Annotated in this window: 115 protein-coding genes and 2 tRNA genes (2 of these 117 cut by a window edge); 67 read left to right on the plus strand and 50 right to left on the minus strand. The window is 60.0% G+C overall.

What is annotated here, in order from left to right:
• Positions 1–702, plus strand: partial view of a polysaccharide deacetylase family protein gene (locus RAC79_RS01670; RefSeq protein ID WP_174038780.1) — the 3' portion only. Its footprint begins 51 nt before the window's first position; 702 of the gene's 753 nt are visible here — the last part of the coding sequence; its start codon lies beyond the left edge, outside the window; it ends in the stop codon at positions 700–702.
• Positions 703–757: 55 nt separating this feature from the next.
• On the opposite strand, the gene RAC79_RS01675 is transcribed toward RAC79_RS01670, so the two are convergent.
• The gene (locus tag RAC79_RS01675; RefSeq protein WP_006313323.1) at positions 758–1408 is read right to left on the minus strand and encodes a helix-turn-helix transcriptional regulator; all 651 of its coding nucleotides are present in this window, start codon (positions 1406–1408) and stop codon (positions 758–760) included.
• A gap of 112 nt (positions 1409–1520) precedes the next feature.
• Positions 1521–2171, minus strand: coding sequence for a response regulator transcription factor (locus RAC79_RS01680; protein WP_035265127.1), 651 nt, complete (start codon positions 2169–2171; stop codon positions 1521–1523).
• A gap of 244 nt (positions 2172–2415) precedes the next feature.
• Here RAC79_RS01680 and RAC79_RS01685 point away from each other — a divergent pair, with 244 nt between their 5' ends.
• Positions 2416–2769, plus strand: coding sequence for a DUF952 domain-containing protein (locus tag RAC79_RS01685; RefSeq protein WP_059759483.1), 354 nt, complete (start codon positions 2416–2418; stop codon positions 2767–2769).
• Positions 2769–3860: a quinone-dependent dihydroorotate dehydrogenase gene (locus RAC79_RS01690; protein WP_174038781.1), complete on the plus strand. Its 1092-nt coding sequence runs from the start codon at positions 2769–2771 to the stop codon at positions 3858–3860. The genes RAC79_RS01685 and RAC79_RS01690 overlap by 1 nt, the downstream gene beginning before the upstream one ends.
• 190 nt (positions 3861–4050) lie before the next feature.
• On the opposite strand, the gene RAC79_RS01695 is transcribed toward RAC79_RS01690, so the two are convergent.
• Together RAC79_RS01695 and RAC79_RS01700 are read right to left on the minus strand one after the other, a co-directional pair.
• Positions 4051–4548: a CAP domain-containing protein gene (locus tag RAC79_RS01695; RefSeq protein WP_174038782.1), complete on the minus strand. Its 498-nt coding sequence runs from the start codon at positions 4546–4548 to the stop codon at positions 4051–4053.
• 1 nt (position 4549) lies between these two features.
• A complete protein-coding gene (locus tag RAC79_RS01700; protein ID WP_003493739.1) occupies positions 4550–4816 on the minus strand; it encodes a DUF6460 domain-containing protein in 267 nt (88 codons plus the stop codon).
• Between the two features lie 168 nt (positions 4817–4984).
• Between RAC79_RS01700 and RAC79_RS01705 the strand changes: the two genes are divergently transcribed.
• From RAC79_RS01705 to RAC79_RS01715, 3 genes are all read left to right on the plus strand, one after another.
• The gene (locus tag RAC79_RS01705; protein ID WP_174038783.1) at positions 4985–5926 is read left to right on the plus strand and encodes a class I SAM-dependent methyltransferase; all 942 of its coding nucleotides are present in this window, start codon (positions 4985–4987) and stop codon (positions 5924–5926) included.
• A gap of 134 nt (positions 5927–6060) precedes the next feature.
• The gene (locus tag RAC79_RS01710; RefSeq protein ID WP_035236585.1) at positions 6061–6672 is read left to right on the plus strand and encodes a YitT family protein; all 612 of its coding nucleotides are present in this window, start codon (positions 6061–6063) and stop codon (positions 6670–6672) included.
• Between the two features lie 71 nt (positions 6673–6743).
• Complete coding sequence (locus RAC79_RS01715) at positions 6744–7385, plus strand: YitT family protein (protein WP_035236609.1); 642 nt, start codon at positions 6744–6746, stop codon at positions 7383–7385.
• A gap of 26 nt (positions 7386–7411) precedes the next feature.
• Here RAC79_RS01715 and RAC79_RS01720 read toward each other — a convergent pair whose 3' ends face one another.
• The gene (locus RAC79_RS01720; RefSeq protein ID WP_035227571.1) at positions 7412–7873 is read right to left on the minus strand and encodes a carboxymuconolactone decarboxylase family protein; all 462 of its coding nucleotides are present in this window, start codon (positions 7871–7873) and stop codon (positions 7412–7414) included.
• A gap of 97 nt (positions 7874–7970) precedes the next feature.
• Positions 7971–8474 carry an Rrf2 family transcriptional regulator gene (locus RAC79_RS01725; protein ID WP_003519926.1) on the minus strand — a complete coding sequence of 168 codons (504 nt, stop codon included), beginning with the start codon at positions 8472–8474 and terminating at the stop codon, positions 7971–7973.
• 121 nt (positions 8475–8595) lie between these two features.
• On the opposite strand from RAC79_RS01725, the gene RAC79_RS01730 reads away from it, so the two are divergent.
• The gene (locus tag RAC79_RS01730; RefSeq protein WP_142844047.1) at positions 8596–11115 is read left to right on the plus strand and encodes a ligase-associated DNA damage response DEXH box helicase; all 2520 of its coding nucleotides are present in this window, start codon (positions 8596–8598) and stop codon (positions 11113–11115) included.
• Between the two features lie 34 nt (positions 11116–11149).
• On the plus strand, positions 11150–11878 hold the full coding sequence (gene pdeM, locus RAC79_RS01735) for a ligase-associated DNA damage response endonuclease PdeM (protein ID WP_065654494.1): 729 nt from the start codon (positions 11150–11152) through the stop codon (positions 11876–11878).
• Between the two features lie 48 nt (positions 11879–11926).
• Here the strand turns inward: pdeM and RAC79_RS01740 are convergent, their stop codons facing one another.
• The 4 genes from RAC79_RS01740 to podJ form a co-directional block, all read right to left on the minus strand.
• A complete protein-coding gene (locus RAC79_RS01740; RefSeq protein ID WP_035265148.1) occupies positions 11927–12364 on the minus strand; it encodes a universal stress protein in 438 nt (145 codons plus the stop codon).
• A gap of 160 nt (positions 12365–12524) precedes the next feature.
• Positions 12525–13352 carry a TIGR02186 family protein gene (locus RAC79_RS01745; RefSeq protein ID WP_174038784.1) on the minus strand — a complete coding sequence of 276 codons (828 nt, stop codon included), beginning with the start codon at positions 13350–13352 and terminating at the stop codon, positions 12525–12527.
• Positions 13349–14275: a sulfite exporter TauE/SafE family protein gene (locus tag RAC79_RS01750; RefSeq protein ID WP_003522786.1), complete on the minus strand. Its 927-nt coding sequence runs from the start codon at positions 14273–14275 to the stop codon at positions 13349–13351. Before RAC79_RS01750 ends, RAC79_RS01745 begins: the two co-directional genes overlap by 4 nt.
• Before the next feature lie 264 nt (positions 14276–14539).
• Positions 14540–18289: a cell division protein PodJ gene (gene podJ, locus RAC79_RS01755; RefSeq protein ID WP_374996848.1), complete on the minus strand. Its 3750-nt coding sequence runs from the start codon at positions 18287–18289 to the stop codon at positions 14540–14542.
• Positions 18290–18665: 376 nt separating this feature from the next.
• Here podJ and RAC79_RS01760 point away from each other — a divergent pair, with 376 nt between their 5' ends.
• From RAC79_RS01760 to RAC79_RS01785, 6 genes are all read left to right on the plus strand, one after another.
• On the plus strand, positions 18666–20462 hold the full coding sequence (locus RAC79_RS01760) for an acyl-CoA dehydrogenase C-terminal domain-containing protein (protein WP_142844045.1): 1797 nt from the start codon (positions 18666–18668) through the stop codon (positions 20460–20462).
• Positions 20463–20498: 36 nt separating this feature from the next.
• Positions 20499–21707 carry an acetyl-CoA C-acetyltransferase gene (locus RAC79_RS01765; protein ID WP_142844044.1) on the plus strand — a complete coding sequence of 403 codons (1209 nt, stop codon included), beginning with the start codon at positions 20499–20501 and terminating at the stop codon, positions 21705–21707.
• A gap of 254 nt (positions 21708–21961) precedes the next feature.
• Positions 21962–24178: a 3-hydroxyacyl-CoA dehydrogenase NAD-binding domain-containing protein gene (locus RAC79_RS01770; RefSeq protein WP_142844043.1), complete on the plus strand. Its 2217-nt coding sequence runs from the start codon at positions 21962–21964 to the stop codon at positions 24176–24178.
• A gap of 154 nt (positions 24179–24332) precedes the next feature.
• Positions 24333–24758 carry a hypothetical protein gene (locus RAC79_RS01775; RefSeq protein ID WP_003522779.1) on the plus strand — a complete coding sequence of 142 codons (426 nt, stop codon included), beginning with the start codon at positions 24333–24335 and terminating at the stop codon, positions 24756–24758.
• 239 nt (positions 24759–24997) lie between these two features.
• Positions 24998–25073 (plus strand) — tRNA-Phe (locus tag RAC79_RS01780).
• A 160-nt stretch (positions 25074–25233) separates the two neighbouring features.
• Complete coding sequence (locus RAC79_RS01785) at positions 25234–25824, plus strand: alpha-ketoglutarate-dependent dioxygenase AlkB (RefSeq protein ID WP_142844042.1); 591 nt, start codon at positions 25234–25236, stop codon at positions 25822–25824.
• Here the strand turns inward: RAC79_RS01785 and RAC79_RS01790 are convergent, their stop codons facing one another.
• Both RAC79_RS01790 and RAC79_RS01795 read right to left on the minus strand, forming a co-directional pair.
• On the minus strand, positions 25825–26085 hold the full coding sequence (locus RAC79_RS01790; RefSeq protein WP_142844041.1) for a helix-turn-helix domain-containing protein: 261 nt from the start codon (positions 26083–26085) through the stop codon (positions 25825–25827).
• 53 nt (positions 26086–26138) lie between these two features.
• The gene (locus RAC79_RS01795) at positions 26139–26417 is read right to left on the minus strand and encodes a hypothetical protein (RefSeq protein WP_142844040.1); all 279 of its coding nucleotides are present in this window, start codon (positions 26415–26417) and stop codon (positions 26139–26141) included.
• Between the two features lie 78 nt (positions 26418–26495).
• Between RAC79_RS01795 and RAC79_RS01800 the strand changes: the two genes are divergently transcribed.
• Positions 26496–26828 (plus strand): helix-turn-helix domain-containing protein, encoded by a 333-nt coding sequence (locus tag RAC79_RS01800; RefSeq protein WP_059760526.1) that lies wholly within the window; start codon positions 26496–26498, stop codon positions 26826–26828.
• 9 nt (positions 26829–26837) lie between these two features.
• Here the strand turns inward: RAC79_RS01800 and mnhG are convergent, their stop codons facing one another.
• The 7 genes from mnhG to RAC79_RS01835 form a co-directional block, all read right to left on the minus strand.
• Positions 26838–27182, minus strand: a complete 345-nt coding sequence (gene mnhG / locus RAC79_RS01805) for a monovalent cation/H(+) antiporter subunit G (protein WP_003522773.1) — start codon at positions 27180–27182, stop codon at positions 26838–26840.
• Positions 27179–27460: a K+/H+ antiporter subunit F gene (locus RAC79_RS01810; protein WP_078051276.1), complete on the minus strand. Its 282-nt coding sequence runs from the start codon at positions 27458–27460 to the stop codon at positions 27179–27181. The genes mnhG and RAC79_RS01810 overlap by 4 nt, the downstream gene beginning before the upstream one ends.
• Positions 27457–27945: a Na+/H+ antiporter subunit E gene (locus RAC79_RS01815; RefSeq protein ID WP_161987688.1), complete on the minus strand. Its 489-nt coding sequence runs from the start codon at positions 27943–27945 to the stop codon at positions 27457–27459. Before RAC79_RS01815 ends, RAC79_RS01810 begins: the two co-directional genes overlap by 4 nt.
• Complete coding sequence (locus RAC79_RS01820) at positions 27942–29588, minus strand: monovalent cation/H+ antiporter subunit D (RefSeq protein ID WP_035239397.1); 1647 nt, start codon at positions 29586–29588, stop codon at positions 27942–27944. Before RAC79_RS01820 ends, RAC79_RS01815 begins: the two co-directional genes overlap by 4 nt.
• Positions 29585–29920, minus strand: coding sequence for a Na+/H+ antiporter subunit C (locus RAC79_RS01825; RefSeq protein WP_020810384.1), 336 nt, complete (start codon positions 29918–29920; stop codon positions 29585–29587). The genes RAC79_RS01820 and RAC79_RS01825 overlap by 4 nt, the downstream gene beginning before the upstream one ends.
• On the minus strand, positions 29920–32838 hold the full coding sequence (locus RAC79_RS01830; protein WP_142844038.1) for a monovalent cation/H+ antiporter subunit A: 2919 nt from the start codon (positions 32836–32838) through the stop codon (positions 29920–29922). The genes RAC79_RS01825 and RAC79_RS01830 overlap by 1 nt, the downstream gene beginning before the upstream one ends.
• 106 nt (positions 32839–32944) lie before the next feature.
• A complete protein-coding gene (locus RAC79_RS01835; protein ID WP_065654481.1) occupies positions 32945–33322 on the minus strand; it encodes a hypothetical protein in 378 nt (125 codons plus the stop codon).
• A 517-nt stretch (positions 33323–33839) separates the two neighbouring features.
• On the opposite strand from RAC79_RS01835, the gene RAC79_RS01840 reads away from it, so the two are divergent.
• From RAC79_RS01840 to RAC79_RS01900, 13 genes are all read left to right on the plus strand, one after another.
• On the plus strand, positions 33840–35435 hold the full coding sequence (locus RAC79_RS01840; RefSeq protein WP_272872058.1) for a globin-coupled sensor protein: 1596 nt from the start codon (positions 33840–33842) through the stop codon (positions 35433–35435).
• Entirely contained in the window at positions 35435–35734 is a 300-nt protein-coding gene (locus RAC79_RS01845) for an STAS domain-containing protein (protein ID WP_003503483.1), read from the plus strand. The genes RAC79_RS01840 and RAC79_RS01845 overlap by 1 nt, the downstream gene beginning before the upstream one ends.
• Positions 35731–36096, plus strand: a complete 366-nt coding sequence (cheY1, locus tag RAC79_RS01850; protein WP_003493773.1) for a chemotaxis response regulator CheY1 — start codon at positions 35731–35733, stop codon at positions 36094–36096. The genes RAC79_RS01845 and cheY1 overlap by 4 nt, the downstream gene beginning before the upstream one ends.
• Before the next feature lie 16 nt (positions 36097–36112).
• The gene (locus tag RAC79_RS01855; protein WP_174038789.1) at positions 36113–38380 is read left to right on the plus strand and encodes a chemotaxis protein CheA; all 2268 of its coding nucleotides are present in this window, start codon (positions 36113–36115) and stop codon (positions 38378–38380) included.
• Between the two features lie 13 nt (positions 38381–38393).
• Positions 38394–39302: a protein-glutamate O-methyltransferase CheR gene (cheR, locus tag RAC79_RS01860; RefSeq protein ID WP_003522764.1), complete on the plus strand. Its 909-nt coding sequence runs from the start codon at positions 38394–38396 to the stop codon at positions 39300–39302.
• On the plus strand, positions 39299–40354 hold the full coding sequence (gene cheB, locus RAC79_RS01865) for a protein-glutamate O-methylesterase CheB (RefSeq protein WP_065654478.1): 1056 nt from the start codon (positions 39299–39301) through the stop codon (positions 40352–40354). The genes cheR and cheB overlap by 4 nt, the downstream gene beginning before the upstream one ends.
• Complete coding sequence (cheY2, locus tag RAC79_RS01870) at positions 40354–40743, plus strand: chemotaxis response regulator CheY2 (RefSeq protein WP_003503467.1); 390 nt, start codon at positions 40354–40356, stop codon at positions 40741–40743. The genes cheB and cheY2 overlap by 1 nt, the downstream gene beginning before the upstream one ends.
• Positions 40740–41285: a chemoreceptor glutamine deamidase CheD gene (gene cheD / locus RAC79_RS01875; RefSeq protein WP_003522762.1), complete on the plus strand. Its 546-nt coding sequence runs from the start codon at positions 40740–40742 to the stop codon at positions 41283–41285. Before cheY2 ends, cheD begins: the two co-directional genes overlap by 4 nt.
• Before the next feature lie 14 nt (positions 41286–41299).
• Positions 41300–41683, plus strand: coding sequence for a hypothetical protein (locus tag RAC79_RS01880; protein ID WP_035262798.1), 384 nt, complete (start codon positions 41300–41302; stop codon positions 41681–41683).
• 129 nt (positions 41684–41812) lie between these two features.
• A complete protein-coding gene (gene fliF / locus RAC79_RS01885; protein ID WP_035262795.1) occupies positions 41813–43495 on the plus strand; it encodes a flagellar basal-body MS-ring/collar protein FliF in 1683 nt (560 codons plus the stop codon).
• Positions 43496–43865: 370 nt separating this feature from the next.
• Positions 43866–44597 carry a transcriptional regulator VisN gene (gene visN / locus RAC79_RS01890; RefSeq protein ID WP_065654475.1) on the plus strand — a complete coding sequence of 244 codons (732 nt, stop codon included), beginning with the start codon at positions 43866–43868 and terminating at the stop codon, positions 44595–44597.
• Between the two features lie 53 nt (positions 44598–44650).
• Positions 44651–45352, plus strand: a complete 702-nt coding sequence (visR, locus tag RAC79_RS01895; RefSeq protein ID WP_003522758.1) for a transcriptional regulator VisR — start codon at positions 44651–44653, stop codon at positions 45350–45352.
• 143 nt (positions 45353–45495) lie between these two features.
• Positions 45496–47343 carry a methyl-accepting chemotaxis protein gene (locus RAC79_RS01900; protein WP_078051270.1) on the plus strand — a complete coding sequence of 616 codons (1848 nt, stop codon included), beginning with the start codon at positions 45496–45498 and terminating at the stop codon, positions 47341–47343.
• A 55-nt stretch (positions 47344–47398) separates the two neighbouring features.
• Here the strand turns inward: RAC79_RS01900 and RAC79_RS01905 are convergent, their stop codons facing one another.
• Positions 47399–50908 (minus strand): hybrid sensor histidine kinase/response regulator, encoded by a 3510-nt coding sequence (locus RAC79_RS01905; RefSeq protein ID WP_142844034.1) that lies wholly within the window; start codon positions 50906–50908, stop codon positions 47399–47401.
• A 219-nt stretch (positions 50909–51127) separates the two neighbouring features.
• On the opposite strand from RAC79_RS01905, the gene mscL reads away from it, so the two are divergent.
• From mscL to galE, 3 genes are all read left to right on the plus strand, one after another.
• The gene (mscL, locus tag RAC79_RS01910) at positions 51128–51556 is read left to right on the plus strand and encodes a large conductance mechanosensitive channel protein MscL (RefSeq protein ID WP_080855948.1); all 429 of its coding nucleotides are present in this window, start codon (positions 51128–51130) and stop codon (positions 51554–51556) included.
• Between the two features lie 154 nt (positions 51557–51710).
• Entirely contained in the window at positions 51711–52877 is a 1167-nt protein-coding gene (locus RAC79_RS01915; protein WP_078051268.1) for a pyridoxal phosphate-dependent aminotransferase, read from the plus strand.
• A gap of 327 nt (positions 52878–53204) precedes the next feature.
• Complete coding sequence (galE, locus tag RAC79_RS01920; protein ID WP_142844033.1) at positions 53205–54236, plus strand: UDP-glucose 4-epimerase GalE; 1032 nt, start codon at positions 53205–53207, stop codon at positions 54234–54236.
• 12 nt (positions 54237–54248) lie between these two features.
• Here the strand turns inward: galE and RAC79_RS01925 are convergent, their stop codons facing one another.
• The 10 genes from RAC79_RS01925 to RAC79_RS01970 form a co-directional block, all read right to left on the minus strand.
• Positions 54249–55082, minus strand: coding sequence for a DUF6030 family protein (locus tag RAC79_RS01925; protein WP_161987686.1), 834 nt, complete (start codon positions 55080–55082; stop codon positions 54249–54251).
• Between the two features lie 148 nt (positions 55083–55230).
• Positions 55231–55458, minus strand: a complete 228-nt coding sequence (gene yacG / locus RAC79_RS01930) for a DNA gyrase inhibitor YacG (protein WP_065654468.1) — start codon at positions 55456–55458, stop codon at positions 55231–55233.
• Between the two features lie 3 nt (positions 55459–55461).
• The gene (locus tag RAC79_RS01935; RefSeq protein WP_020010410.1) at positions 55462–56085 is read right to left on the minus strand and encodes a Maf-like protein; all 624 of its coding nucleotides are present in this window, start codon (positions 56083–56085) and stop codon (positions 55462–55464) included.
• A gap of 33 nt (positions 56086–56118) precedes the next feature.
• Positions 56119–56337 carry a translation initiation factor IF-1 gene (gene infA / locus RAC79_RS01940; RefSeq protein ID WP_003503453.1) on the minus strand — a complete coding sequence of 73 codons (219 nt, stop codon included), beginning with the start codon at positions 56335–56337 and terminating at the stop codon, positions 56119–56121.
• A gap of 143 nt (positions 56338–56480) precedes the next feature.
• Entirely contained in the window at positions 56481–56969 is a 489-nt protein-coding gene (locus RAC79_RS01945; RefSeq protein WP_004432476.1) for a low molecular weight phosphatase family protein, read from the minus strand.
• 2 nt (positions 56970–56971) lie between these two features.
• Positions 56972–57445 carry a UPF0262 family protein gene (locus RAC79_RS01950; RefSeq protein ID WP_004432477.1) on the minus strand — a complete coding sequence of 158 codons (474 nt, stop codon included), beginning with the start codon at positions 57443–57445 and terminating at the stop codon, positions 56972–56974.
• 3 nt (positions 57446–57448) lie between these two features.
• A complete protein-coding gene (hisD, locus tag RAC79_RS01955) occupies positions 57449–58747 on the minus strand; it encodes a histidinol dehydrogenase (RefSeq protein ID WP_174038797.1) in 1299 nt (432 codons plus the stop codon).
• A 132-nt stretch (positions 58748–58879) separates the two neighbouring features.
• Positions 58880–59320, minus strand: a complete 441-nt coding sequence (locus RAC79_RS01960) for a DUF2948 family protein (protein ID WP_004432481.1) — start codon at positions 59318–59320, stop codon at positions 58880–58882.
• A 113-nt stretch (positions 59321–59433) separates the two neighbouring features.
• The gene (gene murA / locus RAC79_RS01965; protein WP_080855951.1) at positions 59434–60726 is read right to left on the minus strand and encodes a UDP-N-acetylglucosamine 1-carboxyvinyltransferase; all 1293 of its coding nucleotides are present in this window, start codon (positions 60724–60726) and stop codon (positions 59434–59436) included.
• A 103-nt stretch (positions 60727–60829) separates the two neighbouring features.
• Complete coding sequence (locus RAC79_RS01970; RefSeq protein WP_125144832.1) at positions 60830–61096, minus strand: hypothetical protein; 267 nt, start codon at positions 61094–61096, stop codon at positions 60830–60832.
• 155 nt (positions 61097–61251) lie between these two features.
• Here RAC79_RS01970 and RAC79_RS01975 point away from each other — a divergent pair.
• Positions 61252–61326, plus strand: a tRNA-Thr gene (locus RAC79_RS01975).
• Between the two features lie 187 nt (positions 61327–61513).
• On the opposite strand, the gene RAC79_RS01980 is transcribed toward RAC79_RS01975, so the two are convergent.
• The 17 genes from RAC79_RS01980 to RAC79_RS02060 form a co-directional block, all read right to left on the minus strand.
• Positions 61514–62455, minus strand: coding sequence for a flagellin (locus tag RAC79_RS01980; RefSeq protein ID WP_065654466.1), 942 nt, complete (start codon positions 62453–62455; stop codon positions 61514–61516).
• Positions 62456–62695: 240 nt separating this feature from the next.
• Positions 62696–63658, minus strand: a complete 963-nt coding sequence (locus tag RAC79_RS01985) for a flagellin (RefSeq protein WP_078051263.1) — start codon at positions 63656–63658, stop codon at positions 62696–62698.
• 408 nt (positions 63659–64066) lie between these two features.
• Positions 64067–64987 carry a flagellin gene (locus RAC79_RS01990; protein WP_065654464.1) on the minus strand — a complete coding sequence of 307 codons (921 nt, stop codon included), beginning with the start codon at positions 64985–64987 and terminating at the stop codon, positions 64067–64069.
• A 372-nt stretch (positions 64988–65359) separates the two neighbouring features.
• On the minus strand, positions 65360–66097 hold the full coding sequence (gene fliP / locus RAC79_RS01995) for a flagellar type III secretion system pore protein FliP (protein ID WP_059760555.1): 738 nt from the start codon (positions 66095–66097) through the stop codon (positions 65360–65362).
• Entirely contained in the window at positions 66094–66594 is a 501-nt protein-coding gene (locus tag RAC79_RS02000; protein WP_065654462.1) for a flagellar basal body-associated FliL family protein, read from the minus strand. Before RAC79_RS02000 ends, fliP begins: the two co-directional genes overlap by 4 nt.
• A gap of 28 nt (positions 66595–66622) precedes the next feature.
• A complete protein-coding gene (gene flgH, locus RAC79_RS02005) occupies positions 66623–67342 on the minus strand; it encodes a flagellar basal body L-ring protein FlgH (RefSeq protein WP_078051262.1) in 720 nt (239 codons plus the stop codon).
• Positions 67339–67875, minus strand: coding sequence for a MotE family protein (locus tag RAC79_RS02010; RefSeq protein ID WP_078051261.1), 537 nt, complete (start codon positions 67873–67875; stop codon positions 67339–67341). Before RAC79_RS02010 ends, flgH begins: the two co-directional genes overlap by 4 nt.
• Positions 67872–68993, minus strand: a complete 1122-nt coding sequence (locus RAC79_RS02015; protein WP_142844031.1) for a flagellar basal body P-ring protein FlgI — start codon at positions 68991–68993, stop codon at positions 67872–67874. Before RAC79_RS02015 ends, RAC79_RS02010 begins: the two co-directional genes overlap by 4 nt.
• Positions 68990–69478, minus strand: coding sequence for a flagellar basal body P-ring formation chaperone FlgA (gene flgA, locus RAC79_RS02020; RefSeq protein WP_059760559.1), 489 nt, complete (start codon positions 69476–69478; stop codon positions 68990–68992). The genes RAC79_RS02015 and flgA overlap by 4 nt, the downstream gene beginning before the upstream one ends.
• 20 nt (positions 69479–69498) lie before the next feature.
• Positions 69499–70287, minus strand: a complete 789-nt coding sequence (gene flgG / locus RAC79_RS02025) for a flagellar basal-body rod protein FlgG (RefSeq protein ID WP_004432499.1) — start codon at positions 70285–70287, stop codon at positions 69499–69501.
• A gap of 18 nt (positions 70288–70305) precedes the next feature.
• The gene (locus tag RAC79_RS02030; protein WP_142844030.1) at positions 70306–70641 is read right to left on the minus strand and encodes a flagellar hook-basal body complex protein FliE; all 336 of its coding nucleotides are present in this window, start codon (positions 70639–70641) and stop codon (positions 70306–70308) included.
• Entirely contained in the window at positions 70638–71057 is a 420-nt protein-coding gene (flgC, locus tag RAC79_RS02035) for a flagellar basal body rod protein FlgC (protein ID WP_004432501.1), read from the minus strand. Before flgC ends, RAC79_RS02030 begins: the two co-directional genes overlap by 4 nt.
• A gap of 3 nt (positions 71058–71060) precedes the next feature.
• Positions 71061–71453, minus strand: coding sequence for a flagellar basal body rod protein FlgB (gene flgB / locus RAC79_RS02040; RefSeq protein ID WP_004432502.1), 393 nt, complete (start codon positions 71451–71453; stop codon positions 71061–71063).
• A 170-nt stretch (positions 71454–71623) separates the two neighbouring features.
• Entirely contained in the window at positions 71624–72148 is a 525-nt protein-coding gene (locus RAC79_RS02045; RefSeq protein ID WP_374996852.1) for a hypothetical protein, read from the minus strand.
• A gap of 42 nt (positions 72149–72190) precedes the next feature.
• Complete coding sequence (gene fliI, locus RAC79_RS02050) at positions 72191–73597, minus strand: flagellar protein export ATPase FliI (RefSeq protein ID WP_078051257.1); 1407 nt, start codon at positions 73595–73597, stop codon at positions 72191–72193.
• Positions 73598–73608: 11 nt separating this feature from the next.
• The gene (gene flgF / locus RAC79_RS02055) at positions 73609–74343 is read right to left on the minus strand and encodes a flagellar basal-body rod protein FlgF (protein WP_004432506.1); all 735 of its coding nucleotides are present in this window, start codon (positions 74341–74343) and stop codon (positions 73609–73611) included.
• A 1-nt stretch (position 74344) separates the two neighbouring features.
• On the minus strand, positions 74345–75124 hold the full coding sequence (locus RAC79_RS02060; protein ID WP_035263933.1) for a DUF1217 domain-containing protein: 780 nt from the start codon (positions 75122–75124) through the stop codon (positions 74345–74347).
• Between the two features lie 186 nt (positions 75125–75310).
• Between RAC79_RS02060 and motA the strand changes: the two genes are divergently transcribed.
• The 29 genes from motA (at position 75311) to folD (ending at position 102816) form a co-directional block, all read left to right on the plus strand.
• Entirely contained in the window at positions 75311–76183 is an 873-nt protein-coding gene (gene motA, locus RAC79_RS02065) for a flagellar motor stator protein MotA (RefSeq protein ID WP_020010426.1), read from the plus strand.
• Entirely contained in the window at positions 76180–77139 is a 960-nt protein-coding gene (locus tag RAC79_RS02070) for a FliM/FliN family flagellar motor switch protein (RefSeq protein WP_065654455.1), read from the plus strand. Before motA ends, RAC79_RS02070 begins: the two co-directional genes overlap by 4 nt.
• 64 nt (positions 77140–77203) lie before the next feature.
• The gene (gene fliN, locus RAC79_RS02075) at positions 77204–77743 is read left to right on the plus strand and encodes a flagellar motor switch protein FliN (RefSeq protein ID WP_065654454.1); all 540 of its coding nucleotides are present in this window, start codon (positions 77204–77206) and stop codon (positions 77741–77743) included.
• A gap of 27 nt (positions 77744–77770) precedes the next feature.
• Positions 77771–78814 (plus strand): flagellar motor switch protein FliG, encoded by a 1044-nt coding sequence (gene fliG, locus RAC79_RS02080; RefSeq protein ID WP_020811423.1) that lies wholly within the window; start codon positions 77771–77773, stop codon positions 78812–78814.
• 127 nt (positions 78815–78941) lie between these two features.
• Positions 78942–80024, plus strand: a complete 1083-nt coding sequence (gene flhB, locus RAC79_RS02085; RefSeq protein ID WP_004432517.1) for a flagellar biosynthesis protein FlhB — start codon at positions 78942–78944, stop codon at positions 80022–80024.
• A gap of 5 nt (positions 80025–80029) precedes the next feature.
• Complete coding sequence (locus RAC79_RS02090; RefSeq protein ID WP_004432518.1) at positions 80030–80467, plus strand: hypothetical protein; 438 nt, start codon at positions 80030–80032, stop codon at positions 80465–80467.
• 308 nt (positions 80468–80775) lie between these two features.
• Positions 80776–82068: a flagellin gene (locus RAC79_RS02095; protein WP_065654453.1), complete on the plus strand. Its 1293-nt coding sequence runs from the start codon at positions 80776–80778 to the stop codon at positions 82066–82068.
• 313 nt (positions 82069–82381) lie between these two features.
• Positions 82382–83038, plus strand: a complete 657-nt coding sequence (locus tag RAC79_RS02100; RefSeq protein ID WP_174043915.1) for a hypothetical protein — start codon at positions 82382–82384, stop codon at positions 83036–83038.
• A complete protein-coding gene (locus RAC79_RS02105) occupies positions 83035–84342 on the plus strand; it encodes a MotB family protein (protein WP_174043917.1) in 1308 nt (435 codons plus the stop codon). The genes RAC79_RS02100 and RAC79_RS02105 overlap by 4 nt, the downstream gene beginning before the upstream one ends.
• Positions 84339–85616 carry a chemotaxis protein MotC gene (gene motC, locus RAC79_RS02110; RefSeq protein WP_174038800.1) on the plus strand — a complete coding sequence of 426 codons (1278 nt, stop codon included), beginning with the start codon at positions 84339–84341 and terminating at the stop codon, positions 85614–85616. Before RAC79_RS02105 ends, motC begins: the two co-directional genes overlap by 4 nt.
• Positions 85613–86974 carry a flagellar hook-length control protein FliK gene (locus tag RAC79_RS02115; protein WP_174038801.1) on the plus strand — a complete coding sequence of 454 codons (1362 nt, stop codon included), beginning with the start codon at positions 85613–85615 and terminating at the stop codon, positions 86972–86974. The genes motC and RAC79_RS02115 overlap by 4 nt, the downstream gene beginning before the upstream one ends.
• Positions 86922–87488 carry a lytic transglycosylase domain-containing protein gene (locus RAC79_RS02120; protein WP_059760571.1) on the plus strand — a complete coding sequence of 189 codons (567 nt, stop codon included), beginning with the start codon at positions 86922–86924 and terminating at the stop codon, positions 87486–87488. Before RAC79_RS02115 ends, RAC79_RS02120 begins: the two co-directional genes overlap by 53 nt.
• Positions 87489–87770: 282 nt before the next feature.
• The gene (locus RAC79_RS02125) at positions 87771–88442 is read left to right on the plus strand and encodes a response regulator transcription factor (protein WP_004432529.1); all 672 of its coding nucleotides are present in this window, start codon (positions 87771–87773) and stop codon (positions 88440–88442) included.
• 105 nt (positions 88443–88547) lie between these two features.
• Positions 88548–89843, plus strand: coding sequence for a flagellar hook protein FlgE (locus RAC79_RS02130; RefSeq protein ID WP_065654448.1), 1296 nt, complete (start codon positions 88548–88550; stop codon positions 89841–89843).
• A 22-nt stretch (positions 89844–89865) separates the two neighbouring features.
• Positions 89866–91344, plus strand: coding sequence for a flagellar hook-associated protein FlgK (gene flgK, locus RAC79_RS02135; RefSeq protein WP_065654447.1), 1479 nt, complete (start codon positions 89866–89868; stop codon positions 91342–91344).
• A 3-nt stretch (positions 91345–91347) separates the two neighbouring features.
• Positions 91348–92451, plus strand: coding sequence for a flagellar hook-associated family protein (locus RAC79_RS02140; RefSeq protein ID WP_065654446.1), 1104 nt, complete (start codon positions 91348–91350; stop codon positions 92449–92451).
• Positions 92452–92485: 34 nt separating this feature from the next.
• On the plus strand, positions 92486–92830 hold the full coding sequence (gene flaF / locus RAC79_RS02145) for a flagellar biosynthesis regulator FlaF (RefSeq protein ID WP_004432537.1): 345 nt from the start codon (positions 92486–92488) through the stop codon (positions 92828–92830).
• Entirely contained in the window at positions 92827–93276 is a 450-nt protein-coding gene (gene flbT, locus RAC79_RS02150; RefSeq protein WP_003503362.1) for a flagellar biosynthesis repressor FlbT, read from the plus strand. Before flaF ends, flbT begins: the two co-directional genes overlap by 4 nt.
• Positions 93267–93737 carry a flagellar hook assembly protein FlgD gene (flgD, locus tag RAC79_RS02155; RefSeq protein ID WP_065654445.1) on the plus strand — a complete coding sequence of 157 codons (471 nt, stop codon included), beginning with the start codon at positions 93267–93269 and terminating at the stop codon, positions 93735–93737. The genes flbT and flgD overlap by 10 nt, the downstream gene beginning before the upstream one ends.
• A 48-nt stretch (positions 93738–93785) precedes the next feature.
• Complete coding sequence (fliQ, locus tag RAC79_RS02160; RefSeq protein WP_003503352.1) at positions 93786–94052, plus strand: flagellar biosynthesis protein FliQ; 267 nt, start codon at positions 93786–93788, stop codon at positions 94050–94052.
• Positions 94053–94209: 157 nt separating this feature from the next.
• The gene (gene flhA, locus RAC79_RS02165; RefSeq protein WP_004432552.1) at positions 94210–96297 is read left to right on the plus strand and encodes a flagellar biosynthesis protein FlhA; all 2088 of its coding nucleotides are present in this window, start codon (positions 94210–94212) and stop codon (positions 96295–96297) included.
• Positions 96294–97049 (plus strand): flagellar biosynthetic protein FliR, encoded by a 756-nt coding sequence (gene fliR / locus RAC79_RS02170; protein WP_020812910.1) that lies wholly within the window; start codon positions 96294–96296, stop codon positions 97047–97049. Before flhA ends, fliR begins: the two co-directional genes overlap by 4 nt.
• A 14-nt stretch (positions 97050–97063) precedes the next feature.
• Entirely contained in the window at positions 97064–97483 is a 420-nt protein-coding gene (locus RAC79_RS02175) for a hypothetical protein (protein WP_137002902.1), read from the plus strand.
• A 115-nt stretch (positions 97484–97598) separates the two neighbouring features.
• The gene (locus RAC79_RS02180) at positions 97599–98156 is read left to right on the plus strand and encodes a rod-binding protein (RefSeq protein ID WP_065654443.1); all 558 of its coding nucleotides are present in this window, start codon (positions 97599–97601) and stop codon (positions 98154–98156) included.
• A gap of 29 nt (positions 98157–98185) precedes the next feature.
• Positions 98186–98554: a hypothetical protein gene (locus RAC79_RS02185; protein ID WP_026363659.1), complete on the plus strand. Its 369-nt coding sequence runs from the start codon at positions 98186–98188 to the stop codon at positions 98552–98554.
• The gene (locus RAC79_RS02190; protein WP_004432561.1) at positions 98554–99087 is read left to right on the plus strand and encodes a flagellar basal body-associated FliL family protein; all 534 of its coding nucleotides are present in this window, start codon (positions 98554–98556) and stop codon (positions 99085–99087) included. The genes RAC79_RS02185 and RAC79_RS02190 overlap by 1 nt, the downstream gene beginning before the upstream one ends.
• Before the next feature lie 202 nt (positions 99088–99289).
• Positions 99290–99952 carry a WecB/TagA/CpsF family glycosyltransferase gene (locus RAC79_RS02195; protein WP_174038802.1) on the plus strand — a complete coding sequence of 221 codons (663 nt, stop codon included), beginning with the start codon at positions 99290–99292 and terminating at the stop codon, positions 99950–99952.
• A gap of 114 nt (positions 99953–100066) precedes the next feature.
• Entirely contained in the window at positions 100067–101839 is a 1773-nt protein-coding gene (locus RAC79_RS02200; protein ID WP_125144804.1) for a GumC family protein, read from the plus strand.
• Positions 101840–101916: 77 nt separating this feature from the next.
• Complete coding sequence (gene folD / locus RAC79_RS02205; RefSeq protein ID WP_078051250.1) at positions 101917–102816, plus strand: bifunctional methylenetetrahydrofolate dehydrogenase/methenyltetrahydrofolate cyclohydrolase FolD; 900 nt, start codon at positions 101917–101919, stop codon at positions 102814–102816.
• Positions 102817–103012: 196 nt separating this feature from the next.
• On the opposite strand, the gene RAC79_RS02210 is transcribed toward folD, so the two are convergent.
• On the minus strand, positions 103013–104038 hold the full coding sequence (locus RAC79_RS02210; RefSeq protein ID WP_125144803.1) for a LacI family DNA-binding transcriptional regulator: 1026 nt from the start codon (positions 104036–104038) through the stop codon (positions 103013–103015).
• Positions 104039–104312: 274 nt separating this feature from the next.
• Between RAC79_RS02210 and RAC79_RS02215 the strand changes: the two genes are divergently transcribed.
• The 6 genes from RAC79_RS02215 (at position 104313) to RAC79_RS02240 (ending at position 111350) form a co-directional block, all read left to right on the plus strand.
• Positions 104313–105674 (plus strand): ABC transporter substrate-binding protein, encoded by a 1362-nt coding sequence (locus RAC79_RS02215; protein WP_020812904.1) that lies wholly within the window; start codon positions 104313–104315, stop codon positions 105672–105674.
• A 103-nt stretch (positions 105675–105777) separates the two neighbouring features.
• A complete protein-coding gene (locus RAC79_RS02220; RefSeq protein ID WP_174038803.1) occupies positions 105778–106791 on the plus strand; it encodes a carbohydrate ABC transporter permease in 1014 nt (337 codons plus the stop codon).
• Position 106792: 1 nt separating this feature from the next.
• Complete coding sequence (locus RAC79_RS02225) at positions 106793–107953, plus strand: carbohydrate ABC transporter permease (RefSeq protein ID WP_174038804.1); 1161 nt, start codon at positions 106793–106795, stop codon at positions 107951–107953.
• A 36-nt stretch (positions 107954–107989) separates the two neighbouring features.
• Positions 107990–109645 carry an alpha-glucosidase family protein gene (locus RAC79_RS02230; protein ID WP_059760843.1) on the plus strand — a complete coding sequence of 552 codons (1656 nt, stop codon included), beginning with the start codon at positions 107990–107992 and terminating at the stop codon, positions 109643–109645.
• 20 nt (positions 109646–109665) lie between these two features.
• Positions 109666–110754 carry an ABC transporter ATP-binding protein gene (locus RAC79_RS02235; protein ID WP_174038805.1) on the plus strand — a complete coding sequence of 363 codons (1089 nt, stop codon included), beginning with the start codon at positions 109666–109668 and terminating at the stop codon, positions 110752–110754.
• Positions 110755–110993: 239 nt separating this feature from the next.
• Positions 110994–111350 (plus strand): hypothetical protein, encoded by a 357-nt coding sequence (locus tag RAC79_RS02240; RefSeq protein ID WP_035236048.1) that lies wholly within the window; start codon positions 110994–110996, stop codon positions 111348–111350.
• Between the two features lie 21 nt (positions 111351–111371).
• Here the strand turns inward: RAC79_RS02240 and RAC79_RS02245 are convergent, their stop codons facing one another.
• Together RAC79_RS02245 and edd are read right to left on the minus strand one after the other, a co-directional pair.
• Positions 111372–112736, minus strand: coding sequence for a metallophosphoesterase (locus RAC79_RS02245; RefSeq protein ID WP_142844021.1), 1365 nt, complete (start codon positions 112734–112736; stop codon positions 111372–111374).
• A 216-nt stretch (positions 112737–112952) separates the two neighbouring features.
• A protein-coding gene (gene edd / locus RAC79_RS02250) for a phosphogluconate dehydratase (protein ID WP_174038806.1) crosses the window boundary here: on the minus strand, positions 112953–113403 show its final stretch. It continues 1370 nt past the right edge of the window; the window shows 451 of its 1821 coding nt (coding positions 1371–1821); its start codon lies beyond the right edge, outside the window — the gene reads right to left on this strand; its stop codon occupies positions 112953–112955.

A 113403-nucleotide genomic window follows, 5' to 3' on the forward strand; every position in this document is an offset into this window, starting at 1 on the left:
CGCTATTTCCCGGGACCGGCGGTGCGGATCGAAACGTCCGAACCGATCGTGTCCTTCACATTCGACGATGTGCCGGCAAGCGCCTGGACGGCGGGTGCGCGCATTCTGGAAAACGAGGGCGTTTGCGGCACGTTTTATATCGCCGGCGTGTTTATCGACCAATACGATGAACAGCAGCAGATGATTTCCGCGAAAGGCTGCTCGGAACTGGCGGCAGCCGGCCATGAGCTTGCCTGCCACACCTTTTCCCATCGCAAACTCTCGAGCTTTTCCCGACGGGGGCTCGAGGAGGATCTCGATCGCAATGACCGCGTGCTCGGCTCGTTCGATGCAAGCCGCCACGGGCGTAATTTCTCCGTTCCCTTCGGTATGGCTTCACCGGTCATGCAGCCGCTGCTGCGGCGCCGGTTCAGGACGGCGCGCGGCATCATGCCAGGGATCAACCGGGGCAGTGTCGACCCGCATAATCTTGCCGCAGTCGAGTTGCGTTCGGATCAAAACTATCTCGACGCCGCCGATGGCTGGCTGGAGGATGTTCTGCAAAAAGGCGGCTGGCTCATCATCTTCACCCATGATGTTTCGCAGACGCCGAGCTTTTACGGTTGCCCGGAAGGCAGATTTCAGGGTCTCGTCCGCAGGGCGGTGTCGGGCGGCGCGAAGATCATGACGGTCGATGCCGCCGCAAGGACACTCGGTCTTTAGAGGAGTATTCTCGGCGCGCGTGCCCGGTCGATACCGCGGAAAACGCAGTTGCGGGTTATTGGCTGGCCCAGATGATGCGGGCGATCCATTCCACATCGGCCATGTCGAAGCTGCGGTTCGGATGTTCCGGGTTGAGCGAAAGAAGCTCGATGTTTTTGGGGCTTTGCCGCGCCAGCACCTTGGCCATCACTTCGCCGTCGCGGCTTTTCAGCACCACGCGGTCGCCGCGCCGCACCTGCGCGCCGGGCTCCACGATGAGGATATCTCCGTCGCGGTAGAGCGGCATCATGCTCTCGCCCTGCACTTCCAGTGCATAGACGCCCTGTTTGCGCTCGGGAGAGGAGGGGAATTCCACCACATCCCAGCCCTGACCCGCCGGAAAACCGCCATCGTCGAAAAAGCCGCCGGAGCCCGCCTGCGCGAAACCGAGCAGGGGAATGGCGTTGTCGGCGCCGGAAGGCTGCATGGTCTGCGCCCTGCCGAAAGCATAACCGAAAAACTGGTCGACGCTTGCCCCCGTCGCCTCCAGCACCTTGGAGACGGATTCCGTCGAAGGCCAGCGTTTGCGGCCATCCGGCCCGAAACGTTTCGATTTATTGAACGAGGTGGGATCGAGGCCGGCGCGCTTCGCCAATGCCGAAGGCGTTAGCTGGTGGCGTTCGGCAAGCGTATCGATGGCGCTCCAGATCGTCTCGTGTGACAGCATGATAGAAAGCCCGCAAGTGGAGCCGATAGCGGAAAGCTCCTGTCGTTTACTGACCGGAATCTAGACCAAATCCGGTCAGGAGTAAAGGAAGGAAAGGAATAAAATCCTTGTCCTATGCCACCATGGCCGATGTATTTATCTTGGCGAGCTGGATCACCGCCTGGGTGCGGCTGTCGACCTTGAGCTTCAGCAGGATTGCGGAGACATGCGCCTTGATGGTGGCTTCGGAAACATTGAGCTCATAGGCGATCTGCTTGTTCAGCAACCCTTCGGCCAGCATGCCCAGAACCCGGCTTTGCTGCGGCGTCAGCGTTCTGAGCCGGCCGATGAGATCGGCCACGTCAGGATCCTGTTCCTTATCGCCCTGATGACCCGCCGGTATCCAGACATCGCCTTCCAGAACCGCGCGGATGCCGTCCCTGATATCGTCGATACCCGAGGATTTGGAAATGAAACCGGAAGCACCGAGTTCGATGGAGCGGCGCACGGTGGTAGCGTCGTCCGTTGCCGAAACGATGACGATCGGCAGGCTGGAGAATTCCGCCCGGAGCGCCATCAGGCCTGAAAATCCGCTGACCCCCGGCATTGCGAGGTCGAGAAGCATGAGATCGGCGTCGTTGCGCGCTGCGGCTGCACTGCGGGCGGCCTCAAAATCCCCGGCTTCAATAATGCTCTGTTGCCCGTCGAGGCCGGATACGGCCTGTTTCAGGGCGCCGCGAAAAAGCGGGTGGTCATCTGCGATGATAATGACAAGTTCCGACATTCTGGCCCCCTCCCAAGGGCGTTATGCGGTTCTTTTTCTGATACTGGCTCACTCCCATTTGCCGGCGGTCGAAAACACGTCCGGCTCCTCCGCGAAAGGTTGCGCCAATCGGTCCCGCATTACAAGGAAAAGCTTGTGGACAGGCGGTCTTTCAGGCTCTCCGCAATAAAAATGCCGTGGAAACTGTGGACAATCTTCGAGCTTTGCGGCAAATCCCGCTGAGTGGAAAGCCTTGGAGAGCCCTATGCAGGAAACGCCCGCGATCATCTATAAAATCGTGCCGGAGACGTTATGGAGCGCGGCAAAGGCGAAGGGCGTCTTCGAAGGTGCGGCCATCGACCTGACCGACGGCTTCATTCATTTTTCAACGGCAAAACAGGCGGCAGAGACAGCCGCGCGGCATTTTTCCGGCCAGGTCGATCTGCTTCTGATCGCGGTCGACGGCGCGGCCCTCGGCGACAAGCTGGTTTATGAACCCTCCAGAGGCGGCGATCTTTTCCCGCATCTTTATGCGCCTCTTCCCCTGACCGCCGTGCTTTGGGAAACGCCGCTTTCGCTCGGTCACGACGGCCAGCACCAGTTTCCGGAGATTTTGTGATGAGCGGATTATTTTCCTCTATCGGCCGCAAAGGCCTGTTTCTGGTCGATCCGGAAAAGGCGCATGGCCTGTCCATTGCGGCGCTGAAAAGCGGCTTCCTGCCCACCTGCATGGTGCCGCACGATCCCCGTCTGCAGCAGACCGTGGCTGGCCTCGTCTTCCCCAATCCGCTTGGCATGGCGGCGGGTTACGACAAGAATGCGGAAGTGCCGGGGCCGCTTCTGAGGCTCGGTTTCGGCTTTACCGAAATCGGCACCGTCACGCCAAAGGCGCAATCCGGCAATCCCAGGCCGCGTATCTTCCGTCTGGTCGAAGACGAAGGTGTCATCAATCGCCTAGGCTTCAACAATGAAGGCCATGCGGCCGCGCTGGAGCGCCTGAAGCAGGCAAAGCTGCGTGGCATCGTCGGTGTCAATATCGGCGCCAACAAGGATAGCGAAGACCGCATTGCCGATTATGTGCAGGGCATCGAGGCGTTTTATTCGGTTGCATCCTATTTCACCGTCAATATTTCCTCGCCCAACACGCCCGGCCTGCGCGATCTTCAGGCGCGCGAAAGCCTTGCCGCGCTTCTCGCCGCCGTGCTGGAACGCCGGAAAGTGGAAGCCGACCGTTTCGGCAAACGCATCCCGGTTTTCCTCAAGATCGCGCCCGATCTGACCGAAGAGGGGTTGGACGACGTTGCCGAAGAGGCGCTCGCCCATGATCTCGATGGCCTGATCGTCTCGAACACCACGCTTTCCCGCGAAGGTCTGCGACCCGGCCCGCACAAGGGCGAGGCAGGCGGTCTCTCTGGCAAGCCGGTCTTCGAGCTTTCCACCACGGTTCTCGCCAAGATGCGCCGCCGCGTCGGCGGCAACCTGCCGATCATCGGCGTTGGCGGTGTGTCATCGGCAGAGACAGCTTTGGAAAAGGTGAGGGCAGGGGCCGATCTCGTGCAGCTCTATTCCTGCATGGTCTATGAAGGCCCCGGCCTGCCCTCGGCCATCGTCAAGGGCCTGTCGAAGCTGGTCGCCCGCGAGGGTGTACAGTCCATTCGCGACCTGCGTGACAGCGCGGTGGACCGCTGGGCGGATCGCAAGCTTAGCTGACAGCGGACCTTGGACGGTCGGCAGCGCTTTCTCAGCGGCTCTCCTTCCTCATCCCTGTGCTCGTCACAGGGATCCAGCCAGCCCAAGTCCTTGGGCTGAAAGGAGTCTCTCCGCCGCGCCGACGCGCGTCGGCTGGATTCCTGTGACAGGCACAGGAATGAGGGAAGAGGGTGGTTCCCGTCGCTTTACCTCAGGCGCAGAGCACCATCGCCCAATAGGGCCGGTTGCGGCTGGCCGCGTCATAAGCGACCGCGACGCCGAGGCCGTTATAAGGCCCGAGCATGTTTTCGAGGTGATGTTGTGAGCCGATCCAGGCCTTCACCACCCGCTCGACGCTGTCCTGCCCAGCGGCCACGTTTTCCGCTGCCGGAAGCGGCACATTGCCGTCTTTCATGCGGATCAGGAAACTGTCGGTCAGGCCGATCAGATGCGCCATCTTCTGCGCCTTGACCATGCGGCCGGCCTGATAGGCGGCAGCACCGCTTGCCGCGCCATTGACGGCAAGCGGCGAAAGCCCCTTGGAACGGCGCAGATCGTTGACCATGGGAAGCGCCGCCGCCGTCTCGTCGCGGGTGCCGGAGGGCATGCCCTTGTTGGTGGGCATGGAGACGCAGGCGGAAAGAACGGAGCCGGCGGACAGTAGCACGAAGCCGCGCCGTGAAAGCGTTTGAAACGGGGAGTTGGTCATGTCAGCGGCGGTAGCTCAGCAGGCGCAGAATGATGAAAACCGGAATGACGATCGTTGCCCCGAGGATCAGATAGTCGCCGATTGCGCCCAGCGCATGGAAACCGCTGCGCCACAGGTCGACCACGAAATCGCGCGCGCCGTAAATGATATTCCATGGCGTCAATCCGAAGATCGCCATCAGAAAGCCGACGAGCAATGAAACCACCAGCAGCTTCACCACGGTCCGGGCCACCGTGTCACCCAGCATTTTGTTGACCTCACCGGCCATCAGCACGTCTCCTGTTTTGTCCTGACATATGAAGCACGACGCTTCGATGCAAGTTTCGGCGCACTATATCGCGTCAAATTCGCCAATTCCACGAGGCCGCCATGAAATAGGACTTGAGTTTTTTTATGGCTTGATAAATGACAGCCGACATCTTCTCAGGAATCTTGAATGGCCCCAAACCAGTTTTCTTCCGGTGACGTCATTGCCGACCGCCGGGCGGACTATGCCCGCATGCTGGCGGAGAGCGGTGACTTTCCCGCCGCCGCCGAACTCATGGAACAGGCGCTGGAGCTTGCGCCGCGGTGGACGGCGGGCTGGTTTCGCTTCGGGGAATATCACGAAAAAGCGGGCGAAACGGACAAAGCCGTCGCGGCTTACGGGAAAGTCGCCCAACTGGACACCGAAGGACTTTTTGCAGCCGAGCTGAAACTCGCGGTTCTCGGCGCCGCCGAAACGCCCGAGCAACCGCCAAGCCGCTATGTGGAAGGGCTATTCGACGATTATGCCGACCGTTTCGAAACCTCGCTTGTGGAAAAGCTGGATTACAGTGTGCCGCAAAAGCTGACGGAACTGATAGGCAAGGCAGCGGAAGGCGGCGTCTTCGACACCATTGTCGATATTGGCTGCGGCACCGGTCTCCTTGGCGTTGAAATCCGCGCTTTCGCGAACCGGCTGGAAGGTTTCGATATTTCCCAGAACATGTTGGCCAAGGCGGAGGAAAAGAGGCTTTACGATCATCTCGACCAGGCCGATCTTTCGCTGGAGCCGGAGGCCTCGGGGCTCTTCACCCCCACGCTTGCGCAGCACCGCGCCGGCCTTGTGGCCGCCGCCGATGTGATGATGTATCTCGGCAGTCTCGAAACTGTCATGCCGCTCGTTTCCGCCCTGCTTGCGCCTTCCGGTTTCTTTGCCTTTTCGGTGGAGGATGCGGGGGAGGAAGACGGTTTCGTGCTTCGGGAATCCCTTCGTTACGCCCACTCGAAGAGCTATGTGAGTGAGCTTCTTGAGCGGACGGGCTTTTCCCTCATCGAAATCCGCAAAACCACCATTCGCAAGGATGCCGGAAAACCCCTTTCCGGCATTCTTTTTCTTGCCCGTGCCAAAGGCTGAACATTCCGTTTCTTGCCATTTTCGCGATAGGTCAGGCTTCCTTACGTATCCATCTTGCTCAGATGTTTTTTGCAGTGCAAAATATGCCTGAAGCTGAGGAAAAAAGCGTGAGCAGAACGAGAAGTGTTTACGGCATGTGGAGTTCCGATCCGGCCAAACATGCGCCGGTGGAAGACGTGCAGGGCATCGTTACCGGTGCCATCGTCTCGGCGCTTGGCTTTTATCTTCTGAACAAGGTCGGCCTTCTGACCGGCGGCACCGCCGGCGTCGCCTTCCTGCTTCATTATGCTTTCGGCATCAGCTTCGGCCTCCTGTTCTTCCTCGTCAATCTGCCCTTCTATTACCTGTCCTTCCGCCGCCTCGGTCTTGCCTTTTCCTTCAAGACCTTCATCGCCATCGGCCTTGTTTCGGTGCTGACGGAAGTGGAGGCGCGCTGGATGGTGATCGACAGCATCAATCCGCTCTGGGCGGCGCTGCTCGGCGGTCTGCTTCTGGGTTACGGCTTGCTGGCGCTTTATCGTCACCGCGCCAGCCTCGGCGGCATCGGCATTCTCGCCATCTATATTCAGGATCGCTTCGGCATCCGCGCCGGTCTCATCCAGCTCGCCTTCGACGCCTTCGTGATGCTCTGCGCCTTCCTCGTCATCGATCCGGCCACCGTCGTTTATTCGATTGTCGGCGCTTTCGTGCTCAACATGTTTCTGGCCATCAATCACCGCTCGGACAGATATATCGTCGTGCGCTGAGCGACAGCGGTTGAAATCCGTCGCGCTTCGGCGCAATAGCTCGGCAGGGGCCGAAAGACAGGGGAATGGGCATGGATGATACGACTGCGCGCAGGCGTCTGAACCTTTGGGCCTCCGCGCCGGATCGTCATTCCTTGCTGGAAGACGCGCAGGGCGTTCTCGCGGGCAGCATGCTGGTTTCGCTCGGCGTCACGCTGTTTTCCGCTGCCGGCCTTTTGACGGGCGGCACGGTCGGGCTGGCATTTCTCGTGCATTACGGCACCGATCTAAGCTTCGGCGCGGTGTTCTTCCTCGTCAATCTGCCGTTTTATTATCTCGCCTTCCGTCGTCTCGGGCTTGCCTTCACGGTCAAGACCTTCTGCGCCATCGCCATGACGGCGCTGCTGTCGGAATATATGCCCGGCTTTTTCGCATTTCAGAGCATCAATCCGGTTGCCGCCGCACTTTTCGGCGGGCTGACGGTTGCGGCCGGCATGCTGGCGCTGTTTCGCCACCGCACCAGCCTTGGCGGTTTCGGCATATTGGCGCTTTATCTGCAGGATCGTTTCGGCTGGCGTGCAGGCCTCGTCCAGCTCGCCTTTGATGGCATGGTGCTGGCCTGCTCTTTTTTCGTGGCCACACCTTTCGTCATCATCTGCTCCGTCCTCGGCGCGCTGGTCATGAACCTCACGCTCGCCATCAATCACAGAAACGACCGCTACATTGCCATGTAGCGGCCGCCCGTTTCGGGTTTAAGAGGTCACGCTGCCTTCGCAGCCGCATCCACCGGATGTTGCGAGCGGAAACCGACGGCGATGCGGTTCCAGGTGTTGATCGCGCCGATGGCGACGGTGATCTTCACGATATCCTCATCGGAAAAATGCGCCTTCAGCGTCTCGAAGGCGTCATCCGGGGCGCCGGTTTCGGCAATCTTCGTCACCGCGTCCACCCAGCCGAGCAGCGCCCGTTCCTGCTGGGTATAAACGGGGGATTCCCGCCACACGCTCATCAGGTTGATCCATTGTTCGGAAAGCCCGTCATGGCGGCTTTCCTTCACATGCATGTCCACACAGAAAGCGCAGCCGTTGATGATCGAGGCACGCAGCTTGATGAGGTGAACGAAGCGGCGCTCCAGCCCGCTGCCCTGAACGTAATTCTCCAGAGCCATGACGGCCTTGAAGGCTTCGGGGGATGCTTTGGCATAGTTGATACGGGTTTTCATGGGTCTCTCCATTGGTTGGGTCTGTTTGAAGTCATGCGTCATCGGTCCGGAAAGCTGTGAGGTTTCCGGTATTTCGGTGATCCTGTCTTTTTGGGTCTCAGCGCGTCGCTGTTTTGCGCTCGTTCAGCTCCAGAAAGGCGCAGCCACGGGCGGCAATCCCGCCATCGTCATTGGCGGCAAGATCGCCCAGAATATCGGCGATGGTGGTCTTGGCGAGTTCGGCTCGATAGGCCTTTTCCGCTTTCAGCATCGCGGCATTGATGCCGCAGGGCTTGGTGAAATAACGCCCCGGCAAGGGGTTCGGCCCACGCTGACGAATTTCCGCGCAGCGGAAGGCAGGCTGCGGCCCTTCGACGGCCAGCACGATATCGAGCAGCGTGATCCTGTCGGTCGCCCTCGCCAGACGGTAACCGCCCTTCGGCCCCGGCACGGTGGCGACAATCCCGGCATTGGACAGCGACTGAAGATGCTTCAGCAGATAGCTCGTGGAAACGCCGTGAAATTCCGCCAGCGCCGCCGCCGACAGCACGCCGCCTTCGGAAAGTCCCGCCAGCATGCCCACGCTGTGAATGGCCTGTTCCACGCCGTCGCCGAGTTTCATCCGACTTGTCCCTGTGCGGTTCGTTTCAATATCATGGATAAAATTTATCCGCGATTATGCTTTCTGTCAAGCGGCCCCGTTCCGCCCTTCTTTTTTGCAGGTTTTTCACTACCTTGAAGATGTGAAACACACCGAGTCTCCCATTTCCGGCACCCATGTCGGCGCTTTACCCCTTCCATTCCAGAAATGGTTTGCCGAAAAGGGGTGGTCTCCGCGCGCGCATCAATTGGAGCTGATGGCGCGCTCACGCGGCGGCGAGAACATGCTGCTGATCGCGCCAACGGGCGCCGGCAAGACGCTGGGCGGCTTCATGGCTTCTCTCACCGATCTGGCAGAACGCGGCAAGGTGCCGCCGGGCTCCGGCTTCGTCGGCGTGCACACGCTCTATATCTCGCCGCTCAAGGCGCTGGCGGTGGATATCGAACGCAATCTCACCAGACCCGTCTCCGAAATGGGCCTGCCGATTTCCATCGAGACCCGCACCGGCGATACGCCGCAGGGCAAACGCCAGCGCCAGAAGGTGAAGCCGCCGGATATTCTGCTGACGACGCCGGAGCAGGTCTCGCTGCTGCTCGCCAACAGGGAGGCCGAGCGCTTTTTCCGTGACCTGAAATATGTGGTGCTCGACGAGTTGCATTCGCTCGTCACCTCCAAACGCGGCCATTTGCTGGCGCTGGCGCTCGCCCGTGTGCGCCGGCACGCACCCGATGTGCGCTTCATCGGCCTTTCGGCCACGGTGGCGGAGCCGATGGATTTGCGCCGTTATCTCGCACCGCAGGGGCAGGATGAGCCGCCCGCCGGCCTCATCACCGTCGAAGGCGGGGCAAAGCCGGATATCTCCATCCTGAGCACGGAAGAGCGCATCCCATGGTCCGGCCACTCGGCCCGTTACGCCATGAAGGATTTGTATGCCGCGCTGAAGGACCATCAGACGACGCTGATCTTCGTCAACACCCGCTCGCAGGCGGAGCTGATCTTCCAGGAGCTCTGGACCATCAATGACGACAATCTGCCGATTGCACTGCATCACGGTTCGCTGGATGCCGGCCAGCGCCGCAGGGTGGAAGCGGCCATGGCGGAAAACAAATTGCGCGCCGTCGTCGCCACCTCCACGCTCGATCTCGGCATAGACTGGGGCGATGTCGATCTCGTCGTGCATGTCGGCGCGCCAAAGGGGGCAAGCCGCCTTGCCCAGCGCATAGGCCGCGCCAATCACCGCATGGACGAGCCGTCAAAGGCCATCCTCGTTCCCGCCAACCGCTTCGAGGTGATGGAGTGCCGGGCAGCGCTTGATGCGAACTATATCGGCGCGCAGGATACGCCGCCGATTGCCGAGGGCGCGCTCGATGTTCTCGCCCAGCATGTGCTCGGCATGGCCTGCGCCGAGCCTTTCGATGCGGACGATCTCTATCGTGAAGTAACCAGCGCTTCGCCCTATGCCGACCTGCCGCGCGCCACCTTCGACCGGGTGGTGGATTTCACCGCCACCGGTGGTTATGCGCTGCGCACCTATGAGCGTTACGCCCGCATCCGCCAGATGAAGGACGGTCGCTGGCGCGTCTCCAATCCGGCGGTCGCACAGCAATATCGCCTGAACCTCGGCACCATCGTCGAGGCGGCGGAACTCAATGTCCGCATGGTCAAGCGCAATGCCAAGGGCACCGTCGGGCGCGGCGGCATGTCTCTCGGCAAGGTCGAGGAGTATTTCCTTGAGCAACTGGTGCAGGGCGATACGTTCCTCTTCGCCGGCAAGGTGTTGCGCTTCGAGGGTATCAGGGAGAATGAATGCCTGGTCTCCCAGGCCTTCTCCATGGACCCGAAAATTCCCTCCTATGCCGGCGGCAAGTTTCCGCTCTCCACCTATCTCGCGGATCAGGTGCGCTCCATGCTCTCGGACCCGACGCGCTGGCATGCGCTGCCGGATCAGGTACGCGACTGGCTGGCGATCCAGAAGGAAAAGTCGATCATTCCCAAGCGCGACGAGCTGCTGGTGGAGACCTTCCCCTTCCGCAAGCGCTTCTTCATGGTCATGTATCCCTTCGAGGGACGCTTGGCGCACCAGACGCTCGGCATGCTGCTGACGCGGCGGCTGGAACGGGCGGGCGCAAAACCCATGGGTTTCGTCGCCACCGATTATTCACTCGCCATCTGGGCCATGGAGGATATCGGCATGCGGCTGAAATCCCGCCGCCTGTCGCTGGCCGACCTTCTCGATGAGGACATGCTGGGCGACGATCTGGAAGCGTGGCTCGACGAATCCTTCATGCTGAAGCGGACCTTCCGCAACTGCGCCGTCATTTCCGGCCTGATCGAACGCCGCCATCCCGGCAAGGAAAAGACGGGCCGGCAGGTCACGGTCTCCGCCGATCTTATTTATGACGTTCTTCGCAGCCATGAGCCGGATCATATCCTGCTGGAAGCGACGCGGCGCGATGCCGCAGCGGGACTTTTGGACATTGGCCGTCTTGGCGATATGCTGAAGCGAATCAAGGGCCACACCACCCATCGCGCGCTGGAACATGTCTCGCCGCTTGCCGTTCCGGTCATGCTGGAAATTGGCCGCGAGACGGTGGCGGGTGAGGCGATGGACGATGTGCTGGCCGAGGCTGCAGACGAGCTGATCGCCGAGGCCATGTCCTGAAACATCTGGGCGGAATGAAGGAACAAAGGCAAAAGTGCTGAGCCGGCTGACATTGAGCGACAGGTTTTCCAATGGCTTCGAATGCCTCGGCAGCGAAACTGCCATCAATGGCGTCGCCGCCTGGTGCGATCCTTTGGGCGGGCTTTACCTGCCGGACCTGTCGCTGCTCGTCGTTTCCGACCTGCATCTGGAAAAAGGCGCGGCCTTTGCAAGGCGCGGACGCATGCTGCCGCCTTACGACACCATCGCCACGCTTAAAATCCTCTCCTCCCTTGTCAGCCGTTACGATCCGAAGATCGTGGTCAGCCTCGGCGATAATTTCCACGACCGCGTCGGTTCCGAGCACCTGCCGCTGCCGCTGCGCGAACTCATTCGCGACATGGCCCGTGGCCGCGAATGGATATGGATCAACGGCAATCACGATCCCGACGGCACGGTCGATCTACCGGGCTCTTCGGTGGACGAAATGTTTTACGGCACTCTCGTCTTCCGCCACGAGCCGAAACCGGGCGATGCCGCCGGCGAGATCGCCGGGCACCTGCATCCCTCTGCCACGGTCCGCCGCCGTGAAAAGACGGTGCGGCGGCCCTGTTTCGCCACCGACGGTTCGCGTCTGTTGATGCCGGCTTTCGGGGTGATGAGCGGCGGGCTGGATCTGCGGCACAAAGCCATGCGCGGCCTGTTCGATCATGCCGCTCTCGTCGCGCATCTGATGGGGAGGGACCGCATCTATTCGGTGCGGTTTTCAAATCTTCTCGGCTGAGCGTCTCTTCCGGACGTAAAACCGCAACGCAGCTTTACTGGAAATGCTCTATTGCCGGTAGACCAGCACCGGTATCTTCGAATTCTTCAGCACCTTGGCCGTGACACTGCCGAGCAGCATCTCCACGAAGCTCCTGCGTCGGTGCGAGGCCATGGCGATGAGATCGCAGCCGCTCCTGTTGGCGGCTTCGATGATCGCCTCGTCGGGCCTTCCCGCTCGCGCCAGCAGCGCTTCGCAATTCAGCCCCATGGAAGTGGCCTGCGCCTGCGTATCCCTCAGCAGATGTTCCGCTTCCTCGCAGCGGTGGAATTCTTCTTCGGCAATGGCGGCAATGTCCTCGACATCGCTGGCAATCACGTGAAAGGGTTCCGATACCGTCACGACGGTCACCTTTGCGCCTGCCTCCTTGGCGAGAGCGAACCCTTGGTCGATTGCGATCTGCGCCAGCGGCGAGCCATCGGTGGGAATGAGAATGTGCTTGAACATGACATTTCTCCTTTTCATCCCGGTCACAACCACACATGCTCGCCTGGAGCTGCACGTATGATTGTAACGCCTTGAATTTTACTGCAAACCGATGACGGAAGCGAATGCTATCTTTGCCGACAGGGGCGGCAAACGCTCTCTTTTGCGGGATGAAAACCGATCAGTCCTTGCGGAAGATGATGCTGGCGCCCCAGCCGGTCACGACGGCGAGCAGAACGCAGAGCGCCCCATAGGCAAGCGGCGTCTGATGCGCGGCGTCGGTGATCGCCTGTTCCATGCCGGTCTTGACGACACGCAGTTTCAGTTCGCGCTGGGCAATGAATTTGCCGCTCTTGAAGAGATAGGCGCGGGCGGTGTGCACGCCGTTCGGCACGTTGGCCGGCAGGCGCAAAGTCGCCCAGAACAGGCCGGTGCGCTCCAGCCGCACCCCGGTCGTGTCGTTGCGATAGATGCCGCTCGAAAGCTTCAGACGCCGATAGGCTTCCTGAAAATCGAAGACATTGTCGGGCACGCCGGAAAAGACCGCGCTTTTCAGTGACAGATGATCGACGCCAAGCCCCATGGCGCGGAGCGTTCCGGGCGAAGCGACATCGCTGATATTGCGCGTGCTGGCCATGGAATAGGATTCCGGCAGCGGCGTGAAGGTTATGGCGCTGGTATTGATCCAGATGCCCGCCACGCGTTCCTTCTTGCGCACGGTCATATAGTCGCTCGGTCCCTCGAGCGTCACGACAATGTCGTATTGCCCAATGGCGAGCAGCAACTGGTCGGTATTGTTCAGCGCGCCGAAAAGCGTGAAATCCGCGCCGCGAAAATCGGAAGCAATTGGAATTTCGGTCGTCGATGCGCCGATTTCGATATTTTCCAGCAGGGATCGCTGCTGTGGGCCGGGCGGCAGGGCAAGCGGCGGCGTCTGGGCCCAAGCGGTCTGCCCGAAAGTGAGACATGAGGCCAGCGCAAGGGGGGCAAGCAGCAAATGGCGGGTCAATAACCTAACCCCCCGACGGCCACCGAAAACAGGTCTTCCGGGCGCACCACCAGCGATACGGCAAGGCGAAGCGCAACAGCGAGAACGAGAAGCGCCAGCAGGGCGCGCAGCTGTTCGCCGCGCAGTTTCTGGCCGACGCGCACGCCATATTGCGCGCCGATGACGCCCGCCACCATCAGGATGAAGGCCAGCACCACATCGACGGAATAGTTGGTCGCCGCCTGAACCACGGTCGTATAGGCGGTTACGAAAATGATCTGGAACAGCGAGGTGCCGACAACCACGCTGGTGGGGATGCGTAAGAGATAGATCATCGCCGGCACCATGATGAAGCCGCCGCCCACACCCATGATCGAGGTGAGGATGCCGATGCCGAAACCCAGCGTGACGATGGGAATGATGCTGAGATAGATCTTCGATTTCTTGAACCGCATTTTCAGCGGCAGGCGGTGCACCCAGTTGTGATGGCCCGGCCGGCGCAGCGTCACGGTTTCGTTGCGGGCGGCGCGGCGAAGCGCCGAAATGCTTTCCTTCAGCATCAGCCCGCCGACGGTGCCGAGCAGGATGACATAAAGCAGCGAGACGATGAGATCGAGCTGGCCGATGCTGCGCAGGAAGGAGAATATCCACACGCCGACCGTCGCCCCCACCAGACCGCCCACAAGCAGCACGCTGCCGAGCTTGACGTCGAGCGTGCCGCGCCGAAAATGCGTGATCGAGCCTGACACGGAGGAGGCGACCACCTGGTTTGCCCCCGTCGCCACGGCCACCACAGGCGGAATATTGTAGAAGATCAGAAGCGGGGTAATCAGAAAGCCGCCGCCCACGCCGAACATGCCGGAAAGAAAACCGACGGCCGCGCCCATGCCGAGAATGATGAAAATATTCACCGACAGTTCTGCGATCGGCAGATAGACAGTCACGGCTCGGACCTCGGGCAAATGGTTCCGGGCGGCAGGGCTTGTCCGGGTGAGGGGGCCGCGCCGCGATTTACACTTTCTGTCTGAAAAGACCGGGCATGCCCGGCCTTCATCCGTCATGCCCGCGAGGGCCTGACCTGTCAACATTCAACGGTAAATACGTTGATAATTTGGAAAGATAGCGGCCGTGTGTCGGCAGCCGGCCACATTCCTGCGGCGGGCTGATCGAAAGCGGCCCGGGGGGCCGCTTCGCCGGTTCTCGAATGTTTATTTGTTGCGGGCGAGGAGCGCGGTTACCAGCTCGTTGGTAATGCGGCCGTCCGGCGTCTGGCCCACGGACTTCTGGAAGTCCTTGATGGCCGTCACCGTGTTCTTGCCGAGCTTGCCGTCAGGCTGGCCGGCATCGAAACCGTTCTTGTTCAGGATCGCCTGAATGTTGCGGATCGCCTTTTCCATGTCCACGGAGGCAGTTTTCACGCCTTCCTTGCCGGCCCATTCCTCGGGCGGGTTGACGCTGTTGGCATCTTCCGAAAGCGGCTTGACCTTCCAGGCGTCCACCTTGGCCTTGGCGCTCTGAAGCTGCTGCGGGTTCAGGGCCCCTGCCACTTCGTCGCGCTTCTGGGCGGCGTCGGCGTCGCCATCCTTAGCTGCGATGGCGAACCACTTGTAGGATTCCTCGATGTCCTGCTTCACGCCGCTGCCGCGCGCATAGAGAATGGCGAGGTTGAACTGGCTGTCACGAACGCCGAGGTCGGAAGCCTTGATGAACCATTGCGCGGCGGCGGCGAAATCCGGCTGGCCGGCCGCATCGGAAGCAAGCAGCACGGCAAGATTGTGCATGGCGCCCGCATTGCCCTGTTCCGCGGCCAGCGTGTAATAGCGCTTGGCTTCGGGAAGGTTGCGTTCGACGCCGTTCGCCTTCTCGTAGAGATTGGCGAGACGATATTGCGCGGGTGCAAGGCCGCGATCAGCGGCGAGTTTGTACCATTTTGCTGCCTCGGTGCGGTCGGCGGCAACGCCGCGGCCATCGGTGTAGCGGGCTGCGATCTCGAACAGCGCCTGCGTGTCGCCCTTGGCGGCCGCTTCGGCAAGCGATGCCGGCTCGATGCCGGCGGGAACGGTGATGGCGTCCTGGGCGGGAGCAGCCGTGGCGGCGGCCTGTGCCGGAGCCGAAGGTTCGTTCTGCGCGACGGTGCCGGAATTTGCCGCATCCACGGCAGGAACGTCGGCAACCGGCGGCTCGTCAGGCAGCGGTGCGCCGCCGACGGTGCGGGGATCGATGATGTTTTCCGCCGGTGCGGTGTTTTCGATGCTGTCGGCGGATGCGGCCTGTTCCGGATCGACGGCGAGATCGGACGGAATGGTCACGGCCTTGTCGCCGGCTTCGGGAAGCGCGGAAACCGGGCCATTGTCCTGCTTCTGCTCGATGACCGGAGCCGGAGCTTCCGCGCCGCCGATCAGCGTCTTGACGAGCGGCATGGCCATCATCGCCAGAAGAATGGCGCCGATGCCGAGCAGCAGCGGGCGGCGATAGCGCGAGAGCCCCGATGCCTCGGCCTTGCGGCCCTTCTTGCCGGTATCGAGCTTCTCCGGCGATGTTTCCATGGCGGCGGCCTGCGCCGCACGACGGGCGGCGGCAATGAAATCCGTCCGTCCTTCGGCGTCTGCGGCCTTGCCGCTGGCGGCCACCTGGCTGGCGCGCACGCGCTCGAGGATTTTCTTGATATCGGGCGCACCAGAACCCGGCTCCAGAAGTTCGTTCTCCTGACCCGCCGGCAGAACGTCGATCGGATCGAGCGACGGGGCGGACTCGACCTGCGTGCGGGCGGAGGAGGAGGCCGATACGGGTTCTTCCGCGGCTTTGACGGTCTTTGCCGTACCCGTCTTGAAACGCTTCGTCAGGCCGGCAAGCAGGCTCTTTTTTTCCGCCTTCGCGGGCTTTGCCGCAGCGGGAGGCACGATGGCATCCCCATCTTTCCCGTCGGCGTCGAGAATGGCCTGTTCTTCGGCGATATAACCCTCTTTCGGGAAGATGGCGGCCGGCACGGATACATCTTCGTGCGCGGGGGCCGACACAGGCTTCGCGACGTTGCGGGGCGCGGCCTCTTCGCGGTAGACGGGGGCATTGTCGAGGTTATCCAGCCGGCCGGCGATCTGTACCAGCGTCTCATGCAGCGCTTCGAATGTGCGGTGCGTGCGTTCTTCGGTGTTGCGGCTCAAAGCTTCGAGATTGCGCAGATCGGTCGCAAGATCGGTCAGCATGGTCATGTCGGCAAGGTTTGCGCCGGCCGAGAGATTATTGCGGGTATAGGCGTCGAGAACGGCCTCGGCCGCCTGCCGGGCTGCTTCGATGATATATTCGTCGTTGGACGCCATGTAGTCTTCGATGGCCGCCATGCGGACATCGAGTTCAGGCGGCATGCCTGCGGCCTGCATCTGCACCGGCTGGCTGATCAGCGTCGAGAGATGGGCGATCTGGTTTTCGAGGCTTGCCAGCGCGTGGCTGTCGGCGGGCGCGGCATGGGCGGTCTCGTCGAGACGGGCGGCAATATTGCCGAGCCGCTCTTCCAGACGCGAGAAGGCGCTTTCGCTGAGGCCCGATGCCGGCTGCGGCTGGCTGTAGCGATAATCGAGGTCCTCGATCCGGCGCGAGAGCAGGTCGAGCCGCTCTGCCAGACCGTCATTGACGGCGCCGTGATCCAGCGCATCGATTTTGCGGGAAATGTCGCTGAGGAAAGACGTTAGCTCCGCCTGTTGCGAGGGGCGCTGCGAACGCTCCAGAAGCAGGGAAAGCTGGTCCAGCCGCTCATGCAACTGGGCGGCGTCGCGGGCGGTGCTGAGTTCGTCGATCTTGCCCGCCAGCGCTTCGAGACGGGCGGTCAGGTCCAGCGCCGGTTCAGGTTTTGCGGCGGCAAGGCGGTTGATGTCGCCGAGCTGTTCGGCAAGGCCGTTCAGCCGGTTTTCCAGACGCTGCGCCAGCGCATTGTCCGTTGCCTGCGCATTGGCGCGCGTGCCGGTTGCGGCAATGGCGCGGCTGATTTCGTCCAGCCGCTGGTCGAGGCCGGAAAACTGTTCGGTAAAGGCCGCTTCGTTCGGCTGCATGTGCTTGCCGAGCTGCTCCACGGCGCTGGCAATGGCGATCAGCTTGTCTTCGAGCACGCGCACGGCCGGATTATTGCTCATGCCGCCGAGCTGCGTCTTGATGTCATCGAGACGATAGGCGAGCGAAACGATCTCATCCTGCAACGCGCCGGCGTCGAAACCGCGCAGCGTGTCTTCCACATTGTTGCAGCGGCTTTCGATCCGGTGCACGCTGTCCTCGCGCGCAAGCTGGTCGATCGTCAGGCGCAGGTCCTCGAATTCGTTGCGCAGCCCGTAGGCATCCGGAGACGCCAGATTGCCGAGCTGGTCGATGCTGCCGGCCAACCGCGCTATGTCGTCGCGCAGATCGCCGATGAACTGCTGGTCTTCCGCCACCGCGCGAATATTGCGGATCTCGGTGCGCAGGCCCTGCGCTTCGCGGGCAACGCCTTCGGCAATGTCGTGCTTCAGCTCATGCCGCAGATTGACGAGCGCCTGGGCGATTTCCTGCAGGGCTGCGTCATTGCGTTGTTGTTCCTGATGGGGCGGAATGGCGCGGGCCCGCGGTGCGGAAGCGGCCGCCTGCTGGGCGTCCCTCGGCCGGTATTCCGGTGCAAGCGGTCTGGTAATCGTCCGTTCCGGGCGGAGAGCGGGTTCCTGCGGACGTTGGAAGCTCGCTTCGAGAAGGCGCTGGCGCTGGCGGATTTCATTGACGGGATCGAGCTGCGGCGGGGTAACACTGGTGCGCGGTTCGCGCGACGCGGCATAAGCCTCGCTTTTCGCTTCGGGCTGAGCGCTCGCGGCCCGGGGGTCGCGCGGGAACTTCTGGCTCATCAGCCCTTCGATACGGGCTTCGAGGCCTTCAATGGTGCGATTGAGCGCATCAAGAGACGATCTGTCGCTTGGCTGTTGGGTTTTCGATCGCAATCCGTTCATCTTTTCGCTCGCTTCGCTTCCGCCCGCCGTGCCCGGTTATCTGTCGCGACGTTGCCTGCCTGGACACGCCGTCGCCGCAACATGCAGCAATCCTAGAGCCGGTATTCGCCCCCGTTGAGGAAAATGCGCCGGAGTACGAAGCAGTTACCTCTGTCGGGAGAATTCACGAAACGTGGTAAAGAAGTGGTTAACTATGGTCGGAATTTTTTAACTTTTACGGCAGGCGACAGCCCTGCGCCGGGTCGGAGGTCCATTCCGCGAAAAAGGAGAAGGATATTCCGCTGAAATTTATTTGACGTTTACGCGCACGTCAAATATTGTCATCCCATATCGGCCGGATTATTGCCGGCGCCCACGATGCGGAGGAACATCGGTAATGCCTGTTTACAAGGCCCCAGTTAAAGACACGCTTTTTATCCTGAACGACGTTCTCGGCCTGGAGCGGTATAACAACCTGCCCGGCTTCGAGGATGCAACCCCCGACATGATCGAGGCCATTACCGGTGAAGCCGCAAAGCTTGCCGAAGAGCGGCTTTTCCCGCTCAACCTTTCCGGCGACCAACAGGGTTGCAAGCGCGCCGATGACGGTTCGGTTTCCGTGCCGGATGGTTTCAAGGAGGCCTATGACGCCTATTGCGAGGGCGGCTGGATCGGCCTTGCCGTTCCGCCGGAATTCGGCGGTCAGGGCCTGCCTTATACGCTGCACGCCGCCATTGGCGAATATATGTCGTCGGCCAACCTGTCGCTGATGATGTATCCCGGTCTGACGCAGGGTGCGATTGCCGCCATTCTGGTGCATGGCACGCAGGAGCAGAAGGACACCTACCTGCCGAAGATGGTGGAAGGCACATGGTCCGGCACCATGAACCTGACCGAACCCCATTGCGGCACAGATCTCGGCATGCTGCGCACCAAGGCTGTGCCGCAGGCTGACGGCAGCTACAAAATTTCCGGCCAGAAGATATTCATCTCCGCCGGCGAACATTCCATGACGAACAATATCGTTCATCTGGTAATCGCCCGCATCGAAGGCGCGCCTGAGGGCACCAAGGGCATTTCGCTCTTCATCGTACCGAAGTTCCTGGTGAAGGAAGACGGCACGCCGGGCGAGCGCAACGGCGTCACCTGCGGTGCCATCGAACACAAGATGGGCATTCACGGCAACGCCACCTGCGTCATGAACTACGATGACGCGACCGGTTATCTGCTCGGCGCTGAGAACAAGGGCCTTTCGGCCATGTTCGTGATGATGAACGAAGCCCGCCTCGGCGTCGGCCTTCAGGGTCTTTCCGTTGGCGAGATCGCCTACCAGAACGCGGTCGAATATGCCCGTGAGCGTATTCAGGGCCGCTCGCTCTCCGGAGCGAAATTCCCCGACAGGAAGGCCGACCCGATCATCGTGCATCCCGATATCCGCCGCACGCTGATGACCATCAAGGCCTATAATGAGGCCGGCCGCGCCTTCCTTCTGTGGACCGCGCTGCAATCCGACATCGCCCACCGCGCCACTGACGAAAAGCAGCGGCAGGCGGCGGACGACCTGCTCGGGCTCGTCACCCCGATCCTGAAAGGTGTCCTGACCGACAAGGGCTTCGAACACGCCGTGATGGCGCAGCAGGTCTTCGGCGGCCATGGCTACATCGAGGAACATGGCATGAGCCAATATGTCCGCGATGCGCGCATCACCATGATCTATGAGGGCGCGAACGGCATTCAGGCGCTCGATCTGGTCGGCCGCAAGCTCGGCATGAATGGCGGCCGCGCCGTCATGGCGCTGTTCAAGGAAATCGGCGATTTCTGCGAGGAAAACCGCGCCGATGAAAAGCTCAGCCTTTACACCAAGGGCCTGAAGAAGGGCTTGAACGACCTGCAGGCCGCAACCATGTGGTTCATGCAGAACGCCATGGCGAAACCCGACAATGCCGGTGCCGGCTCGACCGATTACATGCATCTCTTTGGAATCGTGGTGCTGGGCTACATGCAGGCGCGCATGGCGAAAGCCGCCAGCGAAGCGCTTGCAGCCGGCAGCGCTTCGGACGAGGATTACCTCAAGACCAAGCTTGTCACGGCGAAGTTTTATATGGAGCGCATCATGCCGGAAACGGCGCTGCGCAAGGCCCGCATCGAAACCGGCGCGGACACCATGATGGAACTGGCTGCGGAAGCATTCTGAGAAATCTGGCGTTCATAACGCCACAGGGAGAGAGTTATGACCGACGTATTTATCTACGACCATGTCCGCACCCCGCGCGGACGCGGCAAGAAGGATGGCAGCCTGCATGAGGTGCCTTCCGTTCGCCTTGCCGCCAAGACACTGGAAGCCCTCCGCGACCGCAACGGACTTGATACATCCACGGTAGACGACATCATCATGGGCTGCGTCGATCCCGTTATGGATGCCGGCGCGGTGATCCCCAAGGCCGCCGCCTTCGAGGCCGGTTATTCCAACAGGGCGCCGGGAATGCAGATCTCGCGCTTCTGCGCCTCTGGTCTCGATGCCATCAACTTCGCCGCCGGCAAGGTCAAGGCGGGGTCTGACGATATCGTCATCGCCGGCGGTGTCGAAAGCATGTCGCGCGTCGGCATGGGCATGTCGGGTGGAGCCTGGTACATGGACCCCTCGGTCAACTTCCCGGCCTTCTTCATGCCGCAGGGCGTTTCCGCCGATCTCATCGCCACCAAATATGGTTTCTCCCGTGACGATGTGGACGCCTATGCCGTCGAAAGCCAGAAGCGTGCGGCGCACGCCTGGGAAAATGGCTATTTCAACAAGTCGGTCATTCCGGTGAAGGACTCAAACGGCCTGACGATCCTCGACCGCGACGAGCATATGCGCCCCGGCACGGACATGCAGGCGCTCGCCTCCCTCAACCCATCCTTCCAGATGCCGGGTGAAATGGGCGGCTTCGAAGCCGTCGGCATCATGGCCCACCCGGAAGTGGAGCGCATCAACTACGTCCACCACGCCGGCAATTCATCCGGTATCGTCGATGGCGCTGCCGCCGTGCTGGTTGGCTCGAAGGCGGGCGGTGAGGCGATGGGCGTGAAACCGCGTGCCCGCATCAAGGCATTCGCCAATATCGGCTCCGATCCGGCGCTGATGCTCACCGGCCCGGTGGATGTGACCGAAAAGCTCCTGAAAAAGACCGGAATGTCGCTTGCCGACATTGATCTTTTCGAACTCAACGAAGCCTTCGCCGCCGTGGTCCTGCGTTACATGCAGGCCTTCGACATCGATCACGACCGGATGAACGTCAATGGCGGCGCCATCGCCATGGGCCATCCGCTCGGTGCAACCGGCGCGATGATCCTCGGCACGGTGCTGGACGAGCTGGAACGGCGCGATCTGAACACCGCGCTCGTCACGCTCTGCATCGGCGCCGGCATGGGCACGGCGACGGTTATCGAGCGGGTTTGAGGCTGGTCATGAGGCGCGAGGTTTACGAGCGGCCCAAGAATGAGGTTGAACAGCAGCTGGCTCGGCACAATCTGGAAAAGGACATGGCACAGGATCATAGGGCGTCCATCCGCCCTGTTTCCCCTGTCCAGATCCGGCGGCTCCGGGCAGAGCGTTGGGGTTTGATCGTGTTTCTCGTTCTTGTGGTCGGTTGTGTCGGCCTCGCACTCGGACTGTCGTGACCGCAGGTAAATTTGAGGGAAGAGGAATCCCAAATGAGCACTTATACCAATTTCACCATCGAGACGGACGCAGACGGTATTGCCCTCGTGACCTGGGACATGCCGGAAAAATCCATGAACGTCTTCACGTCAGAAGTGATGGACGAGCTGAAAGCGATTGTTGATGCCACCGTCGCCGACAGCGCCGTCGAGGGCGTTGTCTTCACGTCAGGCAAAAGCACCTTTTCCGGCGGCGCCGATCTTTCGATGATCAAGTCGATGTTCTCCTTCTATAATGATGAGAAGACGAAGAACCCCGATCAGGCGGCGGCAAAGCTGTTCGAGCTGGTTGGCCGCATGACGGGCCTGTTCCGCAAGATCGAGACCAATGGCAAGCCCTGGGTCTCGGCCATCAACGGCACCTGCATGGGCGGCGCGTTTGAACTCTCGCTTGCCTGCCACGGCCGGGTCGCCTCCAGCGCCAAGAACCTCAAGATCGCCCTGCCCGAAGTCAAGGTCGGCATTTTCCCCGGCGCCGGCGGCACCCAGCGCGTGCCGCGCCTGACGGATGCCCAATCGGCGCTGCAGATGATGACCACCGGCCAGTCGCTGACCGGCGCGCGCGCCAAGGCCATGGGGCTGGTGCATCAGGTGGTGGAGCCGGATCAGCTGGTTGCAACCGCAAAGCAGATGATCAAGGACGGCCTGAAACCGGTCGCCCCCTGGGATGAAAAGGGCTTCAAGGCCCCCGGCGGCGGCATCTGGACGCCCGCCGCAGCCCAGCTCTGGCCCGCAGCACCGGCAATCCTGCGCCGTGAAAGCGCCGGCAACTATCCGGCAGCACTCGCCATTCTCAAATGCGTCTATGAAGGCCTGCAATTGCCCTTCGACACGGCGCTGAAGGTGGAGCAGCGTTATTTCACCGAAATCCTTCGCTCGAAGGAAGCCTTCGGCATGATCCGCTCGCTGTTCATTTCCATGCAGGAACTGGGCAAGGGCGCGCGCCGCCCGGCCGGCCAGCCGAAGACGGAGTTCAAGAAGGTCGGCGTCGTCGGCGCGGGCTTCATGGGCGCTGCCGTCGCTTATGTCACGGCTGCCGCCGGCATCCCCGTCACGCTGGTGGATCGCGATCAGGAAGCCGCCGACAAGGGCAAGGGCCATTGCGAGGAAAGCGTCAAGGCCGCCATCGGCAAGGGCAGGCTGACGCAGGAGGAGGGCAAGGCCCTGCTCGACCTCGTCACCCCGACGGCGGATTACAAGGCGCTTTCCGATGCCGATCTCGTCATCGAGGCCGTCTTCGAAGACCGCGACGTGAAAAAGGCCGTCATCGAAGCCGTGGAAGCCGTCTTGCCGCAGGGCGCGATCTTCGCCTCCAACACCTCCACTTTGCCGATCACCGGCCTTGCGAAGAACTCGAAGCGCCCGGCGGATTTCATCGGCATCCACTTCTTCTCGCCGGTCGAGAAGATGATGTTGACGGAAGTGATCCTCGGCAAGGAAACCGGCGACAAGGCGCTCGCCGTCGCGCTGGATTATGTGGCGAAGATCAAAAAGACCCCGATTGTGGTCAACGATACGCGCGGCTTCTTCGTCAATCGCTGCGTGCTGCGCTACATGGCGGAAAGCTACGATATGCTTATCGAAGGCGTACCCGCCGCCATGATCGAAAACGCCGCGAAATTCGCCGGCATGCCGGTCGGCCCGCTGGCGCTGAACGATGAGGTGGCCATCGATCTTTCCTACAAGATCCTGAAAGCCACCGTCGCTGATCTCGGCGAAAAGGCCGTCGATCCGCGCCATATGGAACTGGTGAAAAAGCTGGTGGAAGGCGAGGGCCGCTTCGGCCGCAAGAACGCCAAGGGCTTTTACGACTATCCGCCAAAGCCTGCCAAAAAATCCCTCTGGCCCGGCCTGAAGGACCTTTATCCGCAGCAGAAGCCTGAAGCGGTGGATATGGAGGTGCTGAAACAGCGCTTCCTCGTCACCGTGGCGCTGGAAGCCGCCCGCACGGTGGAAGAAGGCATCGTCACCGATCCGCGTGAAGCGGATGTCGGCTCCATCCTCGGTTTCGGCTTTGCGCCCTATACCGGCGGCGCGCTGTCCTACATCGACGGCATGGGCGTGAAGAACTTCGTGGCACTCGCCGAGAAGCTCAGCGAGACTTACGGCCCGCGCTTCAAGCCGACGCCGCTGCTGAAGGACATGGCCGCTAAGGGTGAGACCTTTTACGGTCGCTTCGATCCCTATGCCAGCGCCGCCAAGGCGGCCTGAGGCTCCGCGAGACATTGAACAGGCCCTTCGGGGCCTGTTTTATTATGCCTGTCTCCCCGCTTTTCGTGCATCCTTTTGCCCGGCTGAGGCGTTGAAAAGGCTGACCGGGCAAAAGCGCCCGCCGCCGCAATTCAGCACGCCTCAGGAGACAGCGATGAAAGCACCACTGCGATCCCACGGTTTCGACAAGCCCTCGGACCTTGACGACCATCTGGCCGAACTGGACGAAGAGGCCGCGGAGAAGGAGGCTGCAAAACCCGCTGCTGCCCGAAGGGCGCGTGCCGCCGCCCCGGCGGAATCATCCTTGCGGGCGGAGTTGGAAGACCTTCGCAAACAGCTCGAAAAGATTCGCCGCGACGTCAAACGGCTGGAAGCCGCCTCCAACACGCCGCATCATAAATCCGCCGACGCCCGGCATGAGCGCGACCGTGAGAATTCGCGCCTGATGACGGTCGTGCGCTCCGTTGCCGTCACCTCGCTGGCAAGCCGCATCTTCGCCTCCTCGCCCGTCATGGCGGCGCTGGTGGCCGTGGTGCCAATTGCGCTTGGCCTTGCCGCACGGCGCAACGAGGGAGCGTAAGCCTTCCCCCGCCGCGCCACGGTCCGCTGGCCCGGCGGATGACCAGGAGCGGGTTTTCCGCCGCAATCCGGCCTTCGCCGGGCATAGATTTCAACCATCCACAGGCGCCGTGAAAAAACTGTCAAAAAACTTCGCGATGGCGCTTGCCATGTCCGAACAAGATGTTATAACCCCGCTCACTTTCGGGGCACCAAACAGCCCCGGCCGCCAAAAGCGGAGGTTCTTCAAGGACCTGAAGTGCCCGGATAGCTCAGTTGGTAGAGCAGCGGATTGAAAATCCGCGTGTCGGTGGTTCAAATCCGCCTCCGGGCACCATTTATCTCAATAGCATTGTTGATGAATTGTGCGCATGGACGGCTTGTCCATTTGCAGGCAAATTTCGATGAGTAGCTACCGCCATCTTATGCTTTTGATAGGCCCGGTGTAACCATAGGCCAACCCTGTTTGTTGCAGGCAGTTGGAGAGCAGCCCGCAAATGGATCGTGTCACAAGCCTACCTCTTCTACCGCCCGGCATAGTCTATTTTGGCGGCTTTCTCTCTCCAGAGGAGGAGACCTCCGTTGCCGACAAACTGGATGCGGGTGTGTGGAGCACGGAGTTGAAGCGCCGCGTGCAGCATTTCGGTTATCGGTACGACTATAAGGCGCGCGCTGTTACCGCGGATGCGTATATCGGGCCGTTGCCGCCATGGCTTGGCGTGTTCGCGGAGCGATTGGTTACCACAGGTTATTGTCGGGATTTGCCCGATCAGGTTATCGCGAACGAATATCTTCCGGGGCAGGGCATCAGTGCGCATGTCGATTGTGTGCCCTGTTTTGACGATGGAATCGTATCGATAAGCCTTTTATCCACATGCGAGATGATTTTTCGTGATTTGCGCGGACCAGCCATATGCGGCGTCTTACTTCAACCTCGCTCCGGCGTCTTGCTGAGAGACGCTGGCCGCTACGGCTGGACCCATGAAATTCCGGCTCGCAAATCGGATATCGTGAACGGAGTTAGGAAAGCCCGAGACAGGCGAATTTCCCTCACTTTTCGCAAGGTCATGGCTTCGAAACAGTCTTGATCAGAGAGGAGAGGGTTCCTCTTTTATCCGCTCGAGCAAAAGGTGGAGAAGCGCTATCGGGTCTTGATCCATTGCCGCCGACAGTTTTGCAAACTCAACGACATCTATGCGTCTTTCAGCCCCTTCAGCCTTTGCGACATAGGACTGTGGCTTACCCAGCCGGTCTGCGACTTGCTGCTGGGTTAACCCCATTTTTCGCCGCGTGTCGGTCAGTATCTCAACAAGAAGCCGATACTCGGGTGTATGCATAGACTTTGTCATGTGCCGAAAAATCTCAAAATCGCAGTGCCGAGGTTCGATCCTGAGTTATCCTGCTATGGGATATTGTCGCGGCACTCAAGTTCTCTGCGCACACGCCGCCATTTGCCCTGCTCCAAGCTTCGCGAATAGCGCCACGCCCGGTCTTCTTCCATTGCGGCGAATTCCTCCGCGCGCTCGCCATGTCGTTCAATCAGGTCATCGGCAAGGCGTTTAATCTCCGAGCTTGGTAAGAGCATGGGTCGAATGCGGGTCTGCCATTCGAGCCAGAGGTAAGCCGCCAGAACGAAACTGCAGCCCGCGATGAGATAGAGATAATCGACGCTGAGCGGCATGGCCTACCTATAATGACGTGATAGTTGACGCCATAATGTACATAGACCCGTGGTTTCTGTCAGGAACAATCTGTTCCTATGGAATCATTTGCAGCAAATCTGAAAAAGCGCGCGAAGGAGCTTGGTCTCTCTAATGCGGAAGTTGCCCGCCGAGCGGGGCTTACGGAGCGTCGTTACGGCAATTACATCATGGGCCGAAGGGAGCCTGATCTGGCGACACTCGTTCGGATAGCCACCGTTCTGGATAGCACTCCGAACGCATTGCTTGATTTTGAAAAGAAAACAGCCGCGCTGACGGGCCATGATCTGCTGAAAGCAAAGATCGCTGCGGCAGCAAATGCACTGCCGGAAAGCGATCTGGAAGTCATGGCCATCGCAATTGAGGCAGTGGCGAACAGCCGGGCAAAGTAGCCCGGCGCTCTAAAGATGCTCCCGATTATCCGTATTCTGCTCCGCCCGGTCCCGATAAAGTGCGGCGCGTCCCAGCAGCATCAGGGAAACCGGCGTCGTCACCGTCATGAAAATACCGATGAAGATTTCATGGAAGGCGAAGCGGTCGCCGGAGACGGAGAAATAGATGATCGAGGCCATGACGATGCCGCCGGTGCCCCAGCTGGTGCCGAGTGTGGGCGCATGCAGGCGCTCATAGAAGCTGTTGAGCCTGGCAAAGCCGATGGTGCCGATCAGTGTCAGCGAGGCGCCGAGCAGGACGAAGAAGGCCACGGCAATGGCGGCCCAGAGGGGAAATTCGTGCGCCTCGCTCATTCGATCACCTCGCCGCGCATCAGGAATTTGGAAAGGGCGACGGTGGAGACGAAGCCGAGGATGGCGATCAGCAGCGATGCCTCGAAATAGATGTCATTGCCGGTGCGCAGGCCGAAGGTCAAAAGAAGCAGCATGGCATTGACATAAAGCGTATCCATGCCCAGCACGCGGTCCTGCGCGCGCGGGCCAATGGCGATGCGATAGACCGAGATCGCCATGGCGATGGCGAGCATGAACTGCGCCAGCGAAAAGGACCAGAAAAGGATAATCGAACTCATTCGAATATCTCCATCAGCAGTTTTTCATAACGGTTCTTGATAAGGCTTATCCAGGCCGCCTCATCCACATCGTCGAGAACGTGAAGCAGCAGCGTGCCCTGGCTGGAATTATATTCGAGCCATGCGCTTCCCGGCGTCGAGGTCAGGATCGTCGCCAGCACCGCAAGCGCCATCGGGTCGCGAATATCGAGCGGCACGGCCAGGAAGCCGGATTTGCGGTCTCTCTCGCGCTTGAACAGGATGATCTTCACGACCGAGAGATTGGACCTGACGATATCGTAAAGCACGATCAGGATCAGTTGCACGAGCCTGTGCCAGTTGCGGATGCGCGGCTTGGCGGGCCTGAGCGACGCCATCGCCCAGGAGGCGACAAGCGCAACACCGGTGCCGAGCAGCAGATGCCCCGGCGAAAAGCTGTTGATCGTAATCCAGAAGAATATCAGCGAGATTGTCAGCAGCGGGTAGGGCAGGACACGGCTTATCATGGCTCTGCCTCCGGGTTGCTTCCCGCCCGGGGCGCGGAAATAACGCCCTGAATATAGCTTGCCGGCAGGTCGAGAATACGCGCCGTTTCCTGCATGTATCGCATTACCGGTCCTGCCTGCACGGTCATGGCAAGCGTCAGGCCGAGCAGCAGCATCACGGGGGCGATTTCGATGACGAGCACGCGCGGCACAGTGCCTTCGATGGAGGCCCAGAAGGTGCGGATGCCGGCGCGCGTCATCGAGATCAGCGAGGCGAAACCGGCAAAGACGATCAGGAAAACCAGCCACCAGGACAGCGTGGACACGCTGTCATTGGCACCGAGCCCGGAAGGGTTGAGAATGGCGGTCAGCATCGAGAATTTGGCGATGAAGCCCGAAAGCGGCGGCAGGCCGGCCAGAAGAATGCCGCAGGCGGCAAAACAGGCGCCGAGCACCGCCATGGTGGCAGGCATGGTCACGCCGACCTCTTCTTCCTCCTCTTCCTCGTCGCCCTCGCCATAGGCCTCCATGGTCACGGCAAGAACGTTCGCGCCGGCATCCTGCCCACGCTCCACCAGTTCGATCAGCATGAAGAAGGCGCTGATGGTGAGGGTGGAGCTGACCATGTAATAAAGCGCGCCGGCCGCAACCGTGGGATTGCCGGTGCCCATGGCGGCAAGCAGCGTTCCCGACGAGACGAGAACCGAAAAGCCGGCCAGCCGCCCCAGCGCCTGCGACGCCAGAACGCCGATAGCCCCGAAGATGATGGTGGCGATGCCGCCGACCAGCAGGGCATCATGGCCGAAACCGGCCGATTCCCCGGCCGTCTGTCCGAAAAGCAGGAAGGACAGGCGGGCGATGACATAAATGCCGACCTTGCTCATGATGGCGAAGAGCCCGCCCACCGGGGCCGACGCCGCGCCATAGGCAGAGGGCAGCCAGAAATTCAGCGGCCACATGCCGGCCTTGACCAGAAAGGCGATGCCGAGGATGGCCGAGCCGGTTTCCAAGAGCATGCGCTGATCGGGGTTGAGCCCCTCGATGCGATGGGCGAGATCGCCCATGTTCAGCGTGCCGGTAACGCCATAGATGAGGCTGACGCCGATCAGGAAGAACAGGGCGGCGACGAGGTTGATGGCGATATAATGCAGCCCGGCCTTGACGCGCTGCTGGCCGGAACCATGCAGCAGCAGACCGTAGGACGCGGCCAGCATCACTTCGAAGAAGACGAAGAGGTTGAAGAGGTCCCCGGTCAGGAATGCGCCGTTGACGCCCATCAGCATCATCTGGAACAGCGAATGGAAATGCGCGCCCGACCTGTGCCACTTCGCCATCGAATAGATCAAGGATGGAATGGCGAGCAGCGCCGTCAATAGCACCATCAGGCCCGAAAGACGGTCGGCGACGAGCACGATGCCGAAGGGCGCCGGCCAGTTGCCGAGCAGATAGACACCGCTCGACACTACGGCGGCGATCTCGGTATTGACCGTCGAGTTGACCTCGCGGAACAGCAATATGGCGACCACCAGCAACAGTACCGTCGAGGTGAGGCTGATGGCGGCTTTCGCCACGCGCTGGCGCTCGTCGAAGAACAGCAGAAGGGCTGCGGTAATCAGCGGCAGCAGGATAGGCGCGATGACGATGTGGAAGGGGAACGACATCATTTCGTCTCCCTCCCGTCCACATGGTCGGTGCCGGTGAGGCCGCGGGCGGCGAGCAGCACGACAAGGAACAATGCGGTGGTGGCAAAGCCGATGACGATGGCCGTCAGCACCAGCGCCTGCGGCACGGGGTCGGCAAGCGTGGAGCTGTCGACGCCGTTGACCAGCACCGGCGGCGCATTGGTCTTGATGCCGCCGACGCCGAAGATGAAGAGGTTGACGGCGTAAGACAGCAGCGAAAGTCCGACGATGACCTGATAGGTGCGCGGGCGCAGCACCAGCCAGACGCCGGAGCCGGTCATGATGCCGATGCCGATGGCGAGAATGAGTTCCATTACACGTCCTCCGCTTTTGCGGCTTCAGGCGTGCGAACGCGGTAGTTACGCAACGATTGGTGTGCCAGTGCTATCAGGATAAGAACAACGGAGCCGACGACCAGCGAGAAGACGCCGAGGTCGAACAGCAGGGCGGATGCCGTCGGCATTTTGCCGATATAGGGTATCTCCGTATACTGGAAATAAGAGGTCAGGAACGGGTAGCCGAAGTACCAGGAGCCAATACCCGTCGCCGCCGCCATCAAAAGGCCGAAACCCATCCAGCGCAGCGGCAGGATGCGGATGCGGTCCTCCGCCCAGCGTGCCCCGCCGGCAAGATATTGCAGCAGGAAGCCGATGGCCATGGTGATGCCGGCCGCAAAGCCGCCGCCCGGCAGGTCGTGCCCGCGCATGAACAGGAAGATCGAGAAGGTGATGATGACCGGGAACATCCACTGCATCACGATGGACGGCACATAGAGATAGTCGCGGACCGTATCGCCATTGCTGCGGTCTGGCCGTTCGGCATCGAAGGCGTTCTGCATCTGCTGCTGTTCCGGCACCCCGATGCTTTCATGGGCGGGGCGGAAACGGCGAAGCAGCGCAAAGACGGTGAGCGCCACGATGGCCAGCACCGCGATTTCGCCGAAGGTATCGAAGCCACGGAAATCGACGAGGATGACGTTGACGACATTGGTGCCGCCGCCTTCGGTATAGGCGCGTTCGAGGAAATAGGTCGCAATCGCGTTCGGCACAGGCAGCGTCATCACGGCATAGGCGATGACGGACATGCCGATACCGCTGCCTGCGGCGAGCAGGAAGTCGCGGGCGCGGCGCAGCTGCGCCGGCAGCTCATCGCTGCTGTCGACCTTCTCGACGCGTTTCGGCAGCCATCTGAGGCCGAGCAGGATGAGAACCGTGGTGACGATTTCCACCAGCAGCTGGGTGATGGCCAGATCCGGCGCGGAAAGCCAGACGAAGGTGAGGCAGGTGACGAGGCCCGAGACGCCGAGCATGACGAGCGCGGCGAGGCGATGATATTTCGCCTGCCAGGCCGCACCCATGGCCGCGATCATGCCGATCAGCCAGAGAATGGCGAAGATCGGATCGAAGGTCGTGACGCGCGGCAGCGACAGGGAGAATTCCGAAAGGAAGAGAGGCGAGAAACCGGCAAGAAGCGCCACAAGGATAAGAAGCCTCAGCTGCGGCTGCAGACGCCGCGTGCCGAGCGTGCTTTCCAGCCACCGCGCCCATTTCCAGGACACGGTGACGAGAATGCGCTCGAAGATGCGCTGTCCACGCAAATGCCGGAAGACCGGCGGACCGTCGTCGCAGCGCGAGAAATAACCGCCGAGCAGGGCATAGATCGTAACCCCGCCGATCAGCGCCGCGATACTCATGATCAGCGGCAGGTTGAAACCGTGCCAGATCGACAGGCTGTAGACCGGCGTTTGCGCACCAAGCACTGAAAGCACGGCCGAGTGCAGGAACGGGCCGATGGAGAGGCTCGGAACGATACCGACGATCAGGCAGGCGAAGACGAGGAATTCGATGGGGAAACGCATCCAGCGCGGCGGCTCGTGCGGATGCGGGTTCGGCAGATCGACGGGCTTGGGGCCGAAGAAGACCGTATGGATGAAGCGCAGCGAATAGGCGACGGCAAATGCGCCCGACAGCGTCGCGACATAGGGCAGGGCCCGGTCCAGCAGCGAGTCGGCATGGGTTTCGACGGCCTCGGCAAAGAACATTTCCTTGGAAAGGAAGCCGTTGAACAACGGCACGCCGGCCATGGCCGCACTTGCCGCCATGGCGAGCGTCGCGGTTGCGGGCATATAGGTATAAAGCCCGCTTAAGCGCCGCATGTCGCGCGTGCCCGTCTCATGGTCGATGATGCCGGCCGCCATGAAGAGCGAGGCCTTGAAGGTGGCGTGGTTGACCATGTGGAATATGGCCGCCACTGCCGCAAGCGGGCTGCCGAGGCTGAGCAGCGTGGTGATGAGGCCGAGATGGCTGATGGTGGAATAGGCGAGCAGACCCTTGAGGTCCTGCTGGAACATGGCGAAATAGGCGCCGAGCAGCAGGGTTATGATGCCGGCCGCGCCCACCAGCCAGAACCATTCCGGCGTGCCCGCCAGCACGGGCCAGAACCGCGCAAGCAGGAAAACCCCGGCCTTCACCATCGTGGCTGAATGCAGATAGGCGGAAACGGGTGTAGGCGCCGCCATGGCGTTGGGCAGCCAGAAATGGAACGGAAACTGCGCGCTCTTGGTCAGCGCGCCGCCGAGGATGAGGATGAGCGCGGGCACGTAGAGGGAATGGGCGCGGATAGCCGCACCCGCCTCGATGATCCTGTCGAGATCATAGCTTCCCGCCATATGGCCGAGGATCAGCAGGCCCGCCAGCAGGCTGAAGCCGCCGATGCCGGTCACGGTCAGCGCCATGCGTGCGCCGTCGCGCGCACCGGCGTTCTGATGCCAGTAGCCGATCAGCAGGAACGAAAAGATGCTGGTCATTTCCCAGAAGATCGACAGCAGGATGACGTTGCCGGAGAGCACCACGCCAAGCATCGAGCCCATGAAGGCGAGCAGGAAGGCGAAGAAACGGGGAATCGGGTCTTCGGCCGACATATAATAACGCGCGTAGAGCACCACCAGCAGGCCGATGCCGGTAATGAGCATCGTGAAAATCCACGCAAATCCGTCCAGCCGCAGGGTAAAGTTCAGGCCGAGCTGGGGCAGCCATTCCACATCATACTTGAGAACCGCGCCGCCGCTGACGCTCGTATAAAGAAAAATGCTGCTGACAAGGCCGAAAAGGGCGACTGCGCCCGCAACGGAGGCGGGACCGGCGGCCGCACCCTCGCGCGGCATGAAGGCCGTCAGAAGCGCGCCAACGAAGGGCAATGCGACAATGAATGGAAGAATGGTTGCAAGTGTCATATGCGGCGGCGGTTTTCTCTCTGGAATGGGAGCCTACGGCGGGTTTCCGACGACTCCGATCCCTCAAGGTTCGCAATGAACCGAATGATGAGGACCGCCGGAATGACTAATACATAATATGCGGAGGCGCGCGTGGAACCACGCTGGCAAAGTCTCGGAAAGCTTGTGGCACGATGGCAACAGCAACGAACGAGACGTCCGCATTATCCCTGAGGCTTGGCGTGGGTGAGGCAAACGCGTCCAGGCGAAGGCCTGAACCGGCATCGCCGGTCCTGCAGCCGAAATCATTGCCGCTATCGCAATCCTTTTGGCGAAGAGAAAGGGAACGGCCAGGATCGACGCTCTGCAATCGTTCGAGACGGCTGGTTTTGGAAAGGGGCTTGACGCCGGCCGGCGCCTGAAAGCCGATCATGACCAGCAGGCTCGCGACCACGAGACCGATCAACACTTGCGGATGGCGCCTTGAACTGCGGCTTTTCTCCATCCATGGCAAGTTGGCGTCTCCTTGATCGTAAAGGTCTCTTTAAAGCATCACCGTTGAGCGAATATCCTGTTGATTTGTTTTAGGGGAAGCCGGACATGCTTGTCCAGCGCGCATGCGGGAAAAACCGCCCGCACCGTCCGATTCCTTTTCGTTTTTGCCCGTTTGCGGCAAAGTGAGGGCGGCATTGGCTAAAAGCTTTTACAAATTTTACCGTTTGACGCCGACGCCTGTGTTTCTTAACTTTCAAGCAAGGAATTAACCATAAAGATTGATGGTATTTCCACGGCGGAATGGGGTTCTCTCCCCTTCCAGGCATGACGCCGCACTGCCGTACCGGTGCCGATCCGGTATTTTCGTTTCTTGGTTCAAGAAGGTCTGGCAAGCGTCGATGCCGCATCGTCCGCGATGGGTATGTTCGTTCAAAAATCCCCTTAGGGTGCTGGCGTTCTGAACCTTGGCCAATTTGGCCGGGTTTTACCGGCCGTCATGTTGTTGGGGACGTCGGTTGGGGCAGGATTTGCCATCAGATCAAGCGCGCAGATCGGCAGGCGGAAGCCTGGCGGGACGGTTGCGTTTTGCCGGCCTCGACGAGACGCAATCCGATTTCCTGCGCAGCTATCGCAGCATGCTGGAGCCTTACGTCAAGGCCGGCCTGCGGGACGTGATGACCCGTTTCCAGTCTATGCCGGACTGTTCTCCGTCTTTCGAAAGCGAAAACCAGCTCGACCGGCTGCACGATCTGCAATCCTCGCATTGGAGCGTTCTGACCGATGCGCGTTTCGACGCGCTCTATGCCGAGCGGGTGAAGGTTCTTTCCGACAATGCCAGCCGCATGGGGCTCGATCCGCGCTGGCAGATCGCCAGCCACGCGGTGGTTCTGGAACATCTCGTCGGCGGGCTGGTGGCCGAACACGCGCCGCGCTCCATCCTGCCCGGCAACCGCAAGAAAACCCGTGAACTGGCGGAAGCCGTCAAGAATGTCGTCCGTCTGGTGATGGTCGATACCGAAATCGCTGTCTCGCTGCGCTTCAACGAATTGCGCCTGCGCCATGGCCGCGAACTGGCGGAACAGCGCGACAATGACCGCTCCGAAGCGGCGAAGTTGCTGGGCACAGCGCTGACGGCCTTTGCCGCAGGCGATTTGCAGGCCCGCATCGGCGGCGAAGTGCCGGAAGCCTATCGCGATGTTGCGGCTTCCTTCAACACGGCCCTGGAAACGATCGGTGCATCGCTGATCGCGGCGCAAAACAGCATCGGCGAGGCCGAGGGGCTCGGCGCGCGGTTTGCCGATATGGGCCGCTCCATGGCCGAGCGCTCCCGCCAGCAGGCCGAAGCCCTTGCCGAAACCTCACGCGCCATCCAGACGATGATCGGGAACGTTGCGGAAAACGGCGCGCGCATATCGGCTACGGAAACGGCTGTTTCCCGCGCCCGCGAGGCGGCGGTCGAAAGCGGCAAGGCTATCGGCGAGGCGATTGACGCCATGTCGGATATCGAACAATCCGCCGAACAGATCGGCAGGATCATCGGCACGATTGACGAGATCGCTTTTCAGACCAACCTTCTCGCTCTCAATGCCGGCATCGAGGCGGCGCGCGCGGGTGAAAGCGGACGTGGTTTCGCTGTCGTCGCGCAGGAGGTGCGGGCGCTCGCCCAGCGTTCCGCCGACGCTGCAAGGGAGATCAAGAGCCTTGTCGGCACCACCAAGACGCAGGTTGAGGGCGGCGTGCGCATGGTCAACCGCACGCAGGACGCAATCGGCGGTGTCGTCCGGCAGGTCTCTGGCATCAACGACATGATCGCGGAAGTCTCCCGGCATACGGCCGAGCAGGCTGGCGAACTGCAATCGGTTGCCGCCGATATCGGCGAGCAGCAAAGGCAGGCCGGCCGGAACGCCGTCGATATCAGCGCGAGCGCCTCCGAGGCCGATGCGCTTCAAACCGTCATTCTCGAACTCGGCCGCACCATCCGCGAATTCCGCGTTGCCCGTCAGGTACAGGCGAGAGCGGCGTCCGGTGCGGACCGACAGGACACTTCATTTATGGCCCGTGCGGATAATCGCACGGATTACGGCCAGGATTACCAACAATTCAGACGTCAGGGAGTCATGTAATGGCAGCCAGAAAAGCAGCTGAGGCGACGCTGAAACTGTCACCGGTGCTGGATCTCAACGAAGCATCGGCCCTGCACGGCAAGCTGATGACGTTGAGGGGAGCACCTTTGTCGGTAGATGCCTCCGAGGTGGAGCGTATCGGTGCGCTTTGCGCCCAGGTCCTAATGGCCGGCGCGAAATCCTGGGAAGAGGATGGCAAGCCCTTCGGTTTTGCCAGGGTTTCCGATGCATTCGACAAGACGATGAAACTGATAGGCGTCGATATTGACCATTTGCTCCCCAAGGAGATGCAAAAGTGAAGAAAAAAGTTCTTACCGTGGATGATTCCCGGACGATCAGGAACATGCTCCTGGTCACGCTCAACAATGCCGGTTTCGAAACCATTCAGGCTGAAGACGGCATCGAGGGCCTCGAAGTGCTCGAGCAGAGCAACCCGGATGTTATCGTGACGGACATCAACATGCCCCGTCTCGATGGTTTCGGCTTCATCGAGGGTGTACGGCGCAACGAAAAGTATCGTGCGATCCCGATCCTCGTCCTGACGACCGAAAGCGACGCAGAGAAGAAGAACCGCGCCCGTCAGGCCGGTGCGACGGGCTGGATCGTCAAACCGTTCGACCCTGCGAAACTCATCGATGCCATTGAACGCGTAACCGCCTGATACGGGACATTTCACGATGGATATGAACGAAATCAAGGAAATCTTTTTCCAGGAGTGCGAGGAGCAGCTCGCGGAACTGGAATCGGGGCTTCTTAAATTGAATGACGGCGACCGCGATCCGGAAACCGTCAACGCCGTTTTCCGTGCCGTTCATTCCATCAAGGGCGGGGCGGGTGCCTTCGGTCTCGATGATCTCGTGGCCTTCGCCCACGTTTTTGAAACGACCCTCGACTGCGTCCGCTCCAACAAGCTGGAGCCGACACAGGATGTTCTGAAAGTCATGCTGCGCTCCGCCGACGTGCTGGCGGACCTGACCAATGCGGCAAGAGACGGCGGCAGCGTCGATGAAAGCCGCACCCGCGGCCTCGTCAAGGAACTGGAAGCGCTGGCAAACGGCGAAACCGTGCAGGTTTCCGCGCCTGTGGCAGCGCCGGCCGCCGTCAAGGCGCCGCAACCCGTCGCACCCAAGCCGACGGATGAGAGCGGTTTCGAGCCGATCCCGTTCTCCTTCACGGACTTTGCCGACGAAACCACACCGCTGATGGAAGCGCCGTCCTTCCAGATCACCTTCAAGCCGCATGCGTCGCTTTATTCGAAAGGCAACGAGGCGGCACTTCTCCTGCGCGATCTTTCGCGCATCGGCGATATGAGCATCAATTGCGACATGTCGGATCTGCCTTCGCTCGACAAGCTCGATCCTGAAGCATCCTATCTTTCCTGGACGGTTTCGATTGCGACCGACAAGGGCGAAGAGGGCATCCGCAGCGTCTTCGAATTTGCCGAATGGGATTGCGATCTGGAAATCGTGCCGGTTGTTTCGGATGCCGCAAACGACACGGAAGAGCTTCCGATGATCCCGGTGCCGTTCGATCTTTCGGCCCTCGATAGCGGACCGGAAGAGCAGCCCGCTGTTGAAACCGCCACGGCTGAAGCGTCCTACGTTGCCGCAGTCGTCGAAACGGCCGTTGCGACGACGCAGATCGCCCAGAGCGTCAATGCGGCAATCGAAAAGCGTGAAGCGGCGGCAGCGCCTGCCGCAGCCCAGGCGAACGCCAACGCTGCCGCCAATGCCAGCGCCGGCCAGACCATCCGCGTCGACCTCGACCGTGTCGACCGCCTGATCAACCTCGTCGGCGAACTCGTCATCAATCAGGCGATGCTGTCGCAGAGCGTCATCGAAAACGATGCGAGCGGCACGTCCGCCGTCAATATGGGTCTGGACGAGCTGCAGCAGCTGACGCGCGAAATCCAGGATAGCGTCATGGCGATCCGCGCGCAGCCGGTGAAGCCCGTCTTCCAGCGCATGTCCCGTATCGTCCGCGAAGTCGCCGACATGATCGGCAAGCAGATCCGCCTCGTCACCGAAGGTGAGAACACGGAAGTCGACAAGACGGTCATCGACAAGCTGGCCGAACCCCTGACACATATGATCCGAAACGCCGTCGACCACGGCATCGAAACGCCGGAAAAACGCGAAGCGGCGGGCAAAAACCCGGAAGGCACCATCAAGCTTTCGGCGAAGCACCGTTCGGGCCGTATCCTGATCGAGCTTCAGGACGATGGCGCGGGCATCAACCGCGAGCGCGTTCGCCAGAAGGCAATCGACAACGACCTCATCGCCGCCGATGCGAACCTGACGGATGAAGAGATCGACAATCTGATCTTTGCGCCGGGCTTCTCCACCGCCGACAAGATTTCCGACATTTCCGGCCGCGGCGTTGGCATGGATGTGGTCAAACGCTCCATTCAGGCGCTTGGCGGCCGTATCAGCATCTCCTCGCGCCCCGGCCATGGCTCGACCTTCACCATGAGCCTGCCGCTGACGCTCGCCGTTCTTGACGGCATGGTGGTGACCGTTGCCGGCCAGACGCTGGTGGTGCCGCTGACGGCAATCGTCGAAACCCTGCAGCCGGAAGCGAAGAACATTCATTCCTTCGGCGCGAACCAGCGGCTGATCTCCATCCGCAACTCCTTCTGCCCGCTGGTCGATGTCGGTCGCGTGCTGAACTTCCGCCCGACCCAGGCCGATCCGGTCGAAGGTGTCGCCCTTCTGGTGGAATCGGAAGGCGGCGGCCAGCGCGCCCTGATGGTGGATGCGATCCAGGGCCAGCGCCAGGTTGTCATCAAGTCGTTGGAAGCCAACTATACCCATGTTCCGGGCATTGCCGCCGCCACCATTCTCGGTGACGGACGTGTCGCGCTCATCCTGGATGTCGATGCCATCGTCAGCGCCTCGCGCGGACAGCCCCTGAAGCAGGAAATGTCGCTTGCGGCGACGGGTTGAGAGCGGATCGTTCATGGCAGCACTTAATTTCAGCGATCAGCGCCAGTCTCCCGACGAGGTTCTTGCCAGCGGCGAATACCCGCTGACGAGACGCGACCTGTCGGAAATCGCGGCGATGATCTATGCCGATGCGGGCATCTATCTCAACGACACCAAGGCGTCGCTGGTTTATTCCCGCCTGTCGAAGCATATCCGCAATCTCGGCCTGTCGGGTTTTCGCGAATATTGCGCATTGGTGTCCTCGCCGGATGGCGCGCAGGCGCGGCGCGAAATGCTGTCGCATCTGACGACGAATTTCACCCGCTTCTTTCGCGAGAACCACCATTTCGAACATCTGCGTGACGAGGTCCTGCCGGGCCTCATCGCCCGGGCGAAGAGCGGCGGGCGTGTCCGCATCTGGTCGGCCGCCTGTTCGGACGGGCAGGAGCCCTATTCCATCGCGCTTACCGTGCTTGCCATGTTCCCGAATGCGGCGGATTACGATTTCAAGATTCTTGCGACGGATATCGACCCCAAGATTTTGGCGCAGGCCCGGGCAGGGGTCTATGATGACAATGCGCTCGAAACCGTGTCTCCCGCCATGCGCAAGCAATGGTTCACGGAAGTCGATGCCGGCGGTCGCCGCAAGTTCCGCATCGACGACAAGGTCAAGCGCCTCATCACCTTCAACGAATTGAACCTGATGACGCAATGGCCCTTCAAAGGCAATTTCGACGTCATTTTCTGCCGCAACGTCGTCATCTATTTCGACGAGCCGACGCAGATGCGCATCTGGTCGCGTTTTGCCGGGCTACTGCCGGAAGGCGGTCATCTTTATATCGGGCATTCCGAACGCGTTTCCGGTGACGCCAAGAACCTGTTCGACAATACGGGCATCACCACCTACCGCTTCACTGGCCACGCTTCGGGGAGGAAGGCATGAGCGCACTCGCACGGGTACTCGTCGTCGATGATAGCCCCACTATGCGCGGCCTGATTTCGGCTGTCCTCAAGGCCGATCCGGAAGTCGAGGTGGTCGGGCAGGCCGGCAACGCCATGGAAGCACGCGCGGCCATCAAGCAGCTCAACCCCGATGTCGTGACGCTCGACATCGAGATGCCGGAAATGAACGGTCTCGAATTTCTCGAAAAGATCATGCGTCTGCGGCCCATGCCGGTCATCATGGTCTCGTCGCTGACCCATCGCGGCGCGGATGCTTCGTTGGCTGCGCTTGAAATCGGTGCCTTCGACTGTGTCGGCAAGCCGGCGCCGGGCGATGCGCGCCCCTTTGGCGATCTCGCCGACAAGGTGAAGGCCGCTGCCCGCTCTCAACACGCCGCCTACCGCGCGGCGCGCCCGGAAGCCGCAGCCGTGCCGCAGCCGGTCCCGGTCAGTGAATATCGGGCTGGGCGCAAGGTCGTTGCCATCGGTTCCTCCACGGGCGGTGTCGAAGCGCTGATCGCCGTGCTGCAGAAATTCCCGGCCAATTGCCCGCCGACCGTCATCACCCAGCACATGCCGCCGACCTTCACCAAGAGTTTTGCCGAACGGCTGAACCGCATCTGCGCCCCCGTGGTGGAAGAGGCGACGGACGGTGCACGTCTTCAGACCGGCAAGATCTATCTTGCGCCGGGCGGCGAGCGCCATTTGCAGATCGCCAACCGGTCCGCACCCTGCTGCCGGCTCGTCGAACGCGATCCCGTCAACGGCCACCGACCCTCCGTCGATGTGCTGTTCGATTCGGTGGCTGAGCTTGCCGGCCGTAACGCCGTCGGCGTCATTTTGACCGGCATGGGCCGCGATGGCGCAGCCGGGCTGTTGAAGATGCGTCATGCCGGTGCGCGCACCGTCGGCCAGAACGAAAAAACATGTGTCGTCTACGGCATGCCCCGCGTGGCCTATGAACTTGGCGCCGTGGAACAGCAACTCCCGCTGGCCTCCATCGGCGAAGAAATCCTGAAACTAACCACTGCCCGTAAAGAAGGTGCTGACTAATGTCTCTCGCAGAAAAGATCAAAGTTCTGATCGTCGACGATCAGGTGACCAGCCGGCTGCTCCTCAGCGATGCGCTGACACAGCTCGGCTTCAAGCAGATCACCGCCGCTGGTGACGGCGAGCAGGGAATGAAGATCATGGAGCAGCAGCCCCATCATCTCGTCATTTCCGATTTCAACATGCCGAAGATGGACGGTCTCGGTTTCCTGCACGCCGTCAGGGCCAACCCGACGACCAAGAAGGCCGCCTTCATCATCCTCACCGCGCAGGGCGACCGCGCGCTGGTGCAGAAGGCAGCCCAGCTCGGCGCCAACAACGTGCTGGCCAAGCCCTTCACGATCGACAAAATGCGCGCTGCCATCGAGGCGGTTTTCGGATCGCTGAAATGATTGAAGCTGCGGCCAAGCGCGTACATATCATTCAGGGCGAGTATAAGGTCGTCAGCGATCCCGATGTGGTGCTGACGACGATACTCGGTTCGTGCGTGGCCGCCTGTCTGAGAGATCCCGTTGCCGGCCTGGGAGGCATGAACCACTTCCTGCTGCCGGGAACGGGAAATGTGACCGGCGGAGATGCGACGCGTTACGGCGTGCATCTCATGGAGCTCCTGATCAACGGCCTCCTGAAGCAGGGGGCACGGCGCGACCGGCTGGAAGCCAAGGTTTTCGGCGGCGCGAAGACGATTGCCAGCTTCTCCAATGTCGGTGAGCAGAATGCCATCTTCGCCATGCAGTTTCTGAAGGATGAAGGTATTCCGGTCTTAAGCTCCTCCACGGGCGGGGACCACGGACGAAAGATCGAATTCTGGCCGGTCTCCGGGCGCGCGCGTCAGCATCCGCTCAGCGGCGCGGAAACCCAGAAGACGGTTGCCATGGAAACGCGTCCGGTGCCGGCCCCCAAGCCAGTCGCCAACGACATCGAATTTTTCTAGTCACGGAGTTTCCAATGCAGCTTGCAGAGCACACCGCCGCCACTCCGTTCGAAGAAGCCCTGCCGGACGTTCTGATGCGCGTGGTATCGGAACTGCACGACGTCGCCTATCTCATCGAGCGCATCGAGCCGCAATTGCTTGAAGTGACCAGCGGTCAATTGTCCAGTGAAGGCGTCAAGCTGTTGCAGGGCATCGACCTTGCCGTCCAGAAAACCCGCGGCCTTGCGGAATTCATCGATACCATCACCGGTTCCATCCCCGGAGATTGGATCGTGGATGTTTCCACCGCCCTCAGCCTGGTCAAGCTGGCCGAAATGCAGAAGGCGCTCGGCGCGGCCTTCCGCCATGGCCATTCCCAGCCGCTGGACAAGGCCTCGGGCGACTTCGACTTGTTCTAGAGTTATTTCCGTCAGCGTTACCGTCCTTCGCGGAATGCGGAGAAAGGCAACGCTCGCGCAAGCTTCGCACCCTATTGTCACGACGGGGCCAAAAGGTCTCGGACTCTATGAATGACGGTGCGGAACAGAATGAATCTGTTAAATCAAATCCCTCAGGTCTTAAAGAATGTCGCGGCGCTGGGGCAGACACGGCTGCTGATGCTGGGCGGCGTGGGCGTTGTGTCCATGGCCATCATCCTTGCCGCAGCTCTTTACGTGAACCGTCCCGCTTACGAGACCCTCTATGTGGGGCTTGAAAAAAGCGACCTTAACAAGATCAGCATTGCGCTCGCCGAATCGGGTCTGGACTTTCAGGTGGGGACCGATGGTTCCAGCCTTCAGGTTCCCGTCGGCCTCACCAGCAAGGCAAGGCTGCTTCTGGCCGAGCGCGGCCTGCCCGACAGCGCCAATGCCGGTTATGAGCTTTTCGACAATGTCGGCTCTCTCGGCCTGACCTCCTTCATGCAGGAAGTGACGCGCGTTCGCGCCCTTGAGGGCGAGATCGGCCGCTCCATCCAGCAGATCGACGGCATTGCGGCCGCACGCGTCCATATCGTCATGCCTGACGTAGGCAATTTCCGTCGTGGCGAACAGAAGCCCACCGCATCGGTCATGATTCGCGCCAGTGCTTCGGCCGGCCGCAAGGCGTCCGCCTCCATCCGTCACCTCGTCGCCTCGGCCGTTCCCGGCCTTGAAGTCGATGATGTGACCCTGCTTGATTCGACCGGCCAGCTTCTCGCTTCCGGCGACGATGTCACCAATGCCGCCATGAACCGCTCGCTGACGCTGGCGCAGAATGTGCAGCAGGAAATCGAAACCAATATCGACAAGGCGCTGGCGCCTTTCCTCGGCATGGACAATTTCCGCTCCAGCGTCACGGCGCAGCTGAATACCGACAGCCGCCAGATTCAGGAAACCGTTTACGATCCGGAATCGCGCGTCGAGCGCTCCGTGCGCACGGTGAAGGAAGACCAGAAATCGCAGGAAACGCAGCCGGATACGGCCGCGACCGTGGAACAGAACGTACCGCAGGCAGCACCCCAGGGCGGCGGCGGCGGTCCGCAGTCCTCCGACCAGTCGGCCAAGAAGGAAGAGCAGACCAATTACGAGATCAATTCCAAGACGGTAGCCACGGTCAAGAACGGCTACACCGTCGAGAAGATTTCGGTCGCGGTCGTCGTCAACAAGGGCCGGATCGCCAAGATGGTCGGCGAGCCCGCGGATCAGGCGAAGATCGACGCCTATCTTGCTGAAATGCAGAAGATCGTCACTTCGGCCGCGGGCATTTCCTCCGACCGTGGCGACATCGTCTCGCTGACGGCTATGGACTTCCTCGAAACGCAATTGCTGGATGAGGCCGCAACCGGCCCGGGCATCATGGAAGTGCTGAGCCGCAATTCCGCCGGCATCATCAACTCGCTCGCCTTTGTCGCGGTTGCCTTCCTTGTCGTCTGGCTCGGCGTACGCCCTCTGGTCCGCACGGTGACCGGCAACGGTGCCGCCGCAGGCCAGCTCAGCCAGGAGGCCGCCGGTCTCGAACTGCCGGATTTCTCTCCCGGCATGGATGCGGGCGCAGGCGGTCTCATGGAAGGTTTCGGGGCGGATTTCGGCTTCGACAGCACCGACGACCTTCTGGCGGGCGGCGATGGCGAGGGCACATTCAACCGCCGGGTTCGCGAAGGACCGGAACGCAGGCTCTCCCGCATGGTGGAAATCAGCGAGGAAAGAGCCGCCAAGATCCTGCGCAAATGGGCGGTGGAAAAAGCAGCATAATATCGAAAAGGCCGGTTTTACCCGGCCTTTTTTCCGTTTTTGGGCTTTTCGCTATGCTTGGGGGGCGAGCCGTGGCAATCTCGTTTCAGGACAGTGTTTACAAAAAATTCAGCAACGATACAGTTTGCTGGGAATTGGCTGAGAATGCCGTTTATGGATTGAACAGCTTTTCAGTATGTTTTTTTAGTAATAGACGAGCAGGGAAATACGTGGAAAGGCTGGTGTCAGGTAATGGCATATCCCAGTCCGTTCCATAAAATGAAGTGATTCGGTCTCCGGGGGCTTGCCGTCCCATTTTGGTAAGCTTCTCGAATGGAATGATTCCATCCCGAGGTATAATCTCCCACTGGGAGCAAGAGGGCGTAGGCGATTGAAAGTCGATGTTGATATCCGCAGGCTGTCTGCCAAGCCTATGGAGGGCATGGGTAAGCCCCTGCCGCGCGATCAGCTTGCTAAAAACGTCGCAGCCACGGCTGCTGCCGGTAACGTTGCAGGCGCACTGGATCTGCTCGTAACCTACGCTGGCGCCTCGCATTATCTGCTGGCGCGGGATGATCTTCTCGAAGAAACCGGACTGAAATTCATCGTCACCTCCGACTGGCCTTTCGATCTGGTCCGCAGGCTTGGTGTCGAACTGGCCAACAGCCAGAACAGATCGAGCGAAATGGAGAAATGCCTTTCGCTTCTGCAGCCGCGGCTGCTCTTCCTTCCCGACGATGTTTCGGTTCCCTACGGCATAGACCGGCAATATTCGGCGCTGTCTTTCTGCGTGGGGCGCATCCGGCTTTCGCTGCTGCTGCTGTTTCCCGAAGAAGCGGTGCCTTCGCCGGAAAGGCTGCGCGAAATCGCTTTGCTGACGGGCTATTGCGTCAGCTTCGGCATTGCCAGCGAAGCAAAAACCGTGCGCGATATCGATCTCACGGAGCGCGAGCTTGAATGCCTGTTCTGGATCGCGGAAGGCAAGACGAGCGATGAAATTGCGATGATCCTTGGCATTTCGCGCAATACGATCAATAATTACATTACAAGCGTGATGCGTAAAACCGCGACGAAAACCCGCTCGGAGGCAATTGCCTACGCCGTGCGCAACAACCTCGTATAATGGTCGGACGGATGGTACAGACGAAAGACAATGAGGGTTCAGGTCAGACGGGCATGTTTTACCGCAGCCCTGTCGTGACGAGCCGGTCGGATCTTTTTCCGAAGCTCGTCGCCATGCAAAAGCTGGTCGGCGCGCGAAATTTCGTGGTGACGAAGGCTGCCGCTTCCGGTTTCCCCAACAAGAAAAAGCTGACCTGCGAGCTGGAAAACTGGGGCATGAATGCCGCAGAGCAGAGCGCGCAGTTCATCCGCGCCGTCGGCGACATTCTTCTCGATCATATCGAGACATCGCTCCTGCCGGTCATCTGGCGCAACAAGAATGCCGGCGGCTTTGCCGATCTTCCCGATGTGCCCGCACTTCTGCGCCGCATCGAAAATGACACATTGCCCTATGCGGGGCTGGCGCTCCCGGTGCGGCTCGGTACCATCGGCAATGGTTACATCGTCTTCTGCGGCACCAACCTCGTTCTCGACAATGAGGTCGTGATCGAACAGCACATCAAATGCTGCGAGATCATGGTGGACATGCTGGCGCTGGACGAGCGCAAGGCGGCGCCTTCCGAGGCGCTGAGCGAGAGGGAAATCGCCTGCCTGCAACTGGCGGGGGACGGCCGTATCAGCGAAGAAATCGCGGTCAAGCTCGGGCTTTCCGTGCACACCGTCAACGCCTATCTCGGTTCGGCGACGATCAAGCTCGATTCCGTCAACCGTATCCAGGCGATCGCCAAGGCCATCCGGCTCGGTTATATCCACTGATGGTGGACGGGTTTTCCCGTCCCTCATAAGCCGGCAGGCGCCGGCCCGGCTTGTGCCCCCCTAAAAGGCGCTATCGACGCTTCGCGTTTTTTTAACAGTTGCCTACTAGAACTTTTATAAGTTTGGCTTTGGGGAACTGTTTCATGCACAACCGGCTCTTTAAGTCCGTTGCCGGCAAGGTCGTCGCGTTGACGATCGGCCTGATCACGCTCAGCGTGGCGGCAGTTGGTTTTTCGACCTACATTCGCTTGAAGGACAACATCATCACCACCGCGCTGCGTGATACGCACAGCGCAATGCGCAGCATGGCGATCCTTTACGAACTGAAGGTCGGCGGCGTCGCCCTCGAAATGGTGGATGGGGACCTCAAAAGTGTGGGTCGCGCCAGCATCGGAACGATGCGCGACAATGATCTCGTCGACCGCACCGCAGCCGGTAACGGCGGTATTTCTACCGTGTTTGAAGCCAAGGGCGGCGAGTTCATTCGCATGACCACCAATCTGAAGAACGAAAAGGGCGAGAGAGCAGCCGGCACCAAGCTTGCTACCGATCATCCCGCTTTTGCGAAAGTCTCCAAGGGTGAGGCCTATTTTGGCACCGCCACGCTGTTCGGCACCAGCTACATGACCGGTTATATGCCAGTTACGAACAAGACCGGCGCAACCGTCGGCATCCTGTTCGTGGGCGTTCCCATGGATGTCTACGATGCGCAGATATACAGCCTGCGCGACATGATGCTGATCTGCGGCGCGCTCGCCATGCTCGGCGTCGGATTGCTCGCCTATTTCGTCATCAAGCGCACGCTTCAGCCGCTTGGCAAGCTGACCGATGCGGTGAAGTCCCTTTCGGACGGCAATCTCGACACGCCGATCCCATATGCCACCAACACCAATGAATTCGGCAACATCGCCCGCGCGCTGGTGATTTTCCGCGAGAATGCGATCGAGAAACTGGCGATTGAGGGCAAAAGCGCCGAGGAACGCTCCGCCGCCGAGTCCGAACGTCACCGCAACGACGCCGAGAAACAGGAGCTCGACGGGCAGATCGAGTTTGCGGTCAGCGAGATTGCTTCCGGCCTCGGCAGGCTCTCGCGTGGCGATCTGAGCCGCACGATCGAGACTCCTTTCGCTGGTCGTCTTGATCGTCTGCGCACGGATTTCAACGAATCTCTTCTCAACCTGCGCGATGCGCTGGGGCAGATCCGCGAGCGCACGCTCATCATCCAGCATAGCGGCTTTGAAATCGAGCAATCGTCGGTCGATCTGTCGAAGCGCACCGAAAATCAGGCCGCCTCGCTGGAAGAGACCGCCGCCGCCGTGGACGAAATCACCGTCACGGTCAGATCGTCGGCTGAACGGGCGCGGGAGGCCAATGAGGCCGTGCGCATCACCAAGCAGAGCGCCGACAGTTCCGGTTCGGTCGTCAGCAACGCCGTCGACGCCATGGGCCGCATCGAAGACGCCTCGCGCAAGATCGAGCAGATCATCGAGGTCATCGACGACATCGCCTTCCAGACCAACCTCCTAGCCCTGAATGCGGGCATTGAGGCGGCGCGCGCGGGTGAGGCGGGCAAGGGTTTCGCTGTGGTGGCGCAGGAAGTGCGCGAGCTTGCCCAGCGCTCCGCCGACGCGGCCCGCGAGATCAAGCAGCTCATCAACCAGTCGACGCATGAGGTCAGCTCCGGCTCGAAGCTGGTGCAGGAGGCGGGCACGGTTCTTTCCGCCATCAGCCAGCAGATCGTTACCGTCAGCCAGCATGTCGAAACCATCGCGACGGCCACGCAGGACCAGTCCTCCGCGCTTCATAACGTCAACAGCTCCGTCAACCAGATGGACCAGATGACGCAGCAGAATGCGGCGCTTGCCGAACAGTCGAGCGCGGCCAGCCGGGTGCTTTCCGGCGAGGTGGAAGCGCTGCTCGATCTGGTGCAGCGGTTCCAGATGGAGCAGGGTTCGGCGACCGGCAGGGATCGCTACAATCAGGCGGCCTGATAGGTCTGTTTTTTGAAGGTCAAAACCGCTCCCGGATCGCAAGGTCCGGGAGTTTTTATTCGGCCGCTGCCCGCACAGTACTGGATATCTGGTTGATATAGGCCCGCAGCGCTGCCGGTTTGACCGGTTTGTGCTGAACCGAAATCCCGTATTTTTCGGCATCGCTGCGCACTTCCGGGCTGCGGTCCGCCGTCACCAGCAGGGCAGGGATCGTCTTGCCGTAAAATGTCCTGATGAGGCGGATGGCGCTGATGCCGTCGCCATCGTCCAGATGGTAATCGGCGACGATGACGTCGGGGGCTTCGGCCAAAGTGAGGAAGGGTTCCTCAAGCGTCGCCACGGAACCTGCGGGTAAAACCTCACAACCCCATCCGGTCAAGAGCAGCGTCATGCCCTCGAGGATTTTCGGCTCGTTGTCGATGCAGAGCACCCGGACGCCCTGAAGGCGGTCGCTGGCTGCCCGACGGGTTATTCCACTATCGGCTTTGGCCGGTACGAGGCGATCCGCCTCGCGCGGCAGGTGGATGCGAAAGGTCGTGCCTTTTCCCGGGGTGGAAATCAGCTGTACCGGATGGTGCAGCATGCGCGACAGCCGATCGACGATCGAAAGACCGAGCCCGAGGCCGGATGCTGTTCTTGCGCCCTCGTCCAATCGGGCGAATTCCTTGAAGACAGTGCGAAACTTGGAAGAGGGAATGCCGATACCGGAATCCGTCACCTGAATGACCACTTCGCCGCCCCGGCGGCGCGCACCGACGACCACCTTGCCCTTCAACGTGTATTTGATGGCGTTGGAAACGAGATTCTGTATCAGACGCCGCAGGAGATTGGGGTCGGAGCGGACCGTGAGCGAGGTTGGCATGACCACAAGGTCGAGGTTCTTTTCCTGCGCCATCGGCGCGAAATCGGTTTCGATGCGTTTCAGCAGCTCATTCAGCGGCACGGATGTCATGCGCGCCTTCATCGAGCCGGTGTCGAGACGGGAAATATCGAGAACCGCGCCGAGAATGGTTTCGACCGATTCCAGCGCCGAATCAATATTGTGGACGAGATCGCTTTCTCCCGATGCGCCAAGCCGTTCGACCAGGGAGGAGGAATAGAGGCGGGCGGCATTCAGCGGCTGGAGAATATCGTGGCCGGCGGCGGCGAAAAACCGTGTCTTGCCGATATTAGCCTCGTCGGCGGATGCTCGCGCTTCTGCCAGTTCCCGGTTGACGCGGGTAAGCTCCACGGTTCGCTCCGCCACGCGCTGCTCCAGCGTCTCGTTTGCCTGTTTCAGCGCCTGATCGCTCGCCACACGCTGGGTGATATCGGTGAAGGTGGCGACGATGCCCTTGTCCGGCATGGTGTTGGAGCGCACTTCGATGATGCGCTCGCCGCCCGCCAGCACCAGCGAGAAGGGCAGGTCCATGGTCAGGAAGCTGGTAATCAGCTCATTCGTGTCGCCATCAGGCATATCGCCCCGTTCCTGCAGCATCGAAACGATATCCGTCAGCGGTACGCCGACCTGCCCGAATTGCTCGGGCAAATCCAGCAGCGTGCGGAAGCGCCGGTTCCAGATGGTCAGCTGCTGCGAACTGTCGAAAACCGCAATGCCCTGATCCATCTGGGCGAGCGCCGTTTGCAGCATGTCCTGATTATATTGCAGGGCCTCGCTTGCCTGATCGAGCAGCCATGCCGTGTCCGCACTGGTATCTTCCGCCTTCTGAAGAATGATCGAAAGGACCAGGCGGGCTGAGGAGGAGCCGATGGCGCTGCCCAGCAACTGTTCGGAGAAATGGATCAGCGCCATGTCCGCCGGCTGATCGTCATTGAGCTTCCTGCCCGCCGTCTTTTCATAGGTCGCGAGTGACCGCAGCATGCGCTCTTCGCCAAGATAGCGCGCCACCGCGCTTTTGAGGTCGCCGACGCTGACACGGGTTTTCCAGCCGCGTGTCGCAAATTGCGATTTCGAGTGGCGCTTGACGAAGATGCCGGACTGGATGCGCTCCACCGGCCTCGGATTGCGCGAAAGCGAGCCGAGCACGAAGGCAAGGCTGTTGACGAGCAGGCTGAGAATGACCGCATTCACGAACGGGTCGGCTTCAGGCCCATTGAACACCGTGCTGCCGGAAAACAGGAAGCCGAGAATATTCGCCGCGACCTCGGAATTATCCGGCCCACCGAAGCTTGGCAGGAACAGCAGATAGGCCCAGACGAAAAAGCCGGAACTTAAGCCGGCGATTGCGCCGCGCGCGTTGGCGCGCCGCCAGAACAGCCCGCCGAACAAGGCAGGGGCCATCTGCGCAATGGCGGCGAATGCGAGAAGGCCGATGGAGGCGAGGCCCGTGGCGCTGTCGGCGGCGCGATAATAGCCATAGCCCAGAAGCAGCACCGCAAAGATTGCCGTCCTGCGGATGTTGAGCAGCGTCTTGGCGAAGTCGTCCCGGTGCGGAGAACGGTTCAGGAGCTTCTGCCGCAGGAAGATCGGCATGACGATATCGTTGGAAATCATGATCGATAACGCCACCGAGGCGACGATCACCATCGCGGTCGCCGCCGAAAATCCACCGATGAAGGTGATCAGCGACACGACCGGCATTTGGTGATTGAGCGGCAATTGCAGCACGTAGAGATCGGCATCGCCATTGGCGCCGAGCGTCAGAATGCCGGCCAGCGCTATCGGCAGCACGAAGATGTTGATCGCGATGAGATAAAGCGGCAGCAGGAACCCAGCCATGCGCAGCTCCTGCGGCGTGCGGTTTTCAACCACGGTAACGTGGAACTGGCGCGGCAGCAGGATGATGGCGAAGCCGGAAAGCAGGGTCATAACGATCCAGCGGCTGACGGGCGTGTGATAGGATATGGCCCGCATGGCCTGTTCGTTATCGGAGGCGAGCTGCCACAGATGCACGGGACCGTCGAAGAGCACGAAGAGCACATAAAAGCCGACGGTGCACATGGCGACGAGCTTGACCAGCGATTCCATCGAGATCGCCAGAATGAGCCCGTCCTGATGTTCGGTGGCATCGGTGTGGCGGGTGCCGAACATGACGGCAAACCCCGCCATCACGATGGTGACGACCAGCGGCAGATCGAGGAAATAAAGATTGCCGCTGCCAATGCCGTAATCGCCGGGATCGACCATCGTCGCCACCGAGCTGGAAACGGCTTTCAGTTGCAGCGCGATATAGGGAATGGCGCCGACGAGAGCGATGATGGCGACGATCATCGCCACTGTGGAGTTCTTGCCGTAACGGGCGGCGATGAAATCCGCAACGGATGTCAGCTTTTCCGTTTTCGCCAGTTCGACGATGCGGCGGATGATCGGCATGCCGATGGTGAAGGCAAGGATCGGGCCGGTATAGATGCCGAGAAATTCCAGCCCCCTGTCTGCCGCAAGCCCCACACCGCCGAAATAGGTCCAGGAGGTGCAATAAATCGCCAGGCTGAGCGCATAGACGAACGGACGCCCCTTGTTCGGAGCGTTTCTTTTGCGGCTCTTCCTGTCCCCATAGCTTGCAACCGCAAACAGCAGCAGGACATAAGCGAAGGCCGAACCGAATATGATCCACCCAGGAAGCACGCATCCTCCCCATGCAAGAATTCCCTGATATCAAGCATAGGCGAATTCCGCGCCGTTGAGAATGAGCGCGGTCTGAGCATAAAGTTCAAGGTGAGCGTGCAAAAAAGCTAATAAATGCAATCCCGCGGATTCCAAATGAAGCCCGTACCCTATATGGTTTGACCCGTAGGGACAGTCACATAGCTTCAGCTCGCGAAGCAGGAGAGAGGGACAATCTGAATGCTTAACGAATTTAAAACCTTCATTGCCCGCGGCAATGTCATGGATCTGGCCGTGGGTGTTATTATCGGTGCGGCTTTCAGCAAGATCGTCGACTCCGTCGTCAACGATCTCATCATGCCGATTGTCGGCGCGATCTTCGGCGGGTTCGATTTTTCGAACTACTTCCTGCCGCTGAGCTCCAGCGTCAACGCCACGTCGCTTGCCGCCGCCCGCGATCAGGGCGCCGTCTTCGCCTACGGCAACTTTCTGACGGTTCTCATCAACTTCCTTATCCTGGCCTGGATCATTTTCCTGATGGTCAAGGGCGTCAACAAGCTTCGTGAGTCCGTTGAGCGCAAGAAGGTCGAGGAAAAGCCGGAAGCAGCACCGCCGCCGGAAGACGTCAAGCTCCTCACCGAAATCCGCGATCTGCTGAAGACGCGTTGATTGTCGTCATCGTCCCCGGCCTGATGTGCCGCCCCATGCGGCCGGCGATCTCCTGCCGGGGATGACCCATAAAGAAAATCCATGATCGCCTCACGGAATATCATGCACACGGCTGGTTCGATGCGATAAGAAGGCACCAAACGGAGTGTCTTTAATGTCCATTTTGAACAGTCTGAGTGCGCGCTCTCTGGCGGCTCCCGAGAGCGGCATTGTTGAAGTCGTGAATTATGCCCGGGGGCGGGACAATCTCCTGCCGCTTTGGGTTGGCGAAGGCGATCTGCCGAGCCCAGACTTCATCAATCAGGCCGCCATCGACGGGCTGAATAATGGCGAAACCTTCTATACCTGGCAGCGTGGCATTCCCGAACTGCGGCAGGCGCTGAGCCGTTATTACGAGCGCCATTTCGCGGCGTCGCTGCCGCCGGAGCATTTCTACGCTGCCGGTTCCGGTATGCAGGCCATCGTGCTAGCCGTGCAGGCGCTGACCTCGCCGGGCGACGAAATGGTCTATCTGTCTCCGACATGGCCGAATATCGTGGCCGCCATCGGCGTGGCGGGTGCGAAGGCGGTTCCGGTCGGTATCGATTTCCGCGACGGCCGCTGGGATCTCGACATCAACAGGCTGGAAAGCGCGATCACGGATAAGACGAAGGCACTTTTCATCAATACGCCCTCCAACCCGACCGGCTGGACGGCGACGCTCGACAATCTCCGCGACGTTCTGGCTCTCGCCCGCAAACACGATCTGTGGATCGTCGCTGACGAGATTTATGCGCTCTATCATTATTCCGGCAGCCGTGCGCCGTCCTTCCTCGACGTCATGGAGCCGGAAGACAAGATCGTCTTCGCCAATTCCTTCTCGAAGAACTGGTCCATGACCGGCTGGCGCGTCGGCTGGCTTGTCGCCCCGCCGGCCATCGGTCAGGTGATCGAGAATCTCATTCAATATTCCACCTCAGGCGTGGCGCAATTCATGCAGCGCGGCGCGGTCGCCGCCCTCGATCACGGCGATGGTTTTGTCCGTGAGAATTACGAACGCGCTCTGACATCCCGCGACATTCTCTGCGATGCGCTCATCGCGACGAACCGTGTGGAAACCCTGAAGCCGGACGGCGCCCTTTACGCCTTTCTCAAGATTGACGGCGTAACCGACAGCCGGGCGACGGCGCTCGATATCGTCGACAAGACCGGGGTTGGTCTTGCGCCCGGCACGGCCTTCGGTCCGGGAGGGGAACTGTTTCTCCGGGCCTGCTTCCTGCGCAACCCCAGGCAGATAGAAGACGCGGCTGGCCGGCTGGCATCCTATATCCTCGGCAGGTAAGCGTCGGCTTTCCGTGCAATGGTTTCTCCTGCCGCGCCGGGATCGCGCTGCGGTAGGGAAATCGACAACAAAATCACAGCGAAGACCTAAAACTGCAACCCCACGGCGCAACCATCGACGTGGGGGATTTTCTGTGATATGCGCTCCTTGTTCCATTTATGAGAACATTTTCACTAATCGATAAAAAGCACTTCATTGCGCTAACCAATCGTAAGCCACCTTTTAAATGGGGCGGGGGATTGGTCGCGTATTCGCTGTGCAAGTAATCAATGATGAAGAATTATTGGCTTTGATGAGCTTAAGAAAAGCAAACAGGGAAGTAGTGTCATGGCTGTTCTGGTCACGGGTGGGGCCGGTTATATAGGAAGCCACATGGTGTGGGCTTTGCTCGATGCCGGGGAAGAGGTCGTTGTTGTCGACCGGCTTTCGACGGGGTCGCGTTGGGCTGTTGCGCCGGCGGCGCGTTTTTATCTGGGCGATGCGGCGGACCGCGCCCTGCTCGACCAGATTTTCGAAGAAAACCAGATCGAGACCATTTTCCACTTCGCGGGCTCTGTCAGCGTTCCTGAATCGATCAGCCAGCCGCTCGAATATTACGAAAACAATACGGGCACGACCCGCGCCCTCGTCGCTGCGGCGGTCGCCCATGGCATCCGCAATTTCATTTTCTCCTCGACAGCCGCCGTCTATGGAAACCAGCCCTTTAATGGCCCGGTTCCTGAAACCGCGATCCTCAGCCCGGAAAACCCCTACGGCCTGTCGAAACTCGCCTCTGAAATCATGCTGCGCGATGTCGTGCAGGCGCATGATTTCAATTATGTGGCGCTGCGTTATTTCAACGTCGCCGGAGCCGACCCGCAGGGCCGCGCCGGGCCTTCGCCCACGGGCGTGGCCAACCTCATCAAAGTCGCCTGTGAAGCCGCAACCGGTCGCCGCGACCAGGTGGACGTTTACGGAACGGACTACCCGACCGCCGATGGCACCGGTGTCCGCGACTATATTCACGTCAGCGACCTGATCGACGCCCATATGCTGGCCATGGCGCATCTGCGCGCCGGTGGCGGCACCCGCACGCTTAATTGCGGTTATGGCGTCGGTTATTCGGTTCTGGATGTCCTGCAGGCGGTGCAGCGGGAATCGGAACGCGATTTTCCGATCATCCATTGTCCGCGTCGCCCGGGCGATATTGCGACCATGGTGGCGGATTCGTCGCGTATCCAGTCGGAACTGGGCTGGCGTCCCCGCTTCAACGATCTGGCGACAATTGTTCGCACAGCACTTCAGTGGGAGGCCAAACGTCAGGCCCAGCAAAGCGACAGGATTCCGCCGGTGCGGCGCAAGCTGGCTGCAATAGGCTGAGCGGCCTTCGCCTCACCGGACACGGTCTTTTTTGACGGAGGGATAGAGCGCCGGCCGATCCTGTGGAGCGGCTGGGCTAAGCCAGCGATCCCTGTCAAAGAAGCTGCGTGTCAGCTTCAATCCCGGCGATTGTTCGCTTGCGAGCAAAATCACGTTCAGGCGATGCGGCGCCGTCGGTTCCGGTTTCATGGAAACCGAAATACCGAAATGTTGTGCCTGATAGAGCTGCATCCGGCGCGCCGGCTCAAGCATGTCCGCCAGATCGGCCCAGCGTGTCTGTCCGATAATCATGGCGAGCGCTTCATCGAGCTTCGCCAGAACGGCCGTCCCGTCCGGCGTTATGGGCGCAACGGCCTTCATCCTGATGGAGCGAATTTCTCCGGACGCTTCGCCCCTTATTTCAAGAAAGAGCGATGCCCGCTCGGCCGGGTCCGATGCGTTTCCTGCCGCAAAATCGGCCATACATTCGGAGCTGCGGATGTTGACCGGGCTGGCGTGCCAGCCCTGCGGGTTGGAGAAACCTGCGGCTGTAAAGCGCTCGCAAAGCTCCTTGCCGGAAACAACGAAATCGCGGGCGAAAGATGCTCTGTCGCCCACTTGCTCGAACTTCAGCAGATGCGGCGGCAGAGAGACTTTTTGGGTGGCGAGTTTCTGCCGTTTGACGGGCTTCATCTTCGGTGGCGTGGCGGATTGTATGGCGGGCGTCAGATTGAGATAGGCCAGCAGGCTTTTGAGGTGCTTCTTGTCATTGGCCAGCAGCACCGTTGCGCCTATGGCAAGGCAAACGGCCAGCACCGCAAACAGCAGCGCGCCATGGCTCACTCTCTTCTGCAAGCCTGCGTCCATCGCAAGACCTTAAGGGCTGGCGGAAAAAGGCGTCAGCCGGTTCTGATATGGTTTTTCGGGCTGTCGGCAACCCGGTGAATATGTGGTGCGAGCGGTTGCTCTGAAAATCTTATGTAATCACCGCCGAAGTTTCCGGCGGTGCAGGTTCTCATTCGGCGTTATTCTTGCCGCCGTCCTGTCCGCCGGCGCTGCTTTCATCGTCCGCAACCGGAATGGCGTAAGAGCCGTTCAGCCAGCGGGCGAGATCGAGCGAGCGGCAGCGATCCGAGCAGAAAGGATAGTCTTCGCGCGTCGAGGGCCGCCCGCATTCAGGGCATGGCTGGGATTTGCGAAGCGGGGTGACGTTTCCAGCGCCTTCGGTGGGGGACTTTGCCATGGCCTATCCTTCGAGCCAGCCCGAAGTCACCTCAAATCCTTCTCCGGAAAGAAGCGACATGGTTTCATAAAGCGGCAGGCCGACGACATTGGTATAGGAGCCGGTCAGTTTCTGCACGAATGCGCCGGCAATGCCCTGGATGCCATAGGCTCCCGCTTTGCCGCGCCACTGGCCCGACGCGATGTAAGCCTCGATCTCCCTCGTGGAGAGGCGCTTGAAGCGCACCTTGGTCTCCGCCACCTTCTGGCGGATCTTGCCGCCGGGGGTCACAAGGCAGATGCCGGTATAGACCCAATGGCTGCGTCCCGAAAGAAGATGCAGCGCCGCCGAGGCCTCTTCCGTATATTCGGCCTTGCCGACGATGCGGCGACCAACGGCGACCACCGTATCGGATCCCAGAACATAGGCGTCTTTCCACGCCTGTTCGTTCTTCAGCGCGGCCTGCGCGGCTTCCGCCTTCTGCAATGACAGACGGCGGCAGAGCGTGCGCGGATGCTCGAGCTTGGCCGGCGTCTCGTCGATATCCATCGGCATCAGACGTGCCGGTTCGATACCGATCTGATGCAGCAGCTCCAGACGCCGCGGCGAGCCGGATGCCAGAACGAGCTTTTGTTTTGAATTGGTCATTGCGCTGCCCGGGCGTCCGATGCGGAAGGTGGATTACTTGAAGCGATAGGTGATGCGGCCCTTGGTGAGGTCGTAAGGCGTCATTTCGACCAGCACCTTGTCGCCGGCCAGAACGCGGATACGGTTCTTGCGCATGCGGCCCGCCGTGTGGGCGATGATTTCGTGGTCGTTCTCAAGCTTCACGCGGAATGTTGCGTTCGGCAGCAATTCGGTTACGATGCCCGGGAATTCAAGGACTTCTTCTTTTGTCATGTAAGGGTTTTCTTCCTGTTGATAGTGCCGGACATATCGAGTCCGGGAAAATTGCGCGGAAACTACACAATCCCGGCACATTTGTGAACCTCTAAAGCATCGGCTTGAAAATCGCGATTGATTTTAACAGGCCGAGGCAGTTTTCAGTCTTTTGAAAGCGTATCCGCCACCGGCTGCTGCCGCCTCGGCAGTCGTTCCGAGATCAGCTTTGCCAGGTGGTCCCGCACCTCGCGATAGGCGTCGAGAATCTGCTCGCGCGTGCCTGTGATCACTGTTGGGTCCATGGTCGGCCAATAGACCACGTCCAGCGAATTTGAGCGCGTCAGTTCCAGTGCGGCGTGATGGGCTTCTGGCGTCAATGTAATGATCAGATCGAAAAAATCATCCTCGATCTCGTCCAGAGTGCGTGGTTTGTGCTTGCCCAGCGAAAAACCCTGTTCTTCCAGCACCGCATCCACGAATGGATCGCGCTCGCCGGCTCGCACGCCGGCGGACTGGATGTAGATGCCGGGCGCTACCAGCCGTTTGGCGATGACCTCCGCCATGGGGGAACGGATGGAGTTCATGCCGCACATGAAGAGGACCGATTTGGGCGCTCGTCCCTCGTTTGGCGCTGCGGCAGGATCGATCATCTCTAACCCCGCCAATAAAGCACGCAGACAAGGGTGAAGAGGCGGCGCGCCGTGTCGAAATCGATCCTGATCTTGCCCGAAAGCCGGTCCATCAGCGTCTGCGAGCCATCATTGTGAATGCCGCGCCGGCCCATGTCGATCGCCTCGATCTGGCTCGGCGTAGAGGAGCGGATCGCTTCGTAATAGCTTTCGCAGATCAGGAAATAATCCTTGATGATGCGGCGGAACGGCGTCAGCGACAGAATATGGGTCGCGACATCCTTCTCGTCTTCGGTGCGGATTGAAAAAACCAGCTTGGCATCGACCAGCGATATATGCAGCCGATAGGGGCCGCCATCATGGCCGAAAGGTTCGAAGCTATTTTCTTCGATCAGGTCGAAAATGGCGACGGCGCGTTCATGCTCCACGTCGGGCGTGGACCGGCCGATGCTGTCGTCCAGTACCACGTCGCAAAGCCGGAAATCGCCTGAAGCCATCGCTTAACTTTCCGGATTGAGGCGAATGGAGACGGAACGCGCATGCGCGTCCAGTCCCTCAGACCGGGCAAGGGTGATGGCCGCGGGCGCGAGCTGTCGCAGCTGCTCCGGTCCAAGCCGCAGGATCGAGGTGCGCTTGACGAAATCCAGCACCGAAAGCCCGGAGGAGAAGCGCGCCGACCGCGCCGTCGGAAGCACGTGGTTGGAGCCGCCGACATAATCGCCGATCACTTCCGGCGTATGGCGTCCGACGAAGATCGCGCCCGCATTGCGGATATGCGCCATCAGGGCATCCGGGTCATCGACGGCAAGTTCCAGATGCTCGGCAGCGATGCGGTTGGCGAGCGGGATGGCGTCGGTGAGCTTTTCGACCAGAATGACCGCGCCAAAATCGGCCCAGCTCGCCGCCGCCGTCTCGGAGCGCGACAGGCGCTTCAGCTGCCGCTCGACAGCGGCTTCAACGGCCTTGCCGAGTTCGGCATTGTCGGTGATGAGGATGGATTGCGCGCCGCGATCATGCTCCGCCTGCGCCAGAAGATCGGCCGCGAGCCAGTCGGGATCATTGTCCCTGTCGGCAATAACCAGCACTTCGGAGGGACCGGCGATCATGTCGATGCCGACGGTGCCGAAGACCTGGCGTTTTGCAGCCGCCACATAGGCATTGCCGGGGCCGACGATCTTGGCGACCGGCGCGATGGTTTCCGTGCCATAGGCAAGTGCGGCGACGGCCTGTGCGCCGCCGATGCGATAGATTTCCTCGACGCCCGCAATACGCGCCGCAGCCAGCACCGCCGGATTGACCGCGCCGCCATTGGCCGGAACGACCATGACGATGCGCTCCACGCCGGCAACCTTCGCCGGCACGGCATTCATCAGCACCGAGCTTGGATAGCTCGCCGTGCCGCCGGGCACATAAAGGCCAACGGCTTCGATGGCGGTCCAGCGCGAGCCGAGACCCACGCCGATATCGTCCTCGTAAATATCATCCTTCGGCATCTGCCGTGCATGGTGTTTTTCGATACGCCGGGCAGCGAGTTCAAGCGCCTCGATGACGCTCTTGTCGACGGCGGCGAAGGCCGCATCGATCTCGTCCGTCGTGACACGCATCGAGACCTTGGTGAAATCGATGCCGTCGAATTTCTGGGAATAATGGGCAAGGGCCGCATCGCCGCGATGGCGGACATCGTTGATGATGTCGCGAACGGTTGCGTTGACGTCTTCGGAAACTTCTCTCTTGGTTGTCAGGAAGGCCGCGAATTTCTGTTCGAAATCCGCCGACGCCTGCTCCAGCCAGATTGCCACGCCATTACCCTTTCATTGTCCCCGCGGGCGATCCCGCGAGGTGCACGAACTTCCGCAGAAAAATTGCGGCTCTGGTATGTGGCATAAATCGAAACGGTGACGAAAGGCAACCGTTGCAATGGTGCGGTGTGCTTATTCGCTGTCTGGATGATGCGGTTTGGCAGCCGTTTCCCAGGCGCCGCTCACATCGGTCAATTGCGCCTCGATGCATTCGACATCGAGCGCGATGGCGCCGCCGCCCGAAAGCGTCAATTCCACGGCTCCATCAGGTCCTTCGCCGTTCTGCACGAAGCGGATGGCGAGAAGCGACAGCACCTGTTCCCTGTCGGCGCGGTTGATGCCGTGCGAGCGGACGGCGGAGACACGTTTCAGGAAAACGACGCTGCGGCAGCGTTCCGGCGGCAGGTTTTTTTTGTCAGTGCTTTCCCAGACGAAACGGTTGGCGGAAAGCGTGAACTGGCCGTGCTTCGGCTCGAAGGCAACATCCTTCAGCTTGAAGACACTGTCCTGCATATGCGTCGAGATGACGGAGAGATCTTCAGTATCCAGCGCGAGCAATTTCAGGCCGCTCATCTTTTTCTTCCTTCTTTTGCGGTGCGGACCGCTATTTCCATGACTTACATTGGAAATAGGCAGTCCGGGCTCACTCTGCAACGGTAGAAAACGGATGAGCGGCGAAGACAGGATCAATCGCTGACGCGTTCGACCAGCGCACCGCAGCGGGTGAGCTTTTCCTCAAGGCGTTCGAAGCCGCGATCGAGGTGGTAGACGCGCGAAACCATGGTTTCGCCTTCCGCCACGAGGCCGGCAATGACCAGCGATACGGAAGCGCGCAGATCGGTCGCCATGACAGGCGCGCCCTTCAGGCGGGAGACACCCTCGATGCGGGCCATCTGGCCGGAAAGCGAAATCTTCGCACCGAGACGGGCGAGTTCCTGCACATGCATGAAGCGGTTTTCAAAGATGGTTTCGGTGATATGCGAAACACCCTGCGAACGGGTCATCAGCGCCATGAACTGCGCCTGCAGATCGGTGGGGAAGCCGGGGAAGGGCTCGGTGACGATATCGACCGGCTGGATGCCGTTGCCGTTGCGAACGACGCGAAGGCCGGTTTCCGTCTCGCTGATCGTGGCGCCTGCGAGCCTGAGCGTGTCGAGCGCGTTGTCGAGCAGCGCTGCGCGCGTGCCTTCCAGCACCACGTCACCGCCGGTCATTGCCACTGCCATGGCATAGGTGCCGGTTTCGATGCGATCCGGCAGAACGCGGTGGCGCGCGCCGGAGAGAGAGGTCACGCCTTCGATGGTGATGGTGGAGGTGCCGGCGCCTTCGATCTTCGCGCCCATGGCGATCAGGCATTGCGCCAGGTCGACCACTTCCGGCTCGCGGGCTGCGTTGTGGATGACGGTGGTGCCGCGAGCAAGGCTTGCAGCCATCAGCATCACATGTGTCGCGCCGACGGAAACCTTCGGGAAGGTGTAAACCGCACCGATCAGGCCGCCCTTGGGCGCCGTGGCGTTGATGTAGCCGCCATCGATCTCCATCGTTGCGCCGAGCGCTTCGAGGCCCTCGATGAACAGGTCGACCGGGCGCGTGCCGATGGCGCAGCCGCCGGGCAGGGAAACGCGGGCGCGGCCCTCACGCGCCAGAAGCGGGCCGATGACCCAGAAGCTCGCGCGCATCTTGGACACCAGCTCGTAAGGTGCGGTGGTATCGACAATGGTGCGGCAGGTGAAGTGCACGGTGCGGGAATAGGCCTCGCCCTGGCTTTCGCGGCGGCCATTGACGGAAATATCGACGCCGTGATTGCCGAGAATGCGGATGAGCTGCTCCACGTCCGCCAGATGCGGCACGTTTTCGAGCGTCAGCGTGTCGCTGGTCAGAAGCGATGCGATCATCAACGGCAAGGCGGCGTTTTTGGCGCCGGAGATGGGAATGACGCCGTTTAGCTTGTTGCCACCCGTAATTCTGATGCGATCCATGCGTCCCTACGGGCCTGTGCCCGCCTTTCTTTATCGTGCCTTGCGGAAAGGCGCGTCCTTAGACGAATTTCCGCGGCGTTTCAATTTATGCTTGGTGAATTCTCTATGAGGATGATTCGTCCGTTTTTGCGGCAGGCAGGCCAATCGTCTCGTCCTCTTCGCCTGCACGGCGCGCACGAACCTGCTGTTTGCGCTTCAAAAGATTTTCACGAAGCTTCTTGGCCGCCCGCGCCTTACGCTCCGCCTCACGCTGCCGCGCCTTTTCGCCAGGCCCCGCCTGCGGCTTGCCATCGGCCACCGGGGCGGATGCTTCCGCGGAAGAGCCGGCGGAAACCGCTGCCTTTGCCTGTTTGTCATGATGTTCGTTCATAGATTCAGCAATATCTGAAAAATGTATTTTTCAACAGGGGGCACGCTTTTTTGCCCCGCTTGATGAAGAATATCGTTTTGCGACTTGCGCTCGTCAAAAACCTATGGCAATAGGCCGCCACGCTTGATGCTGAAGCAAACGCTTCGGCACCGGATGCTGCTATAGCTCAGGGGTAGAGCACTCCCTTGGTAAGGGAGAGGCCGAGAGTTCAAATCTCTCTAGCAGCACCATTTCTCTCCAAAGTTTCAAATGTTTACGCGGTTGTTGAACCGGTCGCCTGCGGCGGTTGATGCATGCGCGCGCCACGCATTTCGCGGCAAATGGAAAACCGCGCCCCTTGCGAAGCGCGGTTTCCATATCCGAATATTCTGTTGCTGCCAGAGCGGGACGAAACCGCCCGTAGCCATCGGGCGCCGCTTACTGACGGAATAGCGACAGGATATTTTCGGAACTGGTATTGGCGATGGAAAGCGACTGGATGCCCAGCTGCTGCTGTGTCTGCAATGCCTTGAGGCGTGTTGATTCTTCGTTCATGTCCGCATCCACCAGGCGGCCGATGCCGCTGTCGATGGAGTCGGTAAGCTTGGAGATGAAATCTTCCTGCAGGCCGATGCGCATCTTGATGGAGCCGAGGGCGGAAGATGCGCTGCTGAGCGACTGAAACGCGGTTTCGACATCGGTGAGAAGATTGCCGATGGTGTAGGTCGGCGGCGTTGCGCTATCGAAAAGCTTGAGATCGATATCCCATACGGAAATGCCCGAGGCTACGCCGGCCTCTCCGATGATGCCTTTTGTGGTGTCGAGCGTTGCGGGCGTGCCGGTCAGGCCAAAAATCACATTGGGTGTTTCCGTCGCGGTCGTCGTGTCAACAAGGGTATAATCGGTTTTCGTAACGTTGACGGAACCGCTGCCGTCACGGACAAAGCCGGAAACGACGGTCTTTGCGCCGGTGCCCAGCAACCAGTTTTCGCCGCTGAAAGATGCGCCCTGCGCAATCGATTCCAGCTGCTTTTTCAGCTGGTCGATTTCTTCCTGGATCTTCGTCTTGTCGACGCCCTCTTCAGTTGCCGCGACGATTTTCGATTTGATTTCTTTCACGACTTCGACGGCGCTTTCCATTGCGGAATAAGCGACATCGATCTTCGCCGCACCCAGTCCCAGTGCATCCTGAACCGCGGAAAGGGCCATGTTGTCCGAACGCATGGTGGTCGCGATCGACCAGTAAGCGGCGTTGTCGGAAGCCGTTTTAACGCGCAGCCCGGAAGAAACTCTGGATTGTGTCTCTTCGAGCTGGCCGCTGATCGCACGCAGTGTCTGAAGCGCCGACATGGCGGCGGTGTTTGTCAGAATACTTGTCATAATTGCCCCTCTGAGCTGGCTAAATGGGAAGGGACATTCCGGGATCGCCGGAAACGACAACGCGGCGTGATGCCTGTTAACCTCTTTTTCGTCTTGGTTAACGAGTCGTTTCGATGGCCTGATTTAGCGGTGATTTGGTTAATGAAGTCTTAATCAAGAAATTTCTAAATTTTGCAGTCAATTGCACAAACAAAAACCGCGCCTTTCGGCGCGGTTGATTTTTTCGCTTTCGGTCTTCGATTAACGGAAGAGCGACAGAATGCTTTCGGAGTTGCTGTTGGCGATCGAGAGAGCCTGAACGCCGAGCTGCTGCTGGGTCTGCAGGGCCTTGAGGCGGGTGGACTCTTCGTTCATGTCAGCGTCCACGAGGCGGCCGATGCCCTTGTCGATGGAGTCGGACAGCTTGGAAGCGAAGTCTTCCTGCAGGCCGATACGCATGGAGAGCGAGCCGAGCTTGGCTGCGGCGCTCGTCATTGCCTTCAGGGAGTTTTCAACCAGCGTCAGTGCTTCGGCCATGTTGGTGGCGCGGTCTGCGGCTGCATACTGGGTGATGTCCAGTGTGTAGACGGACTGGGCGGCGACGGTCGTGAACGTTCCGGTCGTGCCGAGAATACCGCTCGTGTCAGGGGCGCCCGTGGCGTCAACCGAACCGAAAAGAGTGTTGCCGGTTGCGGTGTTGTCGAGGGCGTACTTCGTGGTCGTGACGTTAACGGCACCGCCGGTGGAGCGAACAAAGCCAGCAACGACCGACTTGTCCGGGTCCGTGCCGGGCGTGGCAGCGCCGAGGGTCGAAGTGCCTACGAGCCAGTTTTCGCCGTAGAAGGATGCGCCCTGTGCGATCGATACGAGCTGGTTCTGCAGCTGATCGATTTCTTCCTGAACCTTGGTGCGGTCGACGCCTTCTTCAGTTGCCGTGACCAGCTTTGCCTTGATTTCCTTAACGACTTCGATTGCCGATTCCATACCGGCAGAAGCGGTGTCTACCTTGGCGGCGCCGAGGCCGAGAGCGTCGGAAACCGAGGAAAGCGCCATGTTGTCGGAGCGCATGGTGGTCGCGATCGACCAGTAGGCAGCATTGTCAGCAGCTTCGCCAACGCGAAGGCCGGAGGAAACGCGTGCCTGGGTGGATTCCATGTTCTGGCCGATGGTGCGCAGAGTCTGGAGCGCAGACATTGCTGCGACATTGGTAATAATGCTCGTCATAGTAGTGTGCCCCTTGAATGGCTGATTAAAGAAGGGACATTCCGGTTTCACCGGGAACGGCGCACAGCATCATGCCTGCTAACTGGCTGATTTTTAACGTTAGCTCGCCGTTTCGATGAGCTTAGGTAACGCCAGTTTGGTTAATGAATTGATAAGCGGGAAAAGAAAATCAGCATTATGAAAATTCAAAATTACAACTCTCGCGCGTGCGCGCGCGTATCCCGAAATATTTAAAAAAAAGATAAGGCCGCATCCTTATTCGGGATGCGGCCTGTCTGGTGCATTCGGTTCGATTCAGCCTATCGAACCTTTATGCTTTCTGCCCGGATATGCATTTGGTCAGCCCCCGAATGCATGTGGGAAGAAAATGGGTCCCCCAGCCCCGAAGGGCTATGAGAAGCTCAGCTCTTAGCGGAAGAGCGACAGGATGTTCTGCGAGTCGCTGTTGGCGATCGACAGAGCCTGAATTGCCAGCTGCTGCTGCGTCTGCAGAGCCTTCAGCTTGGTGGACTCTTCGTTCATGTCGGCGTCGACGAGGCGGCCAACACCCTTTTCGATGGTGTCGGACAGCTTGTCGGCGAAGTCGGTCTGCAGGTCGATACGTGCAGACAGCGAACCGAGCTTGGCGCCGGCGCTGGTCATCTTCGTCAGAGCGGTTTCAACGGAGTAGAGGGCGTTGTCGAGATCGTCGGTGGTGACGTTCATGTCGAGAACGGAGATCTGGGTGTAGGTCTTGGCGCCGACAGTCGTCGTCGCACCGGTGGCGTTCAGGATGCCGGAGTTGGCGTCGATCGTGCCGGGCGTAGCTTCCGTGTAAAGCATGGAGTTGGCGTCGAGAGCGTAGTCCGTCGTCTTGACACTGACGTTGCCGCTGGCGTCACGAACGAAGCCGGAAACAACCGTCTTGGTGGCGTTGGCGCTGGAAACGAGCCAGTTTTCACCGTTGAAAGACGCGCTCGTGCCGATCGACTTCAGCTGGTCGAGCAGCTGCGTGACTTCTTCCTGAACCTTGGCCTTGTCAACGCCCTGTTCCTTGGCGGCAACGACCTTTGCCTTGATGTCGGTGACAACCTTGATGGCGGCGTCCATACCGGCAGATGCGGTGTCAACCTTGGCAGCGCCCATGCCCAGTGCGTCAGATACTGCACCGAGAGCCTTGTTGTCCGAACGCATGGTGGTCGCGATCGACCAGTAAGCAGCGTTGTCCGAAGCCGAACCAACCTTCAGGCCGGAAGAAATGCGGTCCTGCGTGGTCGACAGGTCGGAAGCGATGGAACGCAGGGTCGAGAGAGCGGCCATTGCGTTGGTGTTGGTGAGAATGCTTGCCATAATAAATGTGTCCCTTGTTTTTACGAGATACTGGAGTGGGGACATACCGGGTTTGGTATTACCGGTCGCAACGTTTCGGCTTCATGCCACTCGGTTCGGAAATGCTTAGTTTCAGAAACCAAACCCGCTGCGTGTAGAAAGAAACTCGCAGCGAAAAATTGCCCAATTATTAATTTGAGCGCCAAGAAATATTGGAAAATACTTATGGTTACTTTTTGATTTAGTTAAATGGTAATTTTTTTATTGAAAAAGATAGTTACCAAGTCGCCAGAAAAACTGGTAACCAAAGCGTAAAAACGCGCAAAACCCGCGTAGCTGGGCGCGCGGGGTTAAAAAACAGGGTTAACGGGTGTCAATCAGGCACAGAGGCCGTCAGTTGAACGATCTGACGAGACTGCCGACCAGCAGGTTCCAGCCGTCGATCAGCACGAAGAACAGGATCTTGAACGGCAGCGAAATCGAGGTCGGCGGTAGCATCATCATGCCCATCGCCATGGTGATGGTTGCGACGATCAGATCGATGACCAGAAACGGCAGGATGATGAGAAAACCGATCTCGAAACCGCGCCGGATTTCCGACAGCATGAAGGCGGGAACCAGCACACGGTAATCGACGACATTGTCGGTCATCACTTCCTGGCCGCGCTCGCGGGCGATGTCCACGAAAAGCTTCAGATCCTTGTCACGCGTATTGGCGTTCATGAAGGTGCGGAAGGGCTCGGCGATGCGCTGCACGGCTTGCTGTTCGTTGATCTGGTTCTGCAGAAGCGGCTGCACGCCGTCGGTCCAGGCTTTGTCGAAGGTGGGCGACATGACGTAGAAGGTCATGAACATCGCCATCGACAGCAGGATCATGTTGGACGGGGTCGAAGCCAGTCCCATGCCGGATCTGAGGATCGAAAAGGCGATCACGAAGCGCGGAAAGCTCGTGACCATGATCAGGATGCCCGGCGCGACCGAGAGAACCGTCAGCAGGCCGAAGGTGCGGATGATCCATGCCGCAACGGAGCCGTCTATCTGCGTGTTGAACAGATCGGACGGAAATTGCTGGGCACTGGCAAGACCCGGCAAGGCAAGGAGGACGGCGATGGTTACAAGAAATCGAATCATTCGATGACAAAGGTCCGGAACATGACCTTGGATACGCGCCCTTGAGAGCGCAGGTCAACTCGTTCCTGAATGTCATCCTTAAGATATTGAAAGCCGCGCGGCCCTTCCAGCTGCTGAAGGGAAACGGTACGGACATAGGCCATGATGTCCTGGTGGATTTCTTCCGCGAGACCCACCTCGACCGGCCCCTTGAACATCAGCGCCACTTCCAGCCGCACCCAGTTCGTCGAGGGATAGGCGAGGTTGGTGGTAATGGGATCGAGCTGGACGATGCCGTTGGCCTCGGCCGAGATTTTCTCGATGCCCTCTTCCTTTTTCTCGCCGTGTCCGCCGGCGGCAGCCGGGGCATGCGCCTCCGCGCCGGCGATCTTCGGCGCGATCATGCCGCCCACCAGCCAGCCGCCGCCCGCGCCGAGCAGGGTGAGGATCGCAACGCCTGCGATGGTCATGACCAGAGGGGAGGATTTTTTCTTGCCCTCAGCCTGTTCGTTTTCCATGGGTCAGTCCCGTTCCCGTGTGCCGAGGTCAGAGCGGCGAGAACAGGTCGACGACCTGTTGCCCGACCGGGGGCTGCTGCACTTCCGTCAGACGTCCGCGACCGCCATAGGAGATGCGCGCTTCGGCGATGCGCTCGTAGGAGATCATGTTCTGTGCATCCACATCCTGCGGCCTGACGATACCGCCGACATTGAGGATGCGGATTTCGTGGTTGACGCGCACTTCCTGCGAACCGCTGATGATGAGGTTGCCGTTTTCCAGAATGCCGGTCACCACGGCGGCCACCAGCAGCGTCAGCTTTTCAGAACGCTTGGTCTTGCCCTTTGCCTGGGTGTCGGTGTCGGAACCGTAATTGATGCTGGAATCCGCATCCGGCGTCCATCCCAGAATCTGAGCTTTGGCCTTCCAGTTCAGCCCACTGGAATTGGTGCGGTTGCGCTCGGTCTCGTTGTCGAAGTCGGCCTTGTCGTTGATCTGGATGTTGACGGTCAGGATGTCGCCGATGTTGAGCGCGCGCAGATCCTTGAACAGGGCGCCCTGGCTGTCGCTCCACAGCGAATAGCCGCTCGCCATGTGCTTCGGCTGCTTCGGATACATGCCCATCTGCGGCGTCTGGCTGAATTGCAGGCCGCTGCCGATCGGGCTCATCGCGGGTGCGTTGCCGATTTCCTTCAGGGTCTGGTTGTTCTGGCAGCCGGCAAGCAAGGCGAGCGGCAGGAGGAGGGCCGGAAGACGACGCGTGCTCATGAAGGATCCTTCGAAGTGTTTTTATCGGTTGCCTGCGACATGATGCCGGCGACGACGGCGGCCTTCTGCGCATCCATCTCGCTGAGGATGAGGCCCGACTGGCGCGGGGGCAGCTGCATGATGATGGCGGCCGCTATTTCCACATGCATCTTTTCGAGCTGCGGCGCGGCGGCATCGGCCTTCATCGTCTTGTAGATATCGACGAGATTGCTTTTCGCCTGATTGAGGAAATGTTCGCGGCGGGCCAGCCAGTCCTCATATTCCGCCTTGCGGTCTTCCAGCACGGCAATGCGCTCATTGACGTCGGACTGCAGCTTTTCCAGCTCCTGCTTTTGCAGCAGATAGCGCTGGTCGCGGGCCGCATCGGCGATGTTGGTGCAGAATTTCTGGATTTCATCCTGCGTGCTGAGTTCCGAAACCACGTTCTGCTGGCTTTCCGCGCCAGCAGCGGGAAGCAGGAAAAGCAGCGAGGCGACGGCCGCGAAGCGGACAAGGCCGTTCGGGAAAGAGTTGTTCTTCCGAGTTTCCATCATTGCAGCACAAGCTCCGCCTGAAGGGCGCCGGCGGATTTGATGCCTTGCAGAATGGCGATGATACCGTCCGCCTTGAGCCCGATGCTGTTGAGACCGGCAACCAGCGTGCGAAGGTCAGGCCCTTCGACGATGGCAACCTTGCTGCCTTCCTGCAATGCCATGATATCCGTCTGCGGCTGAACGGCCGTCTGGCCGCGTGAGAAGGGCGCCGGCTGGATGACCTGCGGCGTTTCCGTTACCTGCACGGTCAGCGTTCCGTAGCTGACGGCGACGCGGGAGATGCGCACATCCGCGCCGATGACGATCGTGCCGGTGCGCTCGTTGATGACGACCTTGGCCGGCGTATCCGTTTCTACGGTCAGGTTTTCGATTTCCGCCATCAGCCGGGTCAGATCCGCGACACGGGGCTTCTGCACCGCGATTTCCTGCGAATCGCGCGGCTCGGCGATGGGATCGCCATAACGGGCGCGCGCAAAGGCGTTGACGACATCGGCGACGCGCACCGCTGTCGAAAAATCGGGATTGCGCAATTGAAGGACCAGATTGACCGAATCCTTGAACTTGGACGGCAGCTCCCGCTCGATGATCGCGCCGTTTGGCACGCGGGCAGAGGTCGTGACGCCCTGCGTCAGCGTCGCGGCATCGCCCTGGGCGGAAAAGCCGTTGACGATCAGCGCCCCTTGGGCGACTGCGTAAATCTGCCCGTCCGCGCCGGAAAGGGAGGTCATGATGAGCGTGCCGCCGCGCAGCGACGAGGCGTCGCCCAGCGAGCTGACCGTCACGTCGACACGGCTGCCGGGGCTGGCGAAGGGCGGCAGATTGGTCGTCACCATCACGGCGGCGATGTTCTTGGCGTTCGACTGGCCGCCCTGCGTGGTGATGCCGAGATTCTGCAGCATCGCGCGCATGGATTGCTCGGTAAACGGCGAGGAGCGCAGGCTGTCGCCCGTGCCCTGCAGGCCGACCACGAGACCGTAACCGATCAGCTGGTTGTCACGCCCCGCCTGCAGCGATGCGATATCCTTGATGCGGGATGTATCCGCGTACGCTGCCGGAACGGAAAGGAAGGGCTGGGCCGAAAACAGAACGGCCGCGGCCAGAATACGAAGCACTCTCATTTCGCCATCACCTGAATGGTTCCGTCCTTCATGACCGTGCCGTTGACGATGACGCCGGAATCGATGTTGCGCACCCGCACGATTTCGCCGAGCGAGCCGTCGGTCATCGGCGTTCCCGAAGCCATCAGCGTCATGTTGCCGATGGTGAAGACGAGTTTGACGCTGGTGCCGCGCACCACAAGCGAGGGTTCGCGCAGGGCGGCAACGGGGATCGTGCGTCCGGGAAGCAGGGTCTGCTTGGAGATCATGCCTTCCACTTCGCTGATATCGCTCGCATAACCCGAGGAAATATTGGGATTGGTCACTTCCACCGGCTTTACCTGTTCGGGCGTGATCGTCTCGCCCGGATAGATCGTGCGGGTGGGAACCAGCGCCATCGGCGCCTGGGCAAGAGCGGGCGTCAGGGCGCCCAGTGAAAAGGCAGACGCAAGGCATATACGGACGAGCGCCGTTCTGCTGCTGCTATGTTTCCGGCCAAACCTCATGTTCGCCTGCCTTTCCGTTCTTACTTCAGGTTCTTGCTGACAATCGAAGCCATTTCGTCAGCGGTGGTGATGACCTTGGAATTCATCTCGTAGGCGCGCTGCGCCGTGATGAGGTCGGTGATTTCCTTGACGGCGTCGACGTTCGAGCCTTCGAGATAGGACTGCTTGATGTAGCCGTAGCTCGGATCGTCAGGCACGCCGATCACCGCGTCGCCGGAGGCCGGCGTCTGGGCGAAGAGGTTGTCGCCGAGCGGCTTCAGGCCGGCTTCGTTGGCAAAGTTGGCGATGGTGAGCTGGCCGAGTTCGGTGAATTCCGTGGCATTGCCGATACGGGCGGTCACCTGGCCCGTGCGGGTAACGGTGATGTCCTGCGCATCGGTCGGGATATTGATGTTCGGAATGACGTTATAGCCATCGATCGTCACGAGATTGCCGTCGGCATTCTTGTTGAAGGCGCCGGCGCGGCTGTAGAGCGTCGAACCGTCAGCCGCCTCGATCTGGAACCAGCCCTGGCCGATGATCGCCACGTCCAGCTTGTTGCCGGTCTCGATCAGGTTGCCTTGGGTGTGGATGTTGCGCACGGCGGAGGTCTGCACGCCGAGGCCGATATTGGCGCCTTCCGGCACGATCGCCTGGTTGGCCCGGTTCGGCACGCCCTGCATGCGCTCGGTCTGGTAAAGAAGGTCGGTGAACTCCGCCCGCGCGCGCTTGTAACCGGTGGTGTTGATATTGGCGATGTTGTTGGCGATGACTTCCAGATTGGTCTGCTGGGCGTCCATACCGGTGGCAGCGATGGCAAGAGCTCTCATGTCAATATTCCTGCTGGGCTAGATCTGCATCTTGGTAATGTCGAGATAGGCCGACACGATCTTGTCTCGGAGCGCGATGGCGGTTTGCAGCGACTGTTCGGCCGAAAGCATGGCATCGACCACTTCACGCGTATTCGCCTTGCCCTGAATGCCTTCGAAGGAAGCGACTTCCGCCTTCTTCAGATTGTTCATCGCATCCACCGAGATATTGCCGAGAACGCTGGCGAAGCTTGCGCCCGTCTGCTGGGCGGGCGTCGTATGCTCGCTGCCGAAAACGCTTTCCGTCAGCGAGGAAATGCCGCTTGCGCCGCGGGTGAGCGAAAGGGAACTGACTTGCTTGATACCGTCGATCATTGCGATGCCTTCAGAAGGTCGATTGTGGAGGCGACGAGGTCGCGTGTCTGGCGGATGACCTGAAGATTGGCGTCGTAGCTGCGGTTTGCTTCGCGCATGTCCGCCATTTCGATCAGGATATTGACGTTCGGCATCTTCACCATGCCATTGCTGTCGGCGGCCGGGTTGCCGGGATCGTACTCGTTGACGAAATCGCCACGGTCGACGCCGAGCTTTTTCACCGTCACGCGTTCCACGCCGCTGACGCGGTCCAGCTCTGAACCGAAAGTGATGGTCTTGCGGCGATAGGGGTCGGCGCCGGGGGTGTCGCCGGTCGATCGGGCGTTGGCGATGTTTTCGGAGACGATGCGCAGTCGCGTGGACTGCACTTCCAGGCCGCTGCCGGCAATCTTGCTCGCCGCACTCAAGGGATCCATGGCTTACCTCTTAACCGTCATCAGCATCATGCGATGGAAGGATTTGACGAGATTGGCGTTCAGCTCGTACTGCCGCTTGATCTCGCCGGTCTTGGTCATTTCTTCCGCAAGCGCGACCGAATTGCCCGATTCCTGCATGCCGATCTCGTTATTGACCGGGTTGTCGCGCACCGCGATATTGTCGCTGAGTGTGCTCTCGCCGAAGTGGGCAGGGTTGGTCCTCGCCATGCCGACCTGCTGGCTGGTGGCCTGCATGACCGCTTCGAAAGGGCTGACATCCTTGGCGCGGAACTTGGGTGTGTTGGCGTTGGCGATGTTGGTCGCCACGACTTCCTGCCGCACGCTCAGCCATTCCGCTTGGCGGGATGCCAGATCGAACAGTTGAATCGGTTGCATAGACTTCTCCATCTCGTATGGCCCGAACCTACGGGGCTAATCTTGCGTCAGACTTGCGGAGAGGGGAGAAGGCGTGGAACGGCGCAAGACGCCGATATGGATGCGGCCTGCCAAAAACAAAAAGGCGCGCCGGCAGATGCGGCGCGCCTTTTGAGCCAGAGAAAAATCTTTTATTTTTCAGGACGATAGGTCTTTCCGGAAGACGTTTCTATCAGCCATTCGCCGTTGCGCTGTTCGATCTTCGTCAGCAACGCATTATCCGGCAGGGTCGAGCCGACCCTCACCATATACATGCCCGAACCGTCCTCGATCAGGGCGCGCCCGTTGGAAACATGCAGCAGACGGAAGGAGGTCTGGCCGGGGAAGGGTTGGTCCTCGATCCCGGCTGCCAGATTGTTCTGTTTTTCCTTGCCGCCTGCGTTCACGGTCGCCGTCGTCAGCATGTCGGGCAGCTCCGCCGGCGGCGGGGTGTCTTCCTTGTTGCGGTTGGTCATGGCCATCGGCGAAACGCTGAAGACTTCCCGCGGGCCAGTATGGGGCAGATCGCGGGTGCGGTCGCCGCCCGCCACTTTCATGCCGAACTTTTCTTCGTTGAAGAAAACGTACCAGGGAAAGAAGGCTGCCGCGGCAGCAAGCGTAATGCCTGTCCATGCGAGAATACGGTCGGGCGTGAAGAAAGCGGGCTTGGGCAGCACGTCTTCATCATGGCTATCGTTGGTCCGTTTTTTCTTCACGGGTCAGCCTCTCGCTCTGGGAGTTACCTGCGGCTGACCGTTCTGCGCGCCGCTCCGCAAGGCGGTCGCCAGATCAGCATAGGCATCCTGCGCCGCCGGTTCGTTCGGCAGCTGCTTTAACGTTTCGTAGATGATCGGAACCTGCTTCACCGCCATGTCGAGATCAGGATCGGTGCCGGGCCGATAACCGCCGATGAGGCGAAGATCGCGCGTTTCCTCGAAGCGATGCACCAGCGCCTTGAGGCGCGACACCAGCTTTTCCTGATCCGGTGTCCAGGCCTTCTTGGCGAGACGCGAGATCGAGGCGAGCGGATTGATTGGCGGGTAACGGCCTTCTTCGGCAAGGCTGCGGTCAAGCACGATATGGCCATCGAGAATACCGCGCGTCGAATCGGCAATCGGGTCGTTGTGATTGTCGCCATCCACCAGAATGGAGACGATGGCGGTGATGGTGCCGGTGCCTTCCGCGCCCGGTCCCGCCCGCTCCAGAAGGCGCGGCAGTTCGGTGAAGACCGAGGCCGGGTAGCCGCGCGCCACCGGCGGCTCGCCCGAAGCGACCGCCACTTCGCGGATGGCATGGGCAAAGCGCGTCACGCTGTCGATGATGAGAAGAACATTGTCGCCCTGATCGCGAAAATGTTCGGCGATGGTGACGGCGGAAAGCGGCGCCATCTTGCGCAGCATCGGGCTTTCATCGCTTGTCGCAACGACGGCGATGGACTTGCTCATGTTCTCGCCCATCGTGTCTTCGATGAATTCGCGCACTTCGCGGCCGCGTTCGCCGACAAGAGCAATCACCACCTTGTCGAAGGCGTCTGCCTTGGCGAGCATCGACAGCAGCGTGGATTTGCCCACACCGGAACCGGCGAAAATGCCGAGGCGCTGGCCGAGGCAAAGCGGCGAGAAGATATCGATTGCCCGCACACCGGTCTTGAAAGGCGTTTCCACCCTTTTGCGCGTCATCGAGGGCGGCGCATTGTTGGAAATCGAACGGCGCTCGATGCCGGAGGCCAGCGGCCCCTGGCCGTCGATGGGTTCGCCGAGCGCATTGATGGTGCGTCCGCACCAGCTGTCGTCGGGCGAGACGCGGAAGGCGCCCTTGCGGATGACGGTGTCGTGAATGCCGATCGGCTCGCCGGGCTCGATGGGGCAGACATAGCAGATGTCCGGTTCCACGCGCACCACTTCGCCGAGATGAATGCCGGTCGCGCTGCGATGGGCGACGAATTCTCCGAGCCGCACATGCCGTGACAGGCCGGAAACCGTATAGTGCCCGGCGGCGATGGTGCGGACATGCCCGCCATGCGCCACCGAGAACTCCGGATCGGCATAATGCCCTGCAAGGCTTGCTAGCTGTGCGAGCTTCGGTGAAATGGCGTCAGCCGAGAGCATGGATTCCGGCATTGTCATTACTCAGTTCCTCAACGCGCGCCGCCAAGCGTCTTGATGCCTTCGCCGAAGGTCGATTCGGTATCGCGCATCAGCGAGGAGATGCTTTCAAAGGCGCGGTTGACCTGGATGAGCTGGGTCATCTGGGAAATGCCGTTGACGTTCGACTGTTCGAGATAACCCTGAACGACGCCGACTTCATGATTGTTGACCACCGGAACCGGCTGGGCCACCGGCTTCACGCCACTATTGGGATGACGCAGGAACCCTTGCGAGAAATCCGCCTGGAAGATGCCGAGGGTGGCGACGATGTTTTCGTTCTGCCGGATGGCGCCATCGAGACCGACGGTGATCGGGCCGCCATTCGGATTGAGCTGTATCGGACCGCCGCCGGCATCGAGAACGGGATAACCGTTCGAGGAGATGAGCGCGCCGTCCGGACGCATGGTGAAGCGGCCGTCGCGGGTCAGAATCTGGCCATCGGGCGTATCCAGCGAAAACCAGGCGTCGCCCTTGATGGCGAAATCGAAGGAGTTGCCGGTCTGCTCGAAAGCGCCCTGACGGGTGGAGAGATAGTCGTTGCCCTGCGAAACGAAAGCCACCCTGGCATTCATGTCATTGTGGTTCTTGGCGACCATTTCGTCGAATTTCACTTCGGAGCCGCGGAAGCCGACCGTGTTCACATTCGCCATGTTGTCGGAAATGGTGGTGAGACGGCGCTCCAGCGCGATCTGCGAGGACAGGGCGACGTATAGTCCGGATTGCATATCATTTGCCTCCGAGTTTCAGGGAGTTGATGGAGATCAGCAGGTCCGGGGAAATGCCGTAGCCGCTGGAGGAGCCGAAAACGGCAAGAGGATCATAGGTCGTCGAGGGGTTTTGCATTTCCCACATGATGGTGAAACGCTCGAGCAGCTTGCCGACCTTTTCGGGATCCTGCAGATCCTTGATATCGATGGTTTTTTCGATGAGCGCCGCCTGTTTGTCGACATCGGCGGCGGCAAACTCGTCGGGAAGGTTGTAGGCCGTGCGAAACACCTGCGCGAGCGCATCGTCCGCCAGAAAGTCGAGGCCGGATGTAATGGTTGACGCCTTGCGTTCGAAATAAAGGGCAAGCCGGACGCCGTTATTGTCGTCGCCCGCTTCCTGTTCCAGCGTCTGGCGGGTGTATTTGCCGATGACGCCCGATTTGGCGGCCTCGGTGGAGGTCGCCGCGGCCCCCAGGCCGGCAAAATCCAGCGACTTCGCAAAATCCGCATAACGGCTGTCGGAGAGCTTGTTGGCGAAGGCGTCCTTGTCCGAGGTGCCTTCCGTCAGCACCTTGCGGATGAAGGCCTTCGCATAGGCCATATCCTCGAGCCCGTGCGCCTTCAGCGCGTAATTGTAAAGGCGCGTATCGGCCATGAAATCGTCGATGGATTTCACATCGCCGATCTTCGCGCGGTAATATTCGGTCTCGCGCGCCACGTCGGGCTGCTCCGACACACGCTCAAGCGATTTGCCGATATCCTGACTGATCAGTCTGTAGCTGGTGTAGGTGGAAGTCACTGAACCGCCGCTCTCGTTTGATCCCGATCTCAAGGCGCACGTCCGCCTTTGCCGGCATAGTGCCGTGGCTTGCTTGTGCGAAACTGGCTGGAGGCGGCAGCGCGGGAGAGGCTTTGCGGACAGGTTCACGCAAGCCACATTTTTTAGACATGGGGGCATGGAACACTGTTCGGGCGTGGTCGATCAATGAATATTGTAATTGGACTTATAATCACCTTCGGCTGCATCATCGGCGGCTATATGGCGATGGGCGGTCATCTGGACGTGCTTGTTCAGCCGTTCGAATTGATGATCATTGGCGGCGCCGGTCTCGGCGGCTTCATTATGGCGAACCCCATGAAGGTCGTGAAGGACTCGGGCAAGGCGCTCGGCGAGGCCTTCAAGCATTCGGTCCCGAAGGAGCGAAACTATCTCGACGTGCTCGGCGTGCTTTATTCGCTGATGCGCGATCTGCGCACGAAATCGCGCAACGAGATCGAGGCCCATATCGACAATCCGGAAGAATCCTCGATCTTCCAGAGCGCGCCCTCGGTTCTGAAAAACAAGGAACTGACCTCGTTCATCTGTGACTATGTCCGCCTCATCATCATCGGCAACGCCCGCAGCCACGAAATCGAGGCGCTGATGGATGAGGAAATCGAGACCATCCTGAACGACAAGCTGAAACCCTATCACGCGATCACCACCATGGGCGATTCTTTCCCCGCCATCGGTATCGTCGCGGCGGTTCTCGGCGTCATCAAGGCCATGGGCAAGATCAACGAATCGCCGGAAGTGCTGGGCGGCCTGATCGGCGCCGCACTCGTCGGCACCATGCTCGGCATCATCCTGTCCTATTCGATCTGCAACCCGCTCGCGTCCCAGGTCAAGATCGTCCGCACCAAGCAGCACCGCCTCTACATCATCGTCAAGCAGACGCTGATCGCCTACATGAACGGCTCGGTGCCGCAGGTCGCGCTCGAATACGGCCGCAAGACCATCTCCAACTACGAGCGGCCGTCGATTGACGCCGTCGAACAGGAGATGATGAACCCCGGCGGCGAAAACAAGGCGGCATGACGATGGCAAAAGCTGCAGCACAACAAGCACCCGCCATCGACACCGCCCTTCTCGCAAAATTGACGGGTGGGTTGTCCGACCGCAAGACGATCGCCAAGATCGGCTCCGATATCGGCCATCTCTACAGCGAATTCCTGCCTGATATCTTCCACAGCGAGACCGGCATCGCCATCGACGTCGAATATGTCGGCTCCGAATCGGGACTGATGACCGACCTGATCGCCAATGTCGGGCGCAACGTCGCGGTTGCCGATTGTTCCCTGCGCAACTGGTGCCCCAATTTCATGATGACGGTCGGCAACGGCTTCGTCATCGCGCTCATGGAGCGCATGCTGGGCGCGTCGCCGGACATGATCGGCGAACCGGACGAGCGCAGCCTGTCCCATATCGAGCTCGACCTCGCGGCCATGGTTCTTGGCCGCATCGCAGGCGTCCTGCGCTCCGGCGTCAACGCGCCGGGCGGTTTTGAAGCGACCATTGAGCCGCCCTTCAATTCCAACGGAAAGAGCGCCTTCGACGAGATGATCGCCGGCCTCTACGGCGTGACCATCCGCATGAAGATCGTTATCGGCAAGGTATCCTCGGAATTCTCGCTGATCGTGCCGCAGCGCCCCCTGCTCAAGACCTCCATCGTTGCCCCCAAGGCTTCAGCCCAGGCGCTGAAGAAGCAGGAGGAATGGATGGAGATGATCTCGGAGCAGGTGAAGCGGTCGCAGGTCACGCTCGAGGCGCGCATCAAGCTTGAAACACTGACGCTCAGGACGATTTCCAAGCTGGTGGCCGGTGATGTCATCCCGTTCCAGGCTCTGAAGCAGGACGATATCGGCGTCGAGGTCAGCGCCAACGGTTCCAAGCTCTACAATTGCGAATTCGGCAAGTCCGGCGACCGCTACATGGTTCGGGTGAAGAACAATGTCAGCACGGACGACGAGATCTTACGACATTTGATGGGTTAAATCCTGCCTGGCCTTTTTGGGTTCTGGGCAGGCTGACGCAAGTTTCAAAGGGAATAATCAGCGCATGGCTACGAAGAAAACACCTGTGACCGATGATGCGGCGTTGCCGTCGTTTGAAGACGGCGGCGACCTCGACCAGGCTATCGGCGATCTGCGTGGCGTCCTCAAGACGGATGCGGAAGGTTCGCTCTCCGATTTCGGCGACTTCGGCGATTTCGGCAGCACGGACGAGGTCTCGACGGATACCGACCTTTCCGCTTTCGGTGGCGGAACGGCCGATTTTGGGATGGATGATTTTGCCGCCGCCCCGCAGGTTGCGGGCGTGAAGGCGCCGCTTGGCAGCGGATTGTCCGAAAACATGGAAATGATCATGGACATCCCGATCGATGTCCAGATCGTGCTTGGCACCAGCAGAATGCTCGTTTCGGGGCTGATGAGCCTTGAAGAGGGCGCAACGATCGCGCTTGATCGCAAGATCGGCGAGCCGGTCGAGATCATGGTGAATGGCCGCCGTATTGCGCGCGGTGAAATAACGGTTCTGGAAGACGACGATACGCGCTTCGGCGTAAAATTGATTGAAGTACTGAGTACGAAGAAAGCCTGATCCCTGTGGGGACGGAGAGGAAAGACCATGATGGACTTCGAGGATTTCGGTAACCCCCTGGCAGGGAAACCGTTGTCTCAGGCCGACAAGGCGGCCGCGGTGCTTCTTGCCATGGGCAAGGGCGTCGCCGGCAAGCTGCTGAAATTTTTCACGCAGCACGAATTGCAGATGATCATTTCCTCGGCCCAGACCCTGCGTGTCATTCCTCCCGATGAGCTTGCCCAGATAGTCGCCGAATTCGAAGACCTGTTCACCGAAGGAACGGGCCTCATGGACAATGCCAAGGCAATCGAGAGCATTCTCGAAGAGGGCCTCACCCCTGAAGAGGTGGACAGCCTTCTCGGCCGTCGCGCGGCCTTCCAGGCCTATGAAGCGTCGATCTGGGACCGCCTGCAGGAAGCCGAGCCGGAATTCGTCGGCAAGTTCCTGCTGCGCGAACATCCGCAGACCATCGCCTATATCCTCTCCATGCTGCCTTCTTCCTTCGGCGCTAAGGTTCTCCTGACCATTCCGGAAGAGCAGCGCGCCGATATCATGAACCGTACCGTCAATATGAAGGAAGTCAGCCCGACGGCTGCCCAGATCATCGAGAAGCGTGTGGTCAACCTCATCAACGAAATCGAGGCCGAGCGTAATGCCGGCGGTTCCACGAAGGTTGCCGATCTGATGAACGAACTGGACAAGCCGCAGGTCGATACGCTGCTCAGCTCGCTCGAGACGCTCAGCAAGGAAGCCGCAAACAAGGTCAAGCCAAAGATCTTCCTCTTCGACGACCTCATGTTCATGCCGCAGCGCAGCCGTGTCCTGCTGCTCAACGATGTCTCGGCCGATGTTCTGACGATGGCGCTGCGCGGCGCCACGATGGAAATCAAGGAATGTGTGCTCTCCAGCATCAGCCCGCGCCAGCGCCGCATGATCGAATCGGACCTTGCGGTGCCGCAGGCCTCGATCAACACCCGCGAAGTGGCAATCGCACGCCGCGCCGTCGCGCAGGAAGCGATCCGGCTCGCCAATTCCGGCCAGATCCAGCTGAAGGAAGCTTCCGCGGAGGAACAACCGGCCGCTGCTTGAGCGGAAGCCGGTTGATAACCCGCCCTTACGGCGGAAGCGGCCATTGCGATGGCCGGTCACGGGCGCTAGTTTCGGGATTGACGGCCTGCCGGGATCGGCGGGCCTTTTTTGATCCCGGAGACGTGCCTTGGCAGACGATCAGGACAAGGACAGTAAAACAGAAGCCCCAACGGAGAAAAAACTCCGTGATGCGGCGGAAAAGGGCAATCTTCCGTTTTCTCGCGAAGTGCCGATCTTTGCGTCGTCGCTCGCCTTTTATTGTTACCTGGTCTTCTTCCTGCCCGATGGCGCCGGTCGTCTTGGCGTCACATTGAAGGACCTGTTCGGCCAGCCCGAACAGTGGGACCTCAGCACCCGGCCGGATGCCCTGTCGCTATTGTATTTTCTCGGCACCTCGATGGCCTATCTGCTCATGCCGGCGATGATCATGTTCATCGTCTTCGGGCTTGCCTCGTCGTTTTTCCAGAACCTGCCGTCGCCGGTGCTTGAGCGGGTGCGTCCGCAATGGTCGCGCGTCTCGCCGGCGAAGGGCTTCACGCGCATCTACAGCAAGCAGGGTTTCGTTGAATTCGGCAAATCCGTATTCAAGATCATGATCGTCTCGGTGATCATGTTCCTTGCCCTGCGTGGCGATTTTTACAGCCTCATCGATCTGATGTTCTCCGATCCGCAGGTGATTTTCGTCCGCGTCGTCGAGATCGTCAAAAAGATGATGGTCGTGATTCTGCTTTCGACCGCGCTGCTTGCCGCCGTCGACGTTTTGTGGACGCGCCACCACTGGTTCAGCCAGCTGAAGATGACGAAGCATGAGGTGAAGGAAGAATACAAGCAGTCGCAGGGCGACCCCGTGGTCAAATCCCGCCAGCGCTCCATCGCCCGCGACCGTGCCCGCCGCCGCATGATCAACAATGTGCCGCGCGCCACACTCGTCATCGCCAACCCGACACACTTTGCGGTGGCGCTGCGTTATGTTCGCGAAGAAGGCGACGCACCTGTCGTCGTCGCCAAGGGTCAGGACCTTATCGCATTGAAAATCCGCGAGATTGCGGAAGAAAACAATATCCCCGTTTTTGAAGACCCGCCGCTTGCACGCTCCATGTTTGCGCAAGTCTCGGTAGATAGTGTGATTCCACCAGTCTTTTACAAGGCTGTGGCTGAGCTCGTTCACCGGGTTTACGCCATGAAGTCATCGAAAATACGGGTTCAATAAAACCAATGAAAAAATCCGCCTATTCCGAACAGCGGGAAATGATCGTCGCAGAGGCGATCAACCCGATTGCCACCGAACTTCGATTGTTAGACCCGGCCGACCTGATTTCGCTGCTTCGATTCGAGTGCTACGGCAGTATCGCCGACCTCGTTTCATCGGCTGCGGAGCTTTATTATCATCCCGGTACGATCAATTTCGGCGCCGGCGGCGAATATAAGCTCGAATGGGAAGGCGCGCCGGAGATCGTCCTCGATCTCGAACTGAAGCCGAAGGGCGCCACGGTCTATGCGCGATTGACGCTCGCCAACGAGCATGCGGCGATTGAGATCAATCACGTCTCGTTTCAGAATCCTTCCGAAAATCCGGACGAGAACACCGAGTTTCTTCGTCAAAGCCTGACGGCTGCCCGATTCGTGCCCACCCGTCAGGGCGAAGCGGCTTAACCGGATCACCCGCTCCCTATTTCCGTCATCTCCGTTGCGCGCGCCGAAATCGCGGGCGCAACAGCCTCATTCCGGTGCGTTTTAATCCGAGCTTGCCTGAAGCCTGCCGGTTTATGCGAAACACGGCTGCGAAAGCGAGGAACGCCTTGCAAATCAGGCTCGTTGTTTGTTACCTATCGTATTAACGATTTGTTAACGAACGGCAGGTCGCGGTGGTCGGTTCAGACCATTGCCGATGCGCATGATGCCCCTGCTCGTTGTCGGCACAGCGCCGGATTTTTTCTTAAATTTTGAGTTGGGTGGACCCCATGACCAGCATTTTGACCAATGCGGCGGCAATGGCCGCGCTGCAAACCCTGCGGATGATCGACAAGAATCTGGAAACGACGCAGGCGCGCGTGTCTTCCGGCTATCGTGTCGAGACTGCGGCGGACAACGCGGCCTACTGGTCCATTGCAACGACAATGCGCTCCGACAACAATGCGCTTTCGGCCGTGCAGGATGCTTTGGGTCTGGGCGCCGCCAAGGTCGATACCGCCTATGACGCGCTTGAAAGCACGATCGAGGTCGTCAAGCAGATCAAGGCCAAGCTCGTCGCCGCCTATGGCGTGGGTGCCGACCGCAGCAAGATTCAGGATGAAATCAAGCAGCTTCAGGAACAGCTGAAGAGCATCTCCGAATCGGCCTCCTTCTCGGGTGAAAATTGGCTGCAGGCCAGTATCAGCAACGGTGGCACGCCGCCGGTTGAAGAATCGATCACCAAAAAGGTCGTCGCATCCTTCACCCGCACTGGCTCGGGCAATGTCGGGGTCACCACCGTTGACTACACGCTCGACAGCAGCACCGTCCTTTTCGACCTCAGTGGCGGAAAGCTCGGTATTCTCGACAAAAACGCCGTTTTCGTCAGTAAGACGGAATATGAAGTCACCCAGACCTCGACGACCGCCGGCACGGCGACGCAGGCGGGTTTTGTCGTACCGAAGCTCACCGACGCAGAAATCGGCGCGCTGAATGCCGCAACGACGGATACGAATACGGATCCGAATGTCTATAGCGACGGCACCGCTAATTATCTCCGCCTTGCCGAAAATGTATGGGTCAAGGTGACGGGGACGGATCCGTCGAGCGGCGGCACCACCGTTTCTCCTGCCTATCGCGACACCAGCAGCAACGACTGGTTTTACGATACCAGCAGCGGAGCAGCTTCGGCCGCTCGTTCCCTCGGCTTTTCCGTTTCCACCCTCGATCTCGGCAATCTCGATATCGTTGCCGCGGCCATGGGCGGTTTTGCCGGCGGCGGCACGACCTATACCGACGCAGACGCCATCGACATGATGATGTCCTTCGTCGACGGGCAGCTTGAGGCGATGACCAGCACGGCTTCCAGCCTGGGTTCGCTGCAGAGCCGCATCAGCATGCAGGACAACTTCGTTTCCAGCCTGATGGATGTGATCGACAAGGGCATCGGCCGTCTCGTCGATGCCGACATGAACGAGGAATCGACCAGGCTGAAGGCGCTGCAGACGCAGCAGCAGCTCGGCATCCAGGCGCTCTCCATCGCCAACGCCAATGCGGAAAATATTCTCCAGCTCTTCAAGTAACGGCTCTGGCCGGCGTGGGCGCGCGGGGATGAATTGGCGCAGGCTTCCTGATCGAGCCCGCCTTCATCCTCGCACAAGTTTGAACACCTAACGTCGGGTCAGTATGGGGCGGATCGCATGGCGTGATCCGGCCGGGAAACATGGAAGAGACGGGCAGGGTAGCAAGGATGACGGTGGTGCCGCCAAACGGCTTAGAGCATTTCCAGGAAAAGTGGACCCCGGTTTTCCGTCCGGAAATGCGGCGAGGCTTTTGCGATTCGCGCGGGCGACGAAACATGTCTGGCCGCTTTCTCCTGTTTTGCCGGGGGCAGGCATGAGCGCGTCCATCGCACGGTTTCTCAAGGACTTCGGTGAAGCGCAACCGCAACCGGCGGCGCAGGCCTTCGGCGACCCGTTGGCCGATACGGATTTCCTGTCCGGCTTTGCCGATGGCGCTTCAGGTTTCGACGAATTTGCTCCCGTCGATGTGGAGAGCGAGAAGCAGGCGGCCTATGACCGCGGCCGCGAAGATGCTGCCCGCGAGATCACCGAGAAGATGCAGGCGGAGCGGGAAGAGCTGATCGCTGCCCATGCGGCCGAACTGGAGGCCCTACGTTCGGGTCACCTCGAAGAAATCGCGGCTTCCCTGTCCCGTGGTCTGCGCGAGGGTATCGACGCGATTGCGGCCAATCTCAGCGAACAGACCGCCAATATCCTTGCTCCGGTCCTGACGGAAAAGCTGTCGCTGAAGGCAGTCTCGGCGCTGGCGGATGTGGTGCGTAGCGCCATGCCGGATGGCGAAGGGGTCACGCTTGTCGTGAAAGGCCCGAAAGATTTGTTCGATCGGCTGAAGACGCAGCCGGGCTTTGAAGAAGAAACGATGAAATTTACCGAGACCACCGATATCGATCTTTCCGTCGAGTTGGGTGAAAGCGTGTTCGTGACGCGCATGTCCGCCTGGGCGTCCAGTCTTCGCAAGGTGATGAAATGAGTGAAGGCGAAAATCACCACCACGGTAAAAACGAGATCATCATCGTCAAGCGCCACAAGGGCGGTCATGACGGCGCCCATGGCGGCGCGTGGAAAATCGCCTATGCCGACTTCATGACGGCGATGATGGCGTTCTTCCTCGTCATGTGGCTGGTCAATGCCGCCAATGAGGAAACCAAGGCCTCGGTCGCCAGCTATTTCAACCCGATCAAGCTGTCCGATGAGAAACCCTCATCCAAGGGGCTGGAAAAGCCGGTGGACAAGGAAGAGGGCGTCCAGAAGAAGGACCAGTCCAACATCCAGGCGGAAAAGGTCACCAAAGGCTCGGCCGCGGCGACGGGCGAAGACCTTACCTCGCAGACCGGTGAGCAGTCGAACTTCTCCGAAGCGGACTTTTTCGAAAATCCCTATTCCGTGCTGGCGGAAATCGCCCAGCAGGTGGGCCAGCAGGCCAATGTCAGCGCCAAGGGCGAGGGCGGCGCCGCCGATTCCGGCCCGGCGACCGGTGCTAGCGGCGGTGAAGCCTATCGCGACCCGTTCGATCCCGATTTCTGGACCCAGCAGGTGAAAATCACCCGCGCCGATCAGCCGCAGAAACCGGTTGAACATCAGCAAGTCGCCGAGAGCAAACAGGAGGATGCGGCCGAAAACGCTCAGGCGGTCGCGCTCAAGGCGTCCGAGACACTGGCCGACAAGGCGGAAGACGGCAAACCGATGGAAGTCGCCGCCGTTGTGCCGCAGCAGCGCCCCGGTGCGGCCGAGCAGGCAGCGCTTGCACAGCCAAAGCCGGACGAGCCGCGCCAGGCGAGCGATGCAGAGCAAAAGGCCAGCGACGCCGACTGGGAAAAGGCCGACACGCTGCGCGAAGAGATCGAGAAGCAGATATCCGGCATTACCGGCAAGCTTTCCGAAGGTCTGGTGGTGACGCCGGCCGAAGGCGGATTGCTGCTCACCATTTCCGACCAGACGGAAACGCCGATGTTCAATATCGGATCGGCCGTTCCCCGGCGTGAAATGGTTCTGGCCATGGAAAAAATCGGCAAACTGCTTCAGGAGCGCGGTGGCAGCGTGGTGATACGCGGCCATACCGACGGACGGCAGTTCAAGGGCGAGGCCAATGACAACTGGCGGCTTTCCATGGATCGCGCCCATAGCGCCTATTACATGCTGGTGCGCGGCGGCCTGTCGGAAGAGCGGGTAAAGCAGGTCTCGGGTTTTGCGGACCGCAGATTGCAGGTGCCGGCGGACCCTCTGGCGGACGCTAACCGCCGCATCGAAATTCTGCTTGAGGCCGATCGGGGGTGAGTGTGACGAAGACCTCGAAACGCTGGCTTCTTCTTGCGGCGACGCTTTGCGGTCTCGGCTCCGAGCCGGGCAGAGCGTTTTCGCAGTCGCAAGACAATCTCATGCCTTATGCAATGCTGCGCTCCCTGCAATTCGTGCAGGATTCGGTCGCCATGGGCGACCATTCCGCTTCGGAAATGCAGCGGTTTCTACTCCAGACCATCGATGAGCGGCTGAAGAGCGCGCCTTCGGCGATCTTCAAGGATCCGCGCAATGTCGATGCGGCGCTCATCTATGCGATGAGCGGCGGCAATCCGGCCACGCTGGAACTGCTGGTCGCGCGCGATGTCGATGGCAATTTCGATAGCCGCGTTGCCGATATCCTGCGCAAATACCTCTCCGGCAAGGGAACGCTTGTCGCGCAGAGCATTGCGGCCATGGTGCCGGAATATCGCGGCAAGCGGATTGGCGCCTACCTTGCGCTGATCGGCGGCAATGTGACGATCCCGCGCGATCCGCTGGCGGCGCTTGGTTTTTACGATATCGCCCGGCTCGAAGCGCCGGGTACCATCGTCGAGGAGGCCGCATTGCGCCGTTCGCTCGCCATCGCGGTCGAGGACGGCGATGCGGCACGCGGCGTCGAATATGCGCAGCGTTATGCGCGGCGATTCCTGCATTCACCATATGCCAGCCAGTTTGCGGACCTTCTGGTCTCGCTGGTGGTCAAGCGCGCCGATTCCATCGGGGAGGAGGCGATACAGGAAACCTTCGCCATGATGGATACAGAGAGGCAGAAGGAAGCCTATCTGCGGCTTTCCCGCCTCGCGGCGATCAGCGGCAAGGATTCGCTGGCGCGCATGGCGGCGTTGAAGGCGAAGGCGCTGTCTCCTGCTCTGCCGGGTGAGCCGGAAGTGCAGGCAAATCTCTATGAAAGCCTTTCCAACATCGGCACGCCCGATGTGGTGAGCGCAATCGAGACAATAGGGCAGATTCCCGAAGCGCAGCTTTCGGATCGGGACAGGGCCTTGCGGGAGGCGGCAAGAGCGATTGCCGAGCAGGTGGTTCGTCCTCCTTCCCCGCAGTCCGGCGTCGAGGCTGACACTGCGGTCACGAAGGAGACCGGGCGGAATGCGCCCGAAAACGAAGCGAACGCTGCCGATGCAAGAAGCATATGGCGGGTCGAAACCCAGAAGGCTGACGATGAGGGCGACAACGTGCGGCAACTCGTGACGAGCGGTCGCAGCAAGCTCGATGAAATCGACAGCCTGTTGAAGAAAGGCGAGGGGGCACCATGATCGACGCAGCCATCAATGCGATAATGAATGCGCCGCCATCCGATCCGCGCGCCGGCAGCGCCAGCGTCAGGGACGACGCCAAGGGCGCCAGTTTCGGCGATGCCCTTTCCACGGTTCGGGACGAGCGCCCGCCGCAGGCGCTGCATTCGCGGCATCAGCAGGACGAGAACCCGGCTGAAGAGCAGCAGGCGCAGCCCGATGGCGAGGCGGAAAAGATGGATGTCCCGGTCAAGCGGCCCGCAACATTTCTCAATGTGATCGTCAACGAGCATGTCGGCGAAGGTCGTGCCCAGGAGACGGTGGCCGAGTTTCAAAACGCCGTGAAAACGGCGCGCACAACGCCGGAAAACGGCAAGACCGGCAAGAAGCTCAAGGACGACGCCGACAAGGACGCCGAGGTGACGGACGATACGATCGATCCGAAGCTGGCGGAACTGCAGCTGGTGACGGCCAATGCCGCCGATATGGCGACGGCCAAGACACCGCTTGAGGAAATTGCACAGGCGATTGCCGGCAAGGCCGACGCGGTGAAATCAGACCGTGCTGAACCTGTCCGGGGCAAGGTCGAGCATTCGGTCAAGGACATGCCGACAGGGATCGCACCAGCCGGTAATGAGGCGGGTTCTGCTTCGGAAAACGAGGGGGATGCCTCGGCATTCCGTTTTTCGTCTCCGCGCTCAGGCGCGGCGCGGGCTCTGGATATGAGCACCGTTCAGCGTGAAGGCCGTGTCGAGTTCGATGCACGCGAAAGCACCGGCAAGGCGACCGACACCATAACGGTTCTCGATTCACGGCGGTTCATCGGCCTGGCGCCCTCGACCAACGCGTCGGCCCTGACCGGCCTGATCGTCAACGATCCGGAATGGGTGAGCGCCATGCAGCCCGGTTCGTCGCTCTCCAATGCGGCGGCCCAGAGCAGCACCGGCAAAGTCGTCCATACGCTGAAGCTGCACATGACGCCGATCGAGCTTGGATCGGTGACAATGTCGCTGCGTCTTGCCGGTGACGAGCTTGCCGTTCACATGACGGTGGAGAGTGTTGCGGCCTATAAAAAGCTCCAGGAAGACAGCAAGAGCATCCTCGATGGCCTCAAGGCGCAGGGTCTGACGGTCGATAACATCACCATCAGCATCGCTTCTTCCGACAAGAGTGACCAAACGGGCACACAAGGCAACAATCAGCAAAATCAGCAGGCGCAGCAGCAGGGTCAGCAGGCCGCCGCCGGGCGCAACCGTGACGAGTCCGGAGCACGGGGCGACCGGCAAGGCAATGGCGATAATTTGGGGGTGCATAATGAAGGCATGGATGGCGTTTCTGGCTCTGCCCGCTCTTCTGCTGACAATGGCGTCTACCTCTGAGAACGCGTCCGCTTCGGCAACGTCAGGTGTCTGTGAAAGAGAGATCCAGTCGGCGGCCCGCAAATATGGCGTGCCGGAGGGAATTCTCTATTCGGTGGGGCTGACCGAAACGGGCCGCAAGGGGCGTCTCGACCCCAATGCCATGAATATCGAGGGAAAACCGGTATTTGCCTCCTCCACAGAGGAAGCTTTGACCACTTTTGAGGCGGCGAAGCGCAACGGCGCCAAGCTGATCGACCTCGGATGCATGCAGATAAATCATTATTTCCATGGCGAAAACTTCGCATCCGCACGGGAAATGTTCGATCCTCGCCGCAATGTGGAATATGCCGCCATGTTTCTGCGCAACCTCCACAACAGGCATGAAACCTGGACCATGGCGGTCGCGCGCTATCATGCCGGCCCCAACAATGATCCGGCGCAGAAGAAATATGTCTGTCGTGTCATCGCCAATCTGGTGGCGACGGGCTACGGAAAATGGACCGCCAACGCGAAAAATTTCTGCGACGGTTAACAACCTGAAATTGCTTTAAGGCGCCGCGGGACTCGTATTTTGAAATGTGGCGATAGATTGATCGAAAAAAGGCAGTTCAAGCGGTTTTTTCGGAATTTTGAAATTTCTACACAAAAATTTTGTGCCATATATGGTTAATACCCACTATATATAGATCAAATCGGCACAAAATGGTTAATCAATTATTAATATCTATCGATGATTTCCTACAGTTGTCCCTGAATCGCCCGATTCGTACCAATGCCTCATTGGAAAACACCACACTGATTCGGAGGCGGACGAATGATCGTAGTGGTTGATGAGCGCGAGCTCGTTAAAGACGGCTATACATCTCTATTTGGGCGTGAGGGCATTCCCTCGACCGGGTTCGATCCGGTCGAATTCGGGGAGTGGGTCTCGACGGCGGCGGAAAGCGATCTTGCGGCTGTGGAAGCCTTCCTGATCGGCCAGGGCGACCGGAGCTTTTCTTTGCCGAAGGCGATCAGGGATCGCACGACGGCCCCGGTGATCGCGGTCAGCGACCAGCCCTCGCTGGAATCGACGCTGGCGCTTTTCGACAGCGGCGTCGACGACGTCGTGCGCAAGCCGGTACACCCCCGTGAAATCCTTGCACGTGCGGCGGCGATCCGTCGCCGATTGCAGGTCATCTCGAACTTCACCGATGCTGGACCGATCCGGGTTTTCTCCGACGGCCGCGACCCGGAAGTGGGTGGTGAAGTGTTCCCCTTGCCGCGCCGTGAGCGCCGCATCCTCGAATATTTGATCGCCAATCGCGGACGCCGCGTTTCCAAGGCGCAGATTTTCAATGCCATCTACGGCATCTTCGATGACGACGTCGAAGAAAACGTCGTTGAAAGCCACATCAGCAAGCTGCGCAAGAAGCTGCGTAAGAAGCTTGGCTACGATCCGGTCGATTCCAAACGTTTCCTCGGCTACAGCATTGATTGGCAATGATTTTCATTGACCCGCGTGGTCTTTTTCAAACGCGGTATTTCCGACAGCTTCACGCAAGCCAAACGCTTTACCTTCTCCCTGAAAGATGACCACGAGGGTTTTTGAATGAGTATTTTCGGCACTATGCGAACCGGTGTGTCCGGCATGAATGCGCAGGCGAACAAGCTGGGCACCGTGGGCGACAACATCGCCAACGCAAGCACCACCGGCTACAAGCGCGCATCGACGTCGTTCTCCTCGCTCGTTCTGCCCTCCTCGTCGGGCAGCTACGCGTCCGGCGGCGTGCAGTCCAACGTTCGCTACAGCATTTCGGAGCAGGGCAACCTCTCCTACACCACCTCCAGCACCGACCTTGCCGTTCAGGGCAACGGTTTCTTCGTGGTTCAGGACGGTGCAGGCACACCCTACCTCACGCGCGCTGGCTCCTTCCAGAAGAATTCGGAAGGTTATCTGGAGAATGCGGCAGGCTTCATGCTGATGGGTTACCCTTACGGCGCCAACCCGCCGGCTGCGGTCGTCAACGGCTTTACCGGCCTTGAAGCCATCAATATCAATGACTTCGGTCTGACGGCGTCTCCCTCCACACAGGGCAGCTTCCCGGCCAACCTTAATCGTGATGAGGCAATCGTTGCTGCGGGATCGCGCCCAAGTGCCAACGTCGCAACGTCGACGGTTGGCAGCAAGACGTCGCTCACGGCGTTCGACAGCGGCGGAGCCAAGGTTCTTTACGACTTCTATTACACGCGCATTGACAACGATGCCTCCGGCAATCCGCAGTGGGAAGTGTCCGTTTATCGTCAGGATCAGTCGACGGATGGCGGCTTCCCCTATACGGCAACCGCCCCGGCTACGCTCGTCAAGGAAACGGTCACCCTGACCTTCGATCCCGCCACCAACAAGCTCACCACCGGATCGGATAGCTCGATCACGATTAATGACAACAACAGCGGCGTGGCGCAGGCGATCGAGATCGACCTGTCGCAGATGACGCAGTTCTCCTCGAAGTTCACGCCTGGCACCGCTGTTCTGAACGGTAACGGCCCGAGCCAGATCAAGGACGTCGAAATCGGCAAGGATGGCCTGGTGACGGCGGTCTATCAGGATGGCGGTCGCCGCAATATCTACCAGCTGGCGCTAGCCACGGTGCCGAGCGTCGACAATCTCAGCCCGCAGAACGGTAACGTCTATCTGCCTAGCAACGAGTCGGGTGTCGTGACCATCGGCTTCGCGCAGACCGGCAGCTTCGGTTACATCCAGAAGGGCGCGCTGGAAGGCTCGAACGTCGATATCGCCAGCGAACTCACCGACATGATTGAATCCCAGCGTATCTACACAGCGAATTCGAAAGTCTTCCAGACTGGATCGGATTTGATGGACGTCCTGATCAATCTGAAGAGATAATACTTCTCACGAGGACAGATGAATGTCGCTCACGTCAGCAATGAATACTGCGCAGTCGATTTTCAATAATACAGGTAAGCAGACGGACGTTACCTCCAAGAACATTGCCAATGTCGGCAATGCTAACTACGTCAAGCGAACCGCCATTCTCGGCACGACCATGGCTGGAGCGAGTATCGTCTCCAACGGCCGTGCCCAGAATGAAAGTCTTCTCAGGCAGACGATTTCCAGCTCTTCTCTCGCTTCCGGCCAGAGCACGGTTCTGACCGGCCTTGAGGAAATGAAGAGCATTTTCGGCGGCAACGATTATGAGAGTTCGCCGGCCACCTATATGAAGGAACTGCTGAAGAGCCTGGACGCTTACGCCGCCAAGCCGAGCGATGCCGCTCTGGCCGCAACGGCCGTCACCTCGGCTACCGATGTCGCCAGTTCCCTGAACAAGGCCTCGAACGAATTGCAGGCGATGCGTCTGCGCGCCGACAAGGAAATCGCCCTTCAGGTCGACAAGCTGAACGGGCTGCTTGCGAAGTTCGAGGAAGCCAACAACGAGGTCAAGGCGCAGACGGCGATCGGCGGCGATCCAAGCGACGCTCTCGATCAGCGCGAGACGCTGCTGAAGGACATTTCCTCCATCATCGGCATCAATGTCGTCAATCGTCCCAACAACGACGTGGCGCTTTATACGACGGATGGCGCGACGCTGTTCGAAATCGTGCCGCGCAGCGTCACCTTCAAGACGCAGCCGGGCTATGATGCGACGACCACGGGCAACGCAATCTATGTCGATGGCGTAGCGCTGAAGGCAGGAAGCGGCAGTAACACGACGTCTGAGGGCTCGCTTCAGGGCCTGATGCAGGTTCGTGACGATCTGGCGCCGACGATGCAGAGCCAGCTCGACGAAATCGCCCGCGGCCTCATCACCATGTTTGCGGAAAAGCCGGCCGACGCGACCAGCGGCCTGCCGGATATGCCGGGTCTCTTCACCTACGGCTCGCCGGCGGCGACGACCATTCCGGCAGACGGGATTGTCTCTCCCGGGCTCGCAGCCAGCATTACCGTCAACCCGGCGTTAATTATTTCCAAAGGTGGCAATCCGGAATTGTTGCGCGACGGCGGTATCAACGGTACCGATTACGTGATCAATACCGCAGCGTCGGGGGGAACCGGTTTCTCCGAGCTGATCCGCAGCTATGTTACTGCTTTCGACGCGCCCATGAATTTTGCCGCGTCGACACGTATCGATACGAATACCAGCATCCTGAAATACGGCACCAACTCGATGGGGTGGCTCGAACAGGAACGTTCCGGCGCGACTTCTGCCAACGAAGCGAAAAGCGCGCTTTATGAGCGCTCCGCCACGTCCTATTCGAACAATACGGCGGTCAGTCTGGACGAGGAACTGTCGCTGCTCATGGATATCGAGCAATCCTACAAGGCCGCGACCAAACTGGTGACGACCGTTGACGAAATGCTCAAGTCCCTGATGGACATGGTGAGGTAAACGATGAAAACGTCATTCATTTCATCGCTGGCGATGCAGAACAGCATGCGCAGCACCATCCTCAAGGCTCAGCTCGAGATGACCAATCTCAATACCGAGCTGACGACGGGCAAGCATGCCGATCTCGGCGTGACGCTGGGCGCCAACACCGCCCGCAGCCTCGATCTCAATCGCGATATCGACCGCATCTCTTCGCTGGTGAGCGTCAATTCGATTGCAACGCAACGCCTCAAATCCTCGCAGACGGCGCTGGACGGCATGGCGCAGGCCGCACAGGAAATTCAGAAGGTTCTCGTCCCCAACACCAGCAGCGAAGCGCCGACGCTGACGACGGTTGCCAAAACCATCTCGAATGCCTTCAACAATTTCACCAGCTTCGCCAATACGGCGGTCAATGGCGAGTTTCTGTTCTCCGGCATCAATACGGATGTGAAGCCCGTCGATGACTATTTCGCTGAAGGGTCTACCCTGAAGGAAGCCTATGAGACCGAGCTGAACGCATTCATGGCGGCGCAGACGCCGGCGGTTGGCGACATCACCGGCCTCTCCAAGACCCAGGCCGAAGCCTTCATGACCCATATCGAAGGTGTGTTCAACGGCACCACGACGGTAACGAACCCGCCCCATAGCAGCCTGACGGCCGGCCAGAACTACGATTTCTGGACGACCTTCGGCTCCAAGGCGAGCGACACCAACATGACGAGCCGCATCAGCCAGAACGAGGTCGTGGAAACCTCCAGCAACAGCAATTCGCAGGGCATGCGTTATTTTGCACTTACGGCGATGACGGCGATGACCTTCCTCGACGAAAAGGTGGATAGCGGCGTTCGCGAAATGGTGGCGACCAAGTCGGTGACCAATATCGGCACCGCCATCAGTGGCCTGAACCAGCAGCAAAGCCAGCTCGGCCTTTCGGAAAGCCGCGTTTCGAAGGCCAATGATTCGCTCGCAGCCCAGAAGAAGATCATCGAAACGCATCTGCTGGATATTGAGGGGATCGATACCTACGAGGCGAAGACCCGCCTCGATCTGCTGCAGCAGCAGATTGAAATCGCATACAGCCTCACGTCGCGTCTGCAAAAAATGAGTCTGGTGAACTACCTCTGATGAACAGGGGTGGCGGCAGATAAAGGATACATGAATGTACCAGTTTTCCTACGCCGAAATCATGGAGGATGGTGTCGCCAACGCGAAGGATCGCGAGCGGCAGGCGTTGACAAAATCGATCGACCTTCTGGTGGAGGCAAGGGATTCCTCTTCGCAGCGCCACACGATCGAAGCGCTTTTTTACACTCGACGGGTCTGGATCCGCTTCATTGAGGATCTCAAGCAACCCGACAACCAGCTTGCCATGGAGCTCAGGGCCAATCTGATTTCCATCGCGATCTGGATATTGAAAGAGTGCGAACTGATCCGGAAACGTCAGTCGACGAATTTCCAGGGCATAATTGACGTGACAACCATCATCAGGGATGGACTTAAATGAAAAGTACACTTCGGATTTCGCTGAAATCGGGCGAAAAGATTTTTATCAACGGCGCGGTTCTGCGTGTGGATCGCAAGGTGGCGCTCGAATTCCTGAACGATGTCACGTTTCTGCTTGAAAACCACGTTCTGCAGCCCGATCAGGCGACGACGCCGCTCAGACAGCTTTATTTCATCGCGCAGATGATCCTCATCAACCCGGAAGGGCGCGACCAGTCTACCAACATGTTCCGCAAGTCGGTCAGCATGCTCCTGAACTGCTTCCAGCATGACGAGGTTCTGGCGGAACTCAAGCGGATCGACGGGCTGGTTGCCTCGGGCAAGGCTTTCGAAGCGCTGAAGGCCATTCGCGGTCTCTACCCGATCGAGGAAAAAATCCTCAACAATCAGGAAATGACCCCCGCAACGATCGAGCAGATTCGCAAGGAGATAGCACCATGGCGGTAGATGCAGTCACTTCGGCAGCGTCAAATCCCTGGGCCAATGCCGGGGCGAGCAGCTCCGACGGCAGCGCGGCGTCGCTGAACTACGACAGCTTCCTGAAGCTCCTCATCGCCCAGATGAAGAACCAAGATCCGACCAGCCCGATGGATGCCGGCGAGCAGATGTCGCAGCTCGCAAGCTTCTCGCAGGTCGAGCAGACCATCAAGACCAACACCCATCTGAAGAGCATGCTGCAGGCGGAAGCCCTGACGCGCGCCTCCGATCTGGTCGGCAAGACGGTCAAGAGCGCCGACGACACCGTCACCGGCGTGGTGAAGGAAGTCGAGGTCTATTCGGACGGCGTTGTCGCCATCACCGAAGCTGGTGACAAGGTGCTGCTGCAGGCCGGCGTGACCTTCTCCAACGGCCCGATTACGAGTACATCTGATAGCGGAACCGATTCGGATAGCGCGACCGGTTCCTGACATTGAAGAGGCGGCATGACGCCGCCTTTCCGGATTGAGGATGCGACGATGAACGAGGCCGATGCGCTTGACATCATGCAGGCGGCTGTCTGGACGGTTCTCGTTGCGGCCGGTCCCGCGGTTCTAGCCGCCATGATCGTCGGTGTCGTCATCGCCTTCATTCAGGCCCTGACCCAGGTTCAGGAAATGACGCTGACCTTCGTTCCCAAGATCGTCACGATCATGCTCGTGCTCGGCGTCGCCGCGCCCTTTGTGGGCGCGCAGATATCGCTCTTTTCCAATCTCGTCTTTTCCCGCATCCAGTCCGGCTTCTGACGCCGTCCGCTGCGGATGCCACCTTCGCGCAAGCTTCAGCCGCTAGGGATAGGCGCAAAGCATCGGGCCGAATTGCGTGCGCTTTTCGAAAACCGGTGCCGTGGAACCGTGCGGCGGCTTTTCCGTCGCCCTTCTCATGAAGAGACAGGACGAATTTATGGCGCAACCACCAGTCATCTCCTTGCCCAAGGTCAGTCCGAGCACGCGTGACATCGGTTTCGCACTGGGCATCGTGGCGATCCTCTGCGTTCTCTTCCTGCCCATTCCGGTCATGCTGGTGGATATCGGTCTGGCCTTTTCGATTGCGCTTTCGGTCCTCATCCTCATGGTGGCGCTCTGGATTCAGCGGCCGCTGGATTTCTCGTCCTTCCCAACCGTGCTGCTGATCGCGACGATGATCCGCCTGTCGCTGAACATCGCGACGACGCGCGTTATCCTCTCCCACGGCAATGAAGGGCCGACGGCGGCGGGCGGGGTGATTGCGGGCTTCTCCAGCCTCGTCATGTCCGGCGATTTCGTGATCGGTCTGATCGTCTTCCTGATCCTGATCACCGTCAACTTCATCGTCATCACCAAGGGTGCGACGCGTATCGCCGAAGTCGGCGCACGTTTCACCCTGGACGCCATTCCCGGCAAGCAGATGTCTATCGATGCGGATTTGTCCGCCGGCATCATCGACGAAAAGGAAGCGCAGCGCCGCCGTCGCGAGCTGGAAGAGGAAAGCTCCTTCTTCGGCTCGATGGACGGCGCCTCGAAATTCGTGCGCGGTGACGCCATTGCCGGCCTCATCATCACCGCGATCAATATTTTCGGCGGCATCATCATCGGTTATTTCCGCCACGGCATGCCCATTGGCGAAGCGGCCGACGTTTTCGTCAAGCTTTCGGTCGGTGACGGTATCGTCTCGCAGATCCCGGCCCTGATCGTATCGCTGGCAGCCGGCCTTCTGGTCTCGCGCGGCGGCACCGCCGGCTCGACGGACCAGGCGGTCGTCAACCAGCTGAGCGGTTATCCGCGCGCGCTGATGGTCTCGGCCATGCTGATGGGACTGCTCGCCATCATTCCGGGCCTTCCCTTCCTGCCCTTCATCTTCCTCGGCGGCATCATGGCCTTCGGCAGCTGGTATATTCCGCGCCAGGCGGAGGCCGAAAGCGCGCTGCGGCGTCAGGAAGAGGAGAACAAGGTTCTCCAGACCACCGAGGCGGAAAAGGATTCGGTAAAGCAGGTGCTGAAGACGGCCGAGATCGAACTGGCGCTCGGCAAGCAGGTTTCCACCCGCCTTCTCGGGGCGCATCAGGAACTGGCCTTCCGTGTCGGCAAGATGCGCAAGAAATTCGCGACCCAATACGGTTTCGTCGTGCCGGAGATCAAGGTTTCCGACGACATCATGATCCCGGAAAAGGCCTATCAGATCCGCGTTCACGGCACGACCATCGCGTCCAGCAACCTGCGCGTCGGCGACGTTCTTGTCGTGACCGGGGCAGGGCGCAAGCCGAGCATTCCCGGTGACGAAATCCGCGAACCGGCTTTCGGCATGCCCGCCGTCTCGATTCTCGAAACCTTCACCGAGGATCTGAAACGCGAAGGCTTCCATCCGATCGACAACGTCTCCGTGGTGCTGACGCATCTCAGCGAAGTCATCCGCAACAACCTGCCGCAGCTCCTGTCCTACAAGGACGTCAAAATCCTCATCGACAGACTCGATCCGGAATACAAGAAGCTGGCCGACGAGATTTGCTCGTCGCACATGTCCTATTCCGGCCTGCAGGCGGTGCTGAAACTGCTGCTCGCCGAGCGCGTATCGATCCGCAACCTGCATCTCATTCTCGAAGCGGTCGCCGAACTTGCGCCGCATGTGCGCAAGACGGAACAGATCGTCGAACATGTGCGGGTGCGCATGTCGCAGCAGCTCTGCGGCGATCTTGCCGACAATGGCGTGTTGCGCGTCCTGCGCCTCGGCAACAAATGGGACATGGTCTTCCATCAGGCGCTGAAGCGCGACCAGAAGGGCGAAATCGTCGAATTCGACATCGATCCGCGCCATCTTGAGGAGTTTTCCGAGCAGGCATCCAAAGTTATCCGTGAATTCATGGATCGCGGCCTGCCCTTTGTCCTTGTAACCTCGCCGGAAACGCGGTCCTATGTGCGCATGATTATCGAGCGACTCTTTGCGACCCTGCCGGTTCTTTCGCATGTGGAACTGGCCAAGGGTCTCGAGATCAAGATTCTGGGCGCCATTTCATGATAACCGACCCGCAGGGGACAATCATTGCATTGTTCCTTGCCATCTGCCGTATCGGCGCATGCTTCATGACCATGCCGGGCTTTTCAAGCTCGCGCATTTCGCCGCAGATTCGCATGCTTCTGTGCGTCGCGGTGTCCATGGCGCTTCTGCCCGTGCTGTGGGACACGATTTATCCGAAAGTTTCCGGCGCAAGCCAGGGCACGGTCGTCGGCCTCATCTTCACAGAGGTCGTCATCGGTTCGATGTATGGCCTGATCGCGCGGTTCTACACCCTCGGTTTCCAGTTCACCGGTGCGCTCATCGGCGCTTCCATCGGTCTCAGTGCGCCGGGCGGGGCCGATGTGATCGAAGACGTGCAGGAAAACCAGATATCCAACTTCATCACCTTCGGCGGCCTGCTGGTTCTGTTCATATTCGATTTCCACCACATCGTCCTCAAAGCGCTGGTGGATTCCTACACCGCCACGCCGGTCGGTGCGCTGATCAGCGGCCAGAAGATGCTGATTACGCTGACCGACACGCTCAGGGCCTCTTTTTCGATCATGCTGCGTCTTGCCAGCCCCTTCGTGATTTACGGCTTGATGTTCAACGTCGCGGTCGGCCTCATCAACAAGCTCGCGCCGCAGATTCCGGTCTTCTTTATCTCGACACCCTTCGTTCTCGCGGGTGGTCTTTTCATGCTTTACCTGTCGGTCGCGGCCCTCATCCGCCAATTCGTGGATGGTTTCGGGCCCGTCTTCATCGGCTTTTGATCGGGGGAAATGCGATGGCTTCGGACAAGCGCTCGGCCAAACTCAAGCGTCTGGTAACCGTCCAGCGGCATATGGAAAAAATGGCCGAAGTGGAACTGGCCGATACCACCCGCACACGGGCGGAAGTTGCGCAATCCATGGAGAACGTGCTGGAAGCCATGAGTTCCATGGAACCGGTGCATCAGACATTTTCCCGGCACTATTCGGACCGCTACGGCCGTCTCGTCGTCCAGGACCGCCAGCTTGAAGGCGTTCAGCAGTTTCAGGAAAACAAGGTCCTGAAAGAAAAGACCAAGGCTGACCGGCTGGAGGACAGGATGCACCTTGCGCGCGATCTTGAGGACCGCGAGGCCGACGATAATGCAATCTATGATTTGTTAGAAATTACGAATGTTTCCCAGACACCAGCCTCCAGCAAGGTTGGCGATCCATAGTCTGTCCCATTGTTGCATCGCGGGCGTTTTTGACGACGTCTCCGGCGATGTTTCTTGATGGAGCGGATGCGCCGGCTTTCTGTGCCGCCCATTCGTCAGCTCGGGAGATCTGGACGTGGCGATATCGGTGATAAGTGATCTGGTGATGGATGTGGTTCGCGCTGCGGACCCCCAGGAAGTTCAGGTCGCCCAGGAAAAACTCAAGGCGAACAAGGCGGCTTTTGCCGCAACCAGCCTTGCCGATGCCGGCAAGGGCTTTGGCGCCGCGGTCGACATGCTGGATGGCGCCTCCTCGAAGGCTGGTCTCGGCGACACCAATATTCGCGCGGCCCGCACCGAAATCCCGGAAACATACCGCAAATATGAAGCCTCGGTGCTCCAGACCTTCGTGGCCAACATGCTGCCGAAAGACAGCGAGGAAGTTTACGGCAAGGGCAATGCCGGCGAGATCTGGAAGAGCATGATGGCCGAACAGTTTGCCGACACGATTTCCAGAAATGGCGGCGTCGGCATCGCGGAACAGGCTTACAAGGATGCGCTTCGGAAGGCTGAAAGCAAAGGCATTACCGACGTATCGATGAATGAAAAAGACAATAATGCTGCAATTCGGATGGTGGCGGAGTTCGAGCGGCAGGTCCTCGGCGTTTCCAATGAGAAAACGGACGAGGCTTGAGAATGAAAAACCTTAACGAGGAGACAAGCATGGACCTTATGTCGAACGACCACCGTATCCAATCCGTTCTCGGCCGCCTTGAGATGATCATCGACAACGAGAACGACAATATCGGTAAGGACCCCCAGTTCGATTTCAAGGTCTCCAACGCCCACAAGAGCCGTTGCCTCTATGAGCTGACGATGCTGTTCCGCGATACGCCGCGCGAGGAAATCGCCGCCGGTTACATGGAGCAGGTCAAGGGCATCAAGTCCAAGCTCGCCACCAATGCCAGCCGCGTCGAGGCGCATCTGAATGCGGTTCGCGCGGTTGCGGACCTCTTGAAGAACGCGATCCAGGAAGCCGATACGGACGGCACCTATTCGCAGGAACAGTTCATGTACGGCGCAGCCTCCTGATGTTGAAGCTTCTTCTCACTGGCGTCTGGGTTTGCGCCGTCACGCTCGGCGCGGTGTATTTCTCCGTCCAGTTGGCGACGGCGCCCGCGCCGGATGAGGCGGGGGCGAAAAAGGCCAATCTGCAACTGGTCAAGGGCGAAAGCATCACGATCCCCGTCATCAATGATGGCGGGGTAAACGGCTATTTCCTCAGCCGCATTTCGCTGCGCGTCGACAAGACCAAGATGGCGAAGATCGAGCTGCCGGCAACGCAGTTGATGACCGATGAACTGTTCACGCTGCTTGCGGGTTCTTCCATGGTCAATATCGCCAATATTTCCACCTTCGATCCAGAAGCCTTCAAGCAGCGCATCCGCGAGGGGCTGAACAAAAGGCTCGATGACGAGGTGGTCGAGGACGTGCTGATCGAACAGCTCGATTATCTGTCGAAAGCCGACATCCGCGAGCAGAACGGCAATGGCACGCCCCGTTCGGTCAAGCTCGTCGAGGGCGAGAAGGCTGAAGCCGGGAAAGAAGCGGCGCCAAGCCACTGACGACCAGCAGGCGAGGGGCGTCGGCCGGATAAGGGATGCGGAGCATCGTTCTGGTTAATTGTCTCTTGCCGCATCCCCAGGCATTCTAGAGATTGCTTTCAAGCTAAATTCAACCTGCACCTGTATAACAAGTCCATGAACCACTATCCCGCAGACCATGCATTGGATCGGTGGCGATGGGTTTGGCATTTGGGGGTTGGCAATGAGTTTCGCGTGGCCGGAATCGCAACGGAATATCCACGGACTGCGCGTCTGTGATCTCGACTGGAATGGGGCGCTGGAATTGGTCAGCGGCAGGGCGTCTGCCTGTGAAGGACACACGATGCTGTCCTTTCTCACCATCGAGAAGGCGAAGCTTTCGCTCAAGGACAACGCCTACCGGCAGATTCTGGAAAGCTGCCTGCTTCTGCCGCAGGGCAAGGCAATGAGGGCCGCCGCGCGCAGCGAGAATGGGGAGCCTTTGCCTGCGCCCATCGATGGCGTCGCCTTTGTGATGGCGCTTCTGACCTATATGGCTGTGCCCAAGCGTATCGGTGTGGCGGGAGATGATGCGGCGCAGATCGGCGAGGTTCTCGCCAGATTGCGGGCGCACGCGCCCTGGCACGATTTCGTCATGCTGAACCGCGATGCATCGGGCGTTAAGGTGGATGTTCTGCTGGCGGGAATGTCGAAGGAAAACCAGGAGACATGGCTGCACCGCACCGTCAGCCGTGAGAATGCACGGGTCACCATCGCGGTTGGCCCGCTGTTCAAGGTCCTGTCTTCGGAAGTGGCCGGCATGCCGGAAATTTTCCGCAAGCTTCACATGAGCTGGCTCTACAGCCTCTGCGCCGAACCCTGGCACATCGCGCTCGGCAAGAGCTGATGCCGTTCTCGCAGGCATTGCGTTAACCATTTGTTTGCCACGATCCTTTAACCTCTCGTAAGGTTTTGACAGTCGCCCGTTACGGGCGGCACCGAGGGCGGCAGACGGCTTCAGATGGTTGATGACAATCCGGACATGATGGCGATCCGCCCTGACGAGAATGATGTCGCTGTGCCCGTATCGCAATGGCGCAGACATTGTCGGCGGCTCCTGACGTCCGGCTGCATCGCCGCTGCCACCGTTGCCGGGGCTGCCCTTCCGCTTCTGCTGGTCGATTCGGGCTTTCGCGGTTATGTTTCGCAGGCCCGGATCGAGGTCTCACAGACCGCTTACGATGCCCCCGATGCTGCCCGCTTTCTGGCGATGGCGCGTCGTACCCTGCTTTCACCCTCCGGGCTCGACCGTATAACCGCCGATCTCAAGCTGAAGTCCGCCGATATGGTCGGCGTTCGCAATCAGGGCGAGCTTGGCCTGCTTTTCGACCTTCTGACCGGCGCGGATGCGCGTCCGCTATCCGAGCGTGAGGCGGTGAACGGTGCGGTGGGCGAAGCGATCCGGCTGGAACTCACTCCGGATGAAAATACGCTCATCGTGACCGGCAAGGCCGCAACGCCGGAAACCGCCATGCGGCTGACCGATTACCTCTCGATGCGTGTGATCGCCGATGGCAAGGCCGGCACCATGACTCCTGCCATGCGCGAGACGGAGAGGGCGCGGACAAGGCTCGATGAGGCGGAAGCGGCGCTAAACGGTTTCCAGATGCGCCACGGTGACGCCGTGATGGCCGAGGCGCAGCAACTCGAACAGCAGCTGCGCGACGTAAACGACAGTCTGGCGCGAACCACCCGGCAGCAATTGGCCATTCAGGCCGATCTGACGGCGGCTTCGGCGCTGAAGCCGAATGATGTCTTTGCGAAGCCTCTGCCGGCCGGCGTGGGTTTTTCAGCGCTTGAGGATATCAGGCAGAAACACTCGACCGCCAGCATGGCGCTTGCTGCGGTTTCGGTCGATTACGGCCCGAAACACCCCCGCCGCATCGCCGCCCAGAATGCGGTGGATGCCGCACAGGCGCTTGCCGCCCCCGCATTGCGGCAATTGCTGGAAGGCCTGCGGGCGGATGAAAAGCGCATCTCTCAGGAGATCGCGACCGCCAATGGCGAGCAAAAGAAATACCTCGACCGCCTGAACGAACTCGGTGTCGCCCCCGGCGAGTTCTCCAGATTGCAGGGCGAACTGGAAACGGCGCGAAATGTCTATCTCGAGGCAAGCGAACGCCGCGACCTCTCCGCCTCCGCCACGCCCGCGGTCGAGACCCGTTTGGTGAAAAAGGCCGCCCCCGGCGAGTTGACCCGCGATCTGACGCAAGCTGCCATGCTGGCGGGCGGCGGCGCCTTGATCGGCCTGATGGGCAGTCTTTATCTCCTGAGCTACCGTCGCCATGATGAGGAAGAGGAGGGCGCATTGCTCAGCGAAGAGGGCGCGCAACTTCCATCCTCCGTCGAGCCGCCGGTCGAGTCTCTGCAGATTTCCGAATTCGAACCGATCGAGCCCGCTGTGTTCGACGATCTGCCGGACGTCGCCGCAGAGGACATCAAGCCGGAGGAAGACGGCTTTGCCGATTATTACGGCGAGGCCGTCAATGACGACGACGACATGCCGCTGGACGAGCGCGTGCGGCAGGTCCTGATGGGCAACCGCACGGTCAGGAGTGCTGATCCGGCCTCTTCCGGACTTCCACCGCTTCTGGCCGAAGCCTTGGCCGGGGACTTCGACCATGCCCAGGCCGAAGCCGAGGAACTGATGGAATTGCGACGCGAACTGGCGTTCCTGAGAGAGCGTCTTGCCGATTACGCCGATCGCCGCGAAGACTACCGCAAAACAGCCTGAAAACGCCGCATTTTCGCTTGCATTCCTGCGAAGGGGGCACCATACGGAGCCTACGTAACCCAGCAGGAGCAGGACGCATGGCAGTTGTGATTGACGGGAAGGCGAAGGCGGCTTCGGTAACGGAGGCGGTCCGCAAATCGGCAGAAGCGCTTGAGGCGGAAAAGGGCGTAAAGCCCGGTCTCGCGGTTGTCATCGTCGGAAACGATCCGGCCAGCCATGCCTACGTGAACTCCAAGAGCAAGATGGCCAAGCAATGCGGTTTCAACTCCATCCAGCACACGCTGCCGGAGGAAACCACGCAGGCCGCACTCCTCAAGCTGGTCGGCGAATTGAATGCCGATGCCTCCATCCATGGCATTCTGGTGCAGCTTCCCCTGCCGAAACACTTCAATTCCGATGAGATCATCCAGTCGATCCTGCCGGAGAAGGATGTGGATGGCTTGAGCGTGCTGAATGCCGGTAAGCTCGCGACCGGCGATCTCGCAACCGGTCTCATTTCCTGCACGCCTGCCGGCGCCATGCTTCTGGTACGTGGTATTCACGGCGAAGACCTTTCCGGCCTCAACGCCGTGGTCATCGGCCGCTCCAACCTGTTCGGCAAGCCCATGGGCCAGCTTCTCCTGAATGCCAATGCCACGGTGACGATGGCGCATTCCCGCACCAAGGATCTGGCCGGCATCTGCAAAACGGCGGATATTCTGGTCGCGGCGGTCGGTCGCGCGGCGATGGTCAAGGGCGACTGGGTAAAACCCGGCGCGACGGTCATCGATGTCGGCATCAACCGCATTCCGGCGCCGGAAAAAGGCGAAGGCAAGTCGAAGCTGGTGGGCGATGTCGCCTATGACGAGGCGAGCGCCGTCGCCGCCGCTATCACGCCGGTTCCCGGCGGCGTCGGCCCGATGACGATCGCCATGCTGATGGCCAACACCGTCATCGCCGCACATCGCGCGCTGGGTCTGACCGCGCCAAAGTTTTAATCCTGTTGCGTTCAATCAAACTACACGGCACAGCGATTTTTGTGCGCTGCGCCCTCACTTCCGTCATTCCGGCCTGGAGCCGGAATCCAGCCGACGCGCGTCTGCGCGGCGAGACGACTCTTTTCAGCCCAAGGACTTGGGCTGGCTGGATACCGGCTCAAGGCCGGTATGACGGCCGGGGGATTGAGGCCAGACTTTACGCTTTCGGAGCCGGCCCCGTCGAGGCGCGCACCACGAGTTCCGCCTTCCAGAGTTCCTGATGCGGTTCCGTGTGGTTCAGCTTGATGCGATTGATCAGGCGTTGGCCCACGCGCACCCCGGCCGCCCGGAGTGATGAGCGGGTGGTGGTCAGCGGCACGGAGAAATTATCGGGCTTCAAAAGTGGCAGCACGTCGTCATGGGCGATCAGCGAAATATCCTTGCCGGGTTTCAAGCCCCGCTGGTTGAGCGAACGGATCGCGCCGAGCGCAAGCGCGGTACTGGCGCAAAGGATGGCGGTCGGTTTTTCCGGGCGTGACAGCAACGCTTCCATGCCGAGATAACCTTCCTCGTCGGTCATGCTGCTGTGTCTCTTGTTGTTCGCATGCAATGTCAGGCCATTTGCCGAAAGCGCGTTTTCGACCCCGAGACAGCGCCGGTAGGTGAAATCATAACCCTCCGGGCCGTTCAGAAGCCCGATCCGCGTATGGCCAAGCTGGAGGAGAAGCTGGGTCGCATCGCGGAATGCACCCTCATTGTCCACGTCGAGATAGGGATAATCCTCCTCCACGCCAACGGAGCGGCCATGCACGAGGAAGGGCAGGGAGAGCGATTGCATCATGGCGATGCGCGGGTCGTTCTTCTTCATATAGGCGAGATAGATGCCATCGACGCTGCCGCTTGCGGCGAGCCCCCGCAGGGCTTCGCGCTCTTTTTCCGGCTCGGTCGGCATGATCACGAGATGAAAGCCGCTGCGCGATGCCTCCTCACCGAGACCGCTCAGGAATTCGCCGAAATGCACGTCGGAACGGTGATGCTCGCCAATCGGCATGACAAGCCCGATGGAGCCGACCTTGCCTGTCGCCAGCCGCTGTGCCGCGGCATTCGGGCGGTATCCCGTCTTTTCGGCAGCCTCCATGACGCGGCGGCGCGTTTCGGCGCTAACCTCCGGATAGCCGTTGAGCGCCCTGCTGATGGTCGTCTGCGAAATGCCCAGCAGTTGCGACAGCTGTTTCAGGTTCATGTCTGTCATTCCTCCATGCGCGCGCCCCGGGAATACGGCAAAGCCTCTCCTCAATTCCCAAAGCGCTTTAGATTTTTACCAGTCTCCACCGCATTTCTCAATCGAAAAGGATAGCCGCCTTCCGAATTAAATATGACTATTCATAGGGCGCTGCAACGTTTCCGCAGAAAGAGCCTCTTGACTCCGTCTTAATGACAATGAGATGAATAGGCAGCCAAAGCGCTTTGATTGGAGAGGACGCTTTGAGCCTTTTATGTGATGGGAGGTAAATCACATGCAGAAGACTCTTTTGGCGACGGCCGCCGTCATGGCTTTGCTGTCCGGTGCGGCCTTTGCCGCCGACCTGAAGTTTGCACCCGGCGGCGACGCCAAGTTCAACTGGAAAAGCTACGAGGACTTCAAAGCGGCCCATGCCGACCTGAAAGGCCAGACGCTGACGATTTTCGGCCCGTGGCGCGGTGAAGACGAGGCCCTGTTCCAGTCGGTGCTTGCCTATTTCGCCGATGCGACCGGCGTGAACGTCCGTTATTCCTCGTCGGAAAATTACGAGCAGCAGATCGTCATCGATACGCAGGCCGGCTCGCCCCCCAATATCGCCATTCTGCCGCAGCCCGGCCTTCTGGCCGATCTGGCCGCCAAGGGCTTCCTCGTGCCGCTCGGCGACAAGACCGCCGACTGGGTCAAGGAAAATTACGGCGCGGGCCAGTCCTGGGTCGATCTCGGCAGCTACAAGGGCAAGGACGGCAACAAGGCCTATTTCGCCTTCCCTTTCAAGGCGGATGTGAAGTCGCTCGTCTGGTACGTGCCTGAGAACTTCGAGGAAGCGGGCTACAAGGTGCCCGAGAGCATGGAAGACCTGTTCAAGCTGACGGACCAGATCGTTGCCGATGGCGGCACGCCCTGGTGCATCGGTCTCGGCTCCGGCGGGGCAACCGGCTGGCCGGCAACGGACTGGGTGGAAGACCTGATGCTGCGCACCCAGCCGCTCGACGTCTACCAGAAATGGACGACCAACGAGGTCAAATTCACCGATCCGGCCGTGGTCGAAGCGATCAACGAATTCGGCAAATTCGCCAAGAACGAAAAATATGTCAGCGGCGGCGTCGCGGCCGTGGCCTCCACCGATTTCCGCGACAGCCCCAAGGGCCTCTTCGACATTCCGCCGAAGTGCTACCTGCACCATCAGGCATCGTTCATTCCGTCCTTCTTCCCGGAAGGCACCAAAGTGGGGACGGATGCGGATTTCTTCTACATGCCGACTTACGCGTCCAAGCCTGACCTCGGCAAGCCGGTTCTCGGCGCTGGCACGCTGGTCACCATCACCAAGGAAGCGCCTGCCGCCAAGGCTTTCGTCGAATTTTTGCAGACCCCGATCGCCCATGAGGTCTGGATGGCGCAGTCCAGCTTCCTTACACCCTATAAGGGTGTGAATGTCGATGCCTATGCCAATGAGCAGATGAAGCGACAGGGTGAAATCCTGACGACCGCGACAAGCTTCGGCTTCGACGGTTCCGACCTCATGCCCGGTAAGATCGGTGCCGGCGCATTCTGGACCGGCATGATCGATTTCGTCGGCGGCAAGTCCGCCGATCAGGTCGCGAGCGATATCCAGAAGGCCTGGGACGGCCTGAAATAAAGATATCGGATCAGGCCCGGCGGTTTGCTGCCGGGCCCTTACAACGGCGCTGCCCGACGACCGCATAAATCAGCGCGGCGCGGAGAGGATCAAGGGAGGGAACATGGCTCAACAACTCGTTTCGGCCATCGGCGTGATGGTGGCGGGGGTCTTTGCCTGCGCTGCCTATTACTGGCTATCCGATAAAGTGCTTCAGGCGATCTTTCCGGTCCGCTCGGGAGACGTGCTGCAGGCATCCCGCAACCTCAATCGCCGCGCGGCGGTCCGGCCCTGGCTGTTCATCGGTCCGGCTTTGATCCTCCTGCTGGTCTATCTGGTCTACCCCGTCATCGCCACGCTGATCCTGTCCTTCTATGACCGGACCGGCAGCGAATTCGTCGGTCTCGCCAATTATCGCTGGGCGTTTTTTGATGCCGGTTTCCGGCAGTCGATCTTCAACAATATCCTTTGGCTCGCCGTCGTGCCGGCCGCCTGCACCTTCTTCGGCCTCGTTATCGCGGTCATGACCGACCGCATCTGGTGGGGCAATATCGCCAAATCCATCGTCTTCATGCCGATGGCGATTTCCTTCGTTGGCGCATCGGTCATCTGGAAGTTCATCTATGAGTATCGCGCCGAAGGTCAGGTACAGATCGGCCTCTTGAACGCCATCGTCGAGTTTTTCGACGGTAATCCGCAGGTCTGGATTTCCATGCCCTTCTGGAACAATTTCTTCCTGATGATCATCCTCATCTGGATTCAGACCGGTTTTGCCATGGTCATCCTGTCGGCGGCGCTGCGCGGTATTCCGGAAGAAACCGTCGAGGCGGCCGTCATCGACGGGGCCAATGGCTGGCAGATCTTCTGGAAGATCATGGTGCCGCAAATCTGGGGCACCATCGCCGTCGTCTGGACGACGATCACCATTCTCGTGCTCAAGGTCTTCGATATCGTACTGACCATGACCAACGGGCAATGGAACACCATGGTTCTCGCCAATCTCATGTTCGACTGGATGTTCCGCGGCGGTGGCGACAGCGGCCGAAGTGCGGTCATCGCGCTCATCATCATGGCGGCCGTCACCCCGATCATGGTCTGGAATATCCGCCAGGCAAACCGCGAGATGGAGGGCCGCTGAGATGAATATCGTCAAACGCCTGCGCCGCGTCGGCCTGCCGCGCCTCATCGTCCATGCAAGTGTTCTGGTCGTCGTGCTTCTCTGGCTCCTGCCCACGCTCGGCATTCTCGTCAGCTCGCTGCGCGACAAGGACCAGATCACCGTGTCGGGCTGGTGGACGGCCTTCTCCAGTTCAGAACAGACCTCGGCGGTTCGCCTCGCCGATGCTTCCGTGCAGAAGCAGGATGGCAGCCGTTATGTGATATCAGGCAATGTTTTCGAAAACGGACAGGGCGGCAAGGTTGCAGCCTTCGGCGTTCGCGTACAGGAGCCCACGGCGTTCAAAGCCGGCGAGGCGGCCGATATCGGTGACGGCGAAACATTACTCGTTAATACGGACGGTAGTTACGAATACAGCAAGGCCGCGAGCTTTGAAGGTTCGCGCGGCAAGCGCGTCTATATTTCCGTCGCGACGCCGCCTGTCTTCACGCTCGACAACTATCGCACGGTCCTGACCTCGGAAGGCATCGGCCAGTCCTTCGTCAACTCGCTGACTGTCGCCGTGCCGGCAACCGTCATCCCGATCCTCATTGCCGCCTTCGCCGCCTATGCGCTGTCATGGATGAGCTTTTCCGGCCGCAATCTGCTGATTGCCATGGTGGTGGGCCTGATCGTCGTGCCGCTGCAGATGTCGCTGATCCCGCTTCTCAGGCTCTATAATGAAATCGGCACCATCTTCGGCGTGCCATCCAAGACCTATGCCGGCATCTGGCTGGCGCACACCGCCTTCGGCCTGCCGCTCGCCATCTATCTGCTGCGCAACTATATTTCCGGCCTGCCGAAAGAGATCATCGAAAGCGCCCGTGTCGATGGCGCGAGCGATTTTGAAATCTTCGTCAAGATCATCCTGCCGCTCTCCTTTCCGGCGCTCGCCTCCTTCGCCATCTTCCAGTTCCTGTGGACCTGGAACGACCTGCTCGTGGCCATGGTCTTCCTCGGCACGCAGAAGGACGAGCTGGTGCTGACCGGCGCGCTCAATGCGCTGCTCGGCTCGCGCGGCGGCAACTGGGAAATCCTCACCGCCTCGGCCTTCGTCACCATCGTCGTGCCGCTCTGCGTTTTCTTCGCTCTTCAACGTTATCTCGTGCGTGGCCTGCTCGCAGGCTCCGTCAAGGGAGGCTGACATTCCATGAATGCCCATACCAGACAGGACACTTCCATGACCGCTTCGGTGACTTCCGCTTTGACACCCAATAAGGACTGGTGGCGCGGCGCTGTTATCTATCAGATTTACCCGCGCTCCTATCAGGACTCCAATGGCGATGGCATTGGCGACCTCAAGGGCATCACCGACCGATTGGCGCATATCGCCAATCTGGGTGCCGACGCGATCTGGATTTCGCCCTTCTTCACCTCGCCGATGAAGGATTTCGGTTACGACGTCTCGAATTATGTCGATGTCGATCCGATGTTCGGCACGCTTGCCGATTTCGACGGCCTGATCGCCGAGGCCCATCGCCTCGGTATCCGCGTCATGATCGACCTCGTCATGTCGCATACCTCGGACCAGCACCCGTGGTTCGTGGAAAGCCGCGCCAGCCGCAGCAATCCGAAATCGAACTGGTATGTCTGGTCGGACAGCAAGCCGGACGGCACGCCGCCCAATAACTGGCTGTCGATCTTTGGCGGTTCCGCCTGGCAGTGGGATCCGACCCGCATGCAATATTACATGCACAACTTCCTGACCTCGCAGCCTGACCTCAACCTGCATAATCCGGAAGTGCAGGAAGAGCTGCTGAACATCACCCGTTTCTGGCTGAAGCGCGGCGTCGACGGTTTCCGCCTCGACACCATCAATTTCTATTTCCACGACCTCGAGCTGCGCGACAACCCGGCGCTCGCGCCGGAGCGCCGCAACGCCTCCACGGCTCCGGCGGTCAATCCCTATAACTTCCAGGAGCATCTCTACGACAAGAACCGCCCGGAAAACATCGCCTTCCTGAAGCGCTTCCGCGCGGTGCTGGACGAGTTCCCTGACATCGCCGCCGTCGGCGAAGTCGGTGACAGCCAGCGCGGCCTCGAAATCGTCGGCGAATATACATCCGGCGATGACAAGATGCAGATGTGCTACGCCTTCGAATTCCTCGCCCCCGATGCGCTCACTCCGCAGCGCGTCGCCGATGTGCAGGCGGATTTTGCGAAAGCCGCACCGGAAGGCTGGGCCTGCTGGGCTTTCTCCAACCACGATGTCGTGCGCCATGTCAGCCGCTGGGGCGAGCATGTCGAGGACAAGGACGCCTTCGCCAAGGTGCTTTCGGCACTCTTGATGACGCAGCGCGGTTCCGTCTGCATCTATGAGGGCGAGGAGCTCGGCCTCACCGAAGCGGACATCGCTTTTGAAGATTTGCAGGATCCCTACGGCATCCAGTTCTGGCCGGAATTCAAGGGCCGCGACGGTTGCCGCACGCCGATGGTGTGGGATGCCGGTCATGCCCAGGCGGGCTTCTCGACGTCGGAAAAGACGTGGCTGCCCATTCCGGCCGAGCACAAGCAGCGCGCCGTCAGCGCCCAGCAGGGCAACGAGGCCTCGGTGCTGGAACATTATCGCCGCTTCCTGAGCTTCCGCAAAAAGCATCCCGCTTTTGCCAAGGGCGGCATCGAATTCCAGCCGGTTGAGGGCGAAGTGCTAAGCTACACCCGCACACTCGGCAATGAAACCGTGCTTTGCCTCTTCAATCTGTCCGCAACGCCGGCAAAGGCGACGCTGCCGGAAGGGAACTGGGAGGTTCTCGAAGGCCACGGCTTTGCAGGCGGTCTTGAAGGCAGAAGCGTAGAACTTCCGGCATGGGGCGCATTCTTCGCCCGTTACGCCTGACAGATGAGGGAGGAACACCCATGACAAGTCTCGTTCTCAAGGATATCCGCAAATCATACGGGCAGGTGAAGGTCCTGCACGGCATCGATCTTCAGATCGAACAGGGCGAATTCATCGTTTTCGTCGGTCCCTCGGGCTGCGGAAAATCGACGCTGCTGCGCATGATCGCCGGTCTGGAGGAAATCACCGGCGGCGAGATGTATATTGACGGCCAGCTCGTCAATGAAATCCCGCCCTCGCGGCGGGGTATTGCCATGGTGTTCCAGTCCTATGCGCTTTATCCGCATATGACCGTCTATGACAACATGGCCTTCGGCATGAAGATCGCGAAAGAGAACAAGCAGGAGATCGACCGCCGCGTTCGCGCCGCTGCCGAAATCCTGCAACTGACGCAATATCTGGAGCGTCTGCCCAAGGCACTCTCTGGCGGCCAGCGCCAGCGCGTCGCCATCGGCCGCGCCATCTGCCGCAATCCGAAAGTCTTCCTGTTCGATGAGCCCTTGTCGAACCTCGATGCGGCACTGCGTGTCGCCACCCGCATCGAGATCGCCAAGCTCAACGAGCAGATGGCCGATACGACGATGATCTACGTCACCCACGACCAGGTGGAGGCGATGACGCTGGCGGACCGTATCGTCGTTCTGAATGCCGGTCGTGTGGAGCAGGTGGGTGCGCCGCTCGAACTTTACGAAAGGCCGGCCAATCTTTTCGTGGCGCGCTTCATCGGATCGCCGGCCATGAACATCATTGCTGCAAAGATCACCGGAACCGGTGAGAGGACCTCCATCGAACTTGCCGGCGGCAAGACGCTTGCCGTTTATGTTCCCACGCCGGCAACCGAAAAGGGCAAGGCGGCGAGCTTCGGTGTCCGGCCGGAAGATCTGAGCATCGTCACCGGGGACGATTATCTTTTCGAGGGAAAAGTCGCGATCGTCGAAGCGCTCGGTGAAGTGACGCTGCTTTATCTCGAAGCGCCCAACGGGCAGGAACCGATCATCGTCAAGGTGCCGGGCATCGTTTCCGTCGGCAAGGGCGAAACCCTGCGTTTTGCCGCACCGCAGGACAAGCTGCATCTCTTCGACGCCGAGGGCAAGACCTATCGCAGCTAATTGCCGTCGATACCGAAACCGTGCCCCGGAACCTCCTCGTTCCGGGGTTTTCCTGACCTTTTTGCCGCTGTGGAAAAATGTCAGAAATGTCCCGCTTCCGGTCTGTTTAAGCCTGCGCTGATATGAATTGTTAAAGACTATGACCTAGTCTCAATCCATTGATCGAGCATGGGAGTCTGGGCGTGCAGAGCGGTACGGGTGTCATCAGGAACCATTACCTGAGCAAGGAAGAATCCTTCATGTATGACCGCGAAAGCCGGTTTCGCATGGAAGATACCATGAACGCCGCGCGCATCGAATATACCGAAAAGGCCGTGATGCACATGGCGGCGCGCCGCTGCGATGTCATCCGCATCTCCCAGACCGAAGCGGTGCTGGCGCTGCTGACGAAATATAACCTGCCGAACCAGTTCTATCTCGACATTCCCGACGCCCGCATCACCAAGATCGGCTGCGTGATGTTGCGCGTCAACGCCAACAACACCATCCACGTCCGCTTCCTGCGCATGCTGACGCAGAAGGAACTGGACCGCATTTTCGTGTTCAGCACGCATCCGGCGCATAGAGACCGGAAGCTCGATATCCGGTCGTTCTGAAGGCAATGTGATGAAGTGGGCTTAAGAGAGCCCACCCAGAACCGTCTGCTTCAACTTCAACTCTGGCACTTCCGTGAAGGCAAGATCGCTGCGGCCGAAATATTTTTGCTGATTGATGGCGGACCAGTCGTTGCAGACGAGTTTGTAGCGCTGTTTCGTTTCGGGCTTTTCCGGCATGGCGTAAAGATAATCGCCGGTGCGCGCGGCGAGCGGAATGTCGCCGTGCTGGTTGCAGCGCTTGAGGATTTGGGCAAGCGCCGCGCCATCCACTTCCGTCACCATCAGCGTGCCGTCGAAACGCACCGAGGCATTAAAATCATAGCGGCGAATATCGCCATCAGGCAGGCCCGCGCCCAGCGAGGTATGGGCAATGAAGCCGACATCCGCGCCGGTTTTTGCGGCGATGAGCTGCGCCACATGGCGGCCCGCCTCATCGACGTTCATCGCCTTCGCGCTTTTACCGACGATGGCCCGCTCTTCCGCCGTCAGGTGCTTTTCGAGCGTCTGCTCGATCAGCGTTTTGAGAGCCGGGGAGGGAGGCGCATTGAGGTCGATCGCGACCGTTTCCATGGCAGCCGCCTTGCCGGGTGTCGCAATGGTCGCAATCGTCATGGAGGTGCACCAGGAGCCGGTGTGAATATATCGGGTCGCGCCCTGTTCATGCACGAAGTTCAGGTGGTCATGGCCGCCGATCATCAACGTGCCGTCCGGCAGCAGGGGCAGGATATCGCGGTCGGCAACGACACCGGCATGGCTCATAACGATGTTGATCGCACCCGCCTTGACGATGCCGGGAAGATTGGCCTTGGCCCATTCGACCGGCTGCGGAATGTCGAGCGTCTCGCGCGTCGTCTTTGGATAGGTGTTGATCGCGTTGGTGGCGAGACCCGTAACGACGACTCTCTGTCCGCCGACATTCACTTCGGCGCTACCAGGAGCAAAAGGCTTTCCGCTGCGCTTGTCGACGATGTTGGACAGCACGGTGATGCCGAGCGCCTGGGCGCGGCTTACGAAATTGGCGAGATCGTTGTCGATATCGGGCTCATGATTGCCGATATTGACGACGGTGGGGGCGAGCTTTGCGAGCGCCGCCAGGAACGTCCATTCGATTTCCCCGGCAGACCGTGTGGCCACCGCATTGCCGATTTCGAAAAGGTCGCCGTTCAGCAAGACGATATGGGGCGCCTTGTCGGCGGCGATGCGCGTTTCGATGGCTGCGAGAAGCTGGCCGATACGCTCATAGGCCGAATGCAGGTCGGAGATGACGATTGCACGCAGCGCCACGTCCTGCGCCATCGCTGGCGTTGCCGCCGCCATCAGCGGCAGCAGGGCGGTGCCGGCCATGAGCTTCAGCACATCGCGGCGTTTGCTTGAGAATATCGTCATGTCAGGCCCCATCATCCGAAACTATACCGCCGTCCCGCGGCCGGCTGAGAAGGCCCTAACGGGCGATCATCACAGCCGCATGACAAGTCTGACGTTTAAGACATGGGAAATAAAGCGGTTTCTGCACCAGCTCTCGGCGATGAGGCGTGCATTCAGGCGATGCCGCAAAGTGGGGTTGAAAGGCGAAAGCCGCATCCGGCCTTCGCCCTTCAAAAATCAATGGAACAGAACGCTGGCGCCCTGATCAGCCGGACCGGCATTGCGGCGGAAGGGGGCGAACAATTCGCGGCCCATGCCCCATTCATTGCCGGAAAGATCGGCCCGCGCCGGTTCGCGTTTCGCCAGTTCGGCGGCGGAAACCAGCACTTCCAGCGTGCCTGAGATTGCGTCCAGACGGATGATGTCGCCGTCGCGGATAAGCGAGATCGGGCCGCAATCGGAGGCTTCCGGCGTGACATGGATGGCGGCCGGCACCTTGCCGGAAGCGCCGGACATGCGCCCGTCCGTCACCAGCGCCACCTTGAAACCGCGATCCTGCAGCACACCGAGCGGTGGTGTCAGGCGGTGCAGCTCCGGCATGCCATTGGCCTTCGGCCCCTGGAAACGGACGACGGCGATGAAGTCCCGGTTGAGCTTGCCGTCCTTGAACGCGTCCTGAAGCTCCTGC

Source organism: Agrobacterium sp. LR_9 (assembly GCF_041954855.1).
In the GTDB taxonomy this organism is placed as follows: Bacteria; Pseudomonadota; Alphaproteobacteria; order Rhizobiales; family Rhizobiaceae; genus Agrobacterium; species Agrobacterium leguminum.

Bases quoted from the DNA above. Each gene is read 5' to 3' on its own strand.
- RAC79_RS01675 (WP_006313323.1), bottom strand. From the start codon at position 1,408: ATGCTGTCACACGAGACGATCTGGAGCGCCATCGATACGCTTGCCGAA.
- RAC79_RS01680 (WP_035265127.1), bottom strand. From the start codon at position 2,171: ATGTCGGAACTTGTCATTATCATCGCAGATGACCACCCGCTTTTTCGC.
- RAC79_RS01685 (WP_059759483.1), top strand. From the start codon at position 2,416: ATGCAGGAAACGCCCGCGATCATCTATAAAATCGTGCCGGAGACGTTA.
- RAC79_RS01690 (WP_174038781.1), top strand. From the start codon at position 2,769: ATGAGCGGATTATTTTCCTCTATCGGCCGCAAAGGCCTGTTTCTGGTC.
- RAC79_RS01695 (WP_174038782.1), bottom strand. From the start codon at position 4,548: ATGACCAACTCCCCGTTTCAAACGCTTTCACGGCGCGGCTTCGTGCTA.
- RAC79_RS01700 (WP_003493739.1), bottom strand. From the start codon at position 4,816: ATGGCCGGTGAGGTCAACAAAATGCTGGGTGACACGGTGGCCCGGACC.
- RAC79_RS01705 (WP_174038783.1), top strand. From the start codon at position 4,985: ATGGCCCCAAACCAGTTTTCTTCCGGTGACGTCATTGCCGACCGCCGG.
- RAC79_RS01710 (WP_035236585.1), top strand. From the start codon at position 6,061: ATGTGGAGTTCCGATCCGGCCAAACATGCGCCGGTGGAAGACGTGCAG.
- RAC79_RS01715 (WP_035236609.1), top strand. From the start codon at position 6,744: ATGGATGATACGACTGCGCGCAGGCGTCTGAACCTTTGGGCCTCCGCG.
- RAC79_RS01720 (WP_035227571.1), bottom strand. From the start codon at position 7,873: ATGAAAACCCGTATCAACTATGCCAAAGCATCCCCCGAAGCCTTCAAG.
- RAC79_RS01725 (WP_003519926.1), bottom strand. From the start codon at position 8,474: ATGAAACTCGGCGACGGCGTGGAACAGGCCATTCACAGCGTGGGCATG.
- RAC79_RS01740 (WP_035265148.1), bottom strand. From the start codon at position 12,364: ATGTTCAAGCACATTCTCATTCCCACCGATGGCTCGCCGCTGGCGCAG.
- podJ (WP_374996848.1), bottom strand. From the start codon at position 18,289: ATGAACGGATTGCGATCGAAAACCCAACAGCCAAGCGACAGATCGTCT.
- RAC79_RS01760 (WP_142844045.1), top strand. From the start codon at position 18,666: ATGCCTGTTTACAAGGCCCCAGTTAAAGACACGCTTTTTATCCTGAAC.
- RAC79_RS01765 (WP_142844044.1), top strand. From the start codon at position 20,499: ATGACCGACGTATTTATCTACGACCATGTCCGCACCCCGCGCGGACGC.
- RAC79_RS01770 (WP_142844043.1), top strand. From the start codon at position 21,962: ATGAGCACTTATACCAATTTCACCATCGAGACGGACGCAGACGGTATT.
- RAC79_RS01775 (WP_003522779.1), top strand. From the start codon at position 24,333: ATGAAAGCACCACTGCGATCCCACGGTTTCGACAAGCCCTCGGACCTT.
- RAC79_RS01785 (WP_142844042.1), top strand. From the start codon at position 25,234: ATGGATCGTGTCACAAGCCTACCTCTTCTACCGCCCGGCATAGTCTAT.
- RAC79_RS01790 (WP_142844041.1), bottom strand. From the start codon at position 26,085: ATGACAAAGTCTATGCATACACCCGAGTATCGGCTTCTTGTTGAGATA.
- RAC79_RS01795 (WP_142844040.1), bottom strand. From the start codon at position 26,417: ATGCCGCTCAGCGTCGATTATCTCTATCTCATCGCGGGCTGCAGTTTC.
- RAC79_RS01800 (WP_059760526.1), top strand. From the start codon at position 26,496: ATGGAATCATTTGCAGCAAATCTGAAAAAGCGCGCGAAGGAGCTTGGT.
- mnhG (WP_003522773.1), bottom strand. From the start codon at position 27,182: ATGAGCGAGGCGCACGAATTTCCCCTCTGGGCCGCCATTGCCGTGGCC.
- RAC79_RS01810 (WP_078051276.1), bottom strand. From the start codon at position 27,460: ATGAGTTCGATTATCCTTTTCTGGTCCTTTTCGCTGGCGCAGTTCATG.
- RAC79_RS01815 (WP_161987688.1), bottom strand. From the start codon at position 27,945: ATGATAAGCCGTGTCCTGCCCTACCCGCTGCTGACAATCTCGCTGATA.
- RAC79_RS01820 (WP_035239397.1), bottom strand. From the start codon at position 29,588: ATGATGTCGTTCCCCTTCCACATCGTCATCGCGCCTATCCTGCTGCCG.
- RAC79_RS01825 (WP_020810384.1), bottom strand. From the start codon at position 29,920: ATGGAACTCATTCTCGCCATCGGCATCGGCATCATGACCGGCTCCGGC.
- RAC79_RS01830 (WP_142844038.1), bottom strand. From the start codon at position 32,838: ATGACACTTGCAACCATTCTTCCATTCATTGTCGCATTGCCCTTCGTT.
- RAC79_RS01835 (WP_065654481.1), bottom strand. From the start codon at position 33,322: ATGGAGAAAAGCCGCAGTTCAAGGCGCCATCCGCAAGTGTTGATCGGT.
- RAC79_RS01845 (WP_003503483.1), top strand. From the start codon at position 35,435: ATGGCAGCCAGAAAAGCAGCTGAGGCGACGCTGAAACTGTCACCGGTG.
- RAC79_RS01855 (WP_174038789.1), top strand. From the start codon at position 36,113: ATGGATATGAACGAAATCAAGGAAATCTTTTTCCAGGAGTGCGAGGAG.
- cheR (WP_003522764.1), top strand. From the start codon at position 38,394: ATGGCAGCACTTAATTTCAGCGATCAGCGCCAGTCTCCCGACGAGGTT.
- cheB (WP_065654478.1), top strand. From the start codon at position 39,299: ATGAGCGCACTCGCACGGGTACTCGTCGTCGATGATAGCCCCACTATG.
- cheY2 (WP_003503467.1), top strand. From the start codon at position 40,354: ATGTCTCTCGCAGAAAAGATCAAAGTTCTGATCGTCGACGATCAGGTG.
- cheD (WP_003522762.1), top strand. From the start codon at position 40,740: ATGATTGAAGCTGCGGCCAAGCGCGTACATATCATTCAGGGCGAGTAT.
- RAC79_RS01880 (WP_035262798.1), top strand. From the start codon at position 41,300: ATGCAGCTTGCAGAGCACACCGCCGCCACTCCGTTCGAAGAAGCCCTG.
- fliF (WP_035262795.1), top strand. From the start codon at position 41,813: ATGAATCTGTTAAATCAAATCCCTCAGGTCTTAAAGAATGTCGCGGCG.
- visR (WP_003522758.1), top strand. From the start codon at position 44,651: ATGTTTTACCGCAGCCCTGTCGTGACGAGCCGGTCGGATCTTTTTCCG.
- RAC79_RS01900 (WP_078051270.1), top strand. From the start codon at position 45,496: ATGCACAACCGGCTCTTTAAGTCCGTTGCCGGCAAGGTCGTCGCGTTG.
- mscL (WP_080855948.1), top strand. From the start codon at position 51,128: ATGCTTAACGAATTTAAAACCTTCATTGCCCGCGGCAATGTCATGGAT.
- RAC79_RS01915 (WP_078051268.1), top strand. From the start codon at position 51,711: ATGTCCATTTTGAACAGTCTGAGTGCGCGCTCTCTGGCGGCTCCCGAG.
- galE (WP_142844033.1), top strand. From the start codon at position 53,205: ATGGCTGTTCTGGTCACGGGTGGGGCCGGTTATATAGGAAGCCACATG.
- RAC79_RS01925 (WP_161987686.1), bottom strand. From the start codon at position 55,082: ATGGACGCAGGCTTGCAGAAGAGAGTGAGCCATGGCGCGCTGCTGTTT.
- yacG (WP_065654468.1), bottom strand. From the start codon at position 55,458: ATGGCAAAGTCCCCCACCGAAGGCGCTGGAAACGTCACCCCGCTTCGC.
- RAC79_RS01935 (WP_020010410.1), bottom strand. From the start codon at position 56,085: ATGACCAATTCAAAACAAAAGCTCGTTCTGGCATCCGGCTCGCCGCGG.
- infA (WP_003503453.1), bottom strand. From the start codon at position 56,337: ATGACAAAAGAAGAAGTCCTTGAATTCCCGGGCATCGTAACCGAATTG.
- RAC79_RS01945 (WP_004432476.1), bottom strand. From the start codon at position 56,969: ATGATCGATCCTGCCGCAGCGCCAAACGAGGGACGAGCGCCCAAATCG.
- RAC79_RS01950 (WP_004432477.1), bottom strand. From the start codon at position 57,445: ATGGCTTCAGGCGATTTCCGGCTTTGCGACGTGGTACTGGACGACAGC.
- RAC79_RS01960 (WP_004432481.1), bottom strand. From the start codon at position 59,320: ATGAGCGGCCTGAAATTGCTCGCGCTGGATACTGAAGATCTCTCCGTC.
- murA (WP_080855951.1), bottom strand. From the start codon at position 60,726: ATGGATCGCATCAGAATTACGGGTGGCAACAAGCTAAACGGCGTCATT.
- RAC79_RS01970 (WP_125144832.1), bottom strand. From the start codon at position 61,096: ATGAACGAACATCATGACAAACAGGCAAAGGCAGCGGTTTCCGCCGGC.
- RAC79_RS01980 (WP_065654466.1), bottom strand. From the start codon at position 62,455: ATGACAAGTATTCTGACAAACACCGCCGCCATGTCGGCGCTTCAGACA.
- RAC79_RS01985 (WP_078051263.1), bottom strand. From the start codon at position 63,658: ATGACGAGCATTATTACCAATGTCGCAGCAATGTCTGCGCTCCAGACT.
- RAC79_RS01990 (WP_065654464.1), bottom strand. From the start codon at position 64,987: ATGGCAAGCATTCTCACCAACACCAACGCAATGGCCGCTCTCTCGACC.
- fliP (WP_059760555.1), bottom strand. From the start codon at position 66,097: ATGATTCGATTTCTTGTAACCATCGCCGTCCTCCTTGCCTTGCCGGGT.
- RAC79_RS02000 (WP_065654462.1), bottom strand. From the start codon at position 66,594: ATGGAAAACGAACAGGCTGAGGGCAAGAAAAAATCCTCCCCTCTGGTC.
- flgH (WP_078051262.1), bottom strand. From the start codon at position 67,342: ATGAGCACGCGTCGTCTTCCGGCCCTCCTCCTGCCGCTCGCCTTGCTT.
- RAC79_RS02010 (WP_078051261.1), bottom strand. From the start codon at position 67,875: ATGATGGAAACTCGGAAGAACAACTCTTTCCCGAACGGCCTTGTCCGC.
- RAC79_RS02015 (WP_142844031.1), bottom strand. From the start codon at position 68,993: ATGAGAGTGCTTCGTATTCTGGCCGCGGCCGTTCTGTTTTCGGCCCAG.
- flgA (WP_059760559.1), bottom strand. From the start codon at position 69,478: ATGAGGTTTGGCCGGAAACATAGCAGCAGCAGAACGGCGCTCGTCCGT.
- flgG (WP_004432499.1), bottom strand. From the start codon at position 70,287: ATGAGAGCTCTTGCCATCGCTGCCACCGGTATGGACGCCCAGCAGACC.
- RAC79_RS02030 (WP_142844030.1), bottom strand. From the start codon at position 70,641: ATGATCGACGGTATCAAGCAAGTCAGTTCCCTTTCGCTCACCCGCGGC.
- flgC (WP_004432501.1), bottom strand. From the start codon at position 71,057: ATGGATCCCTTGAGTGCGGCGAGCAAGATTGCCGGCAGCGGCCTGGAA.
- flgB (WP_004432502.1), bottom strand. From the start codon at position 71,453: ATGCAACCGATTCAACTGTTCGATCTGGCATCCCGCCAAGCGGAATGG.
- fliI (WP_078051257.1), bottom strand. From the start codon at position 73,597: ATGACAATGCCGGAATCCATGCTCTCGGCTGACGCCATTTCACCGAAG.
- flgF (WP_004432506.1), bottom strand. From the start codon at position 74,343: ATGCAATCCGGACTATACGTCGCCCTGTCCTCGCAGATCGCGCTGGAG.
- motA (WP_020010426.1), top strand. From the start codon at position 75,311: ATGAATATTGTAATTGGACTTATAATCACCTTCGGCTGCATCATCGGC.
- RAC79_RS02070 (WP_065654455.1), top strand. From the start codon at position 76,180: ATGACGATGGCAAAAGCTGCAGCACAACAAGCACCCGCCATCGACACC.
- fliN (WP_065654454.1), top strand. From the start codon at position 77,204: ATGGCTACGAAGAAAACACCTGTGACCGATGATGCGGCGTTGCCGTCG.
- fliG (WP_020811423.1), top strand. From the start codon at position 77,771: ATGATGGACTTCGAGGATTTCGGTAACCCCCTGGCAGGGAAACCGTTG.
- RAC79_RS02090 (WP_004432518.1), top strand. From the start codon at position 80,030: ATGAAAAAATCCGCCTATTCCGAACAGCGGGAAATGATCGTCGCAGAG.
- RAC79_RS02095 (WP_065654453.1), top strand. From the start codon at position 80,776: ATGACCAGCATTTTGACCAATGCGGCGGCAATGGCCGCGCTGCAAACC.
- RAC79_RS02100 (WP_174043915.1), top strand. From the start codon at position 82,382: ATGAGCGCGTCCATCGCACGGTTTCTCAAGGACTTCGGTGAAGCGCAA.
- RAC79_RS02105 (WP_174043917.1), top strand. From the start codon at position 83,035: ATGAGTGAAGGCGAAAATCACCACCACGGTAAAAACGAGATCATCATC.
- RAC79_RS02115 (WP_174038801.1), top strand. From the start codon at position 85,613: ATGATCGACGCAGCCATCAATGCGATAATGAATGCGCCGCCATCCGAT.
- RAC79_RS02120 (WP_059760571.1), top strand. From the start codon at position 86,922: ATGGCGTTTCTGGCTCTGCCCGCTCTTCTGCTGACAATGGCGTCTACC.
- RAC79_RS02125 (WP_004432529.1), top strand. From the start codon at position 87,771: ATGATCGTAGTGGTTGATGAGCGCGAGCTCGTTAAAGACGGCTATACA.
- RAC79_RS02130 (WP_065654448.1), top strand. From the start codon at position 88,548: ATGAGTATTTTCGGCACTATGCGAACCGGTGTGTCCGGCATGAATGCG.
- flgK (WP_065654447.1), top strand. From the start codon at position 89,866: ATGTCGCTCACGTCAGCAATGAATACTGCGCAGTCGATTTTCAATAAT.
- RAC79_RS02140 (WP_065654446.1), top strand. From the start codon at position 91,348: ATGAAAACGTCATTCATTTCATCGCTGGCGATGCAGAACAGCATGCGC.
- flaF (WP_004432537.1), top strand. From the start codon at position 92,486: ATGTACCAGTTTTCCTACGCCGAAATCATGGAGGATGGTGTCGCCAAC.
- flbT (WP_003503362.1), top strand. From the start codon at position 92,827: ATGAAAAGTACACTTCGGATTTCGCTGAAATCGGGCGAAAAGATTTTT.
- flgD (WP_065654445.1), top strand. From the start codon at position 93,267: ATGGCGGTAGATGCAGTCACTTCGGCAGCGTCAAATCCCTGGGCCAAT.
- fliQ (WP_003503352.1), top strand. From the start codon at position 93,786: ATGAACGAGGCCGATGCGCTTGACATCATGCAGGCGGCTGTCTGGACG.
- flhA (WP_004432552.1), top strand. From the start codon at position 94,210: ATGGCGCAACCACCAGTCATCTCCTTGCCCAAGGTCAGTCCGAGCACG.
- fliR (WP_020812910.1), top strand. From the start codon at position 96,294: ATGATAACCGACCCGCAGGGGACAATCATTGCATTGTTCCTTGCCATC.
- RAC79_RS02175 (WP_137002902.1), top strand. From the start codon at position 97,064: ATGGCTTCGGACAAGCGCTCGGCCAAACTCAAGCGTCTGGTAACCGTC.
- RAC79_RS02185 (WP_026363659.1), top strand. From the start codon at position 98,186: ATGGACCTTATGTCGAACGACCACCGTATCCAATCCGTTCTCGGCCGC.
- RAC79_RS02190 (WP_004432561.1), top strand. From the start codon at position 98,554: ATGTTGAAGCTTCTTCTCACTGGCGTCTGGGTTTGCGCCGTCACGCTC.
- RAC79_RS02195 (WP_174038802.1), top strand. From the start codon at position 99,290: ATGAGTTTCGCGTGGCCGGAATCGCAACGGAATATCCACGGACTGCGC.
- RAC79_RS02200 (WP_125144804.1), top strand. From the start codon at position 100,067: ATGGTTGATGACAATCCGGACATGATGGCGATCCGCCCTGACGAGAAT.
- folD (WP_078051250.1), top strand. From the start codon at position 101,917: ATGGCAGTTGTGATTGACGGGAAGGCGAAGGCGGCTTCGGTAACGGAG.
- RAC79_RS02210 (WP_125144803.1), bottom strand. From the start codon at position 104,038: ATGAACCTGAAACAGCTGTCGCAACTGCTGGGCATTTCGCAGACGACC.
- RAC79_RS02215 (WP_020812904.1), top strand. From the start codon at position 104,313: ATGCAGAAGACTCTTTTGGCGACGGCCGCCGTCATGGCTTTGCTGTCC.
- RAC79_RS02220 (WP_174038803.1), top strand. From the start codon at position 105,778: ATGGCTCAACAACTCGTTTCGGCCATCGGCGTGATGGTGGCGGGGGTC.
- RAC79_RS02225 (WP_174038804.1), top strand. From the start codon at position 106,793: ATGAATATCGTCAAACGCCTGCGCCGCGTCGGCCTGCCGCGCCTCATC.
- RAC79_RS02230 (WP_059760843.1), top strand. From the start codon at position 107,990: ATGACCGCTTCGGTGACTTCCGCTTTGACACCCAATAAGGACTGGTGG.
- RAC79_RS02235 (WP_174038805.1), top strand. From the start codon at position 109,666: ATGACAAGTCTCGTTCTCAAGGATATCCGCAAATCATACGGGCAGGTG.
- RAC79_RS02240 (WP_035236048.1), top strand. From the start codon at position 110,994: ATGTATGACCGCGAAAGCCGGTTTCGCATGGAAGATACCATGAACGCC.
- RAC79_RS02245 (WP_142844021.1), bottom strand. From the start codon at position 112,736: ATGACGATATTCTCAAGCAAACGCCGCGATGTGCTGAAGCTCATGGCC.